Origin of the sequence: Streptomyces sp. NBC_01092 (assembly GCF_045039535.1) — a bacterium.
In the GTDB taxonomy this organism is placed as follows: Bacteria; Actinomycetota; Actinomycetes; order Streptomycetales; family Streptomycetaceae; genus Streptomyces.
Genome location: NZ_CP108659.1, coordinates 4,046,154 through 4,158,922 on the forward strand (window position 1 = coordinate 4,046,154; position 112,769 = coordinate 4,158,922).

The 112,769-nt window shown below is 70.6% G+C and carries 100 protein-coding genes, 4 tRNA genes and 1 pseudogene (2 of these 105 cut by a window edge); 62 read left to right on the top strand and 43 right to left on the bottom strand.

The features are described 5' to 3' along the window. Both OG254_RS18160 and OG254_RS18165 read right to left on the bottom strand, forming a co-directional pair. Window positions 1-164: the start of a hypothetical protein gene (locus tag OG254_RS18160; protein WP_405583011.1), read on the bottom strand. The gene continues 181 nt to the left of window position 1, outside the view; 164 of the gene's 345 nt are visible here — the first part of the coding sequence; the start codon lies at window positions 162-164; its stop codon lies off the left edge, out of view. A gap of 36 nt (window positions 165-200) precedes the next feature. Beyond that, the gene (locus OG254_RS18165; RefSeq protein ID WP_405583013.1) at window positions 201-2,666 is read right to left on the bottom strand and encodes a hypothetical protein; all 2,466 of its coding nucleotides are present in this window, start codon (window positions 2,664-2,666) and stop codon (window positions 201-203) included. A 255-nt stretch (window positions 2,667-2,921) separates the two neighbouring features. On the opposite strand from OG254_RS18165, the gene OG254_RS18170 reads away from it, so the two are divergent. The 3 genes from OG254_RS18170 (at window position 2,922) to OG254_RS18180 (ending at window position 5,417) form a co-directional block, all read left to right on the top strand. Further along, window positions 2,922-3,518 (top strand): dihydrofolate reductase family protein, encoded by a 597-nt coding sequence (locus OG254_RS18170; RefSeq protein WP_147999413.1) that lies wholly within the window; start codon window positions 2,922-2,924, stop codon window positions 3,516-3,518. 102 nt (window positions 3,519-3,620) lie between these two features. Continuing rightward, window positions 3,621-4,553: a GNAT family N-acetyltransferase gene (locus OG254_RS18175; protein WP_405583015.1), complete on the top strand. Its 933-nt coding sequence runs from the start codon at window positions 3,621-3,623 to the stop codon at window positions 4,551-4,553. Window positions 4,554-4,616: 63 nt separating this feature from the next. Continuing rightward, complete coding sequence (locus OG254_RS18180) at window positions 4,617-5,417, top strand: sugar phosphate isomerase/epimerase family protein (protein ID WP_351189627.1); 801 nt, start codon at window positions 4,617-4,619, stop codon at window positions 5,415-5,417. Window positions 5,418-5,458: 41 nt separating this feature from the next. Here OG254_RS18180 and OG254_RS18185 read toward each other — a convergent pair whose 3' ends face one another. Both OG254_RS18185 and aroA read right to left on the bottom strand, forming a co-directional pair. Beyond that, on the bottom strand, window positions 5,459-6,040 hold the full coding sequence (locus tag OG254_RS18185; protein WP_405583018.1) for an RBBP9/YdeN family alpha/beta hydrolase: 582 nt from the start codon (window positions 6,038-6,040) through the stop codon (window positions 5,459-5,461). Between the two features lie 51 nt (window positions 6,041-6,091). After that, a complete protein-coding gene (gene aroA / locus OG254_RS18190) occupies window positions 6,092-7,330 on the bottom strand; it encodes a 3-phosphoshikimate 1-carboxyvinyltransferase (RefSeq protein ID WP_405583020.1) in 1,239 nt (412 codons plus the stop codon). Between the two features lie 408 nt (window positions 7,331-7,738). Between aroA and OG254_RS18195 the strand changes: the two genes are divergently transcribed. Both OG254_RS18195 and OG254_RS18200 read left to right on the top strand, forming a co-directional pair. Beyond that, complete coding sequence (locus OG254_RS18195) at window positions 7,739-9,565, top strand: glycoside hydrolase family 3 protein (protein WP_405583022.1); 1,827 nt, start codon at window positions 7,739-7,741, stop codon at window positions 9,563-9,565. 141 nt (window positions 9,566-9,706) lie between these two features. After that, window positions 9,707-10,360: a hypothetical protein gene (locus tag OG254_RS18200; protein WP_405583024.1), complete on the top strand. Its 654-nt coding sequence runs from the start codon at window positions 9,707-9,709 to the stop codon at window positions 10,358-10,360. A 26-nt stretch (window positions 10,361-10,386) separates the two neighbouring features. Here the strand turns inward: OG254_RS18200 and OG254_RS18205 are convergent, their stop codons facing one another. The 5 genes from OG254_RS18205 to OG254_RS18225 all read right to left on the bottom strand — a co-directional run bounded on the left by OG254_RS18205 (window position 10,387) and on the right by OG254_RS18225 (window position 18,190). Then, window positions 10,387-11,793 carry a S28 family serine protease gene (locus OG254_RS18205; RefSeq protein WP_405595055.1) on the bottom strand — a complete coding sequence of 469 codons (1,407 nt, stop codon included), beginning with the start codon at window positions 11,791-11,793 and terminating at the stop codon, window positions 10,387-10,389. A gap of 118 nt (window positions 11,794-11,911) precedes the next feature. Then, entirely contained in the window at window positions 11,912-12,304 is a 393-nt protein-coding gene (locus tag OG254_RS18210) for a hypothetical protein (RefSeq protein ID WP_405595057.1), read from the bottom strand. Window positions 12,305-12,397: 93 nt separating this feature from the next. Continuing rightward, the gene (locus tag OG254_RS18215) at window positions 12,398-16,117 is read right to left on the bottom strand and encodes an ABC transporter ATP-binding protein (protein WP_405583026.1); all 3,720 of its coding nucleotides are present in this window, start codon (window positions 16,115-16,117) and stop codon (window positions 12,398-12,400) included. 106 nt (window positions 16,118-16,223) lie between these two features. Then, window positions 16,224-17,255, bottom strand: coding sequence for an esterase-like activity of phytase family protein (locus tag OG254_RS18220; RefSeq protein ID WP_405583028.1), 1,032 nt, complete (start codon window positions 17,253-17,255; stop codon window positions 16,224-16,226). 53 nt (window positions 17,256-17,308) lie between these two features. Further along, window positions 17,309-18,190 carry a serine hydrolase gene (locus tag OG254_RS18225; RefSeq protein ID WP_405583030.1) on the bottom strand — a complete coding sequence of 294 codons (882 nt, stop codon included), beginning with the start codon at window positions 18,188-18,190 and terminating at the stop codon, window positions 17,309-17,311. Between the two features lie 60 nt (window positions 18,191-18,250). Between OG254_RS18225 and OG254_RS18230 the strand changes: the two are divergent. Beyond that, window positions 18,251-18,753, top strand: a pseudogene (locus OG254_RS18230) (nucleotidyltransferase domain-containing protein). Here OG254_RS18230 and OG254_RS18235 read toward each other — a convergent pair. Continuing rightward, a complete protein-coding gene (locus tag OG254_RS18235) occupies window positions 18,743-19,576 on the bottom strand; it encodes a hypothetical protein (protein ID WP_405583032.1) in 834 nt (277 codons plus the stop codon). The pseudogene OG254_RS18230 and the gene OG254_RS18235 overlap by 11 nt on opposite strands. 435 nt (window positions 19,577-20,011) lie before the next feature. On the opposite strand from OG254_RS18235, the gene OG254_RS18240 reads away from it, so the two are divergent. Next, window positions 20,012-20,980 carry a helix-turn-helix domain-containing protein gene (locus OG254_RS18240; protein ID WP_405583034.1) on the top strand — a complete coding sequence of 323 codons (969 nt, stop codon included), beginning with the start codon at window positions 20,012-20,014 and terminating at the stop codon, window positions 20,978-20,980. A 158-nt stretch (window positions 20,981-21,138) separates the two neighbouring features. Here OG254_RS18240 and OG254_RS18245 read toward each other — a convergent pair whose 3' ends face one another. Then, the gene (locus tag OG254_RS18245; protein WP_405583036.1) at window positions 21,139-21,474 is read right to left on the bottom strand and encodes a hypothetical protein; all 336 of its coding nucleotides are present in this window, start codon (window positions 21,472-21,474) and stop codon (window positions 21,139-21,141) included. A gap of 309 nt (window positions 21,475-21,783) precedes the next feature. Here OG254_RS18245 and OG254_RS18250 point away from each other — a divergent pair, with 309 nt between their 5' ends. Together OG254_RS18250 and OG254_RS18255 are read left to right on the top strand one after the other, a co-directional pair. Next, complete coding sequence (locus OG254_RS18250) at window positions 21,784-22,581, top strand: helix-turn-helix domain-containing protein (protein WP_405583038.1); 798 nt, start codon at window positions 21,784-21,786, stop codon at window positions 22,579-22,581. Beyond that, a complete protein-coding gene (locus tag OG254_RS18255) occupies window positions 22,574-22,789 on the top strand; it encodes a DUF397 domain-containing protein (protein WP_405583040.1) in 216 nt (71 codons plus the stop codon). Before OG254_RS18250 ends, OG254_RS18255 begins: the two co-directional genes overlap by 8 nt. A gap of 7 nt (window positions 22,790-22,796) precedes the next feature. On the opposite strand, the gene OG254_RS18260 is transcribed toward OG254_RS18255, so the two are convergent. Further along, window positions 22,797-23,258, bottom strand: coding sequence for a hypothetical protein (locus tag OG254_RS18260; RefSeq protein WP_405583042.1), 462 nt, complete (start codon window positions 23,256-23,258; stop codon window positions 22,797-22,799). Window positions 23,259-23,353: 95 nt separating this feature from the next. On the opposite strand from OG254_RS18260, the gene OG254_RS18265 reads away from it, so the two are divergent. Together OG254_RS18265 and OG254_RS18270 are read left to right on the top strand one after the other, a co-directional pair. Beyond that, on the top strand, window positions 23,354-25,558 hold the full coding sequence (locus tag OG254_RS18265; protein WP_405583044.1) for an ArnT family glycosyltransferase: 2,205 nt from the start codon (window positions 23,354-23,356) through the stop codon (window positions 25,556-25,558). Between the two features lie 206 nt (window positions 25,559-25,764). Beyond that, complete coding sequence (locus tag OG254_RS18270; protein ID WP_405583046.1) at window positions 25,765-26,574, top strand: endonuclease I family protein; 810 nt, start codon at window positions 25,765-25,767, stop codon at window positions 26,572-26,574. Window positions 26,575-26,649: 75 nt separating this feature from the next. On the opposite strand, the gene OG254_RS18275 is transcribed toward OG254_RS18270, so the two are convergent. Then, complete coding sequence (locus OG254_RS18275; protein WP_405583048.1) at window positions 26,650-27,147, bottom strand: MarR family winged helix-turn-helix transcriptional regulator; 498 nt, start codon at window positions 27,145-27,147, stop codon at window positions 26,650-26,652. A 158-nt stretch (window positions 27,148-27,305) separates the two neighbouring features. Between OG254_RS18275 and OG254_RS18280 the strand changes: the two genes are divergently transcribed. Together OG254_RS18280 and OG254_RS18285 are read left to right on the top strand one after the other, a co-directional pair. After that, window positions 27,306-28,154 carry an alpha/beta fold hydrolase gene (locus tag OG254_RS18280; RefSeq protein ID WP_405583050.1) on the top strand — a complete coding sequence of 283 codons (849 nt, stop codon included), beginning with the start codon at window positions 27,306-27,308 and terminating at the stop codon, window positions 28,152-28,154. A gap of 96 nt (window positions 28,155-28,250) precedes the next feature. Next, window positions 28,251-28,484 carry a hypothetical protein gene (locus tag OG254_RS18285; protein WP_405583052.1) on the top strand — a complete coding sequence of 78 codons (234 nt, stop codon included), beginning with the start codon at window positions 28,251-28,253 and terminating at the stop codon, window positions 28,482-28,484. Window positions 28,485-28,488: 4 nt separating this feature from the next. Here OG254_RS18285 and OG254_RS18290 read toward each other — a convergent pair whose 3' ends face one another. The 3 genes from OG254_RS18290 to OG254_RS18300 are packed head-to-tail and all read right to left on the bottom strand — an operon-like array spanning window position 28,489 to window position 32,660. After that, window positions 28,489-30,177 carry a thiamine pyrophosphate-binding protein gene (locus tag OG254_RS18290; RefSeq protein WP_405583054.1) on the bottom strand — a complete coding sequence of 563 codons (1,689 nt, stop codon included), beginning with the start codon at window positions 30,175-30,177 and terminating at the stop codon, window positions 28,489-28,491. Then, window positions 30,174-31,142: an agmatinase gene (speB, locus tag OG254_RS18295; RefSeq protein ID WP_405583056.1), complete on the bottom strand. Its 969-nt coding sequence runs from the start codon at window positions 31,140-31,142 to the stop codon at window positions 30,174-30,176. Before speB ends, OG254_RS18290 begins: the two co-directional genes overlap by 4 nt. A 57-nt stretch (window positions 31,143-31,199) precedes the next feature. Further along, window positions 31,200-32,660: a sodium:solute symporter gene (locus OG254_RS18300; protein ID WP_405583058.1), complete on the bottom strand. Its 1,461-nt coding sequence runs from the start codon at window positions 32,658-32,660 to the stop codon at window positions 31,200-31,202. 203 nt (window positions 32,661-32,863) lie between these two features. Here OG254_RS18300 and OG254_RS18305 point away from each other — a divergent pair, with 203 nt between their 5' ends. From OG254_RS18305 to OG254_RS18315, 3 genes are all read left to right on the top strand, one after another. Next, complete coding sequence (locus OG254_RS18305; protein ID WP_405583060.1) at window positions 32,864-34,588, top strand: PucR family transcriptional regulator ligand-binding domain-containing protein; 1,725 nt, start codon at window positions 32,864-32,866, stop codon at window positions 34,586-34,588. A gap of 74 nt (window positions 34,589-34,662) precedes the next feature. Continuing rightward, window positions 34,663-35,454: a phosphatase gene (locus OG254_RS18310; protein WP_405583062.1), complete on the top strand. Its 792-nt coding sequence runs from the start codon at window positions 34,663-34,665 to the stop codon at window positions 35,452-35,454. A gap of 99 nt (window positions 35,455-35,553) precedes the next feature. After that, window positions 35,554-36,747 (top strand): acyltransferase family protein, encoded by a 1,194-nt coding sequence (locus OG254_RS18315; RefSeq protein ID WP_405583064.1) that lies wholly within the window; start codon window positions 35,554-35,556, stop codon window positions 36,745-36,747. A 16-nt stretch (window positions 36,748-36,763) separates the two neighbouring features. On the opposite strand, the gene tesB is transcribed toward OG254_RS18315, so the two are convergent. From tesB to OG254_RS18335, 4 genes are all read right to left on the bottom strand, one after another. Beyond that, window positions 36,764-37,630 carry an acyl-CoA thioesterase II gene (gene tesB / locus OG254_RS18320; protein WP_405583066.1) on the bottom strand — a complete coding sequence of 289 codons (867 nt, stop codon included), beginning with the start codon at window positions 37,628-37,630 and terminating at the stop codon, window positions 36,764-36,766. A 35-nt stretch (window positions 37,631-37,665) separates the two neighbouring features. Next, window positions 37,666-38,823, bottom strand: a complete 1,158-nt coding sequence (locus OG254_RS18325; RefSeq protein ID WP_405583068.1) for an acyl-CoA dehydrogenase family protein — start codon at window positions 38,821-38,823, stop codon at window positions 37,666-37,668. A 123-nt stretch (window positions 38,824-38,946) separates the two neighbouring features. Next, window positions 38,947-39,453: a pyridoxamine 5'-phosphate oxidase family protein gene (locus OG254_RS18330; RefSeq protein WP_405583070.1), complete on the bottom strand. Its 507-nt coding sequence runs from the start codon at window positions 39,451-39,453 to the stop codon at window positions 38,947-38,949. Next, on the bottom strand, window positions 39,450-40,160 hold the full coding sequence (locus tag OG254_RS18335) for a DedA family protein (RefSeq protein WP_405595059.1): 711 nt from the start codon (window positions 40,158-40,160) through the stop codon (window positions 39,450-39,452). The genes OG254_RS18330 and OG254_RS18335 overlap by 4 nt, the downstream gene beginning before the upstream one ends. Window positions 40,161-40,208: 48 nt before the next feature. Between OG254_RS18335 and OG254_RS18340 the strand changes: the two genes are divergently transcribed. After that, window positions 40,209-40,856, top strand: a complete 648-nt coding sequence (locus OG254_RS18340) for a response regulator (protein ID WP_405595061.1) — start codon at window positions 40,209-40,211, stop codon at window positions 40,854-40,856. A 13-nt stretch (window positions 40,857-40,869) separates the two neighbouring features. On the opposite strand, the gene OG254_RS18345 is transcribed toward OG254_RS18340, so the two are convergent. Further along, a complete protein-coding gene (locus OG254_RS18345) occupies window positions 40,870-41,466 on the bottom strand; it encodes a TetR/AcrR family transcriptional regulator (RefSeq protein WP_405583072.1) in 597 nt (198 codons plus the stop codon). Window positions 41,467-41,561: 95 nt separating this feature from the next. Between OG254_RS18345 and OG254_RS18350 the strand changes: the two genes are divergently transcribed. From OG254_RS18350 to OG254_RS18405, 12 genes are all read left to right on the top strand, one after another. Beyond that, window positions 41,562-43,178, top strand: a complete 1,617-nt coding sequence (locus OG254_RS18350) for a carboxyl transferase domain-containing protein (RefSeq protein WP_405583074.1) — start codon at window positions 41,562-41,564, stop codon at window positions 43,176-43,178. A gap of 11 nt (window positions 43,179-43,189) precedes the next feature. Continuing rightward, the gene (locus OG254_RS18355) at window positions 43,190-45,142 is read left to right on the top strand and encodes an acetyl/propionyl/methylcrotonyl-CoA carboxylase subunit alpha (protein WP_405583076.1); all 1,953 of its coding nucleotides are present in this window, start codon (window positions 43,190-43,192) and stop codon (window positions 45,140-45,142) included. Continuing rightward, window positions 45,139-46,074 (top strand): hydroxymethylglutaryl-CoA lyase, encoded by a 936-nt coding sequence (locus OG254_RS18360; RefSeq protein WP_405583078.1) that lies wholly within the window; start codon window positions 45,139-45,141, stop codon window positions 46,072-46,074. The genes OG254_RS18355 and OG254_RS18360 overlap by 4 nt, the downstream gene beginning before the upstream one ends. A 6-nt stretch (window positions 46,075-46,080) precedes the next feature. Then, window positions 46,081-47,241, top strand: coding sequence for an acyl-CoA dehydrogenase family protein (locus OG254_RS18365; RefSeq protein ID WP_405583080.1), 1,161 nt, complete (start codon window positions 46,081-46,083; stop codon window positions 47,239-47,241). 215 nt (window positions 47,242-47,456) lie between these two features. After that, a complete protein-coding gene (locus OG254_RS18370; RefSeq protein ID WP_405583082.1) occupies window positions 47,457-47,858 on the top strand; it encodes a peptidase inhibitor family I36 protein in 402 nt (133 codons plus the stop codon). 5 nt (window positions 47,859-47,863) lie between these two features. Beyond that, window positions 47,864-48,775 carry a hypothetical protein gene (locus OG254_RS18375; RefSeq protein ID WP_405583084.1) on the top strand — a complete coding sequence of 304 codons (912 nt, stop codon included), beginning with the start codon at window positions 47,864-47,866 and terminating at the stop codon, window positions 48,773-48,775. 145 nt (window positions 48,776-48,920) lie between these two features. Then, the gene (locus OG254_RS18380) at window positions 48,921-49,967 is read left to right on the top strand and encodes an ABC transporter substrate-binding protein (protein ID WP_405583086.1); all 1,047 of its coding nucleotides are present in this window, start codon (window positions 48,921-48,923) and stop codon (window positions 49,965-49,967) included. Between the two features lie 139 nt (window positions 49,968-50,106). Then, window positions 50,107-50,916, top strand: a complete 810-nt coding sequence (locus OG254_RS18385) for a siderophore-interacting protein (RefSeq protein ID WP_405583088.1) — start codon at window positions 50,107-50,109, stop codon at window positions 50,914-50,916. A 173-nt stretch (window positions 50,917-51,089) separates the two neighbouring features. Continuing rightward, on the top strand, window positions 51,090-52,532 hold the full coding sequence (gene desA, locus OG254_RS18390) for a lysine decarboxylase DesA (protein WP_405583090.1): 1,443 nt from the start codon (window positions 51,090-51,092) through the stop codon (window positions 52,530-52,532). After that, window positions 52,516-53,793 carry a lysine N(6)-hydroxylase/L-ornithine N(5)-oxygenase family protein gene (locus OG254_RS18395; protein ID WP_405583092.1) on the top strand — a complete coding sequence of 426 codons (1,278 nt, stop codon included), beginning with the start codon at window positions 52,516-52,518 and terminating at the stop codon, window positions 53,791-53,793. The genes desA and OG254_RS18395 overlap by 17 nt, the downstream gene beginning before the upstream one ends. After that, entirely contained in the window at window positions 53,790-54,335 is a 546-nt protein-coding gene (locus OG254_RS18400; RefSeq protein WP_405583094.1) for a GNAT family N-acetyltransferase, read from the top strand. Before OG254_RS18395 ends, OG254_RS18400 begins: the two co-directional genes overlap by 4 nt. Beyond that, complete coding sequence (locus OG254_RS18405) at window positions 54,332-56,104, top strand: IucA/IucC family protein (RefSeq protein ID WP_405583096.1); 1,773 nt, start codon at window positions 54,332-54,334, stop codon at window positions 56,102-56,104. The genes OG254_RS18400 and OG254_RS18405 overlap by 4 nt, the downstream gene beginning before the upstream one ends. 138 nt (window positions 56,105-56,242) lie before the next feature. On the opposite strand, the gene OG254_RS18410 is transcribed toward OG254_RS18405, so the two are convergent. Further along, window positions 56,243-57,817 carry a beta-N-acetylhexosaminidase gene (locus tag OG254_RS18410; RefSeq protein ID WP_405583098.1) on the bottom strand — a complete coding sequence of 525 codons (1,575 nt, stop codon included), beginning with the start codon at window positions 57,815-57,817 and terminating at the stop codon, window positions 56,243-56,245. A gap of 88 nt (window positions 57,818-57,905) precedes the next feature. Here OG254_RS18410 and OG254_RS18415 point away from each other — a divergent pair, with 88 nt between their 5' ends. Next, a complete protein-coding gene (locus OG254_RS18415; protein WP_405583100.1) occupies window positions 57,906-58,763 on the top strand; it encodes a DUF4429 domain-containing protein in 858 nt (285 codons plus the stop codon). A 13-nt stretch (window positions 58,764-58,776) separates the two neighbouring features. Here the strand turns inward: OG254_RS18415 and OG254_RS18420 are convergent, their stop codons facing one another. Then, window positions 58,777-60,339 carry a purple acid phosphatase family protein gene (locus tag OG254_RS18420; protein ID WP_405583102.1) on the bottom strand — a complete coding sequence of 521 codons (1,563 nt, stop codon included), beginning with the start codon at window positions 60,337-60,339 and terminating at the stop codon, window positions 58,777-58,779. 175 nt (window positions 60,340-60,514) lie between these two features. Here OG254_RS18420 and OG254_RS18425 point away from each other — a divergent pair, with 175 nt between their 5' ends. Continuing rightward, window positions 60,515-60,772 carry a hypothetical protein gene (locus tag OG254_RS18425; protein ID WP_147999454.1) on the top strand — a complete coding sequence of 86 codons (258 nt, stop codon included), beginning with the start codon at window positions 60,515-60,517 and terminating at the stop codon, window positions 60,770-60,772. A gap of 14 nt (window positions 60,773-60,786) precedes the next feature. Further along, complete coding sequence (gene glmS / locus OG254_RS18430) at window positions 60,787-62,604, top strand: glutamine--fructose-6-phosphate transaminase (isomerizing) (RefSeq protein WP_405583105.1); 1,818 nt, start codon at window positions 60,787-60,789, stop codon at window positions 62,602-62,604. A gap of 172 nt (window positions 62,605-62,776) precedes the next feature. Here glmS and OG254_RS18435 read toward each other — a convergent pair whose 3' ends face one another. After that, window positions 62,777-63,343: a GPR1/FUN34/YaaH family transporter gene (locus tag OG254_RS18435; RefSeq protein WP_405583107.1), complete on the bottom strand. Its 567-nt coding sequence runs from the start codon at window positions 63,341-63,343 to the stop codon at window positions 62,777-62,779. A gap of 150 nt (window positions 63,344-63,493) precedes the next feature. Beyond that, entirely contained in the window at window positions 63,494-64,021 is a 528-nt protein-coding gene (locus tag OG254_RS18440; protein WP_351189746.1) for a universal stress protein, read from the bottom strand. A gap of 349 nt (window positions 64,022-64,370) precedes the next feature. Between OG254_RS18440 and OG254_RS18445 the strand changes: the two genes are divergently transcribed. From OG254_RS18445 to OG254_RS18465, 5 genes are all read left to right on the top strand, one after another. Continuing rightward, the gene (locus tag OG254_RS18445; protein ID WP_351189749.1) at window positions 64,371-64,688 is read left to right on the top strand and encodes a hypothetical protein; all 318 of its coding nucleotides are present in this window, start codon (window positions 64,371-64,373) and stop codon (window positions 64,686-64,688) included. A gap of 377 nt (window positions 64,689-65,065) precedes the next feature. Next, window positions 65,066-66,304, top strand: coding sequence for a helix-turn-helix domain-containing protein (locus OG254_RS18450; protein ID WP_351189752.1), 1,239 nt, complete (start codon window positions 65,066-65,068; stop codon window positions 66,302-66,304). Between the two features lie 197 nt (window positions 66,305-66,501). Beyond that, on the top strand, window positions 66,502-67,104 hold the full coding sequence (gene orn / locus OG254_RS18455) for an oligoribonuclease (RefSeq protein ID WP_351189755.1): 603 nt from the start codon (window positions 66,502-66,504) through the stop codon (window positions 67,102-67,104). Between the two features lie 117 nt (window positions 67,105-67,221). Then, window positions 67,222-67,294: transfer RNA gene (locus tag OG254_RS18460), tRNA-His, on the top strand. Between the two features lie 106 nt (window positions 67,295-67,400). Then, complete coding sequence (locus OG254_RS18465; protein WP_405583110.1) at window positions 67,401-67,916, top strand: GNAT family N-acetyltransferase; 516 nt, start codon at window positions 67,401-67,403, stop codon at window positions 67,914-67,916. A gap of 32 nt (window positions 67,917-67,948) precedes the next feature. Here OG254_RS18465 and OG254_RS18470 read toward each other — a convergent pair whose 3' ends face one another. Beyond that, window positions 67,949-69,004: a LacI family DNA-binding transcriptional regulator gene (locus OG254_RS18470; RefSeq protein WP_405583112.1), complete on the bottom strand. Its 1,056-nt coding sequence runs from the start codon at window positions 69,002-69,004 to the stop codon at window positions 67,949-67,951. A gap of 357 nt (window positions 69,005-69,361) precedes the next feature. Here OG254_RS18470 and OG254_RS18475 point away from each other — a divergent pair, with 357 nt between their 5' ends. From OG254_RS18475 to OG254_RS18490, 4 genes are all read left to right on the top strand, one after another. Then, on the top strand, window positions 69,362-70,687 hold the full coding sequence (locus OG254_RS18475; protein WP_405583114.1) for an extracellular solute-binding protein: 1,326 nt from the start codon (window positions 69,362-69,364) through the stop codon (window positions 70,685-70,687). Then, window positions 70,684-71,709, top strand: coding sequence for a carbohydrate ABC transporter permease (locus OG254_RS18480; RefSeq protein ID WP_405583116.1), 1,026 nt, complete (start codon window positions 70,684-70,686; stop codon window positions 71,707-71,709). The genes OG254_RS18475 and OG254_RS18480 overlap by 4 nt, the downstream gene beginning before the upstream one ends. Next, window positions 71,706-72,608: a carbohydrate ABC transporter permease gene (locus OG254_RS18485; protein WP_405583118.1), complete on the top strand. Its 903-nt coding sequence runs from the start codon at window positions 71,706-71,708 to the stop codon at window positions 72,606-72,608. The genes OG254_RS18480 and OG254_RS18485 overlap by 4 nt, the downstream gene beginning before the upstream one ends. Window positions 72,609-72,759: 151 nt before the next feature. Next, window positions 72,760-74,178 carry a GH1 family beta-glucosidase gene (locus tag OG254_RS18490; protein ID WP_405595063.1) on the top strand — a complete coding sequence of 473 codons (1,419 nt, stop codon included), beginning with the start codon at window positions 72,760-72,762 and terminating at the stop codon, window positions 74,176-74,178. Between the two features lie 128 nt (window positions 74,179-74,306). Here the strand turns inward: OG254_RS18490 and OG254_RS18495 are convergent, their stop codons facing one another. The 3 genes from OG254_RS18495 to OG254_RS18505 all read right to left on the bottom strand — a co-directional run bounded on the left by OG254_RS18495 (window position 74,307) and on the right by OG254_RS18505 (window position 77,994). Then, on the bottom strand, window positions 74,307-75,767 hold the full coding sequence (locus tag OG254_RS18495; protein WP_405583120.1) for a cellulose binding domain-containing protein: 1,461 nt from the start codon (window positions 75,765-75,767) through the stop codon (window positions 74,307-74,309). A 107-nt stretch (window positions 75,768-75,874) separates the two neighbouring features. Further along, window positions 75,875-77,293 carry a sensor histidine kinase gene (locus OG254_RS18500; protein WP_405583122.1) on the bottom strand — a complete coding sequence of 473 codons (1,419 nt, stop codon included), beginning with the start codon at window positions 77,291-77,293 and terminating at the stop codon, window positions 75,875-75,877. Then, window positions 77,290-77,994 carry a response regulator transcription factor gene (locus OG254_RS18505; RefSeq protein ID WP_405583124.1) on the bottom strand — a complete coding sequence of 235 codons (705 nt, stop codon included), beginning with the start codon at window positions 77,992-77,994 and terminating at the stop codon, window positions 77,290-77,292. Before OG254_RS18505 ends, OG254_RS18500 begins: the two co-directional genes overlap by 4 nt. Window positions 77,995-78,104: 110 nt before the next feature. On the opposite strand from OG254_RS18505, the gene OG254_RS18510 reads away from it, so the two are divergent. Then, window positions 78,105-78,626 (top strand): hypothetical protein, encoded by a 522-nt coding sequence (locus OG254_RS18510; protein WP_405583126.1) that lies wholly within the window; start codon window positions 78,105-78,107, stop codon window positions 78,624-78,626. Between the two features lie 18 nt (window positions 78,627-78,644). Here OG254_RS18510 and OG254_RS18515 read toward each other — a convergent pair whose 3' ends face one another. Further along, window positions 78,645-79,514: a fused MFS/spermidine synthase gene (locus OG254_RS18515; RefSeq protein WP_351189782.1), complete on the bottom strand. Its 870-nt coding sequence runs from the start codon at window positions 79,512-79,514 to the stop codon at window positions 78,645-78,647. Between the two features lie 114 nt (window positions 79,515-79,628). Then, the gene (locus OG254_RS18520; RefSeq protein ID WP_405583128.1) at window positions 79,629-80,084 is read right to left on the bottom strand and encodes a hypothetical protein; all 456 of its coding nucleotides are present in this window, start codon (window positions 80,082-80,084) and stop codon (window positions 79,629-79,631) included. A 266-nt stretch (window positions 80,085-80,350) separates the two neighbouring features. Here OG254_RS18520 and OG254_RS18525 point away from each other — a divergent pair, with 266 nt between their 5' ends. Next, window positions 80,351-81,829, top strand: a complete 1,479-nt coding sequence (locus OG254_RS18525) for a hypothetical protein (protein WP_405583130.1) — start codon at window positions 80,351-80,353, stop codon at window positions 81,827-81,829. A gap of 25 nt (window positions 81,830-81,854) precedes the next feature. Here OG254_RS18525 and OG254_RS18530 read toward each other — a convergent pair whose 3' ends face one another. Continuing rightward, entirely contained in the window at window positions 81,855-82,451 is a 597-nt protein-coding gene (locus OG254_RS18530) for a histidine phosphatase family protein (protein ID WP_405583132.1), read from the bottom strand. A 185-nt stretch (window positions 82,452-82,636) separates the two neighbouring features. On the opposite strand from OG254_RS18530, the gene OG254_RS18535 reads away from it, so the two are divergent. The 7 genes from OG254_RS18535 (at window position 82,637) to OG254_RS18565 (ending at window position 89,001) form a co-directional block, all read left to right on the top strand. After that, entirely contained in the window at window positions 82,637-83,680 is a 1,044-nt protein-coding gene (locus OG254_RS18535) for a phosphatase PAP2 family protein (protein ID WP_405583134.1), read from the top strand. Then, window positions 83,631-84,764, top strand: coding sequence for a hypothetical protein (locus OG254_RS18540; RefSeq protein WP_405583136.1), 1,134 nt, complete (start codon window positions 83,631-83,633; stop codon window positions 84,762-84,764). Before OG254_RS18535 ends, OG254_RS18540 begins: the two co-directional genes overlap by 50 nt. Continuing rightward, the gene (locus OG254_RS18545) at window positions 84,755-86,362 is read left to right on the top strand and encodes a hypothetical protein (RefSeq protein ID WP_405583138.1); all 1,608 of its coding nucleotides are present in this window, start codon (window positions 84,755-84,757) and stop codon (window positions 86,360-86,362) included. The genes OG254_RS18540 and OG254_RS18545 overlap by 10 nt, the downstream gene beginning before the upstream one ends. Further along, the gene (locus OG254_RS18550; RefSeq protein WP_405583140.1) at window positions 86,359-87,699 is read left to right on the top strand and encodes an AAA family ATPase; all 1,341 of its coding nucleotides are present in this window, start codon (window positions 86,359-86,361) and stop codon (window positions 87,697-87,699) included. The genes OG254_RS18545 and OG254_RS18550 overlap by 4 nt, the downstream gene beginning before the upstream one ends. Before the next feature lie 127 nt (window positions 87,700-87,826). Beyond that, window positions 87,827-88,192, top strand: a complete 366-nt coding sequence (locus tag OG254_RS18555) for a hypothetical protein (protein WP_351189803.1) — start codon at window positions 87,827-87,829, stop codon at window positions 88,190-88,192. A gap of 139 nt (window positions 88,193-88,331) precedes the next feature. Beyond that, window positions 88,332-88,937, top strand: a complete 606-nt coding sequence (locus OG254_RS18560; protein WP_405583142.1) for a bifunctional DNA primase/polymerase — start codon at window positions 88,332-88,334, stop codon at window positions 88,935-88,937. Further along, window positions 88,928-89,001: transfer RNA gene (locus OG254_RS18565), tRNA-Lys, on the top strand. Before OG254_RS18560 ends, OG254_RS18565 begins: the two co-directional genes overlap by 10 nt. Window positions 89,002-89,164: 163 nt before the next feature. Here the strand turns inward: OG254_RS18565 and OG254_RS18570 are convergent. Beyond that, window positions 89,165-90,586: a M6 family metalloprotease domain-containing protein gene (locus tag OG254_RS18570; RefSeq protein WP_405583144.1), complete on the bottom strand. Its 1,422-nt coding sequence runs from the start codon at window positions 90,584-90,586 to the stop codon at window positions 89,165-89,167. Between the two features lie 309 nt (window positions 90,587-90,895). On the opposite strand from OG254_RS18570, the gene OG254_RS18575 reads away from it, so the two are divergent. Then, window positions 90,896-92,758 (top strand): putative bifunctional diguanylate cyclase/phosphodiesterase, encoded by a 1,863-nt coding sequence (locus tag OG254_RS18575; RefSeq protein WP_405583146.1) that lies wholly within the window; start codon window positions 90,896-90,898, stop codon window positions 92,756-92,758. Between the two features lie 30 nt (window positions 92,759-92,788). On the opposite strand, the gene OG254_RS18580 is transcribed toward OG254_RS18575, so the two are convergent. The 3 genes from OG254_RS18580 to OG254_RS18590 all read right to left on the bottom strand — a co-directional run bounded on the left by OG254_RS18580 (window position 92,789) and on the right by OG254_RS18590 (window position 95,524). Continuing rightward, on the bottom strand, window positions 92,789-93,877 hold the full coding sequence (locus OG254_RS18580) for an LLM class flavin-dependent oxidoreductase (protein ID WP_405583148.1): 1,089 nt from the start codon (window positions 93,875-93,877) through the stop codon (window positions 92,789-92,791). A gap of 92 nt (window positions 93,878-93,969) precedes the next feature. Further along, complete coding sequence (locus OG254_RS18585) at window positions 93,970-94,701, bottom strand: decarboxylase (protein WP_405583150.1); 732 nt, start codon at window positions 94,699-94,701, stop codon at window positions 93,970-93,972. 10 nt (window positions 94,702-94,711) lie between these two features. Further along, window positions 94,712-95,524: an aspartate/glutamate racemase family protein gene (locus OG254_RS18590; protein ID WP_351190328.1), complete on the bottom strand. Its 813-nt coding sequence runs from the start codon at window positions 95,522-95,524 to the stop codon at window positions 94,712-94,714. Between the two features lie 216 nt (window positions 95,525-95,740). Between OG254_RS18590 and OG254_RS18595 the strand changes: the two genes are divergently transcribed. After that, window positions 95,741-96,712 (top strand): D-2-hydroxyacid dehydrogenase, encoded by a 972-nt coding sequence (locus OG254_RS18595; protein WP_405583152.1) that lies wholly within the window; start codon window positions 95,741-95,743, stop codon window positions 96,710-96,712. A 23-nt stretch (window positions 96,713-96,735) separates the two neighbouring features. Then, entirely contained in the window at window positions 96,736-98,127 is a 1,392-nt protein-coding gene (locus OG254_RS18600) for an amidase (protein ID WP_405583154.1), read from the top strand. Here OG254_RS18600 and OG254_RS18605 read toward each other — a convergent pair. Together OG254_RS18605 and OG254_RS18610 are read right to left on the bottom strand one after the other, a co-directional pair. Further along, entirely contained in the window at window positions 98,108-98,695 is a 588-nt protein-coding gene (locus OG254_RS18605; protein ID WP_405583156.1) for a hypothetical protein, read from the bottom strand. The two genes, OG254_RS18600 and OG254_RS18605, sit on opposite strands and share 20 nt — an antisense overlap. A 34-nt stretch (window positions 98,696-98,729) precedes the next feature. Further along, window positions 98,730-99,227 (bottom strand): DUF3830 family protein, encoded by a 498-nt coding sequence (locus OG254_RS18610; RefSeq protein ID WP_405583158.1) that lies wholly within the window; start codon window positions 99,225-99,227, stop codon window positions 98,730-98,732. 47 nt (window positions 99,228-99,274) lie between these two features. On the opposite strand from OG254_RS18610, the gene ehuB reads away from it, so the two are divergent. The 6 genes from ehuB to OG254_RS18640 all read left to right on the top strand — a co-directional run bounded on the left by ehuB (window position 99,275) and on the right by OG254_RS18640 (window position 103,481). After that, window positions 99,275-100,192 (top strand): ectoine/hydroxyectoine ABC transporter substrate-binding protein EhuB, encoded by a 918-nt coding sequence (ehuB, locus tag OG254_RS18615; RefSeq protein WP_405583160.1) that lies wholly within the window; start codon window positions 99,275-99,277, stop codon window positions 100,190-100,192. Continuing rightward, window positions 100,189-100,929 carry an ectoine/hydroxyectoine ABC transporter permease subunit EhuC gene (gene ehuC / locus OG254_RS18620; RefSeq protein ID WP_405583162.1) on the top strand — a complete coding sequence of 247 codons (741 nt, stop codon included), beginning with the start codon at window positions 100,189-100,191 and terminating at the stop codon, window positions 100,927-100,929. Before ehuB ends, ehuC begins: the two co-directional genes overlap by 4 nt. After that, window positions 100,926-101,576, top strand: a complete 651-nt coding sequence (ehuD, locus tag OG254_RS18625; protein WP_351189833.1) for an ectoine/hydroxyectoine ABC transporter permease subunit EhuD — start codon at window positions 100,926-100,928, stop codon at window positions 101,574-101,576. Before ehuC ends, ehuD begins: the two co-directional genes overlap by 4 nt. A gap of 10 nt (window positions 101,577-101,586) precedes the next feature. Then, the gene (ehuA, locus tag OG254_RS18630) at window positions 101,587-102,363 is read left to right on the top strand and encodes an ectoine/hydroxyectoine ABC transporter ATP-binding protein EhuA (RefSeq protein ID WP_405583164.1); all 777 of its coding nucleotides are present in this window, start codon (window positions 101,587-101,589) and stop codon (window positions 102,361-102,363) included. Window positions 102,364-102,540: 177 nt separating this feature from the next. Beyond that, window positions 102,541-103,305 carry an IclR family transcriptional regulator gene (locus tag OG254_RS18635; RefSeq protein ID WP_405583166.1) on the top strand — a complete coding sequence of 255 codons (765 nt, stop codon included), beginning with the start codon at window positions 102,541-102,543 and terminating at the stop codon, window positions 103,303-103,305. Window positions 103,306-103,407: 102 nt separating this feature from the next. After that, a tRNA-Lys gene (locus tag OG254_RS18640) sits at window positions 103,408-103,481 on the top strand. 164 nt (window positions 103,482-103,645) lie between these two features. Here OG254_RS18640 and OG254_RS18645 read toward each other — a convergent pair. The 5 genes from OG254_RS18645 to OG254_RS18665 form a co-directional block, all read right to left on the bottom strand. After that, window positions 103,646-105,340, bottom strand: a complete 1,695-nt coding sequence (locus OG254_RS18645) for an AMP-binding protein (RefSeq protein WP_405583168.1) — start codon at window positions 105,338-105,340, stop codon at window positions 103,646-103,648. A gap of 40 nt (window positions 105,341-105,380) precedes the next feature. Then, window positions 105,381-105,848, bottom strand: coding sequence for a DUF3592 domain-containing protein (locus tag OG254_RS18650; protein ID WP_405583170.1), 468 nt, complete (start codon window positions 105,846-105,848; stop codon window positions 105,381-105,383). A 91-nt stretch (window positions 105,849-105,939) separates the two neighbouring features. Continuing rightward, entirely contained in the window at window positions 105,940-106,545 is a 606-nt protein-coding gene (locus OG254_RS18655) for a lytic polysaccharide monooxygenase (RefSeq protein ID WP_351189846.1), read from the bottom strand. 130 nt (window positions 106,546-106,675) lie between these two features. Continuing rightward, window positions 106,676-107,806 (bottom strand): SPFH domain-containing protein, encoded by a 1,131-nt coding sequence (locus OG254_RS18660; protein WP_351189849.1) that lies wholly within the window; start codon window positions 107,804-107,806, stop codon window positions 106,676-106,678. An 81-nt stretch (window positions 107,807-107,887) separates the two neighbouring features. Beyond that, window positions 107,888-109,261 (bottom strand): peptidoglycan-binding protein, encoded by a 1,374-nt coding sequence (locus tag OG254_RS18665; protein ID WP_405583173.1) that lies wholly within the window; start codon window positions 109,259-109,261, stop codon window positions 107,888-107,890. 185 nt (window positions 109,262-109,446) lie between these two features. Between OG254_RS18665 and OG254_RS18670 the strand changes: the two genes are divergently transcribed. From OG254_RS18670 to OG254_RS18680, 3 genes are all read left to right on the top strand, one after another. Further along, window positions 109,447-109,520: transfer RNA gene (locus tag OG254_RS18670), tRNA-Lys, on the top strand. A gap of 627 nt (window positions 109,521-110,147) precedes the next feature. Then, window positions 110,148-110,864 carry a FadR/GntR family transcriptional regulator gene (locus OG254_RS18675; RefSeq protein ID WP_405583175.1) on the top strand — a complete coding sequence of 239 codons (717 nt, stop codon included), beginning with the start codon at window positions 110,148-110,150 and terminating at the stop codon, window positions 110,862-110,864. A gap of 323 nt (window positions 110,865-111,187) precedes the next feature. Next, on the top strand, window positions 111,188-112,769 hold the 5' portion of the coding sequence (locus OG254_RS18680) for a glycosyltransferase family 2 protein (RefSeq protein WP_405583177.1). 452 nt of this gene lie beyond the right edge of the window; the window shows 1,582 of its 2,034 coding nt (coding positions 1-1,582); its start codon is at window positions 111,188-111,190; its stop codon lies beyond the right edge, outside the window.

Below are 112,769 nucleotides of genomic sequence, written 5' to 3' on the forward strand. Positions count from 1 at the left end.
ACGTCCGGCTCGGGCCCATGGGTGACGTCCGGCTCGGGCCCATGGGTGACGTCCGGCTCGGGCCCATGGGTGACGTCCGGCTCGGGCCCATGGGTGACGTCCGGCTCGGGCCCATGGGTGACGTCCGGCTCGGGCCCATGAGGTGACGTCCGGCTCGGGCCCATGAGGTGACGTCCGGCTCGGTGAGTGGGGCGGCTCGTTCAGAGCCACTGCGAATGGTCCGGTTCGGCGGGCTTCTGCGGCGCGGCTGCCGGACGGACGCGGGGTCGGCGCCCCCTGCGCCGTAGCGCGAGCAACCCGAGGAGGCCCGCGAGCAGGGCCGCCGCCGGGAGCCACCACCGCAACGTCCCGGACCCGGCATCGGTCGCCTGCGCTCCCCCGCCACCGTCCCCACCATCCCGGGCCTCGGCCTCGGTATCCGGTTCCGCCGTGCTCGGAGCGCCTCCGCCGAGCCACACCTGCGCCTGTTCGGTGTCGGTGACCGGCTGCGCCAGCGACCGGCCGACGTCCCGGGTCAGCGTGGGCCAGCGCTCCGTCATCCGGTCCGCCGGCATCGAGGTGAAGGGGACGGAGGTGAAGTCGACGCCGCCGTAGATGTACGTCCGCGTGTATTCGGTGTCGCCCTCACGCGTGCGGTGCGTCACCTTGAACTCGCCCTTGGTGTAGGAGCGTACGTACGCGTCGAACGTGTCGCGCGGCGTCCACTTCTCCCGGGTGGTGTACGCGTCGATGTCGCCCTTGTCGATCATCTCGCCGTACGCCGTCGCCTTGCGCGCGCTCAGTTCGCGGTACCACTGGGCGGCGACCCGGCTGAGATACACCCGCCGCAGCTCGGCGTACTCCGGGGCGGTGTTCACCGCCTTGACCACCCCGGGCAGGATCAGCCGCCGGAACACCGCCTCGTTGTGCTCCTGCACCGACTTCGACTGCTGCGGGCAGGACACCGCCCCCTCGCCGCCGCGCGACTTCAGATACTGCGTCTCCATCTGCACGTCCAACGGCGACTTCAGGATGTACAGCTCGTCCCCGTCCTCGTGGACCGTCGCCGGCGCCGGCACGATCCAGGTGCGGAACGACATGCAGTCGCCCGACAGCTCTCCCCAGTACCGTGCGCCGAGTTTCGTGTCCGGGTGGATGAGCTCGCCGGTCGTCTTCTTCAGCTGCAGATCGGCCTGCAGCAGCACCCGTCCCGCGTCCGTCCGGCCGAGCCGGGAGTCGACGATCCGGTCGGGCTCATTGGGGTTGAGGTTGACCCAGAACGTCGACGGCTCCAGCCCCAGCCAGGTGAAGAAGGCGTCGGACGACTCCTTGGCGCCGGCAAGCCCCGTCGTCCCGTCGTTCTCGCCCGAGGCGGCCAAGGGCGCCTTGAACGCGTAGCGCAGGCCGCCGCCCGCCGAGCCGGGATCGGCGAGGTAGCGCAACTCCAGCCGGGAGAAGTCGATCCCGCCGGGCGCCCGGGGTGTCGTGGCCAGGCCGCGGTCCAGGCCGCCCCTGGGCTGCTCTTCCGCGTCACCGCAGTCGGCTGCCTGCCGCGCGGAGAAGGCCGCGGGCCGGACGGCGGAGACGCTCTGCGGGCGTCCGAGGCTCTGCGCCTGCGGCATGGGGCAGTCCGTCGAGGGGGCGGGGAACACGGACTTGAGCTCGCGGTCGGCTTCCCGCGCCTTGCCGATGTCCCGGCGCAGATTGCCGCGCGCCGTGTCGGCCCGGACGCTGTAGATGTCCTTGTAGCGGCCCACGATCCGGTCCCTGCGGGCCTTCGCGGACTCCTCGCGGTCGGCGACCTTCTTCAGCTCCTTCGCGATCACCCGCCGCTCGTTCGCTCGCGGTCCCGCGGGCAGCTTGGCCGCCTTGTGCGCCCGCTCCTCAAGCTGCTTCCTGCTGTTCCTGATCTTCCGAAGTTCGGCGTCGACCGGCTTCAGCTCGGCGGCCCGCTGGGCCTGCTCCTGCTGGGTCAGGCCGTACTCCTGCGTGTAGAAGACCGGGGTCCCGTCCTCGATGACCTCTTCGCCGCACACCTCGCAAGGACCCCGGTCGGTGTACCAGGACAGCGGCTTCAGGGCGGCCTTGCCGTTCCGGTTCTTCTCCAGCTCGTTCTTGATCAGCTGCTCGGAGTGCAGGCCCGTCTTCTTCCCCGCCTCCCTCACACCGGGAAAGCTCATGGCCCGCGCCATCAGCAGGTTCTGCACGCCGTCCGCGCGCAGTTCCTCGTAGACCTCGGGCCGCAGGTAGTCCTTCCACTCCTCCAGGGACACCAACTTGAAGTCGTACGCCGGCGCCTCCTCCGGCCGCCCCAGAGCGATCAGATCCGCGAGTTCCTCGTCGCTGCGCCCCCGCGGATCGACCAGAGCCGCGGCCACGTTGGCGAACTCGCTGTAACCGTTGGCGTATTTGCCGCTGTCGGCGATATACGCACCCTTGTACTCGCTGCCCAGCCGGTCACGGAAGTAAAAACCCTCCCGGCTGAATCGGTCCTCGTAGTACGGGATGCGGCCACCCGTACCGTCCTCGGACTTCGCCGTCGTCGCCGCCTGCGCGGCGGATACGACGCCATCTCCCGGTCCGACCAGGGGAGTTGCCACCGCGAGGGCCGCCAGGCAGAAGACGGCCGCCCACCACCGCCGTCCCAACTGCCGTGCCAAGGACCGTTCCCCCGTGATCCCGCGCATGATCGAGTGCACCCCCGTTGTGCGTCCGTCAGCCACCGGCGACCGTAGACGAGCGATCCGTCATCCGTACAGGGCTCATTACGTCAAAGGTGGCGTGCACGTACCGCATTCGCAGGTCCCGGCGAGTTCCAGCACGGTGTCGCCGCCCGCACCATACTGTCGGCGTCGGGACCCGCTTCCGCCACCGATGATTTCCCGGCCCCACCCCGGTCTTCACTGCCGTCATCGCATCGACCGCCAACAGGAGTGAGCCCCATGCGCATCGCGATCACCGAATTCATCAGCCTCGACGGTGTCGTCCAGGCCCCCGGTGGCCCCAAGGAGGACACCGACGGCGGGTTCGCGCACGGTGGCTGGACGCATCCGTACTTCGACGCGGAGGTCCTCGGCGGCGCCTTCGACGCGGGGATGCGGAAGGCCGAGGCGCTGCTCTTCGGGCGTCGTACCTGGCAGACCATGGCGGCGGCGTGGCCGGAGCGGGCCGGGGATCCGTTCGCGGACCGGATGAACTCGATCAAGAAGTACGTCGTCTCCGGCACCCTCACCGACGCCGATCTGACCTGGAACAACACCACCCTCATCCCCGGCGCCGAGGCCGTGGCCCGGGTGCGCGAGCTGCGCGCGGCCGAGGGCGGCGATCTGGCGATGATGGGCAGCCCCACCCTCGTGCGCACCCTCATCCAGGAGGGGCTGGTCGACGAGCTGCAGCTCATCGTCATGCCGGTGCTGCTCGGCGGCGGCAAGTCGATCTTCCCGGAGGACGGAGGGAAGCGGCCGCTGGAGCTCGTCTCGACCACCACGGCCAAGACCGGCGCGCAGGTGTGCGTCTACCGGCCGGCCACCGAGGGGTAGCGGCGAAGGCGCGGACGTCCTAGGCTCGAACCCGACGGAACCTCTGACTGAGTCAGAGATCGACAGGCCGAACCGCCGCAGATTCCACCGGGGTCGACGATCATGACCGTCCACGACATCCGCGCCTTCAACCGCTTCTACACGAACGTCATCGGCGCCCTCGACTACAGCCGCCACCTCTACGCCCCGTACACCCTCACCGAGTCCCGCGTCCTGTACGAGCTCGCGCACTCCCCGCGTACCGACGCGGCCGATCTGCGGACCGAGCTCTCGCTGGACGCGGGATATCTGAGCCGGATCCTGAACAAGTTCGAGCAGGACGGGCTCATCGAGCGCACCCCCTCCCGGCAGGACCCGAGGCGCCGGCGTGTCACGCTCACCGCGCGCGGCCGGGAGACCGGCAAGCTGCTGGAGGAGCGGGCGAACGAATCGGTCGGGGCGCTGCTGTCGACCGTCCCGGCCGCCGACCGGCCCCGCCTCGCCGAGGCGATGACGACCGTCCGTACGATCCTGTCCCACGGCCGCCCTCCCCGCCGCGAGGACGTCCTGCTGCGCGAGCCCGGCCCCGGCGACCTCGGCTGGATCGTGCAGCGCAATGCCGCGCTGTACGCCGCCGAGTACGGCTGGAACGCCGACTACGAGGGCCTGGTGGCGAGGATCGTCGCGGACTTCGCGGAGGATCACGACCCGCATCTGGAGCGGGTGTGGATCGCCGAGCTGGACGGCCGGCCGGTCGGGTGTGTGATGTGCGTACGGGACGAGGCCCCCGCCACGGCCCGGCTACGGCTGCTGCTGGTCGAGCCCGACGCCCGCGGCCTCGGCATCGGCGACCGCCTGGTCACGGCCGTCGTCGACTTCGCCCGCGGCGTCGGCCACCGCGACCTCGTCCTGTGGACCAACGACGTCCTGAGCGCCGCCCGCCACATCTACCAGCGGCACGGCTTCGTCCTGGCCGCCGAGAAACCCCACCGCTCCTTCGGCAAGGACCTGACCGGGCAGGACTGGCGGCTGGATCTGCACGGCACCGCGGAGTGACACCCCGGGTTCCGATCGCCCGGCCGGATGGGCGTCCCTCCGTTTCCCTGGCAAGGTGGATGCATGAAACTGGCGTTCTCCACCCTCGGCGTCCCCGGTCTCCCCCTCCCCGACGTGCTGCGCCTCGCGACCACGCACGGTTATCACGGTGTCGAGCTGCGTACACATCCCGAGGAGCCGGTGCATCTGGGGCTCGGGCCCGACGAACGGGCCGACGTGGCGGCCGAATTCAAGGCCGCCGGGGTCGAGCCGGTGGGGCTCGCCGGGTACGTCCGGGTCGCCGCGCCCGGGGACGACGGGCCGGTGATCGAGGAGATCCGGGGGCTCATCGACCTCGCCCACGACCTCGGCGCCCCGTTCGTCCGCGTCTTCCCCGGCGCCGACCACGAGCAGAGCCGCCAGTCGGCGGACGCCATCGCCGCGCGGCGCCTCGGTACGGCCGCGGAGTACGCCGCCGACATGGGCGTACGGATCCTGCTGGAGACCCACGACTCGCACCGCGCCGCCGCCGACGCGATCCGCGTCCTGGGCCTGGTCGGCCACCGCCACGTCGGCTCGCTGTGGGACGTCATGCACACCTGGCTGGCCGGTGAGCAGCCCACGGAGAGCTACGCGGCCCTCTCGCCGTACCTCGGCTACGTCCAGGTCAAGGACATCGCCTCCGCCGACGACACGACCCCGCTGGCGCTCGGCGCCGGGGTGCTGCCGCTCGCCGAGTGCGTCGAGGTCCTCTCCCGGCACGGCTGGGACGGCTGGCTGTGCTGGGAGTACGAGAAGCGCTGGTACGAGGACGCCGCCCCGCTGCCCGAGCTGCTGACGGCCGGGCGGCGGCATCTGTCCCGGCTGCTCAACGACTCGGCGTGACGCGACGGCCGTAGCCGTGATCCAGCCGCCACGGCCTCAGGTCACGCCGGACGGGCGATGATCTCCGCGGTGGGGTCCAGGCACCATCCCAGTACGGCGGGCCAGGGACCGTAACCGGCGTCCAGGTCGAGATGCGCCGCGCCCGGGAGGACGTCGGTGGGGAGGGCGAGGGGGTCTCCGTAGAGGAGGTCGGCGCCCTGCGCGCAGTACGGGTCGTTGTCGCTCGCGACCAGGCGCGTCGGGCCGGGGAGGGCGAACTCCAGGGGCGGCGGGACGAACCGGGCGACCTCCGGGCGCCGGGCCAGCATGCCGCCGGACGGCGGGGCGACGAGCAGGACCCGGTCCACGGCGTCGAGCCCCGGCATCCTCCGCGCGGCGGCGTGCAGCCACAGCACGACGGAGAGGCTGTGCGCGACGACGACCCGCTCCGCGCCCGCGTCGAGCCCGGCCAGATGCCGCGTCAACTCCTGCAGCCAGACCTCCAGTTCGGGGTCGTCCGGATCCGGCAGCTGCGGATAGACGACCTGGTGGCCGAGCTCGGTGAGCCGGTCGGCGAGCCAGTGCTGCCAGTGGTCCTTGGGGCGGTGGTTCTGCCAGCCGTGGAGGATGAGGTACGCGGTCATGGCCTCGATCCTCCCCACCACGTCAAGAACACGTCGACCTGTGGACAGCCGTCACAGCCGCGCCCGCAGCGCCGCGAACTCCTCGTGAAAGCCCGGGAACGTCTTCCGTACGCACCCGGGGTCGTCGAACGAGATCCCCGGCACCCGCAGCCCGGTCACCGCGAAGGACATCACGATGCGGTGGTCGCCGTACGACTTGATCTCCGCGCCGACGGGAGCGCCCTCGGCCGCCGGCTGGATCTCGATCCAGTCCGGCCCCGTGGTCACCGCCACCCCCAGCCGCCGCAGGTTCTCCGCGCACGCCTCCAGCCGGTCGCACTCCTTCACGCGTGTGTTCGCCACGTCCTCGATCCGCACCGGGCCGGAGGCGAACGGCGCGATGGCGGCCAGCGTCGGCATGGTGTCGGAGATGTCGCGCATGTTGACCGTGACGCCGCGCAGTTCGCCCGTGCCCCGCACCGTCGTCGCGACCGCGCCCACCGACACCTGCGCGCCCATCCGCCGCAGTACGTCGACGAAGCCCAGGTCGCCCTGGAGCGCCCCCGCACCCAGGCCCGGGACCGTCACCTCGCCGCCCGTGACGGCGGCCGCCGCGAAGAAGTAGCTCGCGGTCGAGGCGTCGGGCTCGACGGCGTAGGTCGTGGCGCGGTAGCCGCCCGGCGGGACCTCGAAGACGTCGCCCTCCCGGCTCACCTGCACGCCGAACGCCCGCATCATCGCGATCGTGATCTCGACGTACGGCGCCGAGACCAGGTCCGTGACGGTGATCCGCAGGCCCTCGCGGGTCAGCGGGCCGAGCAGCAGCAGCGCCGTCAGGTACTGCGACGACTGCCCCGCGTCCAGCGTCACCTCCCCGCCCTGGACACCGGCCGCCCGCACGGTCAGCGGATGGTGGCCCTCCTGCTCCTCGTGCCGCAGGTCCACGCCCAGCTCGCGCAGGGCCCGGGTCAGCGGGAGCAGCGGGCGGCGGCGCATCTGGGACGAGGCGTCGAAGCGGTAGGTGCCGTGCCCCGCGGCGGCGAGCGTGGGCAGGAAGCGGGCCGTGGTCGCCCCGTCGCGGCAGTGGACGTCCGCCTCCGTGACCGCGGGGCCCTGCGGGCGGCCGTCGACCTGCCAGGTGTCCGGGGTCCGGCCGATCCGGTGGCCGAGCCGGGTCAGTCCCTCGGCGAAGCCCTCGGTGTCGTCCGAGCGCAGCGGCCGTACGAGGGTGGTGACACCGTCGGCCGCGGCCGCCAGGAAGAGGGCGCGGGCGGTGATGGACTTGGATCCGGGAATGGCGACTTCGGGCATGCGCTCATGATCGCCCCGCCGCCGGGGAGCGCGCCCGGACGTCCACGGGATGGACCCGCACCCGACCCTCGTCCGTTGCTCATCCGTCACACTGAACCCCGGCTTACCAACTTCGCCGGTTGTGGCCCTCGCGGGGAACCCAGCCCCATCCCCGCTCGTCCAACCCGCAAGCTGCCGGAGAGTCACCGTGGTGCGGTGTCGGCCCTCGCTGCTGGCTGCGATCGCTGACCCAACCCTCTCCGCCGTGCCGCGGCCGGCAGCACGCCGTCATCGGCGCGCCCCCCTCCAACTGCGCCGATGGCGGCCCCTCTTCGGTTACGGTCCATTCCCTTGACTGGCAGAAACTTCCCGGTTATTGGTGACTTCTCGGAAGTTTCCTTCAGAGCACCACCTCCGGAAGGAGCGCACGTGCCCGACACCAGCACGGGAAACGCCACGACCCCTTCAAGACGTACGGTCCTCGCGGCCACCGCAGGTCTCACCACCCTCGGCGGCACCGCCCACGCCGCCACCCCCGACGACAAGAAACTGCGCGCCCTCATCGCCCGGATGACCCTGCCGGAGAAGGTCGGCCAGCTCTTCGTCATGCGGGTCTACGGCCACTCCGCGACCGCTCCGGACCAGGCCGACATCGACGCCAACCTGAAGGAGATCGGCGTCCGCACGGCCGCCGATCTGGTCGCCAGGTACCGCGTGGGCGGCATCATCTACTTCACCTGGGCGCACAACACCCGCGACCCGCACCAGATCGCCGACCTGTCCAACGGCATCCAGCAGGCGTCCCTCACCCAGCCCCGGGGCCTGCCCGTACTCATCTCCACCGACCAGGAACACGGCATCGTCTGCCGCGTCGGCGAGCCCGCCACCCTCTTCCCGGGCGCCATGGCCATCGGCGCCGGCGGCTCGCGCACCGACGCCCGCACCCTCGGCCGGATCGCCGGACGGGAACTCGCGGCGCTTGGCATCCGGCAGAACTACTCCCCCGTCGCCGACGTGAACGTCAACCCGGCCAACCCGGTCATCGGCGTGCGCTCCTTCGGCGCCGACCCGGCGGCGGTGGCCGGCATGGTCGCCGCGGAGGTGGCCGGATACCAGCACGCCCGGCAACTCGCGGCGACCGCCAAGCACTTCCCGGGCCACGGCGACACCGCCGTCGACAGTCACTACGGCTTCCCGGTCATCACCCACACCCGTGAGCAGTGGGAGTCCCTGGACGCACCGCCCTTCCGGGCCGCCGTCCGGGCCGGCATCGACTCGATCATGACCGCGCACATCATGGTCCCGGCCCTCGACGACTCCGGCGACCCGGCCACCCTCTCCCGCCCGATCCTCACCGGCATCCTGCGCGAGGAACTGGGCTACGACGGGCTGGTCGTGACGGACTCGCTCGGCATGGAGGGCGTACGGACGAAGTACGGCGACGACCGCGTCCCGGTGCTCGCGCTGAAGGCGGGCGTGGACCAGCTCCTCAACCCGCCGTCCCTCGACATCGCGTGGAACGCGGTCCTCAAGGCCGTCCAGGGCGGCGAGCTGACCGAGGCACGGCTGGACGAGTCGATCCTGCGGATCCTGCGGCTGAAGGCGAAGCTCCGGCTGCTCGACGAGCCGTACGTCAGCCAGGGCGGGGTCGACAGACACGTCGGCACCCCGTCCCACCTCAGGGCCGCCGACCGTATCGCCGAGCGGACGACGACTCTGCTGGTCAACGAGGGGTCGCTGCTGCCACTGTCCCGCCGCACCCACCCGAAGGTCCTGGTCGTCGGCGCCGACCCGGCCTCCCCGTCCGGTACGACGGGACCGCCGACCGGCGTGCTCGCCGCCGCGCTCACCGAGCTGGGCTTCACGGCGACCGCGCTGTCGACCGGTACGGCGCCCTCCGCCGCCACCATCGCCCGGGCCGTCACGGCGGCGCGGGAGGCGGACGCGGTGGTGGTCGGGACGTACAACGTCACGGCGAGCAGTGCGCAGAAGGCGCTGGTCCAGCAGCTCCTCGCGACGGGGCGGCCGGTGGTGGCGGTGGCGATCCGCAACCCCTACGACGTGGCGCAGCTGCCCGGCGTCCGGGCCTTCCTGGCGTCCTACTCCTGGACCGACGTCGAACTGCGGGCGGCCGCACGGGTGATCGCCGGGCGGGTGGCACCGCGCGGAAAGCTGCCGGTGCCGGTGCAGCGGGCGGACGATCCGAGCCGGGTCCTGTTCCCGGTCGGGCACGGGCTGTCGTACCGGCGCGGGTAGCGGGACGTAGCACTTTGGGCGTAGAGCCCGTACGCCGCACAACGGGCGTACTCACCCCCAACCGACGCAAAGGACCCCACATGTCTGGCGTGCGCCCACTGCGACGGGCCACGCTGGACGGGGGTACCCGGGGGGAGTGCGATGGGTGGGAGAAGTGCGTTCGGTGCGGCCTGTGCTGTGCCGGTGCTGCTCGGCATGGTGGTGACGGGGTGTTCGGGAGCGGCGGAGGGGGACGGGCGGCTCACCGAGAGCGGGAGCGCGACCGCGTCCGCGTCCGCGCGGCAGGTGACGCCGACGCTGCCCGCCGCCTACGGAGCGGTGTTCCTCGGCGTCGACGAGTGCAGTTCCTTCGGCACGACGAGCTTCACCGAGGTGTCCTGCACCAGTGAGCGGGCGGCGGCGCGGGTGGTGGCGCGGCACGAGGGCAAGGTGGGCGATGGACCGCTGTGCCCCGCGACCACGGACTTCGTCCTGCACATCAGCGAGCAGAGCCGCACGTCCGACGAGGACGGCGACGGCGCGATCCCCCAGGGCTACGCCTGCATGCGCAATCTGACCGAACCCCACCCGGGTGACCCGGGCGGCGGTGGCGGTCCCCGCACGATCGTCGGCGACTGCGTCTACAACTCCGGCGACGGCCAGGTCCGCGAGACGTCGTGCGACGGCCAGGGCGAGCAGCGGCCGCAGTACAAGGTGGCGAAGGCCGTCGACAAGCGGGCGAAGTGCCCCCTGCCGACGGCCCTCTACGTCCAGTTGGGCGGAGACAGGCCGGTGGGGTGCGCGCGGCCGATGTGAGGCGCACGACCACCGGCCCAGGGGCGTCACGGTCGCAGCGTGGGCTCCCGTTCCGGGTCCCGCACGTCGAGCCTCGCGTCGTACTGCGCGAGCGGCCTCGGCTCGGCCGTGGTCGGCGCGACGCCCGCCCAGTTCAGGATGCGGGCGGTGGCCTGCTTGCGCTCCGCCGCCACGAGGCCGCCCACCAGGGCGCCGTGGTTGGCTCCCGGCGCCGTGAAGACATAGGCGTCGCGCGCGCCCTTGTCGACCCGGAAACGTTCCCCGCCCCACGGGTCGTTCTGGCCGTAGACGAAGATCATGTGCCGGGCGTTGTGGCGGATCCAGGTGTCCACGTCGCGCATGGCCCGCGGCTGGAACCTCGTCGGGATCTCACGCGGGACGAAGTCGCGAGGCGGGAGGTAGCCGTAGCGGATGAGCCCCCGCTCTATGTGGGGGAACCCGATCATCGGCGCGCCCAGCTGCGTGGCCGCCTGGTAGTAGTACGGCGTGTACGGCTCCAGGCCCTGGTCCGTGTAGAAGTCGAAGCCTCCGCTCGCGTCGATGGCGTCCCAGATCGCCTTGTCGGTGGCGTGCGCCGCGTCCGCCGGGACCGTGTCGCAGTCCTTGAGCAGGCTGTACTGCCAAAAGCCCCAGACGTAGTCCAGGACGACCGCCTCGTACGCCTTGTCCAGGCTGCCGATCGTGCCGAAGGTGTAGCCGTGCTCGGCCGCGTGCGCCGCGAACCGTTCCTTCAGCGGCTCCCGGCGCACCAGCGCTTCGCGCTGGACCGCGTTCACCCGGTCCCGGCACGCCTTGGTGCCGACCTGGGCGAAGAACCGGTCGTACGCCGAGTCCTCGTCGTCCACCACGTCGTTGGGGGCCACGTAGGCGACGACGCCGTCCATGTCACGGGGGTAGAAGCGCTCGTAGTACGTGGCGGTCATGCCGCCCTTCGAAACGCCGGTGGAGAGCCACTTCTTGTCGTAGACCGTCTCCAGCGCCTCGAAGATGCGGTGCTGGTCGGTGGCCGCCTGCCAGATGTCCAGCTTGGTCCAGTCGGCCGGTTCGGGCCGGGACGGGGTGAAGAAGCGGTACTCCATGGATATCTGGTTGCCGTCGACGATCTGCGTCGGCTCGCGGCGGCTCGGGTTCGTGGAGACCTCGTAGCCGCTGGTGTAGAAGACGGTCGGCCGGGAGACGTCCCTGTGCAGCACGGTGAGGCGCTGCTGGAAGGTGCCCGCGGACGGATTGCGGTGGTCGACCGGCTGGGTGTACGCGAGGACGAAGAAGCGGTAGCCGGGATACGGCTTCTCCTCGATGAGGCTCATGCCCGGTATGGACAGCAGCCGTTCCTCGATGTCCGGCTCGGCGGCGGTGGCCGCCTTCGCCGTGGCCGCGCCGAGCGCGCCGGTGAGCAGCGCGAGCGCCAGCAGCCATCTGAGGGTCTTGCGCACCATGCACTCTCCCCTGGGAAGCGGATGTTGCGCGCAAGCTAGCGAGCAACTCCGCGTCGCACCAGGGGAGATGAGGAATTCCCGGCGGGGATGGCCGAACGACGGCGGAAGGCGTCGGTCAGCAGAGGATCCAGCCCTTGCTCACCGACCCCCGCCCCACCTGCCCCTTCACCCACACACAGCGCTGCCCGGCGTGGACCGTGACCGGGCCGGCGCGGCGGGTGTACAGGCCCTCGTCCGTGACCGGGTTGGCCCGCAGCGCCTGGACGCTGACCATCATCTTCTGCCGACGCCCCGGGCTCGTGGGGACGGTGATGGCGCAGACGTAGCCGCGCTTCTTGTAGACGTAGAGCGTGCCGGTGGAGAACGGGTACGTCTTGACCTTGCGTCCCTCGCAGCGCGTGGGCTCGGCGGCATGTGCCTGTGCCGGGGCCGCGACAGCGAGCACTCCGGACGCCGTCAGCAAGGCCAGACCGACCGCCAGTCGCCGACGTATCGCACCTTTGTCCACCGTCTTGTCCTCCCCGTACACCGGCAATGAGCGTACTGATGTACGGACGCACGACGTATGCCGAATGGTTGCACGACCGTCAAGCGGGCACCCTCACCTGGCCGCCCCGACCGGTTCCTCCGGCTCGGCCTGCCCGAGGAAGGTCCGCCACAGCTCGGCGTACCGTCCGTCGCGTGCCAGCAGTTCCTCGTGCGTCCCGTCCTCGGCGACCCGGCCGTGGTCCATCAGCACGACCCGGTCCGCGCGGGCGGCCGTCGTCAGGCGGTGGGCGACCACGAGTGTGGTACGGCGGCCCGCCAGTCGGTCCGTCGCCTGGTTGACCTGTGCCTCCGTGGCCAGGTCCAGCGCGGCCGTCGCCTCGTCGAGGAGCAGGACGTCCGGGTCGACCAGTTCGGCGCGGGCCAGCGCGATCAGCTGGCGCTGGCCGGCGGAGAGGTTGCGGCCGCGTTCGGCGACCTCGTGGAGGTAGCCGCCGTCGAGGGTGGCGATCATCTCGTGGGCGCCGACCGCGCGGGCCGCCGCCTCGACCTCGGCGTCGGTGGCGTCCGGGCGGCCGTAGGCGATCGCGTCGCGGATCGTGCCCTGGAAGAGGTACGCCTCCTGCGGCACGACGCCGAGACGGTGGCGGTACGACGTGATGTCCAGGTCCCGCAGATCCGTGCCGTCGACCGTGACCCGGCCGCCGGTCGGGTCGTAGAACCGTGCCACCAGCTTCACCAGCGTCGACTTGCCCGCGCCGGTCTCGCCGACGAACGCGACCGTCTGCCCGGCGGGGATGCGGATGTCGATCCCGCCGAGCGCCTCCTCGTCGTCCCCGTACTGGAAGTGCACGTCCTCGAAGGCGACCTCGCCGCGCAGCGACAGCACCTCCAGCGGCTCCTTCGCCGCCTTCGTCGACGTCGGCTCCTGGAGCAGTTCCTGGATGCGGCCGAGCGAGACCGTGGCCTGCTGGTAGCCGTCGAAGACCTGGGAGAGCTGCTGGACCGGGGCGAAGAACAGGTCGATGTAGAGCAGATACGCCACCAGCGCGCCGGTCGTCAGCGTCGCGGCGTCGATCCGCGCCCCGCCCACGATCAGCACCGCCGCCGCGGCCGCCGACGACAGGAACTGCACGAAGGGGAAGTAGATCGAGATCAGCCACTGACCCCGGATACGGGCCTGGCGGTAGCTGTCGCTGCGCTCGGCGAACCGCGCGCCGCCGTCCCCCTCGCGCCGGAAGGCCTGCACGATCCGCAGCCCGGACACCGACTCCTGGAGGTCGGCGTTGACCAGCGACACCCGCTCACGGGCGAGCTCGTAGGCCTTCACGCTGGCCCGGCGGAAGTAGTACGTCGCGACGATCAGCGGCGGCAGCGTCGCGAAGACGACGAGGGCGAGCTCGAGGTCGAGCACCAGCAGGACGCCCATGATGCCGAAGAAGGTGACGACCGAGACGAACGCGGTGACCAGGCCCGTCTGGAGGAAGGTCGACAGGGCGTCGACGTCCGTCGTCATCCGGGTCATGATCCGGCCGGTCAGCTCGCGCTCGTAGTAGTCGAGCCCGAGCCGCTGGAGCTGCGCGAAGATCTTCAGCCGCAGCGAGTACAGGACGCGCTCGCCCGTGCGCCCGGTCATCCGGGTCTCGCCGACCTGCGCCGCCCACTGGGCGAACACCGCGAGCAGGCCGAGCAGGGACGCCGCCCAGACCGCGCCGAGTGCGGCCTGCGTGACGCCCGAGTCGATGCCGTGCCGGATCAGGACCGGCAGGAACAGCCCCATGCCGGCGTCCACGGCGACCAGGGCGAGGCTGATCAGCAGGGGCCGCCCGAAGCCACGCAGCAGCCGCCCCAGCCCGTACGACTCCTCCGGGCGCACCGCGCGCGCCTCGTCGATCTCGGGGGTGTCGGTCGCCGGGGGCAGCGCCTCGACCTGGGCGAGGAGCTCGGGCGTGGCCGGGGACTCCGCGAGCGCCAGGTCCTTCCGCTCACGGTCGCCGGTCCACAGGCGCGGCGTCACCCCGCGCTCGGCGTCGAACTCCGCGTCCAGTTCGTCCCGTACGGAGGTGTCCTCCTGCGGGCAGGCGGGCCGGGCGTGGCCGGGTGAGACGCCGCCGAGTTCGTCGGGGTCGGTCAGGAGGCGGCGGTAGAGGGCGGAGCGCTGCTGGAGTTCCTCGTGGGTGCCGATGTCGGCGAGGCGGCCGGCGTCCAGGACGGCGATGCGGTCGGCGAGGCCCAGGGTGGAGCGGCGGTGGGCGATGAGGAGGGTGGTGCGGCCCTCCATGACGTCCTTGAGGGCCTCGTGGATCTCGTGCTCGACGCGGGCGTCCACCGCCGAGGTCGCGTCGTCCAGGACGAGGAGGCGGGGGTCGGTGAGGATCGCGCGGGCGAGGGCGACGCGCTGGCGCTGGCCGCCGGAGAGGGTGAGGCCGTGCTCGCCGACCTTGGTGTCGTAGCCCTTGGGCAGCTCGGCGATGAAGCGGTCCGCCTGGGCGGCGCGTGCGGCGGCCTCGATCTGCTCGTCGGTGGCGTCGGGGCGGCCGTAGGCGATGTTGCTGCGGACGGTGTCCGAGAAGAGGAAGGAGTCCTCGGGGACCAGCCCGATCGCGGCCCGCAGCGAGTCGGAGGTCAGCTCGCGGACGTCGTGGCCGCCGACGAGGACGGCGCCGCGCGTGACGTCGTAGAAGCGCGGGAGGAGGAGGGAGACCGTCGACTTTCCGGAGCCGGAGGAGCCGACGACCGCGAGGGTCTCGCCGGGACGGATGTCGAAGCTGAGCCCGTCGAGAACGGGGCGCCCGTCGTCGTAGCCGAAGGACACGTCGTCGAACTCGACGGTCGCCGGAGCGTCGGCGGGCAGCGTCTTGGTGCCGTCCTTGATCGACGGCTCGGTGTCGATCAGCTCCAGCACACGCTCGGTGCCCGCGCGGGCCTGCTGGGCGACCGTGAGGACCATGGCGAGCATCCGGACCGGGCCGACCAGCTGGGCCAGGTAGGTGGAGAACGCCACGAACGTGCCGAGGGTGATGTGCCCGCGCACCGCCAGCCAGCCGCCGAGCGCGAGCATCGCGACCTGGCCGAGCGCCGGGACGGCCTGGAGCGCCGGGGTGTACCGGGAGTTGAACCGGATGGTGCGCAGGCGCCCCGCGAAGAGCCGCCGCCCCACCTCGCGCAGCTTCCCGGTCTCCTGCTCCTCCTGCCCGAACCCCTTCACCACGCGGACGCCGCTGACGGCCCCGTCGACCACGCCGGCGACGGCGGCAGCCTGGGCCTGGGCGTACCAGGTGGAGGGGTGCAGTTTCGTGCGGCTGCGCCCGGCGATCCACCACAGGGCGGGGGCCACCGCGAGGGCGACCAGGGTCAGAGGCAGCGACAGCCACGCCATGACGACCAGGGAGATCAGGAACAGGGCGAAGTTCCCGATGGTCATCGGGAGCATGAAGAGCAGGCCCTGGATCAGCTGGAGGTCACTGGTGGCCCGGCCGACGACCTGCCCGGTGGACAGCTCGTCCTGACGCCGGCCGTCGAGCCGGGTGATCGTCCCGAACATCTCGGTGCGCAGGTCGTGCTGGACGTCGAGGGCGAGACGGCCGCCGTAGTAGCGGCGTATGTAGGTGAGGACGTACACCGCGAGCGCGCCGGCAATCAGCAGGCCGGCCCAGATGGCCATGTCGCGGGTGTGGTCGCCGATGACGTCATCGATGATCACCTTGGTGACCAGCGGGACGATCGCCATGACGGCCATTCCGGCGAGGGAGGAGCCGAGGGCGAGCACGACATCCTTGGGGTAGCGCCAGGCGTATCCCCACAGTCGTCTCGCCCACCCCTGCTGCGTCACCACGCCGGTGCCCTCCGTTCGTCCTGATCTACCGGAAGGCACCAACGCGGACGAGCCCCGATTTCATCCCGCCGCAACAAACCGCCGCTACAAACCGGGGGCGGTGCGCTCAGATACGTACGCGCAGCTGGTAGAAGCGGGTGGTCTGTGCCGCGTTCTGGTTGTCGTCGCTGACCAGCAGTACCTTCAGGCGGCCCTTCGAGTACCCCGTGACCGCCATGCCCTCGATGTTGTCGAGCAGCGGGTTCGGCTGGGGCTGCTTGGCGGTCGCTCCCAGTGACGGGCAGTTCACGATGTCGGTCAGGAGGGTCTTCCTGATCAGGCGTACGCCGTCCTGACCGGTGAGGTTCTCGACACCGCTCGTGTCCGTCGCGCGGCGCGGGTCGGCCAGGTAGAGGCGGACCGTGTTGCCGACGCCGGAGGTGAAGCCGCGCTCCAGGACGAGCAGGCGGCCGTCGGGGAGGGCCTTGACCTCGGGGACGCCGAGGCCGGTGTCGGCGCGGTAGGCGTACTGGCGGCCGAGCTCGAAGTGGTCGCCGTGGGTCCGCCGCCAGGTCTGGAAGCGGACGATGCCGGAGCTGTCGCCGGAGAGCGCGTACTCCATCGACGCGAGCAGGGTGCGGCCGCCGGGGAGCAGGGTCAGGCCCTCGAAGGTGCCATTGGAGACGGCGCGGCCGGCCGGGGCGACCTTCAAGGCGTCCGGCACGGGGAGGCGGTCGAGGATCTTGCCGTCACGGGAGTAGCGGCGCACGGACGGCTCGGTCTCGGAGGAGATCAGCCGCGTGCCGTCCCGGTCGATGACGAGACCTTCGGAGTCGAGGGCGGCGCCGCTCTCGTCGGCGAGCGGGACGACGGCCTTCGGCGCGAGCGTCCTGCCGTCCAGGCTGAAGAGGGCGGAGCGGTCGGAGACGGCTGCGAGCGAGCCGTCGCGGTCCACGGCGAGCGCGGAGAAGTTGCCGACGAAGGTGCCCTCGTATGTCGTCTTGTCGAGCGCGTCGGAGAAGCGGTCGATGGAGACGGTGGGCGAACAGGCGTGGCTGTCCGGCGAGTTGGGGTGGGCGTATCCCGGGCCGGCGGCGGTCAGGCAGGTGGCCGCCGCCAGGCCCGCGGTGGCGGTCGCAAGTACGGTTCTCAGGCGCATGGGGGTCACCGTAGGGCGGGTCGGTGACGCGAGGTAGGACGCCGCGTTAAGGGTCAGCCGGCCGCCAGATCCCTGTGGATGGCCTCGGCGACGCCCTGGATGGTCGCGATGCCGTAGTTCAGCGTGTGACTGCCGTGGGTGAGCACCGTGACCGTGTAGTCGTGGCCGCGGCCCTTGAACGCGCCGACGCTGTGCACCCGCCAGCCGTGGGTGGCCCGCCGCAGCCAGCCGTTCTTCACGGCCACGGAGACACCGGACGGCACGCCGTACGGGGTGCCCCAGCGCTGCGAGGGCACGACCTGGCTCATCAGCTTGCGGATGTAGGCGCGGGAGTTGTCGCTGAGCACCGCGTTCTTGGCGGTGATGAGCTTCAGCAGCCTCTGCTCGTCGGTGACGGTGATCCGGGTCAGGCCCCAGTAGCCGTTCGTGCCGGGCCTGGTCCGGGTCATGCCGGCGGCGGTGAGGAAGCCCTTGACCTTCGTCACGCCGAGCTGCTTCCAGAGCGTGCGGGTCGCGGCGTTGTCGGATTTGGTGATCATGGCCTTGGCGAGGGACACCTCCCGGTCGGTGAGATGCCGGTCGTGCTTCTTCGCGTCCCACAGCAGCGTGGCCAGCACGGTGACCTTGACGACGCTGGCGGAGTCGAAGGCGGAGGAGGGCCTCAGCGTGCAGGTGGTGTTCGTGGACCGGTCGTACAGGCCGACCGCGACGGTGCCCTTGCGTTCGGTCAGCGCGGCGGTGATGTCCTTCTTCAGCTTGTCGGCGAGGCCCGCCTTGGCGGACGTACAGCTGACGATGGGTGTGGTCGCCGCGGCGGCGGGCGTGGCGGCCGCGACGGACGGCACGAGCACGCCCGCACCCACACCCACCGCGACGAGCGCTCTGGCGCGTCTGGAAATGCCTCTTGACTTGTCGCTCGGTGTCCCGTGATTCATGCCCTCTTGTCTCGTGAGACGGAAGGAAAGGTTGTACGCGTGGGAAGGGTTTTGGGTGCGATGACCGCTGACGACGTGTTGACCGTCCTGTCCCTGCCGCGTGGGGCGAGGGCCGACGTCCGGATCGGTGGTGGCTGGGGGATCGACGCCTTGGTCGGGGAGCAGACCCGCGACCAAGGAGACGTGGACCTGATGCACCGCCAGGAGCAGGAGGCCGCGGTGGTGACGGCCCCGGCTGCCGCGGGCTTCGCGGAGACCCTGGACCGGCGGCCCGTCCGGTTCGTGGTCACGGCCCGGGACGGGCGGGAGATCCATCTGCATCCACTGGTCTTCGCCGAGGACGGCTCCGCGGTGCAGCGTCACCCGAGCCGTCGCGCCCTTTCAAGTACGCCTCATCCTGCTTCGTGACGGGCACGATCAGCGGGACGACGGTCCCGTGTCTGTCCGCCGAGCAACAGGTTTACTTCCATCAGGGGTACGAGCCGGGGGCCCGCGACCGGCACGACAGGGGACTTTCACCCCCAAGCAATCGCCCATGCGGTTGTGCCGGGGTCAGCCGGTGATCGCTGCCTTCAGGGTCGACGTCGTGCCGTCGGGCCGTTTGAAGGTGCCGGTGGCGTAGTACTCGGTGGTGCCGACGTGGCCGGGGTTGGGTGTAGTCCGGGTCACCGTCGCGGAGTAGGCGCTGGTCCGCTTGGTGCACGACGGGTCGCAGAGGTTGAGGGTCTTGGACGTGCTCACGCCGTCGATGATGGATCCGATTTTGATCGACTGCGGGATTATGTAGCCGCCGCCGGCCGGCGTATAGGTGAGGCGGCTGCGCTCCTGGGGGATGTCGCGGTAGTGGCGTGCCTGGTACCGCACGCACACCTTCCCGGCCGCGTACGTGGCGCACTTCTCGGCCGCCGTCTGCCACCTGCCCCAGGAGGCGTGGAGGTCCCAGACACTGCCGTTGCTGAACTCGCCCTGTACCTTGTACGGCCCGGAGTTGAGGGTCTGGACCGGGGACCACGCGGAGGTCCAGGCGGCGGTCTTCATGGTGCAGCCGCCCGTGCAGACCTGGCCGAGGGGCTCACCGGTGTACCAGTGATAGGTGGTCGGCTTCATCCCGTAGCCGTTGACGGGGGAGAGGATCACCCTTCCCCGCCAGCCGGTGACCGAGCCGGTGTCGGTGACGCGCTTCTGCACCTCGGCGCAGATCTGCCCCATCTGAGTGACGCCGTCGACGGCGGTGTACGACTTGCAGACCTTGTCCATCGCCTGCCAGGTGGTGGCGGCCGAGGCGCTGGAGGCGCCGGCGACGGTCCCGGCGCCGACAAGAGCGGCGGTAACGGCGAAGGCCGCCAGGTTCTTCCTGACTCTTCGTGTTGTTGCGGTGATGCGCACAGGTTCCCCGATTCATCTACCAGACGGTCTCGTACACCACGAGGCGGCGGATACGTCGATCATTCCCCCATCGAGCCGCTGAGCCTTTTCCATCCTTGGTCTGAGCTGGCGTGATGCAGGCAGAGGATGGTCTGGACAAGGCTCGTGATGCGGGTGTGTGACTGCCCTTTCTCTGGCCTCGCCCATGGACCTTAGAGTCATCGTGGGCTTCGGACTTTGTCATTCGTGCAGGGAACTTTGTCAGTAGCGCACCGCCTCAAGTTGACGCCGCATCAGGTGAGGGCCCTGTGTGTGTCCGTCGAAGCGGTTGCGCAGCGAGATCGAATCCAGCCAAACTGATGTGGGGAACTGTCCGTGTCGAGGGGGACTTGTGGGGCAACGGGCCGAGGTGCAGTCAGGCTGGCTTTATGACCGATGCAGACGAAGGTCTGCCTCATGAGCCCGGTCCTGGACACCGCGTCCATACCGCCGCGGGACCGGGAGGAAGTGGTCCGGAACGCGGTGTGGAAATCCATGGTGGCAGTCGACATCGACCACCGCCCTCCGGCTGAGGACATCTCCGTTCGCATAGGGCTCGGCGCCGTGGGGCCCATCAGGATCTGTTCGGCGCGGGCGACCGCGGTCACTCTCCGTCGGACGGAGCGCCTCGCCCGTGAGGACGAGGAGCCGGCCGTCACTCTCGGTGTTCAGATGACGGGCAGCAGCGTGGTGGTGCAGAACGGTCGCCAGTGCCTGCTGAGGCCGGGCGACTGCGCCGTCTATGAATCGATCGCTCCCTACACACTTCTCTTCGACGAGGGAGTCGACTACCGCTTCATCCGTTTCCCCCGCGCGGCACTCGCGCTCCCCGACCGGTTGCTACGAGACATCACCGCTGTCACCTTGGGATCCGACAACCCCGTTGCGCGCCTCGCCTTCACCTACTTCTCCCAACTGGCCGTCAGCGACGAGTTGCACCAGGGTGTGCACGCCGACGCCGTCGTGGAACCCAGCGTCGAACTCCTCCGTGCCGTCCTGACGTCCCAGCACGGTAACTCCAGCCTGGCCAAGGCGCCGTTGGAGGCGACGCTCAGCCTGCGGGTCACTCATTACATCCGGAAGCATTTGGCTGATCCCGATCTGTCGGCGGCACGGATAGCCGCCGCACACGACATCTCCGTACGTCATCTCTACGCTGTGCTGTCCCGGTCGGGCATCAGCCTCGGAGACTGGATCCGTACACACCGCCTGGCCGAATGCAGGCGAGAGTTGGCCGGCCCGAACGGCCGACTGCGGACCATCGCAGCGATAGGACGACGTTGGGGCTTCGTGGACGCGACCCACTTCAGCAAGGTGTTCAAACAGGCCTACGGAATCTCGCCTCGGGCCTGGCGCGAGCAGAACCACCCCCGTTCCTCCGCGTGATGGTCTCCACGCGGCCGCGTTTCGCGTGACCGACCTTGCCTTGTCCAGGCCATCCTCATACTGCACCTGAGCTGCTCAAGTTGAGGTTGGAAAAGGCTCACTGTGTGGCGTCGGTGCGGCCGGCGGAGCGCTGGGGGCGTGCTACTTCGGCTGGCGTTTCATTCGCTCCCGCGAGCACTCGGGATGAGCTCCGCAGATCCCTGATCGGACTCTTCGCAGACCGGTACGGGAAGACGCCCGCCCCGACTCTCCGCGATGCGACAGGCATCGGCCAGCGCCTCGCTCATCCGGGCAAGCAGGAACCGTAGCTGCGCGGGCGTCGCCCGGCGGTCGGCGAGCATGTCGGCCGCGTGTTCGAGAAGGTCGTCGGCCATCCCGAGCTGCACGCGCTCGACCGTGTCGGCGACGCGGGAGACATAGCCGGTTCCGTCGGTGTCGAGGTAGCACGGCTTACCGCCTTCCCCAGCCCAGGGAAGCAGGCGTACGTCCTTCATCGGGTGACCACCATGCACGCCGCGGGGATGCCGCAGGACCCGACGCCGACCCCGGGTACGGGGACGACAGCCGGGTTCCTCTTCCGCACCCGGCGTCGCGGATTTCGTAGCAGCGGCGCGAAGAGGTGGGCGATACGGTGACTCATGTCGTCGGCTCCCAGCGGTTGTTGATGACCACGCCCCGGACCAGTCGGACGGTCGCGGGGGTATCGCGTTCTGTAGCGATCAACTCACAGACTGAGACGGATCGGGCCAGCCTCGCCAGAGGGAAGCGTGTGACAGAGCATTTGTCACAAGGGAGTTGATCTGGTGGGCAGCATCTACGGCGACTGGCTCAAGGAGCAGCGGGAGGCGGAGGGGCTGACACAGCAGCAGTTGGCCGACCGAGCGGTCATGACGCGTTCGCACATCGCGCATATCGAGGCGGGGCGCAGGGTGCCGTCCAAGGAGGACGCGCGGCGGCTGGACAAGGCCCTGAACACGGGGAATGTGCTGAGCAGCTTTCTGCCACAGGACGACGAGGACTCGATCGCCGAGTACTTCGAGAAGGTGCGTGTACTCGAACAACAGGCGGTGGTGATCCGTGAGTTCGCTCTGGCGTACTTCCCGGGCATCCTCCAGACGAAAAGGTACGCGCGTGCGGTTCTGGAGTCGGTCTTCCCTCCGGTGAGTGAAGAGGAATGTGACAGGCGCGTTGTCACACGCCTTGAGCGCGCGAAGATCCTCGAAGATCCCCTGACGCCCGTAGTGTGGGCGCTGTTGGACGAGACGGTGTTGCGGCGCCCCGTGGCCACCGGGGATGTCATGGCGGAGCAGATCATGCACGTCGTCCGCCTTGCGGAGGCTGGACGTATCCGCGTGCATGTGATGCCGTTTGACGCGGGCCATCATCCGCTGGCGCACAGCATGCTCACGCTGATGTGGTTCGAGGACCAACCGCCGCTGGCATACACCGAGGGCGGGTACATGGGGCGGTTGCACGATTCCCCGTCCATGGTCCAGAGGTTGCAGCATCGCTACGCTCTGGCGCTGAGCGACGCAATGCCGCTGAAGGATTCACTGGCCCTGCTGAAGGCCACCGCGAAGGAGTACGAGCACCATGGCTGAGCGCACCGTCCGGAACGCGGCCACGCTGAGCGGCTGGCGGAAGTCGTCGCACAGCGACAACAACGCCGGCAGCTGCCTCGAAGTCCTCGACAACCACCCCTCCGGCGTCCCCGTCCGCGACTCCAAGGTCCCGCATGGCCCGGCGCTGCTCTTCTCCACCGCCAACTGGTCGGCTTTCGTCACCGCCGTCAAGGAATCACGGCCCTGACCGGCTGTCAGTCGTAATAGAACAGCTCAAGGTCCTCGACCGACCCTGGCCCGGTCAGGAAGCCCTCGGCCTGGGCGATCTCATCCCCTGGTGGCAGCAGGCCCTCTCTGAGCTGCGTCATCCATCTCTCGCCCTGCTCGCCGATCGCATAGATCCCTGACAGCAGCTCAGCCATGCCCGCAGGGTGTGCCGGGCTGTGCCCGACGACGGGTCGGAGTTCCCATCCGCCCGCCCTCGCGGCCAGCCGGAGCACACCGGCCCAGTTGGCGATCCGCCCGATACGCACGTGCCACGAGTCCTCGGTGAACGGCGCCGACCGACCGCCGTGCAGGGCGTTGGTGGCAGCCCTGATGTCCGCCATCACCTGTCGTTCCACGGCACCACGGACCCAGCGCCCCTCCTGCGATTCCTCGATGGCGGCTGAGAGCCACGCCCATGCGCCGTCCAGCCGGGACGCGAACGCATCCATGGCGAGCACCTCCTTTGCAGACCCCTTTGACAATCCACAGCAAACCGCCAGCCACGGCACAGCCCGCACCCACCCCCACGCCACACGATGCGCTGGTGACATCAGCCACCGATCCCCACCCCCACACCACCGTGACCCCCGACGCGCCCCCGCCGGCCCCGCCCGCGGCACCCCCGGACCGGGCCCCGCGCTGGTCGCTCCCCGCGCTGATCGCGATCCTGATCCTGGCGGCGGTGCTGTACTCCTGGAACCTGTCGGGCTCCAACCTCAACAGCTTCTACAGCGCGGCCGTGCTGAGCGGCACGCAGAGCTGGAAGGCGTGGTTCTTCGGCTCGCTGGACGCGGGCAACTTCCTGACCGTCGACAAACCGCCGTTCGCGACGATGATCATGGGACTGTCGTGCCGGATCTTCGGCTACGGCACCTGGCAGATGATGCTGCCGATGGCCCTGGTCGCGCTGGCGACGATCTGGATCGTGCACGCCTCGGTGAAGCGGGTGTGGGGCCACGGCGCGGCGACGGTCGCCGCACTGGTCCTGGCCCTGACCCCGATCACGGTCGCCATCAACCGTGACAACAACCCGGACACCCTGCTGGTGTTCCTGATGGCCGGCGGCGCGGCGCTCGCCCTGCGTGCCGTCCACAACGGCAGGCTGCTGCCGCTGGTCGGCTCCGCGGTCTGCTTCGGACTGGCCTTCAACACGAAGATGCTCCAGGGCTACATCGCGCTGCCCGCCGTGTTCGCGGTCTATCTGTACGCGGCGAAGCCGAAGCTCGTGATGCGGATCGTCAACCTCCTGATCGCGGCCGTCGCGCTCGCCGTGTCCAGCTTCTGGTGGGCGGCGGCGGTCTCGCTGGTGCCCGCCGAGGACCGCCCGTACATCGGCGGTTCGACGGACGGCTCGGCCTGGGACCTGATCATGGGCTACAACGGCCTCGGCCGGATCCTCGGCGGCGAGGGCAACGGCGGAGGCGGCGGTGGCGGAGGTGGCGGCTTCTCCGGGACCGCCGGGATCGGTCGCCTCTTCAACGACATCCTCGGCGGCCAGATCTCCTGGCTGATCCCCTTCGCGGCCCTCGCGTGCGTCGGCGGCCTGGTCCTCCGCGGCCGCGCCCCGCGCACCGACCTCACCCGGGCCGCGCTGCTGCTGTGGGGCGGCTGGACGGCCCTGCACTACCTGACCTTCGCCATGGCCGAGGGCACGATGCACCCGTACTACACGACCGCGCTCGCCCCAGGCATCGCGGCCCTGTGCGGAGGCGGCGGCCTGATGCTGCTGCGCGCCTTCCGCGCCGACAAGCGGTGGGCGTGGGTGCTGCCGGCGGTACTGGGCATCACGGCCGTCTGGGCGGTCGTACTCCTGCGGCGGGCCTCCGGCTGGAACACCTGGCTGTGGCCGGCGATCGCCGTCGTCATGGCGCTGGCGATCGTGGGGCTGCTCGTGTTCCGGTCCGCGTCCGGCAACCGACTGCGGCTGCTGGCGGCCTCCGTGACGGCGGCGATCGTCGCTGCGGTGGCGGGCCCGACGGCGTACGCCTGGTCGGTGCCGTCCGGTTCGGGCGGCGGCATGGGTGGCACGAACCCGACGGCCGGGCCTTCGACGGGGAGCGGCTTCGGCGGGGGTCCCGGTGGAGGCGGCGGCGCAGGCCGGGGCGGTTTCGGCGGCGGGCAGATGCCGGGCGGCACGCAGCAGGGTGGCCGGGCCGGCGGGCAGAGCGGCGGCTTCCCCGGTGGGCAACAGCAGGGCGGCGGCCAGATGACGCCGGGCGGTACGCCCCCCGGCGGCAACGGCGGCAACGGCGACACGGGCACCGGCGGCACCGCCCCCGGCGGCACGGGCACCGGCGGCCAGCCCGGCCGTATGGGCGGCGGAGGCGGCCGCATGGGCGGCGGCGCGAGCACCGAGCTGATCGCCTACCTCAAGAAGCACCAGGACGGCGCCAAGTGGCTGCTCGCGGTGTCGAGTTCACAGAGCGCGGCGCAGCTGATCCTGAGCAGCGGCGAGCCGGTGATCTCCATGTGGGGCTGGTCCGGCTCCGACCAGGCGATGACCCTGGCCAGGCTCAAGGAGCTGGTGAAGAAGGGCGAGTTGCACTACATCCAGATCGGTGGCGGCGGCATGGGCGGCGGCCCCGGCGGTGGCAGCAGCGTCAGCACCGAGGTCACGGGGTGGGTGCAGAAGAACGGGACGGCGGTGAAGGAGAGCGAGTACGGCGGCACGTCCGACTCGGCCTCGGACTCCTCCTCCCAGAGCAGCCAGTCCACCGTCTACCGCCTCGACGCGTCGGACGTCGCCTAGCGACACGCGTGACCCCGCAACGGCCCCCGGCTCACCGCCGGGGGCCGTTGCGTCGTATCAACTCGCGTAGCGCTGCCCCGGTTTGCCGCTTCGCGTCACCCAATGGACACGTGCAAGCCCTCGACACCACCGCATGTCCATGCCACGCTCCCGTTTGCCGCCTCAGTTCAACCCGCGTAGATCCCCTGCGTAGATGGGAACCCCACATGTTGGCGACACACATACGCCGCCGCCACTGGAAGTCAGTGGCGCTGACGACGGCCGCCGTCCTGGTCGGCCTCACCGCCCCCACGCTCACCGCGTCCCCGGCCGCCGCGACGACGACGGAGTACGACGACACGTACTACGCCGACGCGATCGGCAAGACCGGTACGGCCCTGAAGGACTCGCTGCACGAGATCATCAGCGACCAGACGAAGATCTCGTACTCCGCGGTCTGGAACGCGCTGAAGGCCACGGACCAGGACCCGAACAACAGCAGCAACGTGATCCTGCTGTACAGCGGCGTCTCCCGCAGCAAGTCCCTCAACGGCGGAAGCACCGGCAACTGGAACCGCGAGCACACGTGGGCCAAGTCCCACGGCGACTTCGGTGAGGCGATCGGCCCCGGCACGGACCTGCACCATCTGCGCCCCGCGGACGTCCAGGTCAACAGCATCCGCGGCAACAAGGACTTCGACAACGGCGGCAGCGCGGTCACCAACGGCGGCGGCAGCCTCACCGACTCCGACTCCTTCGAGCCGCGCGACGCGGACAAGGGCGACGTGGCCCGCATGATCCTCTATATGACCGTGCGCTACGAGGGCGACGACAGCTGGCCCGACCTCGAACCCAACGAGAAGGTCAACAACGGCAGCAACCCCTACATGGGCAAGCTCTCCGTCCTCAAGCAGTGGAGCAACGAGGACCCGCCGAGCGCCTTCGAGGAACGCCGCAACGAGGTCATCTACGACTCCTACCAGCACAACCGCAACCCGTTCATCGACCACCCGGAGTGGGTCGAGTCGATCTGGTAGGTCCGCACGGCGCGTTCGAAACGGCTGGGACGAACCCCCTTTGCACACAGGGGAGTTCGTCCCAGCCGTCCCCGTTCAGCCGGACCCGCCTCCGGAGGTGTGGCGCGCCACGTTGGCCGTGAGCCGGCGCAGCAGGTCCTGGGCGGTCTTGATCTCCTCGTCACTCAGCCCCACGGCCGCCCCGATCGCCGGAGGGACGGTGCGAATGCGCTCGCGCAGTGCGGCGCCCTCGGGTGTGAGTGCCACTTCGACCACCCGTTCGTCGTCCGGGCGACGGCGCCGCTCGAGCAGGCCGCCCGCCTCCAGTCGCTTGATCAGCGGCGTGAGCGTTCCGTAGTCCAGGTGCAGGGTGGCGACCAGGTCCTTGACGGGGGCCGTGCGGTGCTGCCACAGCACGAGCATCACCAGGTACTGGGGATAGGTCAGCCCAACCGCGTCGAGGAGAGGGCGGTAGACGCCGGTCACCGCGCGCGAGGCGGCGTACAGGGTGAAGCAGAACTGGTCCTCCAGCAGCAGTGAAGGTTCGCCGGGTCCGCCGGGTTCGCCGGTCACCTGGGTGGGCGTGTCAGTCACCGGTTCCCTTCCTTTCCTTGAGAGCAGACATTGTCGCACTTCCCTGGCCCACGAGCACCTCTCACCCGATTGACTTGTGCACGAGGTAATCGCCCGCTAGGTTTCACGGGCGGCGCCGCTTCCGCGCCGCTCAGAAGCAGGAGAAGGAGAGACCCGCCATGAACCTCAAGTCCATGCTCCGCCCGATCCGCACCCAGGCCGTCCTGGCCGGCTCGATCGCCGCGCTCGCGGCACTGTCCATCGCGGCCTCGGCGCCGGCCGGCGCCGCCAAGGGCGAACACCACGGGCCGGGCAAAAAGCCCACAGTGGTGCTCGTGCACGGCGCGTTCGCGGACTCTTCCAGCTGGAACGGCGTGATCAAGCGCCTGCAGCGCGCGGGCTACCCGGTCATCGCTCCCGCCAACCCGCTGCGCGGCCTCAGCAGCGACGCCGCCTACCTGCACAGCGTCCTGGGCAGCGTGCGCGGCCCGATCGTGCTCGCCGGCCACTCCTACGGCGGTTCCGTCATCAGCGAGGCCGCCGCCGGTGACCCCGACGTCAAGGCACTGGTCTACATAGCCGCGTTCGCGCCGGACAAGGGCGAAAGCGCGCTGGAACTGTCCAACAAGTACCCCGGCAGCACCCTCGGCGAGAACCTCGACCCCGTGCCCTTCCCCCTCGCCGACGGCGGTACCGGAACCGACCTGTACATCAAGCGGGACAAGTTCCACGACCAGTTCGCGGCCGACGTGCCCGCCGCACAGACCGACCTGATGGCCGCGACCCAGCGCCCGGTGGCCGCTTCGGCCCTGGAGGAGAAGGCGGCCGACGCGGCCTGGAAGACCCTCCCGTCCTGGTACCTGGTCGCCACCGAGGACAAGAACATCCCGCCGGCCGCACAGCGCTTCATGGCCGACCGGGCCGGCTCCCGCACGGTGGAGATCAGCGCGTCACATGCCGTCTCCGTCTCCCGCCCGGCAGCCGTGGCCCACCTGATCGAGAAGGCCGCCACCGCGACCGCGCGCTGAGACCGGGCGCGGCGAGCGCGGGCCAGGTCCCGGCGCATTCGGTCACCACCTGTACAGCGGAATGACCTGCACCGATCCGACGCCGATGACCCGGCTATGAAGAAGATCAGCGCGCTCGCCGCGTTCACCATGGCAGCCCTCCTCCTCGCCGGCCCGGCCCACGCCGACGACGGCGACCGGGGCCGTATCAACATCGCCGGCCACTCCGGCACCGGCCTCTGCAAGAAGGCCCTCTCGATCGTCCCGTGGGCCCTACCGTTGACCGGCCCCGCGGTGGACGACGCCTGCTCCAACCGCGACCACGTCTACGACTCGCGCGAAGACCGCTGAGACATCACGTCGCGAGGTGCGTAGGCGCGAACATCCGCAGCACCGCCGGGAGGACGACCACCGACGGGCCGGCGGCCTGGAGCGCCTTCGCCAGATCCGCCTCCAGGGTCCCGGGGGTCGTACGCACCCCCGGGACCCCGAAGGACTCGGCGAGCGCCACGTAGTCCGGCCGGGTCAGCTCGGTCGCCGTGGCCTCGCCGAAGGTGTCCGTCATGTACTCGCGCAGGATGCCGTAGCCGCCGTCGTCGACGATGAGCCAGGTGACGTTCAGGTCGTACTGGCGGGCCGTGGCTAGTTCGGCGATCGAGTACAGCGCTCCGCCGTCGCCGGAGACCGCCAGGACCGGGCGGGTCGGGTCGGCCACCGCCGCGCCGAGCGCCGCCGGGAAGCCGTAGCCGAGGCCGCCGGCGCCCTGCGCGGAGTGCAGGTGGTTGGGGCCCTTGGCGTCGAAGGCCGACCAGGCCCAGTAGGCCAGGATCGTCATGTCCCAGAAGGACGGGGAGTCGGCGGGCAGGGCACGGCGCACGGACGCCAACACCTGCTGTTCCAGGGTGAGTTCCTGAGCGGCGATACGGTCGGCGACCTTCGCGAGGACCTCACGGACACGCTCCGGCACGGACGGATCCGTACGCTCTCCCACCGTCTCCAGCAGGGCCTGCAACGCCAGGCGCGCGTCCGCGTGGATGCCCAGGGCCGGGTGGTTGGACTCCAGCTTGCCGAGGTCGGCCTCGATCTGGATGACCCGGCCGCGCGGCTTGAACGTGTGGTAGTTGGAGGACAGTTCGCCGAGGCCCGAGCCGACCACGAGCAGGACGTCCGCGTCCTCCAGGAAGTCCGTCGTGTACCGGTCCTCGATCCAGGACTGGAGCGACAACGGGTGGGTCCAGGGGAACGCCCCCTTGCCGCCGGGGGTGGTGACGACCGGGGCCTGGATCAGCTCCGCGAGCTGCCGCAGCTTGCCGCTCGCGTCCGCCCGTACGACTCCCCCGCCGGCGATGATCGCCGGGCGGGCCGCGTTCGACAGCAGGTCGGCGGCCACCGCCGTCAGTTCGGGGCGCGGGGGGAGTTCCTCCGGGAACGCGTCGCCGCCCGTCACGACCGGGATCGAGGTCTCGGCCAGCAGCACGTCCTGCGGGATCTCCACCCACACCGGGCCGTGCGGTGCGGTGAGCGCCGACTTCCAGGCCGCCTCGATCGCGGACGGGATCTGGGACTGGGTGCGGACCGTGTGGACCGACTTGACCACGCCCCGGAACGAGGCCGCCTGGTCGGGGAGTTCGTGCAGATAGCCGTGCCGGCCGCCGCCCAGGCCCGGCGTCGGGATCTGGCTGCTGATCGCCAGCACGGGGGCGGAGGCAGCGGCCGCCTCCTGGAGCGCGGCCAGCGAGGTGAGTGCCCCCGGCCCGGTCGACAGCAGCAGCGGGGCCGCCTCGCCCGTCATCCGGCCGTACGCGTCCGCCGCGAACCCGGCGTTGTTCTCGACGCGCAGGCCGATGTAGCGCAGATGGCTGCGGCGCAGGGCGTCGAACATGCCGAGGGCGTGCTGCCCCGGAAGGCCGAAGACCGTCGTCGTGCCGAGCGCCGCCAGCGTCTCCACGACCAGGTCCCCGCCGTTACGGCCGGGAGGAGGGTTCAGCGCGGCCTCCGTCTGGGCGGCGGTGGGGCGGAGTACCAGGTCGTGGTCGTGAGTCACTTCGCGCGGGCCTCTGCAATCTGGCGGGACATGATCGTGGTCAGTTCGTACGCGGTGTGCGAGGCCGCCACCGACGTGATCTCGGCGTGGTCGTACGCCGGTGCCACCTCGACGACGTCCGCCGACACCAGGTTGCAGGATGCCAGGCCCCGCAGGATCTCCAGCAGTTCGCGCGAGGTCATGCCGCCGGCCTCGGGGGTGCCGGTGCCGGGCGCGTGGGCCGGGTCGAGGCAGTCGATGTCGATGGAGATGTACAGCGGGCGGTCGCCGATGCGCTGGCGCAGCTGGTCGGCGACCTCGTCGGCGCCGCGGCGGTAGACGTCCGCCGACGTGACGATGCCGAAGCCCATCTTCTCGTCGTCCGTGAGGTCCTGCTTGCCGTACAGCGGGCCGCGGATGCCGACGTGGGAGAGGGCCTCGGTGTCGAGGATGCCCTCCTCCACCGCGCGCCGGAAGGGCGTGCCGTGGGTGTACTCCGCGCCGAAGTACGTGTCCCAGGTGTCGAGGTGGGCGTCGAAGTGCAGCAGGGCGACCGGACCGTGCTTCCTGGCGACCGAGCGCAGCAGCGGCAGCGCGATGGTGTGGTCGCCGCCCAGGGTCATCAGGCGGGCGCCAGTGCCGAGCAGGTCGTCGGCGGCGGCCTCGACGGTCTCGACGGCCTCGTTGATGTTGAACGGGTTGGCGGCGATGTCACCGGCGTCCGCCACCTGGGCCAGCGCGAACGGGGACGCGTCCTGCGCCGGGTTGTACGGGCGCAGCAGCCGGGACGCCTCGCGGATGGCGTTGCCGCCGAAGCGGGCGCCCGGCCGGTACGAGACGCCCGAGTCGAACGGCACGCCGACCACGGCGACGTCGGCGCGGCCGACCTCGTCGAGGCGCGGAAGGCGGGCGAAGGTCGCGGGGCCCGCGTACCTCGGGATGCGGGAGGAGTCCACGGGGCCGCGGGGCGTCTCGTTGCTGCTCATGAGGAAATGCCTTCTTTCCTACGCTTCATCGCGTATGCGGGATATCTGCCTACGACTCTACTGGTGAGCCGGGACCGGTTCGGACACGAGTTCGGGATCCCGCCCCGCGAGACGCTCACGCCACGCGGCGAGTACGGCCGCGTCGGTCGGCCTCGTCGCCAAGGAGACGGCGATGTACACGGCGAGGGAGGACAGCAGGCCGTAGTAGACGGGCTCGTTGGCGAGGATGCCGTAGGTCGCCATCAGGCCGATGACGGCGATACCGCCGACCGCGACGGAGGCGAGCGCACCCTGGGCCGTGCCCCGCTTCCACAGCAGTCCGCCGAGGATCGGGACGAGGAGTCCGCCGACGAGGAGGTTGTACGCCACCGTCAGCGCCTCGACGACGTTGTTGAGCGCGATGGCCGTAGCGATCACGGCGATGCCCATGATGAGGATGAAGGCACGGTTGCCCCGCACCTCGTCATGGTCGCGCTCACCGGTGGTGATCCTCCCCCGCAGCCGCGACCAGATGTCGTTGTTGGCGACGGTCGCGCAGGCTATGAGCGCCCCGGAGGAGGTGGACATCACGGCGGCGAGGGCGGCGGCGAGCACCAGGCCCCGCACGCCGACGGGGAGTTCGTCCTTGACGATGGTCGCGAAGGCGTCGTCCGGGCTGCCGAGCTTGGGGTAGAGCACCTTGGCCGCGGTGCCGATGACGGCGCCGGCGAGGGCGTAGACCAGGCAGTAGGTACCGGCGACGGTGCCGCCCCACTTGGCGGTCTTGTCGCTGCGGGCGGTGAAGACGCGCTGCCAGATGTCCTGACCGATGAGCATGCCGAACGTGTAGATGAGGACGTAGGTGAAGATCGTCTCGCCGCCTATGCCCAGCGGATCGAAGTACTCGGTCGGCAGCTGGGCCTTCATCTCGCTGAACCCACCGGCCTTGACGACGGCGATGGGCAGCAGCAGAAGCAGCACGCCGACGGTCTTCACCACGAACTGCACCATGTCGGTGAGCGTGATCGACCACATGCCGCCGAGCGTCGAGTAGGCGACGACGATCGAGCCGCCGAGGATGATCGCGACGGTGCGGTTCATGTCGAAGAGGACGTCGAAGATCGTGGCGTAGGCGATGGTCGACGTGGTCGCGAGCATGAGGGTGTACGCCCACATGACGACACCGGAGATGACGCCGGCCCGGCCGCCGTAGCGCAGGTCGAGCATCTCGGAGACGGTGTAGACCTTGAGCCGGGCGATGCGGGCGGAGAAGAAGACGGAGAGCGCGAGCAGGCCAAGGCCGATGGTGAACACCATCCAGGCGCCGGAGAGCCCGTACTGGTAGCCGAGGCCCACGCCGCCGATGGTGGACGCGCCGCCGAGGACGATCGCCGCCATGGTGCCGGAGTACATGGTCGGCCCGAGCCGGCGGCCCGCGACCAGGAACTCGCTCTTGGACTTGGCGCGGCGCATGCCCCACCAGCCCATGGCCAGCATGCCGGCCAGATAGACGACGATGACGGTGTAATCGACGGCCATGGTGGGGCCTCCTTCGCGCACATTCCGGTGGCGTGTCGTGCAGATGAGGGGGGGGTGGGGACGTTCGGAATCCGGCAGCGGTTCGCGGGGACATCCGCCCGTACCCGCGGCTGCCGGTCGGGAACGACAGTAGGTGGCCGGTAAGTGACTGCGAAGTGTACGTTTCATCCATCCGAGACCTGCGCGAGTGTAGGAAACATCCCATGCCGGATCCCGCCGTTCCGCCCACCCCACCGGTATCCCTCGCGGCGCTCCTGGCCCGCGAGGACCTGGGCCTGCGCCAGATCGCCGGCCCGGCCGACCGGGCCACGGTCATCCACTGGGCGCACACCTCGGAGATGGCCGATCCGTATCCCTACCTGCTGGGCGGCGAGCTGCTGCTGACAGCCGGCGTCCACGTCCCGGAGGCGGCCGGCTCGGGCACGTACTTCGACGACTACGTGGCCCGGATCGTCGCGGCGGGCGGCGCGGCTCTCGGCTTCGGCCTCGCGCCCGTGCACGACACGGTGCCGCGCGCGCTGGTGGAGGCCTGCGACACCCACGAGCTGCCCCTCCTGGAGGTCCCGCCCCGGACCACCTTCTCCGGCGTGGCCCGCGCGGTCTGGCAGCTGATGGCCCAGGCCCGCCTCGCCGAACTGCGCCGCGTGACGGAGGCCCAGCAGAGCCTGGCGGCGGCGGCCTCCCGCCCGGACCCGGTACGGACGGTGCTGCGGCAGCTGGCCCAGCGGGTGGGGGGCTGGGCGGTGCTGTACGGGCCGGAGGGGGCGGAGGTGGCGTCGGCGGGGCGGGCGCCACGAGAGACGACGGCCGCGCCGGCAGGGCGGGGAGCGGGACACACAGGAGGCGCGCCGGCCGGGCAGGGGCCCCGGGAGACGACGGCCGCGCCGGCAGGGCGGGGAGCGGAACACACAGCGGATGCGTCGGCGGGGCGGGGACCACGAGAAACCGCGGCCGCGTCGGCAGGACGCGAACCCCGAGAGACCGCGGGCCGAGTGACGCAGGACGCCTCGTCGGGCCACCCTCCGCAGGACGCCTCGGCAGGCCACCCGCCTCAGGACCCCGTGGCCGCATCGCTGGCCGAGCTCGCCGCTGTCGTACGGCCCTCGGGCCCCGGGACGCCGACCTCCGCCACCGACACCGCCGCCGGCACCCACCTGGCCGCCTACGCCCTCGGCGCCGGACAGGGCTTCGTCCTCGGAGTCGCCGCCCCGCAGCGCGACCCCGGCGACCACACCATCGCCTCCGTCGCCGCCGTGCTGCTCTCCCTCCTCACCGGCGAGCATCAGAGCGGGTCGGGTGCGGCGCGCTCGTCGGCGCTCGTACGGCTGCTGCTGGGGGCGGAGCCGCAGGCCGTGGCCCCGCTCCTCGGCGCCGACCGCTGGCTCGTGGTGCACGGCAGCCCCGACGCCCAGCCCTGCGACCCCGTGGCGGCCTCCGCACTCGGCGCGGCCCTCGGCTCCCCGCTGGTCGACCTGACGCGGGACGTCGTACGCGTCCTCGCGCCGGCGGACCGCGAACCGGCCCCGCAGCCCGGCTGGACCCTGGGCGTCAGCGCCCCGGCGACCGCCCGGGACTGGCCCTCGGCCGACGGGCAAGCGGCCCGCGCGCTGTCCCGGGCACGCGCCACCCGCGCCCCGCTGTACCGGCACGGCACCCACCGCCCCGCCCTCACCGACCTGCTCTCCCCGGACGAGGCGGAGGCCCACGCCCGCGTGCTCCTCGCGCCCCTGACGCCTCCTCTCACCGAGACCCTGCGCACCTGGCTCTCCCTGCACGGCAGTTGGGACCGCACCGCGGTGGCCCTCTCCGTGCACCGCAACACCGTCCGCCAGCGGATCGCCCGCTGCGCGACGCTGCTCGGCACGGACCTGGACGATCCGGACGTACGGATGGAGCTGTGGTTCGCCCTGCGCCATATCGCGCCATGATCGGCACAGTGACCCGCATCGCACGCGCCCCGGATTCGGGCGTTCCGTCAGTTGTCTGCCTCACAATGGGGACCATGCCGATACCCGGGACACCCAGCCGCGCCGAGCTTGTCGACCACCTCGTCAGAACCCGTATCGCGGGCGACGTAGCCACTCCCCGCGAGAACAACCTCTCCCACTACCGCAAGCTGGCGAACGGCGACCGCCACTACTGGCTCGGCCTGGAGCTCGGCGACCGCTGGACCGACGAGCAGGACGTCCTCGCGGTGATGGCGGAGCGCGTCGGCGTGAACGACGACGCCGAGCACCGCCACGGCCAGGACACCATCGACCCCGAGCTGACGGTGGCCGCGCTGGAGCGCATGGCGGCCCGGCTGCGCAAGGCGGCGGACGGCGGGCAGCGGGTCCTGTTCGCGACCGGTCACCCGGGCGGCCTGCTGGACGTCCACCGCGCGACCGCGGACGCTCTGCGGGCGGCCGGCTGCGAGATCGTCGTGATCCCGGAGGGCCTGCAGACCGACGAGGGTTACGTCATGCAGTTCGCGGACGTCGCGGTCCTCGAACACGGCGCCACCCTCTGGCACACCCACTCCGGGGCGCCGATGAAGGCGATCCTCACGGGCCTTGAGCGCGAGGGACGCCCGCTGCCGGACCTGGTCGTCGCCGACCACGGCTGGGCGGGATACGCCGGCCAGCACGGCGTCGACTCCGTCGGGTACGCCGACTGCAACGACCCGGCGCTGTTCCTCGCGGAGGCGGAGGGGACGGTCCAGGTGGTGGTGCCCCTGGACGACCACGTGGTCAGCCCGCGCTTCTACGACCCGATGACGGCATATCTGCTGGGCGAGGCGGGCCTGGTCGAGTAGGGGTTGTACGCGACCTGCACACATCCCCCTGAGACACGTCGCTGTCTGTTCAACCGGAAACGGAAGTGACGGAGCGTTTCAGGGGAACGGATGGTGCAGATGCACGCTTTGAACAGTGGATACGCAGGGCTTCCCGCACAGCCGCTCCCCCCGCTCGCCGAGTCGGTGCCCGAACAGCCGCCGCGCCCGGCCCGGATACGGCAGCACGCGGCGCCTCCCGTGCGGGAGGGAGGCCGGCTGTACGTCATCGACGGCGTCCGCCTGCTCGCCGCCGTGCTGGTGGCCGTGCACCACTACGCCGGCACCGACCGTCTCGACCAGCCGGGCAACCCGGTCTGGGACCGTCCGGTGTCCGAGATCATGCCCACGGTGTTCCGCCTCTCCACCTACGGCTGGATCGGCGTCGAACTCTTCTTCGTCATCAGCGGCTTCGTCATCTGCATGTCCTGCTGGGGCCGCACCCCGCGGCAGTTCTTCGTCTCCCGGGTCATCCGGCTCTACCCGGCGTACTGGTTCGCCATCGCCTTCACCACGGCCGTCATCGTGGCCCTGCCGGGGGTGTGGGAGCGGCTGCGACTGCGCGACATCCTGCTCAACCTCACCATGCTCCAGTCCGGTTCGGCCTCGCCGCACGTCGACGGCGTCTACTGGACCCTGTGGACGGAGCTGCGGTTCTACCTGCTCTTCCTCGTGGTCGTCGCCATGGGGCTCACCTACCGCAGAGTCGTCGTGTTCTGCTGCGTCTGGGGCACCGCCGCGATGCTCGCGCCGATCTCCGAGCTGCGGCTGATGATCCTGATCGTGAACCCGGTCGCGGCCTGGTTCTTCATCGCCGGACTGGTGCTCTACCTGATGTACCGGTTCGGCCAGGACCTGCTGCTGTGGGGCATGCTGACCCTGGCCTGGCTGATGGCGCAGGTGGAACTCGGGCGCCGTATCGAGTCGGTCGAACACGTCTCGGGCTGGCGCGGCAGCGCGCTGATCTACACGGCGTTCCTGCTGTTCATGGTCGCCGTCGCGCTGGGCTTCACCGACCGTATCCGCTGGAAGTGGCTGGTCACCGCGGGTGCGCTGACCTATCCGCTCTATCTGACGCACTACCTCGCCGGTACGGTGCTGATCAACCGGCTGCGGGACACCATGGACCCCCGGCTGCTGGTCGCCGTGGTGATCGCCGGGTTCCTGGGCTTGAGCTGGCTGGTGCACCGGTTCGTGGAGCGTCCCGCGGCCCGGCTGCTGAAGCGGGGCCTGGACACGTCCTTCGCCCGGCTGCGCAACGCGCCCCGTGGTTGAGGCACGGGGCCTCGCGTCACCGCGGAACCCGGACCACGCCCTCCTGGATCACAGACACCGCGAGCCGCCCGTCCTGGGTGTAGATGCGGGCCTGCCCGAGCCCCCGGCCGCCGTAGGCCGACGGCGACTCCTGGTCGTAGAGCAGCCACTCGTCGGCGCGGAACGGGCGGTGGAACCACATGGCGTGATCCAGCGAGGCGCCGACCACGTCCCCGACGGCCCAGCCGCCGCGCCCGTGCGCGAGCAGGACCGAGTCGAGCAGGGTCATGTCGGAGACGTACGTGGCGAGTACGACGTGCAGGAGCGGGTCGTCCTCCAGCTTGCCGTTGGTGCGGAACCAGACCTGGGAGTGCGGTTCGCGGGGCTCGCCGAACTTGCCGTACGGCGGCTCCTCGACGTAGCGCAGGTCGACCGCTTGGCGTGCCTCCAGGAACCGCTCGACGACCGCCGGGTCGAGGTGGTCGTACCCGCGCAGGCGGTCCTCGGAGGTGGGCAGCGTCTCCGGGTCGGGCGAGGGCGGCATCGGGATCTGGTGGTCCAGGCCCTCCTCGTGCGTCTGGAAGGACGCCGACAGCGCGAAGATCGGCTTGCCGTGCTGGACGGCGACCACCCGGCGGGTGGTGAAGGAGCGGCCGTCGCGCATGCGGTCGACGTTGTAGACGATGGGCGCGCCCGGGTCCCCCATGCGCAGGAAGTACGCGTGGAGGGAGTGGGCGGGCCGGTCCGCGGGGACCGTGCGGCCGGCGGCGACGAGCGCCTGGGCCGCGACCTGACCGCCGAAGACACGCGGGACGACGGCGGAGCGGGACTGGCCGCGGAAGATGTTCTCCTCGATCTGCTCCAGGTCGAGCAGATCGAGGAGACCCTGTAGTGCCTCGTTCATGGCACCTTTTCTACTGGCAGGGGATGTCAGGAGCCTTACAGGCCCATGTCCTTCGCGATGATCGTCTTCATGATCTCGCTGGTGCCGCCGTAGATGCGGTTGACGCGGTTGTCCGCGTACAGGCGGGCGATCGGGTACTCGTTCATGAAGCCGTAGCCGCCGTGCAGCTGGAGGCAGCGGTCGATCACGCGGTGCGCGACCTCGGTGCAGAACAGCTTCGCGGAGGCGGCCTCGGCGGGGGTCAGCTCGCCGGCGTCCAGGGCCTCAAGGGCGCGGTCGGCGACGGCCTCGGCCGCGTCGACCTCGGCCTGGCAGGCGGCCAGCTCGAACTTGGTGTTCTGGAAGGACGCGACGGACTTGCCGAAGACGGTGCGGTCCTGCACGTACTCCTTGGCGAACCGGACGGCGGCCTTGGCCTGCGCGTAGGCGCCGAAGGCGATGCCCCAGCGCTCGGAGGCCAGGTTGTGGCCGAGGTAGTAGAAGCCCTTGTTCTCCTCGCCGAGGAGGTCCTCGACCGGGACCTTCACGTCGACGAACGCCAGCTCGGCGGTGTCGGAGGTCTTCAGGCCCAGCTTGTCGAGCTTGCGGCCGACGGAGTAGCCCTCGGACTTGGTGTCCACGGCGAACAGGGAGATGCCGTGGCGGCGGTCCTCGGCGCTGGGCGCGTCGGTGCGGGCGCAGACGATCACGCGGTCGGCGTGCACGCCGCCGGTGATGAAGGTCTTGGCGCCGTTGAGGACGTAGTGCGTGCCGTCCTCGGAGAGCTTGGCGGTGGTCTTCATGCCCGCGAGGTCGGAGCCGGTGCCCGGCTCGGTCATCGCCAGCGCCCACATCTCCTCACCGGAGACGAACTTCGGCAGGAACCGCTTCTTCTGCTCGTCGGAGGCGAGCATCTTGATGTACGGAAGGCCGAGCAGCACGTGCACGCCGGAGCCGCCGAACTGCACACCCGCGCGGGCGGTCTCCTCGTACATCACCGCCTCGAACTTGTACGAGTCGATGCCGGCGCCGCCGAACTCCTCGTCGACGCGGATGCCGAAGACGCCGAGCTCGGCGAGCTTGTAGTAGAAGTCGCGGGGCGCCTGGCCTGCCGCGAACCACTCGTCGTAGACCGGTACGACCTCGGCCTCGATGAAGGCGCGGATGGTCTCCCGGAATGCCTCGTGATCCTCGTTGAACACCGTACGGCGCACGCCGTCCACCTCCACCGGTACATGTCTAAGCGCTTGCTCACTCAACCGTACCGGCGAGTACGAAGAACCGTCCAGGGGGTCCCCGCCGTAACGCTCGTCACGCTCACCGCTCCCGCAAGCGCGTCAGAGCCGTACGTCCCCCCGATGCTCGTGGTCCAGCCCGTGCTCGGCGCACGGCCGGCCCTCCTCGCGCGGGCAGATCATCGAGTACGCGGTCACCCGCGCCCGGTACACCCGCCACGGCGCCGGCGGGCGCACCTCGTCCGGATCCAGTGCCCGTCCGCCGCGGCCGGCCGGGCCGGGGATGACCCGCAGCCCCTGGAGCGCCTGCGCCCCGTCCAACTCCGTCGCGGTGGCGCTCAGGTACAGCGCACGCGGGCCCGCCGTGCCGACCGGTGCACGGGAGTCATGGATGACGATGCCGACCCGGGGCTCATGGGCGAGGTTGCGGGAGTGCGTGACCTCGGGGGACGAGACCCAATAGAAGTCCCGTCCGTCCTCGGTGGAGTAGAAGACCGGCGTGGCCCAGGGAGCGCCGTCGGGGCCGACCGTGGCGAGCACCATGTACATGTTGCCGTCGATGATCGCCCGCGCCGCGGCGCTGCGGGCGGCGTCGGCTTCCTCGGTCATCCGTCCCCCTCGCCGCACTGGCATCCCGCTGGAGCGAGGACCACTCTAGGGGCGCCTTCCGGATCCCGACCCGCCGGGCGCCGCCGCTCCCCACGCCCCGCCCGCAGCAGCCGTACGGCCACGAAGGCCAGGCCCGCCGCGGCCACCACCGCCAGGATCACCTTGGAGTAGAGGCCCACCACGTCGGTGACCTCGTGCCAGCGCGCGCCCAGGGCGTAGCCGCCCGCGATGAAGGCGGTGTTCCAGATGAGGCTGCCCGCCGCGGTGAGGGCGAGGAAGGTGGGCAGCCGCATGCGTTCGACGCCGGCCGGTATCGAGATCAGGCTGCGGAAGAGGGGCACGAAGCGGCCGAAGAACACGGCCTTGGTGCCGTGCCGGAGGAACCACGCCTCCGTCCGCTCCACGTCGGCGACCTTCACCAGCGGCAGCCGCGCCGCCGCCGCGATCACCCGGTCGCGGCCGAAGAGCGCGCCGAGCAGGTACAGGGCCAGCGCGCCCACCACCGAACCCGCGGTCGTCCAGGCGACGGCGGCGAAGACGTCCATCCGGCCCTGGCTCGCCGTGAACCCCGCGAGCGGCAGGATCACCTCGCTGGGCAGCGGCGGGAAGAGGTTCTCCAGGGCGATGGCCAGTCCGGCGCCCGGACCGCCCAGCGTCGGCCTGTCCCGGCGGGTCGCCGCGCTCGACGGCCGGCTCGATGTGGACAGCCCGCCCGGCGGCCCGACCGTGATCACCGCGGAGCTGCCGTGCGCGTGATGATCGCCGAGGACTCGGCACTGCTGCGGGAGGGCCTCGTCCGGCTGCTCGCCGACGAGGGCCATGACGTGACGGCCGCTGTGGGCGACGCGGACGCGCTGCTGGCGGCCGTCGCCGCCGACCCGCCCGACATCGTCGTGGTGGACGTGCGCATGCCGCCCACGCACACCGACGAGGGCCTGCGCGCCGCGCTCCGGATCCGCGAGCGGCATCCCGGCACGGCCGTACTCGTCCTCTCCCAGTACGTCGAGGGCCGCTACGCCACCGAGCTGCTCAGCGGCAGCAGCGAGGGCATCGGCTACCTCCTCAAGGACCGGGTCATGCAGGTGGAGGAGTTCCTCGCCGCCCTGGACCGGGTCGGCGCCGGCGGCACCGCGTTCGACCCCGAGGTGGTCCGGCGGCTGCTCACCCGCGGCGCCCGCGCCGAGCCGCTGCACCGGCTCACCCCCCGGGAGGGGGACGTCCTGGCGCTGATGGCCGAGGGCTGCACCAACGACGCCATCGCACAGCGGCTGCACGTCTCCCGCAGCGCGGTGGAGAAACACATCAACGCGATCTTCGACAAGCTCGGCCTGACCGGCACGACCGGATACAGCCGCCGCGTCCTGGCGGTGCTGCGACACCTGAGCGCACCCACGGAGGGCTAGCCGTCCCTACGACTCACTCCGCCCCGGCAGCCGCGAACGCCCCCCGAGCCATCCGGTGCAGCAGCTCCGCCGTCACCCCGCGCCCCGGCAGTGAGCCCGGCCGCCCCAGGTGCGGTGTCGAGTTGAGCAGGCCGAAGACCGAGTGGACCGCCGAGCGGGCCGCGGGCTCGGCCAGTTCCGGGTACACCTCGCGCACCACCTCCACCCACAGCTCGACGTACTGCCGCTGGAGCTGGCGTACGAGCTTGCGGTCGCTGTCGCGCAGGCGGTCCAGCTCGCGGTCGTGCAGGGTGATGAGGGGGCGGTCGTCGAGGGCGAAGTCGATGTGGCCCTCGATGAGGGAGTCGAGGACCGCCTCGGCCGGCACCCCGTCGGCCTCCGCGAGGCGCCGCTTCGCGCCTGTCAGCAGCGAGCCGCTGATGCCGACGAGCAGCTCGGCGAGCATCGCGTCCTTGCCGGCGAAGTGCCGGTAGAGACCGGGGCCGCTGATGCCCACGGCGGCGCCTATCTCGTCGACACCGACGCCGTGGAAGCCACGCTCGGCGAAGAGTCGCGCGGCTTCCTTGAGGATCTGTTCGCGGCGGGTCGGGGCGTCGGTTCTGGTGGCCATGCAAGCAATTCTAGACAGGGAGGTTAGCGGTCGTTAACCTGAAGGAAATGGTTAACGCTCATTAACAGTCGACCACTGGGTGAGGGGACCGCAGGATGCAAGAGGCACCGGAGCTTCACAGCGCGGCAGATCCCGCGTCGGAGGCCTTTCGGGCCAACGAGGAGGCCCACCGGGCGCTCGCGGAGGAACTGCGCGGCAAGCTCGCCGCGGCCAGGCTCGGCGGCGGTGAGAAGGCACGCGCCCGGCACACCGCGCGCGGCAAGCTGCTGCCGCGCGAGCGCGTGGACACCCTCCTCGACCCCGGATCGCCCTTTCTGGAGCTCGCTCCCCTCGCCGCCGACGGGCTGTACGACGGGCAGGCCCCGGCCGCCGGCGTCATCGCCGGGATCGGGCGGGTCAGCGGGCGCGAGTGCGTCATCGTGGCCAACGACGCCACGGTCAAGGGCGGCACGTACTACCCGATGACCGTGAAGAAGCACCTGCGCGCGCAGGAGGTGGCCCTGGAGAACCGGCTGCCGTGTCTGTATCTGGTCGACTCGGGCGGCGCCTTCCTGCCGATGCAGGACGAGGTCTTCCCGGACCGGGAGCACTTCGGGCGGATCTTCTACAACCAGGCCCGCATGTCGGGCGCCGGGATCCCGCAGATCGCGGCCGTGCTCGGGTCCTGCACGGCCGGCGGCGCCTATGTCCCCGCGATGAGCGACGAGGCCGTCATCGTCCGCAACCAGGGCACGATCTTCCTCGGCGGCCCGCCGCTGGTGAAGGCCGCGACCGGTGAGGTCGTCACGGCGGAGGAGCTCGGCGGCGGAGACGTCCACGCGCGCGTGTCCGGCGTGACCGATCACCTCGCCGAGGACGACCCGCACGCGCTGCGGATCGTGCGGAACATCGTCGCGACCCTCCCCGCGCGCGGGGCGCTCCCCTGGGAGGTGACGCCCGCCGCCGAACCGAAGGTCGACCCCTACGGTCTCTACGGCGCCGTCCCCGTCGACTCCCGCACCCCCTACGACGCACGCGAGATCATCGCGCGCGTGGTCGACGGCTCCCGCTTCTCGGAGTTCAAGTCGGAGTTCGGCCAGACCCTCATCACCGGCTTCGCCCGCATCCACGGGCACCCGGTCGGCATCGTGGCCAACAACGGCATCCTGTTCTCCGAGTCCGCCCAGAAGGGCGCCCACTTCATCGAGCTGTGCGACCAGCGCGGGATCCCGCTGATCTTCCTGCAGAACATCTCCGGGTTCATGGTCGGCAAGGACTACGAGGCCGGCGGCATCGCCAAGCACGGCGCCAAGATGGTCACGGCGGTGGCCTGCACGCGCGTGCCGAAGCTGACGGTGGTGGTCGGCGGTTCGTACGGCGCCGGGAACTACTCGATGTGCGGGCGGGCGTACTCGCCCCGCTTCCTGTGGATGTGGCCCAACGCCAAGATCTCCGTCATGGGCGGCGAGCAGGCCGCCTCGGTCCTCGCGACCGTCAAGCGCGACCAGTTGGAGGCGCGCGGCGAGGACTGGCCCATGGAGGCCGAGGAGGCCTTCAAGGCGCCGGTCCGGGTGCAGTACGACCACCAGGGCAGCGCCTACTACGCCACGGCCCGCCTCTGGGACGACGGCGTCATCGACCCGCTGGAGACCCGGCAGGTGCTGGGCCTGGCACTGACAGCCTGCGGCAACGCGCCTCTGGGTGAGCCCCAGTTCGGCGTCTTCCGGATGTGAGGAGGGGACCCATGTTCGACACAGTGCTCGTGGCCAACCGGGGCGAGATCGCCGTCCGCGTGATCCGTACGCTCCGCTCGCTGGGCGTGCGCTCGGTGGCCGTCTTCTCCGACGCGGACGCCGACGCCCGGCACGTCCGGGAGGCCGACACGGCGGTACGGATCGGTCCGGCGCCGGCCTCCGAGAGCTATCTGTCGGTGGAGCGGCTGCTGGAGGCCGCCGCCCGCACCGGAGCCCAGGCGGTCCACCCCGGGTACGGCTTCCTGGCGGAGAACGCGGCCTTCGCGCGCGCGTGCGCCGATGCCGGGCTGGTGTTCATCGGGCCGCCCGCCGAGGCCATCTCCCTCATGGGCGACAAGATCCGGGCCAAGGAGACGGTGAAGGCGGCCGGGGTGCCGGTCGTGCCCGGGTCGAGCGGCAGCGGGCTCTCCGACTCCGAACTCGCCGACGCCGCCCGTGAGATCGGCATGCCCGTGCTGCTCAAGCCCTCCGCCGGCGGTGGCGGCAAGGGCATGCGGCTGGTGCGGGACGAGGCGCAGCTGGCGGACGAGGTCGCCGCCGCCCGCCGTGAGGCCCGCGCCTCCTTCGGCGACGACACACTCCTGGTCGAGCGGTGGGTGGACCGGCCCCGGCACATCGAGATCCAGGTCCTGGCCGACGGCCACGGCAATGTGGTGCACCTGGGCGAGCGCGAGTGCTCGTTGCAGCGCCGGCACCAGAAGATCATCGAGGAGGCGCCCAGTGTGCTCCTCGACGAGGCCACGCGCGCGGGGATGGGCGAGGCGGCCGTGCAGGCGGCGCGCTCGTGCGGCTACCGGGGCGCGGGCACGGTCGAGTTCATCGTGCCGGGCGGCGACCCGTCGTCGTACTACTTCATGGAGATGAACACCCGCCTCCAGGTGGAGCACCCGGTCACCGAGCTGATCACCGGCCTCGACCTGGTGGAGTGGCAGCTGCGGGTGGCGGCGGGCGAGCCGTTCGCCTTCGGGCAGGACGACATCCGCCTCACCGGCCACGCGATCGAGGCACGCATCTGCGCGGAGGACCCCGCCCGCGGCTTCCTCCCCTCCGGCGGCACCGTCCTCAGCCTGCGCGAGCCCCAGGGCGACGGCATCCGCACCGACTCCGGGCTCAGCGAGGGCACGGAGGTCGGGAGCCTGTACGACCCGATGCTGTCCAAGGTGATCGCGTACGGCCCCGACCGCGCGACCGCGCTCAGGAAGCTCCGGGCCGCGCTCGCGGAGACGGTCACGCTGGGCGTGCAGACGAACGCCGGGTTCCTGCGGCGGCTGCTCGCTCATCCGGCGGTCGTGGCGGGCGAGTTGGACACGGGCCTGGTCGAGCGCGTGGTGGACGACCTGGTCGCCACGGACGTACCCGACGAGGTCTACGAGGCCGCGGCGGCCGTTCGGCTTCAGGCGCTGCGGCCGAAGGGCGACGGCTGGACGGACCCGTTCTCGGTGCCGAGCGGCTGGCGGCTCGGCGGGACCCCGAAGCCCGTCGGCTTCCCGCTCCGGGTGCAGGACCCGGTGGAGTACGCCCCGCGCGGCTCCGCCACCGTCACGGACGGCCGCGTGTCCGTGACCCTGGACGGCGTCCGCCACACCTTCCACCTCGCCACGCTGCCGGACGGCACCTGGCTGGGCCGGGACGGCGACGCCTGGCACGTACGCGACCACGACCCGGTCGCCGCGTCCCTCACGCGCGCGGGGCACGCGGGCGCCGACTCGCTCACCGCACCCATGCCGGGGACGGTGACGGTCGTGAAGGTCGCCGTGGGCGACGAGGTGAGCGCCGGACAGAGCCTGCTGGTGGTGGAGGCGATGAAGATGGAGCACGTCATCTCCGCCCCGCACGCCGGCACGGTCGCCGAACTGGACGTCACACCCGGCACGACGGTCGCCATGGACCAGGTCCTGGCGGTCATCACACCCGTGGAGGCATCCGTGGAGGAGAAGCTATGACCCTGCCCATGGTGGTACCGGCGACGGACCTGCCCGTCCGGGTCCGGATCCACGAGGTCGGCGCGCGCGACGGTCTGCAGAACGAGAAGTCGACCGTGCCGACCGAGGTCAAGGCGGAGTTCGTCCGCCGGCTCGCCGACGCGGGGCTGACGACGATCGAGGCCACGAGCTTCGTCCACCCCAAGTGGGTGCCCCAACTCGCGGACGCCGAGCAGCTGTTCCCGCTCGTCGCCGACCTGCCGGGGGTGCGCCTGCCCGTCCTGGTCCCCAACAACCGGGGCCTGGACCGCGCCCTGGCCCTCGGCGCCCGCCGGGTCGCCGTCTTCGCCAGCGCCACGGAGTCCTTCGCCAAGGCCAACCTCAACCGCACGCTGGACGAGTCGCTGGCGGTGTTCGACCCGGTCGTGAAGCGGGCAAAGGACAACAACCTCCACGTCCGCGGCTATGTGTCCATGTGCTTCGGCGACCCCTGGGAGGGCGAGGTCCCCCTCCACCAGGTCGTCCGCGTCTGCAAGGCGCTGCGGGACATGGGCTGCGACGAGCTGAGCCTCGGCGACACCATCGGCGTCGCGACCCCGGGGCACGTGCTCGAACTGCTCTCCCTCCTCAACGAGGAGGGCGTGCCGACGAATGTCATCGGCGTGCACTTCCACGACACCTACGGCCAGGCGCTCGCCAACACCTACGCCGCCCTGGAACACGGCGTCACCACGATCGACGCCTCCGCCGGCGGCCTGGGCGGCTGCCCGTACGCCAAGTCCGCCACCGGAAACCTCGCCACGGAAGACCTCGTGTGGATGCTGCGGGGCCTCGGCATCGACACCGGAGTCGACCTCGACCGTCTCGTCGCCACCAGCGCCTGGATGGCCGAACAACTGGGCCGACCCAGCCCGTCCCGCACCGTACGAGCCCTCTCCCACAAGGAGCAGTGAACAGCCATGGACCACCGTCTCTCCCCCGAACTCGAGCAACTCCGCCGCACGGTGGAGGAGTTCGCCCACGACGTGGTGGCGCCCAAGATCGGCGACTTCTACGAGCGTCATGAGTTCCCGTACGAGATCGTCCGGGAGATGGGCCGCATGGGCCTGTTCGGCCTGCCGTTCCCGGAGGAGTACGGCGGCATGGGCGGCGACTATCTGGCGCTCGGCCTGGTGCTGGAGGAGCTGGCCCGGGTGGACTCCTCGGTCGCCATCACGCTGGAGGCCGGCGTCTCCCTGGGCGCGATGCCGATCCATCTCTTCGGCACGCCGGAGCAGAAGCGCGAGTGGCTCCCCCGCCTGTGCTCCGGCGAGATGCTGGGCGCCTTCGGTCTGACCGAGCCGGACGGCGGCAGCGACGCGGGCGCGACCCGCACGACGGCCCGCCTGGACGAGTCGACGAACGAATGGGTGATCAACGGCAGCAAGTGCTTCATCACCAACTCCGGTACGGACATCACGGGCCTGGTCACGGTCACCGCGGTGACCGGGCGCAAGGCCGACGGCAAGCCGCTGATCTCCTCCATCATCGTCCCGTCCGGCACCCCCGGCTTCACGGTCGCGGCCCCCTACTCCAAGGTCGGCTGGAACGCCTCCGACACCCGTGAGCTGTCCTTCGCGGACGTCCGCGTCCCGGCGGCCAACCTCCTGGGCGAGGAGGGGCGTGGCTACGCCCAGTTCCTGCGCATCCTGGACGAAGGCCGGATCGCCATCGCGGCGCTCGGGACCGGCCTGGCGCAGGGCTGCGTGGACGAGTCGGTGAAGTACGCCAAGGAGCGCCACGCCTTCGGCCGCCCCATCGGCGCCAACCAGGCCATCCAGTTCAAGATCGCCGACATGGAGATGAAGGCGTACACGGCCCGCCTGGCGTGGCGCGACGCGGCGAGCCGCCTGGTCGCCGGGGAGCCCTTCAAGAAGGAGGCGGCCCTGGCGAAGCTGCACTCCTCGACGATCGCGGTGGACAACGCCCGCGACGCGACGCAGATCCATGGCGGCTACGGCTTCATGAACGAGTACCCGGTCGCCCGCATGTGGCGGGACTCCAAGATCCTGGAGATCGGCGAGGGCACGAGCGAGGTGCAACGGATGCTGATCGCGCGGGAGTTGGGGCTGGTGGGCTAGAGCACCCGACATGTGCCGGGGACATCTGACGACAAAGTCTCCGATGTCCCTCCGTCAGCATGTGACACAGCAGCAATATCAATTCCCTAGTAAATCAAGGGTTGTTACGATCACTCGGCTCACGCGGCGAGAAGTTCCGGGGCGCCGCTTCATCCGTGCTTGACCAACATTGGGGATCTGTCATGCGCTTGAGCCGAAAGCTCGCTTCCCTTGGCGTGACCGCCGCCGCCACGGCGGGTCTGGTAATCGGGGTCGCCCCGCAGTCGAATGCCGACGCGGCGCTTACCTGCCCCGACACCCAGACGTACTGCATGGTGTTCTACTACAACACGGGTCAGGCCGGTTCCCGCACCGTGTTCCGCGGGTTCGACCACTACAGCCTTAACGGCTACACGTTCCTGAGCACCGGCGCCGGAAAGGGCCAGGCCGTCAAGAACAACGCCGCCTCCGCGCTCAACCTGGCTCCCTACAACCTGGTGATCTACTACAACAGCAACCTCGCGGGCGCCTGCGACGCCATGGATGAGTTCGGGTCCGCGCACCAGCTCAAGAACACGTACAACAACAACGCCTCCTTCGGGTACGGCCGTTACGACGGCAACTGCTACAAGTTCTGATCCGCGTGCGACGCCTGGCACCCGCGTGCCTGGCCCTGGCCGCCGCCCTGCTCGGCTGCTCCTCCGGGAGCGGTCCGGGCGAGGGCGGCGGCCCGGCCGGGGCCGCCGAGAATCCCGCCGCATCGAGCGGCACCGCGGCAGAGCCGCAGGTCAACTATGTCGACCAGCTGCCCATCGCCCGCTACAGCTACACCGATACCGAGACAGCCGCGATCGAGTCCGCGCAACAGGTTCTGACGCAGCGCTGTCTGCGCACGTTCGGTATCTCCTACAAGCCGTCGAAGCCGGACACCGAAACCTCACCGCCCGCCGACCGCCGCTACGGGCTGGCCAGCGCGAGCGAGGCGGCCCGCCTCGGGTACCACGCCGACCTCGGCCCCCTGCCGCCCGGACCCGACCTCCCGAAGGACGCCCTCCAGGTGTTCTACGGAAACCGGGGCGCGGCGCAGGGCAGTAGCGAAAGAATCACGTACAAGGGGAAAGAGGTGCCCTCGAACGGCTGCTTCGGCCAGTCGGTCGCACAGCTCTCGAAGGAGTATGACGATCCGGCAGGGGCGGAGATCGCACGCCGTATCTCCACGCAGAGCTACGAGGATTCCCTCGCCGACCCGTCGGTGAATGAGGGATTCCGGAAATGGTCCGCCTGCATGCGGAGTTCTGGATTCCGATACCCGTCTCCGCTTGACCCCCTCAACAACAAGGCATTCCAGGGCGAGGAGATTTCCGCGAAGGAGAAGGAGACCGCGGTCGCGGATGTGCGCTGCAAGGAAGAGACCGGGCTGCTCGATATCTGGTTGAAGGCCGAATCCAGCATCCAGCAGGCGGACATCGACAAGGACGGCGCGGCCTTGAAGAAACTCCGCACGGCCCACCGCGAGAAGGTGGAGGCGGCACGGCGCATCGTCGCGAAGGGCTAGGCATACCCAGGTCCCGCTGCAGGACACCCCTGGGCACGGTGACACCTGCCACACCGGCCCCACCTCTGGACAAGTGCTGAGGTTAGGCTAACCTACCTTCGAATTGTCCGGCGGGTGATCCGCCCTGTTCGAAAGCAGCGTACCCATGCCCAACGCCAGAGCCTCCCACCTCACCCGCCGCGGCATACTCGCCGCGGGCGGCGCCCTCGGCCTCGGGGCCGCGCTCGCAGCGTGCGGGGACGACGACGCGAAAAGCAGTGGCTCCGGCGAGGCCACGACCGCTGCCAAGTCCGGCCCCTGGACGTTCAAGGACGACCGCGGCACCAGCGTGAAGCTCGACAAGGTCCCGACGAAGATCGTCGCCTTCGTCGGTGTCGCGGCCGCCCTCCACGACTACGGCATCGAGGTCAAGGGCGTCTTCGGCCCGACCAAGACGCAGGACGGCAAGGCGGACGTCCAGGCCGGCGGCATGGACATCAGCAAGCTGACGGTCTTCGGCAACGTGTGGGACCAGTTCAACGTCGAGGAGTACGCGGCGTTCGCCCCCGAGGTCCTCATCTCCACGACCTTCGACAGCGCCGGCACCCTCTGGTACGTCCCCGAGGCATCCAAGGACAAGATCGCCAAGCTCGCCCCGAGCGCCGCGATCTCCGTCTACGACCGCCAGATCACCCAGCCGCTGCAGAAGCTGTGGGAGCTGGCCGAGTCCCTCGGCGCGGATCTGAAGGCCGACAAGATCGCCCAGTCCAAGAAGGACTTCGAGGCCGCCGCCGAGCGTCTGCGCAAGGCCGCCAAGTCCCGCCCCGAGATCAAGGTCATGGCCGGTTCCGCCAGCCAGGACATCTTCTACGTCTCCGGCACGAACCTCTCCATCGACCTGGAGTACTTCAAGTCCCTCGGCGTGAACTTCGTCGAGCCGCCGGAGAGCGCCAAGAAGGAGGGCGGCGGCTGGTTCGAGAGCCTCAGCTGGGAGAACGTCGACAAGTACCCGGCCGACATCATCATGATGGACGACCGCTCCTCGACGATTCAGCCGGCCGACATCACCGAGGCGACCTGGAAGAAGCTGCCCGCGGTGAAGGCCGGTCAGGTCATCGCGCGTTCGCCCGAGCCGATCCTGTCGTACGCCAAGTGCACGCCGCTTCTCACGAGCCTCGCGGAGGCCATCGAGAAGGCCAAGAAGGTCGCCTGAGGAAGAGCCACTTGAGGTTGTGGGGCGACTGCGGGCCGGTTGTGGCTGGTCGCGCCCACGCGGCGGGGCCGCAAATCGATGCGGCCCCGCGCCCCCAAGAAGGTTGGCATCCCTGACGTCGATTCAGGAGTTACCCCCCATGACCACCGCCGTCGCCGCCCCCTTCCGCTTCTTCTCCCTCCAGGTCGTACGGACGCGGCGGCTCGGGCCGTCCATGGTCCGGGTCACCTTTGGTGGGGAGGATCTGGAGTATTTCTTCTCCGACGGGTGTGACCAGAGCCTGTCGATCTTCCTGCCGCACCCCGGCCAGACCGAGCCCCAGGTTCCTCTCGAACTCGGCGACGGCTGGTGGCAGGGCTGGCGTGAACTCCCGGACGACGTCCGCGCCGTGATGCGGTCCTACACGCTCCGCGCCCTGCGCCGCGGCCCCGACGAGGTCGACATCGACTTCGTCCTGCACACCCCCGCCGGCCCCGCCTCGCACTGGGCCTCCCGCGCCGGCGCCGGTGACCGGGTCCTGGTGCTCGGTCCCGCCCTCGCCGACAACCGGGCGATCCGGTTCCGGCCGCCGCAGGACACCGATCTCGTCGTGATCTGGGGCGACGACAGCGCCGTACCCGCCGTCTCCGCCATCCTCGAAAGCCTGCCCGCCGGCACCCGCGCCCGGGTGTGGCTGGAGGTGCACGACGCCGGGGACATCCAGGACCTGGCGACCGAGGCCGACGCCGAGATCACCTGGCTGGTCCGGGAAGAGGCCATCGACGCCATCCGCGCCGCCCAACTCCCGCCCGCCGAGCACCCGTACGTCTGGATCGCCGGTGAATCCGGCAGCGTGAAGGCGTTGCGCCGGCACTTCGTCGGGGAGCGCGGCGTCGACCGGCGCCGGGTCACCTTCGTGGGGTACTGGCGGCAGGGACTGAGCGAGGAGCAGCTGCGTGAGCAGGCGTAACTGCCCCTGAAAGCAAGGCAATCGGGTGGCTACCGCGGCGTAAGTGATCGTAGTCACCCTTACTGCTGCCATGATTCAAAGGAACTTAGGTTAGGCTCACCTAAGTTGCACCCCACCTTGTACGTCACGGCAACCCCGCACTTCACGGCCCGTCCCCACCGGAGGACCTCCCCATGCGCTCGCACCTGCTCAATGACACGACCGCGGAGCGGTACCGCAGCTCCGTGACCGAAGGTATAGAGCGGGTGGCAGCCAAACTCGCCGCCACCGACCGTCCGTTCACCGGTGTCACCGTCGACGCCCTGGCCCCGACCATTGACGCGATCGACCTCGACCAGCCGCTGCACGACACCGCCGCGGTGCTCGACGAACTGGAGGACGTCTACCTCCGGGACGCGATCTACTTCCACCACCCCCGCTACCTCGCCCACCTCAACTGCCCGGTCGTCATCCCGGCCGTGCTCGGCGAGGCGGTCCTGTCCGCCGTCAACTCCTCCCTGGACACCTGGGACCAGTCGGCCGGCGGCACCCTCATCGAGCGCAAGCTCATCGACTGGACGACGGCCCGAATAGGCCTCGGCGAGAACGCCGACGGTGTCTTCACCTCGGGCGGCACGCAGTCCAACCTGCAGGCGCTGCTGCTGGCCCGTGAGGAGGCCAAGAGCGACAGCCTGGCCAAACTGCGCATCTTCGCCTCCGAGGTCAGCCACTTCAGCGTGAAGAAGTCCGCGAAGCTCCTCGGGCTCGGCCAGGACGCCGTCGTGTCCATCCCCGTCGACCACGACAAGCGCATGCAGACCGTCGCCCTCGCCCATGAGCTGGAGCGGTGCAGGAAGGACGGCCTGGTCCCGATGGCCGTCGTCGCCACCGCCGGCACCACCGACTTCGGCTCCATCGACCCGCTGCCCGAGATCGCCGCGCTGTGCGAGCAGTTCGACACCTGGATGCACGTCGACGCCGCCTACGGCTGCGGTCTGCTCGCCTCCCTGAAGTACCGCGGCCGTATCGACGGCATCGAGCGCGCCGACTCGGTCACCGTCGACTACCACAAGTCCTTCTTCCAGCCGGTGAGTTCGTCGGCGGTACTGGTCCGGGACGCCTCGACCCTGCGGCACGCGACCTACCACGCCGAGTACCTCAACCCGAAGCGCATGGTCACCGAGCGCATCCCCAACCAGGTCGACAAGTCCCTGCAGACCACCCGCCGCTTCGACGCCCTCAAGCTGTGGATGACCCTGCGCACGATGGGCGCCGACGGCATCGGGCAGCTCTTCGACGAGGTCTGCGACCTGGCCGTCGAGGGCTGGCAGCTGCTGGCCGCCGACCCGCGCTTCGACGTGGTCGTGGAGCCCACGCTCTCGACCCTCGTCTTCCGCTACATCCCGGCCGCCGTCACCGACCCGGCCGAGATCGACCGCGCCAACCTGTACGCCCGCAAGGCCCTGTTCGCCTCCGGCGCCGCGGTGGTCGCGGGCACGAAGGTCCAAGGCCGCCACTACCTGAAGTTCACCCTGCTCAACCCCGAGACGACGGCCGAGGACATCGCCGCCGTCCTCGACCTGATCGCCGGCCACGCCGAGCAGTACCTGGGAGAGTCCCTTGACCGCGCGTCCTGAAAACCCGACCAAAACCCATGACTTCGTGGGGATCGGGCTCGGCCCGTTCAACCTCGGCCTCGCCTGCCTGACCGAGCCGATCGACGAGCTCGACGGCGTCTTCCTGGAGTCGAAGCCGGACTTCGAGTGGCACGCGGGGATGTTCCTGGACGGCGCCCACCTCCAGACGCCGTTCATGTCGGACCTGGTCACCCTGGCCGACCCGACCTCGCCGTACTCCTTCCTGAACTACCTGAAGGAGAAGGGCCGGCTGTACTCGTTCTACATCCGCGAGAACTTCTACCCGCTGCGGGTCGAGTACGACGACTACTGCCGCTGGGCCGCGAACAAACTGAGCAGCATCCGCTTCAGCACGACGGTCGCCGAGGTGACGTACGAGGACGACGTCTACGTCGTGACGACGACCGCCGGTGACACCTACCGCGCCCGTCACCTCGTCCTCGGCACGGGCACCCCGCCCTACATACCCGAGGCCTGCCGGGACCTCGGCGGCGACTTCCTCCACAACTCCCGCTATGTGCAGCACAAGGCGGAGCTCCAGAAGAAGGAGTCGATCACGCTGGTCGGCTCCGGGCAGTCCGCGGCCGAGATCTACTACGACCTGCTCAGCGAGATCGACGTCCACGGCTACCGGCTGAACTGGGTCACCCGCTCCCCGCGCTTCTTCCCGCTGGAGTACACCAAGCTCACGCTGGAGATGACGTCCCCGGAGTACGTCGACTACTTCCGCGAGCTGCCGGAGGCGACCCGCTACCGGCTCACCGCCGAGCAGAAGGGCCTGTTCAAGGGCATCGACGGCGATCTGATCAACGAGATCTTCGACCTGCTCTACCAGAAGAACCTCGGCGGTCCCGTGCCCACGCGCCTGCTGACCAACTCCTCGCTGAACAGCGCCCGGTACGAGAACGGCACCTACACGCTGTCCTTCCGCCAGGAGGAGCAGCAGAAGGACTTCGACCTCGACTCCCAGGGCCTGGTCCTGGCCACCGGCTACAAGTACGCCGAGCCGGAGTTCCTTGCGCCCGTCCGCGACCGCCTGGTCTACGACTCCCAGGGCAACTTCGACGTCGCCCGCAACTACGCCGTCGACGTCACCGGCCGCGGGGTGTTCCTGCAGAACGCCGGCGTCCACACGCACAGCATCACCAGCCCCGACCTGGGCATGGGCCCGTACCGGAACGCGTACATCATCCGCGAGCTGCTCGGCACCGAGTACTACCCGGTCGAGAAGACGATCGCGTTCCAGGAGTTCGCCGTATGACGTTCACGTTCCGCCCCCTCGACCCCCTGAACGACGCCGAGCTCCTGCACGCCTGGGTCACCGACCCCAAGGCTGCCTTCTGGATGATGCAGGACGCGAGCCTGGTGGACGTCGAGCGCGCCTACATGGAGATCGCGGCCGACGAGCACCATCACGCCCTGCTCGGCCTCCAGGACGGCGTCCCCGCCTTCCTGATGGAGAAGTACGACCCCGCCCACCGCGAACTGGTCGGCCTGTACGACCCGCAGCCGGGCGACATCGGCATGCACTTCCTCACGCCGCCCACCGACAAGCCCGTCCGCGGCTTCACCCGGTCCGTCATCACCGCCGTCATGGCGCACCTCTTCGAGGACCCGGCGGTGCGGCGGGTCGTCGTGGAGCCGGACGTCTCCAACAAGGCCGTCCACGCCCTGAACGAAGCCGTCGGTTTCGTGCCCGAGCGCGAGATCCAGAAGCCGGAGAAAAAGGCGCTGCTGAGCTTCTGCACGCGCGAGAGCTTCCTTAACAGGCACAGTTTGTCCGCCCGAGGAGTAGCCGTATGACCCTGTCCGACGCCGTAGCGCATCTGTCCCCCCACCGCTGGGCGCGGGCCAACCGCCTCCTGATCCGCAAGGGTCTCGCCGAGTTCGCACACGAGCGCCTCATCACGCCGGAGGCCACCGGCGACGGCGAGTACGCCGTCCGCAGCGACGACGGTCTGACGCGGTACACCTTCAAGGCGGTGATCCGAGCCCTCGACCACTGGCAGGTCGACGCCGACTCGATCACCCGCCACCGGGACGGCGCCGAACTCCCGCTCGCCGCCCTGGACTTCTTCATCGAGCTGCAGAAGTCCCTGGGTCTGAGCGACGAGGTCCTGCCGGTCTACCTGGAGGAGATCTCCTCCACCCTCTCCGGCACCTGCTACAAGCTCACCAAGCCGCAGGTCCCGGTCGCCGAGCTCGTGAAGGCCGGCTTCCAGGCCATCGAGACCGGCATGACCGAGGGCCACCCCTGCTTCGTCGCCAACAACGGGCGGCTCGGCTTCGGTGTCCACGAGTACCTGTCGTACGCCCCCGAGACCGCGAGCCCGGTCCGCCTGGTGTGGCTCGCGGCCCACCGCTCGCGCGCCGCGTTCACGGCCGGTGTCGGCATCGACTACGAGTCCTTCGTACGGCAGGAGCTGGGCGAGGAGACCGTCGAGCGCTTCAACGGCGTCCTGCGCGCGCAGGACCTCGACCCCGCCGACTACCTCTTCATCCCGGTCCACCCCTGGCAGTGGTGGAACAAGCTCACGGTCACCTTCGCCGCCGAGGTCGCCCGGGGGCACCTGGTCGTCCTGGGCGAGGGCGACGACGAGTACCTGGCCCAGCAGTCCATCCGGACCTTCTTCAACCGGTCCAGCCCCGAGAAGCACTACGTGAAGACGGCCCTGTCCGTCATCAACATGGGCTTCATGCGCGGTCTCTCGGCCGCGTACATGGAGGCGACTCCGGCCATCAACGACTGGCTCGCCCAGCTCATCGACAACGACCCGGTGCTGCGCGAGACCGGCCTGTCGATCATCCGCGAGCGCGCGGCCGTCGGCTACCGGCACCTGGAGTACGAGGCGGCGACGGACCGCTACTCGCCGTACCGCAAGATGCTGGCGGCGCTCTGGCGCGAGAGCCCCGTCGCCTCCCTCCAGGAGGGCGAGTCGCTGGCCACCATGGCTTCGCTCGTCCACGTCGACCACGAGGGCGCGTCCTTCGCGGGCGCGCTGATCGAGCAGTCGGGGCTGACGCCGGTGGAGTGGCTGCGCCGCTACCTGAAGGCGTACTACACCCCGCTGCTGCACAGCTTCTACGCCTACGACCTCGTCTACATGCCGCACGGCGAGAACGTCATCCTGGCCCTGAAGGACGGCGTCGTCGAGCGCGCGATCTACAAGGACATCGCCGAGGAGATCGCCGTCATGGACCCGGACGCGGTGCTGCCGCCGACGGTCGAGCGGCTGCGCGTGGAGGTCCCCGAGGACAAGAAGCTCCTGTCCATCTTCACGGACGTCTTCGACTGCTTCTTCCGCTTCCTCGCCGCGAACCTGGCGGCCGAGGGAATCCTGGAGGAGGACGACTTCTGGCGCACGGTCGCCGAGGTCACCCGGGACTACCAGCACTCGGTGCCCGAACTCGCCGACAAGTTCAAGCAGTACGACATGTTCGCCCCCGAGTTCGCCCTGTCCTGCCTCAACCGCCTCCAACTGCGCAACAACAAGCAGATGGTCGACCTGGCGGACCCGGCGGGCGCCCTCCAACTGGTCGGCAACCTGAAGAACCCCATCGCAGGGCTGTAGTCCACGGCCCCACGAGACAGGCGTGCACCCCCGGAGTACGGTCCTCCGGGGGTGCACGTCTATATGTCCGGGGCGTGCGCGCCGTCTTTTGGGGGCGCGGGGAACTGCGCGATCAACCCCCACCGGCCCGCAGGCGAATCACCAAGGAACCTGCGGCGACCGATAGAAGTTGATCCCCAACGCCTCCCACCGCGGCCCCTGCGCAGCAAGCCGCACCTTGTAGGCATCCCAGTCGTGCGTAGAAGCCGGCGACCACCCGAGCTCGGCCACCCCGGCCAGCCTCGGGAACGCCATGTAATCGATGTCCGCGGACTTGGTGAGCGTCTCCGTCCACATGGGAGCCTCGACACCCCGAATCGCCGAAGCAGGCGCCCCCGGCAGATAGTTGCCGGGATCCCAGTCGTACGACCGCTTCACCTCGACCAGACCGGCCCAGTCCAGCCCCAGCGGAGTGTCCGCCGTGTACTTCATGTCGAGGTAGATCCGGTCGGCCGGAGACAGCACGATCCCCGTCCCGTTCTGCGCGGCCTTGGCGACCTGCGCCTTCTCCTCGGCACTCGTACCGTCCAGCCCCCAGTACTGGGCGACAGCCCCCGGCGCCGGAGTCGCCCCCGTCAGCTGGTGCCAACCGACCACCGTCTTGCCGTACTTGGCGACGAGCGGCTGCACGCGGTCCATGAACTTCACATAGTCCTCGTGGCTGGTCGAGTGCGCCTCGTCCCCGCCGATGTGGAGGTACTTGCCCGGCGTGAGCGCGGCCAGCTCACGGATCACGTCGTCCACGAAGTCGTACGTGATGTCCTTGCCGACGCACAGCGAGCTGAAGCCGACCTCGGTGCCGGTGTAGAGCGGCGGCGCGACGCCGTCGCAGTTCAGCTCGGCGTAGGAGGCCAGCGCAGCGTTCGTGTGGCCGGGCATGTCGATCTCGGGGACGACCTCCAGATAGCGGGAGGACGCGTACCGGACGATCTCCTTGTAGTCGGCCTTGGTGTAGTACCCGCCGGGGCCGCCGCCGACCTGGGTCGAGCCGCCGTAGGCCGCCAGGCGCGGCCAGGAGTCGATGGCGATGCGCCAGCCCTGGTCGTCACTGAGGTGCAGATGCAACTTGTTGATCTTGTACGCGACGAGCTGGTCGACGTAGCGCTTGACCTGGTCGACGGTGAAGAAGTGCCGGGAGACGTCCAGCATCGCGCCGCGCCAGCCGTAGCGCGGGGTGTCCTTGATCGTGGCGCCCGCGACCAGCCAGGGGCCGGGCTGGACGGAGTCCTTCTCGACGGCCGCCGGGAGCAGCTGGCGCAGGGTCTGCACACCGTGGAAGAGGCCGGCGGGCTGGGCCGCGGAGATGGTGACGCCCTTGCTGCCGCTGTCGAGGCGGTAGCCCTCGGCGCCGTACGGGCCCTTCGTCAGGCGCAGTTGGATGCCGCCGCCACCGTGGGCGGTGACGGGGAGGCGGTAGCCGGTGGAGGGGCGCAGGACGGTCGCGAGGTACTCGCCGATGCGGCGGGACTCGCGGGAGTCGTCCACGCGTATGCGTGTGTCGCGCGTGATGCGATAGGGGGATCCGCTCGCGGTGACCGACGCGGGCGCGGGGACCACCCGGTCGAGCGGGGAGGGCGATGCCGCCCGCGCGGGCGCGGCTCCCGTCACGGAGACGCCCATCGCGACCAGCAGCAGGGAACCGAGAAGGCGAAACGATCTGTGGCGCTGTCTCACAAGGCCGTCCCTTCCATGAGCCGTTGAGCCCTTGAGCTCCAAGAGGTCTGGACCACTCTCTCGTGAGACTGGTGGAACAATCCACCCCATGGCGGAAATCATCCAGAAGGACGGCACGTGGGTCTTCGACGGCGACGCGCTGCGGCTGACTCCCGGACGGGACAAGAACGTCAGCCTGTTCCGCAAGACGCTGGGTGAACTGGTCCTCCCCCTGGGGGCGTTGGCGGGGGTCTCCTTCGAGCAGGGCAAGAAGGCCGGGCGGCTGCGGCTGCGCCTGCGCGACGGCGCCGACCCGCTGCTGCACGCCACCGGCGGCCGGCTGACCGAGCCCCACGACCCGTACCAGCTGATCGTGGAGTCCGACCGCTACGGCGTCGCGGAGTACTTCGTGGACGAGGTCCGCAATGCCCTGCTCCTCGACGAGGTCCCGGCCGACCCGGTCGACGCGTACCTGGTGCCGGGCCCCTCGGTCCCGCTGTCGGTCGCCGCCGGGGACGCCACCGCCAGCTTCGACGGCGAGCGCGTCCGGCTGGAGTGGAACTGGAAGACGGAGGACGCCAAGGCCGCCGCCGGCGCCCGCTCCCTCGCGCTGACCGACATCGCGGCCGTGGAGTGGCATCCGGCGGCGGGCCTGGAGAACGGCCACCTCCGCTTCACCGTCCGGAACGCACCCACCAAGGCCCCGCCCAAGTACGACCCCAACGCCGTGGAGCTGTGGGGCTTCAAGAAGGACCCGCTGATGGCCCTGATCGCGGCGGCGGTGCAGGCCCGCCTGCCGCATCCGGCCGCGCCCGTCGCGGCCGCCGAACCGCAGGAGGACCCCGTGGTGCAGGACCACGACGCCCTCCTGCGCCGCCTGCGCGAACTCGGCGAGCTCCATCGCACCGGCGTGCTGACGGACGAGGAGTTCACGATGGCCAAGCAGGCGGTTCTGAAGCGGATGTAGCAGGCCGGCAGGCCTACTTGGCCCTGCGCGCCACCGTGAAGTGGTCGATCCGGTCACCGGTCTCGGCGATGCCCTGCACCTTCAGGGTGGCGTAACGGCCCCGGGGCGCGGGATTCACGTCCACGCGCAGGAACGAGTAGTTGAGGTACCGCACCCGCGACCAGGCGACGGTCTCGTTCTGCTTGCCGTCCTTGAGGTTGACGAAGGAGGCCACGGAGTCGACCTCGTTCTCGTGCCCCTCGTAGGAGTCGGGCGCGGTGAAGGCGTACAGGCTGCGGCCGGCCGCGCCCGCGGTGACGTAGACGACGCCCTCGCTCTCGGGGTAGGCGGTGCCGCCGATGGGCAGCTTCTTGGTGACCTTGTCGCCCTTGATCACGTCGGTGCGCTCGTACTGGTGGTTGTGGCCGTTGATGACGAGGTCGACCTGGTACTTCTCGAACAGCGGCACCCACTCCTGGCGCACACCCCCCTCCGAGGCGTGCGCGGTGGAGGTGCAGTAGGCGCAGTGGTGGAAGAACACGATGACGAAGTCGATGTCGTGGGCGGCCCGGAACTTCTTGAGCTGCGCCTCGAACCACTTGGTCTGCGTGCCGCCGGAGATGCCGAGGTTGGCGGGAATCTCGTACGACACGTCGTTGGGGTCGAGCGAGATGATCGCGGTGTTGCCGTGGACGAAGGAGTACACGCCCGGCAGGTTCTTCTTGTCCGGCCCGTTGTCGGGCAGGGAGAAGCGGGCCTCCTCGCCGCCGTAGCCGCCCGGCGAGTACCAGGCCTCCATGTCGTGGTTGCCGTAACTGACCATCCACGGCACCGACTTGGCGACCGACTCGGTCTGGTACAGGAACTGGTCCCACACGCGCGAGTCGAAGCCGGTGTCGGCGGTCTTGCCGGCGCCGGACGGGTCGGCGTAGGCGATGTCGCCCGCGTGGAGATGGAAGGCCGGGTTCTGGCCCAGGAGCAGGCTGTCGTTGGCGAGGCCGTGGTAGCTGACGCCCTGGTCGCCGAAGGCCGTGAAGGTGAACGGCTCCTTGTGGGCGGGGGCGGTGGTGAAGGTGCCGAGGGTGCCGAGCAGGTGCGGCTCGGCCGGGTCGAAGCCGGCGTGGCCGACGCCGTAGTAGTACGTCCGGCCGGGGCGCAGGTGGCTCAGCTTGGCGTGCACGTAGTACTGCGTGTGGTCGGCGCCGGCGCCGACGCCGGCCGGGGTGTAGAGGGTGCGGACCTCGGCCTCGATCTTGCGGGAGAGGTCCCAGGGGTGGGCGCCGATCCGGACGAACGGCTTCTTCACGGCGACCGGCACCTGCCACGAGACGGTCATCTCGGTGCGCGCGTCGTTGCCGTAGGCGAGGTGGCGGCCGAAGGGGGCGACGACGGCACCGTCGACGGTCTCGGTCTGTGTGAGGGGCTGGGTCCTGGTGGCGGCCTGGGCGGTGACGCCCGGCACGAACGTGCCACCCGCGACGGCGCCGAGGGTGACGGCGCCGCCTCTGATCATCGTGCGTCGCGAGAACTTGGTGCGCAGGTACTCGTGCTGTTCGGCCATGCTCATGCGCTCGGCCAGCTGCTGGGGTACACCCATGCGAGGAAGGTCCATGGCGTCACAAGCTGGTCGCTGCACACATCCCCCCGCGGAACAACCGCCCAACGGACACCCATGGGCGTTCCATAACTCTCCCAAAGGCCCCTGACACACCCTTGCCCGAAATCGGGCAGAATTCTTGCGAACCGGTCCCCCATACCCCAGGATCTACCGAGTGCACGACGACCTTGTTGATCACCTGACCCGCAGCACGCCCCTGAACCGGGGCGAGGCGCTGCGGGTGATCCAGGACGTGCTCGCCTACTTCGACGAGACGACCGAGGAGTTCGTCCGTCGCCGCCACCGCGAGCTCCAGGCCCAGGGCCTGGTGAACGCGACGATCTTCGAACGGATCGAGGCGGACCTGAAATACCGGGCGGTGGCACCGGCGGAGCTCACGCTCCGCCAGCTCCGCCGCATCGTCTACGGCTAGGGATACCTATATATATGTGCGGAATCGTCGGATACATCGGGAAGCGTGACGTAGCCCCCCTGCTCCTCGAGGGCCTCCAGCGCCTGGAGTACCGCGGCTACGACTCGGCCGGCATCGCCGTCACCTCCCCGAAGGCGGCCGGTCTGAAGACCGTCAAGGCCAAGGGCCGGGTCCGCGACCTGGAGGCCAAGGTCCCCGCGCGCTTCAAGGGCACCACCGGCATCGCCCACACCCGCTGGGCGACCCATGGCGCCCCCTCCGACGTGAACGCCCACCCGCACCTGGACGCCGAGGGCAAGGTCGCCGTCGTCCACAACGGCATCATCGACAACGCCTCCGACCTGCGCCGCAAGCTGGAGGCGGACGGCGTCGTGTTCCTCTCCGAGACCGACACCGAGGTCCTCGTCCACCTCATCTCCCGCTCGCAGGCGGAGAAGCTGGAGGACAAGGTCCGCGAGACGCTGCGCCTCATCGAGGGCACGTACGGCATCGCGGTCCTGCACGCCGACTTCCCGGACCGCATCGTCGTCGCCCGCAACGGCTCCCCGGTCGTCCTCGGCATCGGCGAGAAGGAGATGTTCGTAGCGTCGGACATCGCCGCGCTGGTGGCGCACACGCGCCAGATCGTGACGCTCGACGACGGCGAGATGGCGACCCTCAAGGCCGACGACTTCCGCACCTACACGACGGAGGGCACGCGCACGACCGCCGAGCCCACGACCGTCGAGTGGGAGGCCGCCTCCTACGACATGGGCGGCCACGACACCTACATGCACAAGGAGATCCACGAGCAGGCCGACGCCGTGGACCGCGTCCTGCGCGGCCGCATCGACGACCGCTTCTCCACCGTGCACCTCGGCGGCCTGAACCTGGACGCCCGCGAGGCCCGCCAGATCCGCCGCGTGAAGATCCTCGGCTGCGGCACCTCGTACCACGCGGGCATGATCGGCGCCCAGATGATCGAGGAGCTGGCCCGCATCCCCGCGGACGCCGAGCCGGCGTCGGAATTCCGCTACCGCAACGCGGTGGTGGACCCGGACACCCTCTACATCGCGGTCTCCCAGTCCGGTGAGACGTACGACGTCCTCGCGGCCGTCCAGGAGCTGAAGCGCAAGGGCGCGCGGGTGCTTGGCGTGGTGAACGTGGTCGGTTCCGCGATCGCCCGCGAGGCCGACGGCGGCATCTACGTCCACGCGGGCCCCGAGGTCTGCGTGGTCTCGACGAAGTGCTTCACCAACACGACGGTGGCCTTCGCGCTCCTGGCCCTCCACCTGGGCCGCACCCGCGACCTCTCGGTCCGCGACGGCAAGCGGATCATCGAGGGCCTGCGCAAGCTGCCCGCCCAGATCGCCGAGATCATGGAGCAGGAGGGCGAGATCGAGAAGCTGGCGCAGGGTTACGCCGAGGCCCGCTCGATGCTCTTCATCGGCCGCGTCCGGGGCTACCCGGTCGCCCGCGAGGCCTCCCTCAAGCTCAAGGAGGTCTCGTACATCCACGCCGAGGCCTACCCCGCCTCCGAGCTCAAGCACGGCCCGCTGGCCCTGATCGAGCCGGCCCTGCCGACGGTCGCGATCGTCCCCGACGACGACCTGCTGGAGAAGAACCGCGCCGCCATGGAGGAGATCAAGGCCCGCAGCGGCAAGATCCTCGCGGTGGCCCACCAGCCCCAGGAGAAGGCCGACCAGACGATCGTCGTCCCGAAGAACGAGGACGAACTCGACCCGATCCTCATGGGCATCCCGCTCCAACTCCTCGCCTACCACACGGCCTTGACCCTGGGCCGCGACATCGACAAGCCGAGGAACCTCGCGAAGTCGGTAACGGTGGAGTAGCCGACCCCTTTTCAGGGGCGCAGCCCCTGCCCTAGGGGCGCGGGGAACTGCGCGACAAGCCCCCACTCACCCGCACAGGCCGACGCACAAGACGGACCCCCACGTGATGCCACCATTCACGGGGGGTCCGTTTCGAATGCCGGGAAGCCGCCCAACTCCCCGGCCTGCGCAGCTAACCGGCGGCCGTCACCCCCCGGCCCGCAGCGCGTCGAGGAAGTGCCGTCGGCCAGTGGGCCAGCGCGGCGGTCGCGGCGTACCACGCCACCGCACCCGCGGCGACGGCGAACCAGCCACCCACCTTGGTGAGCCCGTCGTTGTCGGCGAAGCTTGCGATGGCCATGAGCAGCAGGCCGACGAAGAACAGCCCGTATGCGCCCTGACCGAGCTGGTCGCCACCGGCGAGTGTGAGAGACAGCGCCACGAGGGCGAACAGCAGCAGGAAGAGTCCCGCGGCATTGGCGGACACCTGATTGTCGGCGGCGACGGCCCAGGTGAACCACAGTGCGCCGAGCGCCACGAACGCGGTCCCGTTCGCGGAGTCACGGTCGCGCAGGGCCATCAGGCCGGCGACGAAGAGGGCAATGCCGCCCACGTACTGGGCGATTGATACGGCGTCAGCGGCCGACACGCCGTCGATCACATCGGCGTACCCCAGCCCGAAGGCCAACAGGGTGACACCGAGGGCGAGTCGGCCGACCACGGAGGTGATTCCGCTTCCCGCAGAGACGTCATTGTCCACGGCGGGCTCCCTTCATGCATGTGCAGTTGTGCGGTGTGCGATATATGCCCTTCACAAAGGCACAAACACCTCTACGCGTGAGTAGGTTCACGCACCGCAGAAAGGAGTCCGACGTCCCGAACGGCTCATCTCACCTGGGACAACGGCGAGTTACGGAATGACAACGACGGGACGCTTGGCCCGCTTGGCGAGCCGCCCCGCGACGGACCCGAAGATCCGGCCGACGATGCCCTGCGTGGAGCCGACGACGATCGCGTCCGCCTCGTACTCCCGCCCGACCTCTTCGAGCTCATGGCAGATGTCTCCGCCGCGCTCGACGAGGATCCAGGGCACTTCGGCGAGATACTCCGCGCAGGCCAGTTCGAGGCCCAGCACCTCGGTGCGGTGATCCGGCACATCGACGAAGACCGGGGGCTCGCAGCCCGCCCACACCGTGGTGGGCAGCCGGTTGGCGACGTGGACGATGATCAGGCCCGACCCGGAGCGATGAGCCATGCCGATGGCATAGGCGAGGGCGCGCTCGCTGGAGGTGGAGCCGTCGAAGCCGACGACGACACCGTGCTTGAAAGCGGGGTCGCAGGAATGGCGTGGCTCTTCTGCCGCCAGGGGCTCGGACGCCGTGGGGTCGGCTACCGGCCGCTTGCGGTCCGCAGGTTCGAAGAATTCGTGACCGGCCATGGCTGTCTCGGCGTATTGATCCTTATATGGGTGGGCCCGCGAGCGGAGCTCGTTGATGGATGCAGCAGTGTGCGGCGGAGCTGTGTCCGGGAATGGTCTTCCCAACCCCATACCCCAAGGGTACGGCGGCACGCCTCCTTAGCCCACATACCCACTCACGGTCTGTGCGGGTTCCAGGGAGCATGCACGAGGGGACGCCCGTAACGCAATGGTTGCTGCGGTGTACAGGCGGTTTGCACAGGATTCATTTGCGTCTTGCCGCATGGACGGCCCTCCACCAGTGACCGACCGCCCCCGCCCGCGTTGATCACCACGAGCCACCGCCCAGGCAGCCCAGGAGCACATATCCATGTCCGGACCTCGCACCACCGCCGAGGACAGCGTCACCGACGTGGTCCGCTGGGCGGCCTTCAGCTGCGTCCTGGTCCCCGTGGTCCTCCTCTGGTACGGCACCTCGCTCGCCGGCGCCGCCGGCACGGCCCTCGGTCTCGCGGCCGTCACGGCCGTGTGCCGCCTGCTGCTGCGCCAGTCGGAGCGCGGCGCGACCCGGCTGCGGCAGGAGGAGCGCCACGGCCCGTCACCCCGGCGTCGCGGACGCCATCACAGGACGGGAACGGGGGCCCATAGAGGCGGACGTCACACTGGGGGAAATACACCGGTCGGCTGACCGGTTTTCACGCACGGGCACGCCACTTTTCAGCCAACTTCTGGCGCGCATGCATCCCCTGCCCGGAACACCCCCCAACCCCCGTTCCACCTGCAGAGAAAGGGCCTCAGGGGGTCTGCGCACCCTACGTGGATTGGCCACTGCGACAAGGCGCACTTCCCTGCACGGCCCACGAGTGCAACGCTTCGTGATCGAATGCTTCACGCCAAGTTGCCAAGTCGACAATCTACCGAGTGCCGAACCGGCCACTGAGGCGTGACGCGACACAGTAGATTCGATCTTGACTGTCTACGGCGGGGGACTCGTGCAGGACCGAGGGGAAACGTGCAGGAGCGACACAACCGAGGAGCCGCGACCACCGAGGGGGGCTTAGCAGGATGAGCCACGACTCCACTGCCGCGCCGGAAGCCGCGGCCCGGAAGCTTTCCGGGCGACGCCGCAAGGAGATCGTCGCGGTGCTGCTGTTCAGCGGCGGCCCCATCTTCGAGAGTTCCATACCGCTGTCGGTGTTCGGGATAGACCGCCAGGACGCCGGCGTACCGCGCTACCGCTTGCTGGTGTGCGGAGGCGAGGAAGGCCCGCTGCGGACCACAGGGGGCCTGGAACTCACCGCGCCACATGGCCTGGAGGCGATCTCGCGGGCGGGCACGGTCGTCGTACCGGCCTGGCGCTCGATCACTTCTCCACCGCCCGAGGATGCGCTCGACGCACTGCGCCGGGCGCACGAGGAAGGCGCCCGCATAGTCGGGCTGTGCACCGGCGCCTTCGTCCTCGCGGCGGCCGGCCTGCTGGACGGCCGACCCGCGACGACACACTGGATGTACGCACCGACGCTGGCCAAGCGCTATCCGTCGGTGCACGTGGATCCGCGCGAACTGTTCGTCGACGACGGCGACGTCCTGACGTCGGCGGGCACGGCGGCGGGCATCGACCTGTGCCTCCACATCGTGCGGACGGACCACGGCAACGAGGCGGCCGGAGCTCTGGCCCGCCGTCTGGTGGTCCCGCCGCGCCGATCCGGCGGTCAGGAGCGCTACCTCGATCGATCTTTACCAGAGGAGATCGGCGCCGACCCACTGGCCGAGGTCGTCGCCTGGGCGCTGGAGCACCTGCACGAGCAGTTCGACGTGGAGACGCTGGCGGCACGCGCGTACATGAGCCGCCGGACCTTCGACCGCCGCTTCCGCTCGCTGACCGGCAGCGCTCCGCTCCAGTGGCTGATCACCCAGCGGGTGCTGCAGGCCCAGCGTCTGCTGGAGACGTCCGACTACTCGGTGGACGAGGTCGCGGGCCGCTGCGGCTTCCGCTCGCCGGTCGCGCTGCGCGGCCACTTCCGCCGCCAGCTCGGATCGTCGCCGGCCGCGTACCGGGCGGCCTACCGTGCCCGGCGCCCGCAGAGTGAGAAGCCGACGGAAGTGGAGCCGCCGGTCGGCCCGACCGCGCCACAGGGCCCACCGCCCTCCGCGTACCCGGACGCCGGCCCGGTCCCGCTCCAGACCCGGCGCACTCCGGCGCCCCTGGGCACGTCGGGGCCCCTGTCGGTGGCATCGGACAACGGCCGCGAGGCCTACGCGACGAGCCGGGCAAGCCTGCCGGGCCAGCGCAGCGGATCGTGACCTCGTGACCTTGTAGTACCGGACGGGCTGAAGTTTCTTCAGCCCGTCCGGGGGTCCCCCCTGCTCGTAGAGCTTGGGGGAATTTGAGGACAAGGCCCCTTCAGGGCCGAAGCGGGGGTCCGGGGGCGGCAGCCCCCGGTGACGTCCACACCGACGCGGGGCACCCGACAAGGGGACGTCAGCCTTAGGGTGGTCGCATGAACGATCGCATGGTGTGGATCGACTGCGAGATGACCGGCCTCTCGCTGTCCGACGACGCGCTCATTGAGGTTGCCGCCCTCGTCACCGACTCCGAGCTGAACATCCTCGGCGAGGGCGTCGACATCGTCGTCCGTCCGCCGGACGCGGCGCTGGAGACGATGCCGGAGGTGGTGCGTCAGATGCACACCGCGTCCGGACTCCTCGACGAACTCGCCGGAGGCACGACCCTCAAGGACGCCGAGGACCAGGTCCTCAGCTACGTCCGCGAACACGTCAAGGAACCCGGCAAGGCCCCGCTGTGCGGCAACTCCGTCGGCACCGACCGCGGCTTCCTGCTGCGCGACATGCCGACGCTGGAGGACTACCTCCACTACCGGATCGTGGACGTCAGCTCCATCAAGGAGCTGGCCCGGCGCTGGTACCCGCGTGCCTACTTCAACAGCCCCGAGAAGAACGGCAACCACCGCGCCCTCGCCGACATCCGCGAGTCCATCGCCGAGCTCCGCTACTACCGCGAGGCCATCTTCGTGCCCCAGCCCGGCCCCGACTCCGACACCGCGAAATCGATCGCCGCGAAGCACGTTCTCCCTGCTCAGTAGGTGTGTGAGGGGGGTCGCGCAAGGGCGCCGTAAAAGGCGTGCGCGAGCACCCCTTCGGACCCTGTACACTTTTTCTCGGCCGGTCGGGGACTCCACGGAAGTCAACAACCGGGCATGGTGGGTGTAGCTCAGCTGGTAGAGCACCTGGTTGTGGTCCAGGATGCCGCGGGTTCGAGTCCCGTCACTCACCCTGATGATCAGCCGGTGACTTCGTCGAAGAAGTCACCGGCTGATTCTTTTTCTCAACCAGCACGTGCACGGAGTTGGCGACGAGGGCAGGCCCTAGGCTGCCGACGATGTCCGAGCCCCGCGTAGTCGCCGAGCCCATCGCCGCCGACCGTCTCGACCTCCTCCCCCTGCGCGTCGAGCACGCCGAGGAGATGGCCGTCGCGCTGTCGGACCCGGCGCTGCACCGCTTCATCGGCGGGACCCCGCTCTCCCCCGACGCCCTGCGCACCCGCTACGAACGTCTCGTCTCCGGCCCCCCAGTCCCGGCCGTCTCCTGGTGCAACTGGGCGCTGTGGCTGCGCGCCGAGTCCTGCCTGGTGGGGACAATCCAGGCCACGATCACCGTGGACGGCGCCGAGATCGCCTGGGTGATCGGCACACCGTGGCAGCGACGCGGCTTCGCCTCCGAGGCGGCCCGCGCGCTGGTCGCCTGGCTGAGCCGGGGCGCCGTCCACACGGTCCTCGCCCACATCCACCCCGCCCACCACGCCTCGGCCTCGGTCGCGACGGCAGCGGGCCTGGCCCCGACCGAGGACCGACAGGACGGCGAGATTCGCTGGCTCCGTCGGCTGCACCGGCCTTGACCGCGCGCCGGGCCCGGGCGGAAGCCGCCCCCTCACGACGAAGCCCGTGTCACCAACTCCGTGGCCAGGACCGCCTGTGTGCGCTCCAGGCCCCTCGACGCCGCCGGACGACGGTCCGCGATCTCGGTGAGGAGCAGGTCGATCATGCGGCGGCCCATCTCCTCGATGGGCTGGCGGACGCTGGTCAGGGGCGGGTCCATGTGACGGGCGATCGCGGAGTCGTCGTAGCCGACGAGGGCCACGTCGTCCGGGATACGGCGGCCCGCCTCGCGCAGGACCTGGCGGGCGCCGGCCGCCGTGACGTCCGATGCCGCGAAGACGGCGTCGAGGTCGGGGCAGCGTTCGAGGAGGGCCCGCATCGCGCGGGCGCCGCCCTCCTCGGTGAAGTCGCCCGGCTCGATCAGCCGCTCGTCCGCCGCGCGCCCCGCGTCGCGCAGGGCCTCGCGGTAGCCGTCGACGCGGCGCTGGGCGCCGTAGACGTCGAGGCGGCCGGTGATGTGGGCGATGCGGGTGCGGCCGCGGTCCATCAGGTGCTCCACCGCCGAGCGGGCACCGCCGTAGTTGTCCGAGTCCACCGAGGTCAGGCTCTCCGCGGCGGATCTCGGGCCGCTGATCACCGCGGGGATCTCCAGCTGCGAGAGCAGGTCGGGCAGCGGGTCGTCCGCGTGGACCGAGACCAGCAGGACGCCGTCCACGCGGTGGGCGGCCAGGTACTGGGCCAGGCGGCGCCGTTCCTTGTCGCTGCCCGCGAAGATCAGCAGGAGCTGCATCTCGGTGTCCGCGAGCTCGGCGCCCACGCCCTTGAGCATGTCCGAGAAGTACGGTTCCGCGAAGAACCGGGTCTCCGGCTCGGGCACGACCAGCGCGATGGCGTCCGTGCGGTTCGCCGCGAGCGCCCGGGCGGCCGTGTTCGGGACGTAGCCGAGCTCCGCGACCGCCGCCTCCACCGCCGCGCGGGTCGCGTCGCTGACCCGGGGCGAGCCGTTGATCACCCGGGAGACGGTGCCGCGGCCGACGCCGGCCCGGGCCGCCACCTCTTCGAGGGTGGGTCGGCCGCCGCTCCGGCCCCGCGCTCCGTGGGTTGCCATGGGCTCCGCCTTCCCGCCGTTGTCCATACGCCGGCTGTCCATATGCCGGCCTGGAATTTAACAGCCGCGTCTCGAACTCCCCCACGCTCTTCGGGCAGGGGGACCCCGGGACGGGCTGAAGTGGGTCCAGTTAACGGCCCGATAACTGAACGCATCTCTCCGCGTCCGCTCCCTTGACACCCCCGCCCGGACCGACGAACCTTCAACACATCACAGGTGGGAGCGCTCCCACAGTACCTGACACATACACATCCCGCACGTTCCCCGCCCGCGCCGCAGCGACGCAAGATGACGAACTAACGGGCCCAACAGTGCAGTTGGCCGGGGGGTCGGCACGTCAGGCAACAGGAGGACGCAATGCGCACGAGTACCCACGGGTCCCGCCGGCTGATGGCCCTCGCGGTCGCGGCCGCGCTGACGACAGGGCTGCTCGCCGGCTGCGCCGAGGACTCGGACGACGGCTCTTCGAACGAGGGCGGTGGCAACGGCGGGGGTGGCAAGACCACGCTCACCATCGGCACCTTCGGCACCTTCGGCTACAAGCAGGCCGGCCTCTACGACGAGTACATGAAGCAGAACCCCGACATCACCATCAAGGAGAACGTCACCACCCGTACCGACGTCTACTGGCCCAAGGTCCTCACCCGGCTGCAGGCCGGCGCCGGTGCCGACGACATCCAGGCGATCGAGGTCATGAACGTGACCGAGGCCGTGCAGACGCAGGCCGACAAGTTCGTCGACCTCGGCAAGGAGGTCGACAAGTCCCAGTGGCTGGACTGGAAGAGCGCCCAGGCCACCACCAAGGACGGCAAGCTGATCGGGCTGGGGACGGACATCGGGCCCATGGCGATCTGCTACCGCAAGGACCTGTTCGAGAAGGCCGGCCTGGAGACCGACCGCACCAAGCTCGCCGAGCAGTGGAAGGGCGACTGGGGCAAGTACGTCGACGTCGGCAAGGAGTACATGAAGAAGGCGCCGAAGGGCACCAAGTTCGTGGACTCGGCCTCCTCGGTCTACAACGCGGCGCTGGGAGGCGGGACCGAGCGCTACTACAAGGACGACGGCACCGTCGACTGGGACAAGTCCCAGGGCGTCAAGCAGGCTTGGGACGTCTCCATGGAGGTGGCGACCAGCGACATGTCGGCGAAGCTGAAGCAGTTCGACAAGCCGTGGGACCAGGGCTACGCGAACGGCACCTTCGCCACGGTGGCCTGTCCGGCCTGGATGATCGGCTACATCCTGGAGAAGTCCGGTGACGCGGGCAAGGGCAAGTGGGACGTGGCGGCGGCGCCGACCGCGGCCAACTGGGGCGGTTCGTTCCTCGGCGTGCCGACGGCGAGCAAGCACCAGAAGGAGGCCGTCGCGCTGGCGAAGTGGCTGACCGCGCCCGAGCAGCAGGCGAAGGTCTTCGCCAAGCAGGCCAGCTTCCCGTCGACCCCGTCGGCGTACTCGACCCTGAAGCCGGCCTCCGCCACGACGGAGTACTTCTCCAACGCGCCGATCACGGAGATCTTCTCGGCCTCCGCCGAGACCATCCCGACCCAGTACTTCGGCATCAAGGACCAGGCGATCAACACCGCGCTGACCGACATCGGCATCCTTCAGGTCGAGCAGAAGGGCAAGAGCCCCGACGAGGGCTGGGACGCCGCCTCCGCGGAGATCAAGGACGTGCTCGGCCAGTGAGCAGCTCCAAGCAGGCCCTCGCGCATCCCGCGTCGAGCGCCGACGCCGCGCCCGGTGACCAGCCGGGCGCGGCCGGCCGCGCTCGCGGTCGCGGTACGCCGCCGGGGAACGATTCCTGGCGCAGCCGGCTGTACCGCTGGGACATGAAGGCGTCGCCGTACGCGTTCGTCGCCCCCTTCTTCATCGTCTTCGGGGCGTTCTCGCTGATCCCGCTCCTCTATACGGCCTGGTACTCGCTGCACGACGTGCAGCTGGCGAACCTGGACGGCCAGACCTGGGCGGGCCTGGACAACTACCAGAACCTGCTGTCCTCGGACTTCTTCTGGAACGCGCTGGGGAACACCTTCACCATCGGCGTGATCTCCACGGTCCCGCAGCTGCTGATGGCCATCGGCCTGGCGCACCTCCTCAACTACAAGCTGCGCGGCTCGACCGTGTGGCGGGTCGTGATGCTCACCCCGTACGCCACGTCGGTGGCGGCGGCGACGCTGGTGTTCGTGCTGCTGTACTCCTGGGACGGCGGCCTGATCAACTGGCTGCTGGACTTCGTTGGCATCGATCCGGTCAACTGGCGTGAGTCCGACTGGGGTTCGCAGTTCGCGGTCTCGTCGATCGTGATCTGGCGCTGGACCGGCTACAACGCGCTGATCTACCTCGCCGCCATGCAGGCGATCCCGGCCGACCTGTACGAGTCGGCCGCCATCGACGGTGCCAACCGCTGGCAGCAGTTCATCCACGTGACGATCCCGCAGCTGCGGCCGACGATCCTGTTCACGGTGGTCGTCTCGACGATCGGCGCGACCCAGCTCTTCGGTGAGCCCCTGCTGTTCGGCGGGGTGAGCGGCTCGAAGGGCGGCTCCGAGCACCAGTACCAGACGCTCGGTCTGTACATGTACGACCAGGGCTGGATCATCGGCAACCTCGGCAAGGCGTCCGCGATCGCCTGGTCGATGTTCCTGATCCTGCTGATCGTCGCCGTGATCCAACTGCTGGTCTCCCGACGGCTGAGGAAGTCCCAATGACAGCAAGTGAACTGACGATTCCTCAGACGGAGACCCAGAAGGTACGACAGCCCCGGCGCCCCCGTGTGATGGGCGCGGGCAAGCAGCTGCACGCCGGCCCGCTCACCTACGTCGTCCTGGCCGTCTTCGCGCTGGTCTCGCTGGCGCCGCTGGTGTGGACGGCGATCGCGGCCTCGCGCACCGACCGGCGGCTCGCGGAGACCCCGCCGCCGCTGTGGTTCGGCGGGAACCTGTTCAAGAACATGGGGCGGGCGTGGGAGGAGGGCGGGCTCGGCACGGCGATGTTCAACACCATCTTCGTGGCCAGCATGATCACCGTCAGCACGGTGCTGTTCGCCACGCTCGCCGGCTTCGCCTTCGCCAAGCTGCGGTTCCGGTTCTCCGGGGTTCTGCTGATGCTGACGATCGGCACGATGATGATCCCGCCGCAGCTGGCCGTCGTACCGCTGTATCTGTGGATGTCCGACCTCGGCTGGTCGAACCAGCTCCAGACGGTCATCCTGCCGACGCTGTGCACGGCCTTCGGTACGTTCTTCATGCGGCAGTACCTGGTGCAGGCGCTGCCGACGGAGCTGATCGAGGCGGCGCGGGTGGACGGCGCGAGCAGTCTGCGGGTGGTGTGGCACGTGGTGTTCCCGGCGGCCCGGCCCGCGATGGCCGTGCTCGGCCTGCTGACCTTCGTGTTCGCCTGGAACGACTTCCTGTGGCCGATCATCGCCCTCAACCAGCAGAACCCGACCGTGCAGGTCGCCCTCAACTCCCTGGGCACCGGTTACGTCCCCGACCAGGCCGTGATCATGGCCGGCGCCCTGCTCGGCACGCTGCCCCTGCTGATCGCCTTCCTGCTGTTCGGCAAGCAGATCGTGGGCGGCATCATGCAGGGCGCGATCAAGGGCTGACGCCCGCGCGCCCGCTTCGGCCGTACGCCCCCGGGGGCCGGGTCACCGCCGCCCCGGCCCCGGGTTTCCTCCCTCTTTCCCCTCTCGCCCCTCCTACCCGTACCCGTCGGTCTCCACGACCTCCAATGGGAGCGCTTCCATGCCAGAGCCCATGTCCTCCGCGTCCTTTCCCCCCTCGTTCCTCTGGGGCGCCGCGACCTCCGCGTACCAGATCGAGGGGGCGGTGCGGGAGGGTGGCCGCACCCCCTCCATCTGGGACACCTTCAGCCATACGCCGGGCCGGACCGCCGGCGGCGAGCACGGTGACATCGCTGTCGACCACTACCACCGGTACCGCGACGACGTGGCGTTGATGGCCGACCTCGGCCTGAACGCGTACCGCTTCTCGATCTCCTGGTCGCGGGTGCAGCCGACGGGCCGGGGCCCTGAGGTGCAGGTGGGCCTGGACTTCTACCGCCGCCTGGTGGACGAGCTGCTCGCGCACGGCATCAAGCCCGCCGTCACCCTCTACCACTGGGACCTGCCCCAGGAGCTGGAGGACGCGGGCGGCTGGCCGGAGCGGGACACGGCGTACCGGTTCGCCGAGTACGCGCAGATCGTCGGCGAGGCGCTCGGCGACCGGGTGGAGCAGTGGATCACGCTGAACGAGCCGTGGTGCAGCGCGTTCCTGGGCTACGGCTCGGGTGTGCACGCGCCGGGCCGCACGGAACCGGCGGGCACGCTGCGGGCGGCCCACCATCTGAACCTGGCCCATGGCCTGGGCACACAGGCCCTGCGCTCGGTGATGCCGGCCCGCAACTCGGTGGCGCTCAGCCTCAACTCCTCGGTGGTGCGGCCGGTTTCGCAGGACCCCGCGGACCTGGCGGCGGCCCGCAAGATCGACGACCTGGCCAACGGGATCTTCCACGGCCCGATCCTGCACGGCGTCTACCCCGAGACCCTGTACACGGCGACGGAGCTGCTGACGGACTGGTCGTACGTCCAGGACGGGGACCTCGCGGCGATGAACCAGCCGCTGGACGCCCTGGGCCTGAACTACTACACCCCCGCGCTGGTCTCCGCGGCCGACTCCGACGTGAACGGCCCGCGCGCCGACGGCCATGGGGCGAGCGCACACTCGCCGTGGCCCGGCGCGGACGACGTGATGTTCCACCAGACCCCGGGCGAGCGCACGGAGATGGGCTGGACCATCGACCCGACGGGCCTGCACGAGCTGATCATGCGCTACAGCCGGGAGGCCCCTGGCCTGCCGCTGTACGTCACCGAGAACGGCGCGGCCTACGACGACAAGCCCGACCCGGACGGCCGCGTCCACGACCCGGAGCGCATCGCCTACCTCCACGGCCACCTCGGCGCGGTCCGCCGCGCGATCTCCGACGGCGCGGACGTCCGGGGCTACTACCTGTGGTCCCTGATGGACAACTTCGAATGGGCGTACGGGTACGAGAAGCGGTTCGGGGCGGTGTACGTCGACTACTCGACCCTCGCCAGGACGCCGAAGTCGAGCGCGTACTGGTATGGGAAGGCTGCTCGGGCGGGGGCGTTGCCGGCGGTGGACGAGGTGTTCTAGGGGACGGGGTCCTCGACCGGGGAGGGGCGCGGCACGCCGAGGGGACGTGCCGCGCCCCGGCCGGATGGGGGGAAGGCCGGCCGGGGCGCGTGACCCCCGTGCTCTGGTTGGCTGTTGGTGGCCCGGCGCTACTTGCCGAAGGCCGCGAACGCCTTCGAGAAGGCGAACTTGTCCTGGAGGATCGAGCTGCATGTCGCGTCGGCCGCCGGCTTCTCGCCGCCCGCGCAACTCTTGTCGCGGGTGGCGGACCACATCGACAGCCAGCCGAGGCCCTTGGACTTGGCGAAGTTCACCAGCTGGGTGGCGTCGTCGACCTTGAAGATCTCGGTCGTGACGTCGTTGACACCGATCATCGGGGTGACCGCGACCGTCTTCCAGGCGGCGCTGTCGGAGAGGCCGAGGACGCTCTTGACCTGGGCCTGGGTGGCGGTGGCGGCCTGTTCGGCGTAGGTGCCCATGTCGCCGCTGTAGGCGGGGCCGTAGTCCATCGCCATGATGTTGACGGTGTCGATCCGCACGCCGTTCTTCTTGGCGTCGGAGAGAAGGTCGACGCCGGGCTGGGTCAGGCCCTCCGGCATGACGGGGAGGGTGAAGGAGACGTCCAGGTCCGGGTGCTGCTGCTGGAGCTTGGCTATCGCCTGGGCGCGGCGGGTGTTGGCCGCGCCGTCCGGCAGCGCGCCGCCCTCGACGTCGAAGTCGACCTTGGTCAGCTTGTAGGCGTCCACAACCTTGCCGTACGCCGCCGCCAGCGCGTCCGCCGAGGAGCAGGTCGTGGCCAGCTCGCTGCCGGCCGCGCCGCCGAAGGAGACGCGCACGTCGCCGCCCTTGGCGCGCAGGTCACCGATCTGCGCGGCCACCGCGTCGCCGCCGAGGTCCGTGACGCCGCCCCACTTCGGGGTGCAGCCGCCGCCGTCGGTGACGAAGGCGAGGTTGTAGTTCTTCACGCCGGTCGCCTCGGCGCTCGCCGCCATGTCGAAGGCCGGGTAGAGGGAGGTGTCGATGTACGGGGCGAAGCCGGCGGCCGGCGTGCCGGTGCCGGGGGTCTGCGTGGGCTTGGCGGTGGGGGTCGCGGACTGGGTGGGAGTGGGGGTGGGCTTGGCCGTCGTTGTCGGCGTCGGTGTCGGTGCCTCGGTCGGGCGGCCGGTCGGCTCCGGGGTCGCGGTGTCGTCCGTGGAACACTTCGCGTCGTCGATCAGACAACCAGTCGGGGCGGCGGTGCCGTTGACCACGAAGCCGACCGTCACCGACTCGCCCGCGGCCAGGCCGTCCGTGTCCCACTTCGGCGGGGTCACGGTGACGTGCCGGCCGCTCACGCCCGACTCGGCGTTCCACAGGGAGCTCAGCTTCGAGCCCGCCGGCAGGTCGAACTCCAGCGTCCAGTCCTTCTTCGCCTGGCCGCTGTTGTTCGTGACGACGTACTGCGCGGTGTAACCCGTCGACCAGTCGCTGGTCTTCGTGTACGCCGCTCCGATGCCGGCCGCCTGCGCCGTGCCGGTGAACACGATCGCGCCCCCGCCGACCGCGGCCGCTGCGACGAGACCACCTATCGCCTTGCTCCTGCCGCTGAACCTGCGTCGGTGCGTGCTCATCGCGTGTCTGCCTTTGCTGTTCGGGGGTGGGGTGCGGCAGCACGCTAGCGGCCTCGAATCGGGCAAAGTGCCTGATCCGGACGGCGGTTGAGGAGCTTATGGCGCCCTTAAGGAAGGGATCGGGGACGGTTAAAGGTAGAGACCAATCTGCCGGGCCGGCGCCGGCGCATCGAGCTGCGATGCCCACGGCGCACCGGCTCCCTGCCATCCAGCTGGATCCAGATCCGCACCTCGGTTCCGCCGAGCACGGACGACCCGATCCGTACGTCCCCGCCCGTCGACTCCGCGAGCCGCCGCACGATGTCAAGGCCGAGCCCAGTCGACCCGGCGCTGCCCGAGCCCCGCCCGCGCGCCATCGCCGCCTCGGGGTCGGATATGCCGGGCCCCGCGTCCGAGACGAGCACGATCACCGCGTCCTCGCCGTTGTGCACGTCGACCGCGAACGCCGTGCCCTCGGCGGTGTGCCGGAAGACATTGCCGAGCAGGGCGTCCAGCGCGGCCGCCAGATCCGCCCGGGCCACCGGGATGCGCACCGGCCGGTCCACCCCGGCCACCCGCACCTTGCGGCCCTCGTCCTCCGCGAGCGCGGACCAGAACGTCATGCGCTCGCGCACGACCTCCGCCGCGTCGCACCCGGCGCCCGGACCGGCGGCCACCGTCTGCGGCTTGGCCTCCCGGGCGGTACGGATGATGGTGTCGACCTCGCGCTCCAGCTGGGCGACGGCGGCGCGGGTCTGGTCGGCGGCCGGACCGTCCCCGAGCGAGGCTGCGTTCAGCCGCAGCACGGTCAGCGGGGTGCGCAGGCGATGCGACAGGTCGGCGGCCAACTCCCGCTCGTTCGCGAGGAGTTGTACGACCTGGTCGGCCATCGAGTTGAACGCCACGGCCGCCAGCCGCAGTTCCTTCGGCCCCTCCTCGGGCACCCGGGCGCCCAGCTTGCCCTCCCCCAGTTCATGCGCGCCCTCGACCAGGCGCTGGGCCGGCCGCACCATCCGCACGCCCAGCCGGTCGGCCACGGCGACCGACCCGACGATCAGCGCGAGACCGACCCCGGCGAGCACCGTCCAGGCCGTGGTGAGCCCGTTGGTGACCTCCGCCTCGGGGACGTACACCTCCACGACGGCTATCTCGCCGGAGCTCAGCGCGACCGGCTGGAGCAGCGTGGACCCGCCGGGGACCTCGGAGGTCGAGGCGCGGCCCAGCCGCCGTACGGTCGCGATGTCGCCGTCGGCGGCGCGCTGCCGGCCGAGGTCGACGGCGGGCGTGTCACCGGACGCCTTGTCGGCGGACGCCGGGATGTGCACGGCCATTCCCGCGTCCGACCCGGCCGAGGCGACGACCCGCTCCAGCTGGTCCCGGTCGGTGGTGATGGACAGCGCCGGGGCGACGGCGGCGGCCTCCCGCTCGGCGTTGGAGAAGGCTCGGTCGCGGGCCATCTCCCGGATGACGAGTCCGAGCGGGACGGCGAAGGCGACCACGACCATGATGGTGACCGCCAGGCAGACCTTGACCAGGGCCCATCTCATCGCGAGCGCTCCCCACCGGGTGGTTCCAGCTTCACCCCGACGCCGCGCAGGGTGTGCAGATAGCGCGGTCGCGCCGCCGTCTCCCCGAGCTTGCGCCTGAGCCATGACAGATGGACGTCGATCGTCTGGTCGTCGCCGTACGCCTGCTGCCACACCTCGGCGAGCAGTTCCTTGCGGGGGACGACCACTCCGGGCCGGGTGGCCAGGAAGGTGAGCAGGTCGAACTCGCGTCGGGTGAGGTCGAGTCGGACGCCGTCCAGCTCGGCCTGGCGGCGCAGCGGATCGACGGTGAGGCCGCCGACGCGCAGCACCGCCTCCGGCGCCACGTCGCCGGCGGCGGCACGGGAACGCCGCAGGACGGCCGCCATGCGGGCCGAGAGGTGCTCGACCGAGAAGGGCTTGGTGAGGTAGTCGTCCGCCCCGGCGTTCAGCAGCCGGACGATCTCCGTCTCGTCGTCCCGTGCGGTGGCGATGATCACAGGGACGTCGGTGATTCCACGCAGCATCTTCAGGGCCTCGGAGCCGTCCAGATCGGGCAGACCAAGGTCCAGGATGACCACGTCGAAACGGAGATGGGCGACCTCCCGCAGCGCCTCCAGCGCCGTCCCGACACTGCGTACGGTGTGCGCCGCGTCGGTCAGGTGCCGGATGAGCGCCGAGCGGACGAACGGGTCGTCCTCGACCACGAGCACACTTGCCATGCGCCGCACCGTACGCCATGCCACCGAGCCGGGTCCGGGCCTGTGGACAACTCGCTCCCTGTGGACAACCGGGCGACACTGCTGGGACGCGTGAGGCAGTATGGCCCGCGATGCGCAGAGGACTCGTACACGTACTGGCTTGGTCGCTCGCCACGGGCGCGGCGGTCACGCTGTCGTGGTGGGGTGTCCACACGGTGATGGCGGGCACGGTGTACGACCGCCCGCGCGCCCTGCCCATCACCGCGGCCGACGCGACCACGCAGGAGTCGAAGCCGCTGGCGTCGTCGACGCGGTCCCCGAAGCGGCCGACCCCGTCGAAGAGCCCCTCGCCGAAGCCGACCGGGACGCCCCGCACGCCGACTCCCTCGAAGCCGCCGGCGAACACCCCGGACCCCTCCCCCACCACGTCCGGCCAGGTCAAGAGCTACGACACCGACGGCGGCCGGGTGGTCTTCGACATCGGTGACGCCTCCGCGACCCTCGTCTCCGCCACCCCGGGCTCGGGCTGGTCGATGCAGGTGTGGAAGACGGAGACGTGGATCCGGGTGGAGTTCGGCGCGGGCGCGGACCGGGTGTCGGTCTTCTGCACGTGGCACGACGGGCCGCCGCGGGTGGAGATCGGGAACTACTGACTCACCGCGGGGACGAGTTCACCTGAAGACGGACGCCGGCGGCGCCGGTGAGGCCACCGCCGCCGCGTCCGTGACCGGTACGGCGCCCCCGGTGAAGTCCGTGAGGGACCGGCCGTGTTCGACCCGGCCCGGGTGCGGGTCGGAGGCGGCGCGGCGGGTCAGCTCGGCGAGCGGCAGTGGCTGGTCGGCGGCGAGGAGGACCGCGTTGCCGAAGCGCTTGCCGCGCAGCACCGTCGGGTCGGCCACCAGCGCCGACTCGGCGAACCGGGCGGCGGCGGTGGCGATCTGGCCCCGCAGATGCGCGAGCGGCGGACCGTCGGCGAGGTTGGCGGCGTACCAGCCACCGGGCCGCAGCGCGCGGCGGACCTCGTCGAGGAACTCCGTCGAGGTGAGGTGGGCCGGGGTGCGGGCCCCGCTGAAGACGTCGGCGATGACGAGGTCGGCCCAGCCGTCGGGCACCTTGGCGAGCCCTTCGCGTGCGTCGGCCGAGCGCACCCGGACGCGGGCGGCACGGTCCAGGGGGAGTTCGCGGCGGACCAGTTGGACGAGGGCCGCGTCGCGCTCGACGACCTGCTGGGTGGAGCGGGGGCGGGTGGCGGCGACGTAGCGGGCGAGGGTGAGGGCACCGCCGCCGAGGTGCACGGCCTGTACCGGTTTGCCGGGCGGGGCGACGAGGTCGATGACGTGCCCGAGGCGGCGCTGGTACTCGAAGGAGAGATAGGCGGGGTCGTCCAGGTCGACGTGCGACTGCGGCGCCCCGTCGATCAGCAGGGTCCAGGCCCGCGCGCGGTCCCGGTCGGGTATGAGCTCGGCGAGCCCGCCGTCGACGCTCTCGACGACGGAGGCGAGCTCGACGGCTGAGCGCCGGGGCTTCTTGAACTTTCCCACTCGGCCATTATCAGGGGGTCCGGGCGGTCCCACCTGCCGCCGGGACATGCCTGGTCACCGGCCTGCCGCGGGGGCGGGCGGACGGCGGCGACGCGGCATCGCGCCGGTCACCGGTCACCGACAGTTGTCGGCCGCCTCGATCAGCCGGGCCGCCTCGCCCAGCGCCGCCCGCAGCACCGCGGGATCGGTCGCCAGGTCCGCCTCCCCGGGCGGCAGGAGCCAGTCCGAGCCCTCGACCGGCGGCTCGACGCTCAGGTCGAGGCTCAGCCCGCGCCCGTCGGTCTCCGTGCAGGTGCTGCCCGGCACGTCCCAGGCGGCGGCCGTGCCCGACGGGACCACGAAGCCGAGGGTATCGCCACCGTCGTCGTGCAGCACGGGTCCCACCGCCTCGCAGGCGCCCCGCCGCAGGATGTCGACCGCCTCCAGGCCCTGCCGCGTCGGGACGGTGACCACGTCGCAGCCCGCCTCCGGGTCGCAGCCCGCGCCCGGCGGCTCGCTGCACTCTGCGGTCGGCGCGTGCCCCGCCGTTGTCGACGGTGTACGAGGAACGACTCTCTGGCTGGTCTCCATCCCGACCTCCACCACGGAACCCCTTTTGCAGTCCGAAGAGTTCAACGCGGCGCGACGTCAACGGCTACGGCGGAAGTCAGCCGCAAAGGATGGCAGTTCATGGCAGATCACGTATGAGATATCCGGTTTGTAGCCAAACCCTGCGTGGTGGCTCCACTACAGCAGGTACGTTCTTGCCCGCCGGACGCAAGGGCATCACACGGATTTTCGGTTCAACTCGTCCTCGTCCCGGCATGGTTCGACGGTTCGCACGAGAGGACCCGGCCATGGCGTCGTCAGAGCTGACCTCGTCCCAGCCCACCAGGCCACCGAGGCCGAACCTCGCGTTCCGGCAGTTGCGCGGACAGCGCTCGCCGGCCGAGTTCGCCGCGGCGGTGCGACGGGCCGCGCGCGAGATCGGGGAGCGGGTCAGCTGTGACGCGCGTTACGTCGGCAGGGTCGAGGCCGGCGAGATCCGCTGCCCCAACTATGCGTACGAACGGGTGTTCCTGCACATGTTCCCCGGCCGCACACTCACCGACCTGGGCTTTGCGCCCCGCTCGTCCGTACGCGGACGCCGGGCGCACGCCGACGAGGACGCGCCCCTGGCACGCACCACGAGCCCGGCGTGCACCACGAGTGAGACGCAGGGGGCCCACGAGCCGTATGACCCACTGAACCCGCAGGACCCGTACGACCCGTGTGACGCGTACGGCACAGCGCAGAACCACGAGAACCACGAGGAGAGCGACGTGCTACGTCGCGCATTCATGACCGGCGGGGGCGCCACGGTGGCCGCCGCCTCGCTGAGCCCCCTGGGGCTCGCCTACGAAGCCGCGGCCACGGAGCGTCCCGTCCGACGTGTCGGGGGGCGTGAGGCAGACGCGCTCGAAGAGGCCGTACGCCGCATCCGGCTGCTCGACGACCGGCACGGCGCCGACGGCCTCTACCGGCGCGCCGCCGCTCCGCTGCGGGCGGCCTACGCACTGCTCGACGCCGGTACGACCCGGCAGGCGACCGGCGACCGGCTGCACTCGGGCGCGGGTGAACTGGCCATCTCGGTGGGATGGCTGGCCCACGACTCGGGCCGCTTCGACGACGCGCGCTCGCACTACGCGGAGGCGCTCGCGACGGCCCGGATGGCGGGCGACGCGGCTCTTGAGGCACACGCCTTCTGCAATACGTCCTTCCTCGCGCGGGACGCGGGCAGACCCCGTGAGGCGGTGCGGGCGGCCCAGGCCGCGCAACGCGTCGGGCGCTCCCTGGGCTCCTCCCGGCTGATGTCGCTGCTCGCACTGCGCGAGGCCGGCGGCTGGGCGGGGCTCGCCGACCGCACCGGCTGCGAGCAGTCCCTCGCCCGTGCGCACGCCCTCTTCGAGCGGGGCCGCTCGGAGTCCGACCCCGAGTGGATGAGCTTCTACGGCGAGGCCGAGCTGGAGGTCCTGGAGGCGCAGTGCTGGTCGACGCTGGGCAACTGGCAGCGGGCGGCGCGGCACGCGGGGCGCGCGGCCCAGCTGCAGGATCCCCACTTCACGCGCAACATCGCCCTGTACACCGCGCAGCTGGCGGACGACCTGGCGCGGGGCGGACGCCCCGACGAGGCGGCGGCGGCCGGGATGCGGGTGCTGGACCTCCTGGACCTGGTGCAGTCGTCGCGGGTCCAGACGATGCTCGCGGGCACGGCCCGGGTGCTGCTGCCCCACCGGCGGGCGAGCGGGGTGTCGGCGTTCCTGGAGCGGCACGCGTCGGCGCCCCGTATGGCGTGAGCGGCGGGGCGGGCTTGCGGGTGGGCTAGCCGGCCAGGTGACCGGAGTCGTTCCAGCTCTCGATCGCCGGCTCGCCGTAGGCCCACCCCAGCACCGACAGTGAGGTCGGGTTCAGCCTGATGCGGGCCGCGAAGTCGAGCGGCAGCCCCAGCCAGCGCGCGCCTATGGACCGCAGGATGTGCCCGTGCGCGAACACCAGCACATCCCGGTCCGCCTCGCGGGCCCAGGCCACCACCTCGTCGGCGCGGGCCGTCATCTCGGACAGGGTCTCCCCCTCGGGCACACCGTCGCGCCAGATGAGCCAGCCGGGGCGTATCGCCTGGATGTCCGCCGGAGTCATGCCCTCGTAGGCGCCGTAGTCCCACTCCATGAGCGTGTCCCAGGTACGCGCGCGGTCGCCGAAGCCGGCGAGTTCGCACGTCTCACGCGCGCGTGACAGCGGGCTGGTGCGGACCTCGACGCCGTCCAGCCCGTCGTACGGCTGCCGGTGCAGGCGCTCGCCGAGCAGTTTCGCGCCCCGGCGGCCCTCCTCCAGGAGGGGCACGTCGGTCCTGCCGGTGTGCTTCCCGGACAGCGACCACGCCGTCTGTCCGTGCCGGGCCAGCAGGATGCGCGGTGCCATTGCGGGGGCCTTCCGGGAGAAATGAGAGGCGGAACCCGTCCATCATCGCGCACGCTGTGCCGGGGCAACCCGGTGGGCGATCTCTGCGTCTAGTGGTCCAGGGCGCCCGAAGGGGGCGCCCGCATACACCGTAAAGTGGTACGACCGTCCACCGGACGCGGTGAGATGAAGGGGGAGGCGATCGGATGCCGCACGCCGATATAGCTGGCGTGGAGGCGACGCCGCGGACCCGCCTGCGCTGGTGGACCGAGCTGCCGCTGATACTGCTGGTCTACGCCTGCTACTCGGCGGGCCGACTGCTCGCCCGGGGTGATGTCAGCTCCGCCGTCGACCACGGCCTGGCGATACTGGACCTCGAGAAGGCCCTGTACCTCAACGCGGAGCACCCTCTCAACCGCCTCTTCACCAGTGAGCCCTGGCTCGGCGTCCCGGCCGACTTCTGGTACGCGTCACTGCACTACCTGGTCACGCCCGTGCTCCTGGTGTGGCTCTTCAGGTCCCGCACCGTGCACTACCGCGCGGCCCGCACCTGGCTGATGACGTCGACCTTCATAGGCCTGATCGGCTTCACCCTGCTGCCGACCTGCCCGCCCCGGCTGCTCGCCGACGGCCACGGCTTCGTCGACACGATGGCCCAGTACAGCTCCTACGGCTGGTGGGCCGGTGAGGCCAGTGCGCCGAAGGGCCTCGGCGGCATGACGAACCAGTACGCGGCCATGCCGAGCCTGCACGTCGGCTGGGCGCTGTGGTGCGGGGTCATCCTGTGGCGGTTCGGCGGGACGCGCCTGACGAAGGTCGCCGCGGTCGCCTACCCGCTGATCACCACGATCGTGGTGATGGGCACCGCCAACCACTACTTCCTCGACGCGGTCGCGGGCGCTGCCGTGATGGGCGTCGGGCTGCTGCTGGCGCCGTATGTGATGCGGATCATGGACCGGGCGAGGGAGCGGTTCGGGATGGGGGCCACGCCGGTCGGGGCCGCCGTCGGTACGGTCGCCGCCGGCAAGGTCGCCGCCGGCGCGGTCGCGAGGAACGCGGTCGCAAGGGACGCGGTCGCCCCCGTCACGGTGGGTTCCGGCGCCACTTCTTCCTCAATTGTCAGTGGCGGATGCCAGACTTCCGCGGGTGAGCGAATTCCACGGCAGCGCGAGTCCCGGTTCGGATCCGGAGCCGAGCCGAGTGCCTCTTCCCAGGACGCGGGGGACGGCGCTGCGGCACCGGCTCGCTGAGCTGCGCGGTCCCGACGTACCGGCCAAGGCGCTGGACGCGCGCGCCCTGGCCGCCCTCGCCGCCAACCCCGGCTGCAAGCGGCGCGCGATCCTGGACGGCGCCGGGGTGAACAAGGCGGCGCTGGCGGGCGCGCTGGGCTCGCCGTCGGCCTTCGGACAGTCACAGTTCGCCCTCACCCGTGGCAATGCCTTCGAGGCCAAGGTCAAGGCGGACGGCGGCGCGGAGCTGCTGCGCCTGGTGCGCGAGAAGCTGGACCGCAGCGCCGAACCGCCCGCCCCCGCGCGCGTGCCCGCGCTCACCGCGACCGGCCCCGAGGGCCGCACGGCCCGTACGGCACTGGCGCTGCGCGAGGCCACCGAGGCGCTCGGCGAGTGGACCCTGCTGGACCACCCCATGCTCGCGCTGGACGTCGCCGGCTCGCCCGCCTTCCTTGAGCCGGACGCGGTCGTCGTGCACCCGGACGGCAGCTGGACGGTCGTGGAGATCAAGTCCTTCCCGATGCTGGACGGTTCGGCGGACCCGGCGAAGGTGGGCGCGGCCGCACGGCAGGCGGCGGTGTACGTGCTGGCGCTGGAGGAGCTCGCCGCCAGGCTGGAGCCCGCCCCGCGCGTGCGGCACCGCATCCTGCTGGTCTGCCCCAAGGACTTCTCCAACCTGCCCACCGCCTCGGCCGTCGACGTGCGCAAGCAGCGCGCGGTGACCGCCCGCCAGCTGGAGCGTCTGACCCGCATCGAGGACATCGCCGACGCGCTCCCCGCCGGCACCTGCTTCTCCCCCGAGCTGCCCGCGGCCGACCTGACGGCGGCCGTCGAGTCGGTCCCGGCGACGTACGCGCCCGAGTGCCTGTCCGCCTGCGAGCTGGCCTTCCACTGCCGTGGCCGCTCCCTGGCGTCCGGCGCCGTGACCTCGCTGGGCCGCTCGGTGCGGGCCGAGCTGGGCGGCCTGACCACCGTCGAGGACGTCCTGTCGGCGTCCCGCGGCGAGTCCGGTGACCCGGACGACCCGGCGGTGGCGGCACTGCGCAGGGCGGCCCGGTTGCGTGCGGAGGCCCTCGGCGACCAGGTGGTGGCCGCGTGTCGCTGATCTCCACCCTCGCCCGTCTGGAAGCCGTCAGCACGGGTCGCGCTCAGCCCGCCGCGACCGTCCGCCACCGGTACCTGTCGCAGCGCCCGCTCGTCTTCGTGCCCCTCACCACCGCCGGTGAGGCCGGCGCCCCGCTCGGCGCGCTGGTCGGCACGGACCGGGACGCCCCGCACCTGCTGGTCGTACCGCAGCCGCGCGACCGGGACCTCAGGTTCGCGTTCCTGTCCGAGCTGGCGGACGTCGTCCTGCCGTACATCGACGCCTTCGCCGAGGACGTGGAGGCAGCCGAGCGCAGCGAGACCGATCCGGAGACGGGCAAGCGGGTCAAGGTCGAGGTCGAACTGTGCGCGGACGCCCCGCAGTTGATCATGCCGAGCCGCGCGGGCATCGAATTCGTACGGCTCCTCGGCCGCTCCATGCGCTTCAGGCGTACGGCGGAGCAGGACCCGGAGACCCCCTATCCCGCGCCCCCGCGCGTGCCGTTGCTCGGTCGCTGGCTGACCCACTTCGGCGAGCGGGCCCGCGTGCCCAGCTCCTCGCTGCTGCCGGCCATGACGGACCTGCTGTCCCGGCACTGGGCGACCGGGCAGTCCACCCTGGAGGACCAGCACCTGGGCGCGCTGCTCGCCTGGATCGCCCCGCCCGAGGGCGAGACGGGCGCCGAGGCGGCCCTGCGGGCGGAGCTGGCGCGCGACCGGGACGGCCAGCTGCTGTGCCCGCCCGCCGGTCCCGCCACCGACCCGGCGTTCGACAACAAGCTGCTCGCCCCCGCGATCGAGCGCTACGACCGCGCCCGCACCGCCCTCGCCGCGTCCGAGGACGGGCTGGAGGCCGACGACCGGCTGGGGGGCCTCACCGCCGCCGAGCGGGAGATTCGCGCCCTCGTGGCGAGCCGGACCCGGCCCACCTGGGACGCGGTCTGGCGGGGCCTCGACCTGCTGCGGGAGCTGCCGCAGGCCGCGCGGGTGGAGGAGCGGTGGACCCGCGACCGCTGGTCGTTCACCGCCCACCGCGACCGTGTCCTCGCCGGTGAGCCCCCGCAGCCGCGCCGCGACGACGCGGTCACCGCCGCGAACAAGCTCGCCGCGCGCGAGCGGGAACAGGCCCGCCTGGAGGCCCAGGAGGCGCTCGACGATCCGCTGGTGATGGCGGGGCGGCGGCTGACCGGGGAGGCGTTCGCGGGCGAGGTCACCGATGTGGTGATGGCGTACAGCGAGGGCAAGCGGCCGAGCCCGCGGCCCCTGGTCACCGTCCGCACGGACGACCGGCCTCATCTGGGCGAGCGCGCCAAGGTGTTCCGGTCGCTGGGCGGGAAGCCGCAGTCGGCGGAGTTCGTCGGCCACGAGGGCGACCTCGACGAGGACGGCGGCGCGCTGTTCGTCCTGCGCGTGCTGGACAAGATGGGCCGCGGCAAGGAGCCGGAGGAGGGGGCGGTGCCGCAGAAGGGCGACCTGGTCTGCTTCACGCTGTTCGAGCACGAGCAGCGGGGCGGCGCGAAGCTGCCCGAACCCGAGCAGACGCCGTGGACGCACGGCGGGCCGCCCGGGGAACAGGTGCCCGAGGCCGCCGATGCGCCGACCCAGGAGGACGTGCTGTGACCGTCGTGTTCGACCCCGGTGCCGCGGCGGCCGAGGCCACCGACGCGATCCTGCACAACACCCTGCACAGCGAGGCGCGCGGGGTGGTGGTCGACTCCCCGCCCGGCGCCGGCAAGTCCACGCTCGTCGTCCGCGCGGCCCTGGAACTCGCGGACGCCGGGCGCCCGTTGATGATCGTCGCGCAGACCAATGCCCAGGTCGACGACCTGGTGCTCCGGCTCGCCGCGAAGGACCCGGAGCTGCCGGTGGGCCGGCTGCACAGCAGCGACTCCGACCCGTACGACAAGGCGTTGGACGGCCTGGCGAACGTACGCAAGTCGGCGAAGGCGGGCGATCTCGCGGGCCTGCCGGTCGTCGTGTCCACCGCGGCCAAGTGGGCGCATGTCAAGGTCGACGAGCCCTGGCGGCACGCGATCGTCGACGAGGCGTACCAGATGCGCTCGGACTCCCTGCTCGCGGTGGCCGGCCTCTTCGAACGGGCGCTGTTCGTCGGCGACCCGGGCCAGCTGGACCCCTTCGCCATCGTCGGCAGCGAGCAGTGGGCGGGCCTGTCGTACGACCCCTCGGGGTCCGCCGTGACGACCCTTCTCGCGCACAACCCCGAGCTGCCCCAGCACCGCCTGCCGGTGTCCTGGCGCCTCCCGGCCTCGGCGGCGCCCCTGGTCTCCGACGCCTTCTACCCCTTCACCCCCTTCCGCAGCGGCACCGACCACGGCGACCGTCATCTCTCCTTCGCGGTCCCGTCGGACGGCTCGGGCCCCGACCGGGTGATCGACGAGGCGGCGGAGTCGGGCTGGGGGCTGCTGGAACTGCCGGCCCGGCACACCCCGCGCACCGATCCCGAGGCGGTCCGGGCGCTGGCGACGGTCGTACGGCGCCTGCTGGACCGGGGCGGCGCGGCGACGTCGGAACTCCCCCAAGCTCTCGGCTCCGCGCCCCTGACCGCCGACCGGATCGCGGTCGGCACGGCCCACCGGGACCAGGCGGCGGCCGTCCGTTCGGCACTGGCCGAGCTGGGCGTGACGGACGTCATCGTCGACACCGCGAACCGGCTCCAGGGCCGCGAGTACGACGTGACCGTGGTCCTGCACCCGCTCTCCGGCCGCCCCGACGCCACCGCCTTCCACCTGGAGACGGGCCGCCTGTGCGTCCTGGCCTCCCGCCACCGGCACGCGTGCATCGTGGTGTGCCGTGCGGGGGTGAGCGAGCTCCTGGACGACTATCCGTCGACGGAGCCGGTCCAGCTGGGGACGGTGGTGAAGTTCCCTGACGGTTGGGAGGCGAATCACGCGGTGTTGGCCAGGCTCTCGGAACATCGGGTGCCGTGGCGGCCTTGAGGGAGACGGCGCTGTTCGACCTGTTCCTACGCCCACTTGCGCAGGCGCGGGACAATGGACGGTGGACCGGACCACAGCCGGGTCGCCGGTGACCGACGAGATCGGTGACGTACGAGGAGGACAAGACATGGCGGAGCCCACGCCGCGTCGCAACGAACCGCGGCTACGCCCCGCGCCCCTGCTTTTCGAGCCCGCGCAGGTGGCAGAGGACCCGGAGCACTTCTTCGACCTGGAGTCGATCGACGACCCGCGTGCGCTGCTGGCGCGGGCGACCGAGCTGACGCAGGCGTTCCGGGCGGCCGCGGACCGCGCGGTGGAGTTCCAGGCCGTCGCGGCGGCCCAGCTGGCGGATCCCCGCCGGTTCGACCGGCTGACGCCCGCGGACATCGCCGAGCAGGCCGAGTGGACCGAGGACTACGCCAAGAAGATGGTGGAGTTCGGCAGGGATCTGATGCGGGGTGTCGAGGGGCCGGGGCACGTCGACCCGGTGTGACCGGCAGCGCGACGGCGTTCACTCACCGCCATCCTTTGGCATATGCCAGGCGGGCAAGATACCCGCTCCCACCCTCTCCTGTCCGGCTTTTCGGCAACCCTCCGGGATCGGTCCATCACGCCAGGTAGATGTAGACGTCATGAGCAGCACACGGGACGACCTCTTCTCCGACGACCGCTTCGACGTCACCCCAGGGACCACCCCCGACGGCGCCGCCTGGCTCGCCTCGGCAGGAACGTATCCGCGCAGCACGCTCGCCCTCTGGGAGGAGCGCCCCGCGGCCCCGGTGGTCCTGCCCTGCGGCTCCGCCTTCGACGTCGTCAGCGCCCCCGCGCTCTTCGGGCGCCGGATGCTCGACCGGCTGTGGGACGAGGGCCCGGGCTCCGGACCGGTGGCCGTCCTGCGGGGGCGGATCCTGATGTTCGCCGCGCCGGGCACCGCCCAGCGGCTGCCCTCGCTGCTGCGCTGGGAGGAGTTCAGCCGCACGGACGGCATCCCGCCGCTGCTGTGCCACGGCACCGGGGACGCGGTGACGGTCCCGGCCCCGATGGATCGCGACGCCGCGCCCCCGGCGCCCTCCGGTTCCCGCTGGCTGGTTGCCCCGGACACCCGTAATCCCTGGCTGCCGGGCCCCGAGGTCATGCTCTGGGCGGCGGTGCGTGCGGCTCGCGCTGCCGTTCGGATATCGATTTTTCCCCACCCGGATCAGGATGCTAAGGTCTACGACGTCAGCAGGCGCCGCTAGCTCAGTTGGTTAGAGCAGCTGACTCTTAATCAGCGGGTCCGGGGTTCGAGTCCCTGGCGGCGCACAGACAGTGAAAGCCCCTCGCAACCGCGGGGGGCCTTTCGCATTCGGGGTCAGTCCCCGGCGGCCTCCCCCTCCCGAGTCCCGCCGGAACGGCTTCGACGCCGTCGAGAGGGGCGCCGCGAGAGCGAGGGGTATTTCGCATAGCGTCGCCCGCCGGGCGGGCACTACCCGGCCCCGCCGCCAGTCCTGCTAGCCGTCGCGATCTTTACCGTCCACGCTCCCGAGGCCGTCCGGCCCTCGACCTCCACCCGGACTCCCTCCCCCGGCACCGTGAAGCTCTCCCCGAGTCCGACCGGGGCGTCCGCGAGCGGTGGGTAGACGGACTCCTCCCAGCAGGCCTCGCTGTGGGGATGGGCGTCGATCACTTCGACCGGCCCGCCCCCGGACTCGGTCTGGCTGCGCACCCGGTACACCAGCAACCCCTGCTTGCAGGTCTGCACGTCGTTGCCCACCGGACCGCGCACCTCGAAGGCGAGGGCACTGTCCGCACCCGTACGGACGACGGCGAGCTTGATGCCGTTGCCCAGCCCGAACCCCGGCACGGCGCCGTGCGAGGCGTCGGAACCGTAGGAGCCGTAGTCGCCGTTCGCGCGTAATGCGTTGCCCGCCCCGGCCGCACCCGTGCGCACCGCGGGCCCCGGGCCCGCCGACAGCGGCTCCAGCGTCAGCCGGGCGGACCCGGCGCCGCTGGCCTGCACGCACACCACCTGCCGTGGCTCCAGCCACCCGAGCTTCCATTTGTGCCAGCCGAAGAGATCCGGCGCCATGCCGAACTGGCTGCCCATCAGGTCCCAGTCGCCGACGTAGGTGTCCCAGTCGCCCTTGCCGTCCACCGGACGGTGGTACAGGTCCGGCAGGTCGAAGACATGCCCGGTCTCGTGCGCGAGGACCAGCCGGTCCGGCGGATGGTTCTCGAACACGGTGACGACCCGCCGGATGTCCGTGCCGTCGGCCCGCAGCGGTGTCTCCAGGTTGACGACCTTCGTGGCGTCCGAGTCGACGCCGGGCGCGTCGGGGTCGGCGACGAAGTAGACGACGTCGTAGCGGGAGAAGTCCACCTGCCGGTCCGCCACCGCGAGCGCGTCCCGCAGATAGGCGGCCCGGTCGGAGACACGCCAGTCACGCTGTATGGCGTACGCCGTCGACGGTCGCGGCATGCGCAGCCAGTGCCGCAGCGGGTGCGGGCGCAGGGTGAACCTGCCGTAGGAGGCCCGTTCGAAGAAGTGGGTGGTGGCCGGGAAGTGGTCGGCCGTCAGTTCGGCGGGGGTCGTCAGGGGGGCCGAGTCCGGGAAGGACAGGAACACCATGACCGCGTCGAGCTTGCGGGCCGGACGCGGATAGGCGGCGTTCCAGGTGTCCAGGCCCTCGGAGTGATGGGCGTCGGTGCGCTGGAGGGCACAGGGTGCCGCGTCGAACGGTTCCGCGACCGACGGGCCGACGACCAGGGAGGTCGCGGCGAGCGCCGACATCGTGGTGAACACGGCGGCGGCACTGCGCAGTCGGGGCCGGTCCCGCAGCAGACCCATCCCACGGAGCAGGGGGTTCTGACGCGGCACGTGGACCTCCGGGAGCGGTTCGCGGGACACCACACCCAGCTTGTGTCGGATTGTCGTACTAAGTCCTGTTGTGCTGCACCGGACGGGTGAGCGAGCCGGGGGTTCGCATGAATCGACACCCCCGAATCGCTCACGGAACGTCACAAGCGGTCGGGGGCTCGAAGAAGCCGTCCAGGTGCGGGCAGAAACGATCTGTCGGATGCGCGCCTTGCGCGGGAACACTGGACAGTAGGTGGAAGGGCCCGGGACCAGCCTCTATGATCGGCACACTTTCCTGACACTTTTCCTGCATGGACACGGCCCCTCGGCCGTCCCCCATCCACCCGGCCGACCATTGCGATGAGACCCATCCGAAGATCGAGTGCACTGCGGGAGCGAGCGGTGAACGGAACGTCCGAAGGGCCGACACCCGCGGCAGACCTCATCGGGCCGGCCGTGACAGAAAGTAACGCACAGCCATCCCCCGGTACCGGTTCGCCGCCCTACTCCTCGGCCTTCTCCGCCGCGCCTCTGGCGATGGCCGTGGTCGACCGCGAGGGCCTGGTGGCCGACGCCAACTCCACCTTCGCCGGCCTGCTCGGCACGCCCGCGGAGGAGCTGACCGGGACCGCCGCCGCCGACCTGGTCGACCTCGCCTCCGACGCGCGCACCTGGCACACGTACCGCGAGGTGCTGCGCGGCCGTCAGGCCGAACTGCGGTGCACGCGCCGTATCAAGCACCCGGAGGGCCACTCCCTGTGGGTCCGGGTCACGGTCGCGCCGCTGCCCGGCGACGAGTCCGGCGGCGTCCTGCTCTCCGTCGCCGACATCAGCGCCCACCGCGAACTCCAGGCCCGGCTGCGGCACTTGCAGATGCACGACCCGGTGACCCGGCTGCCCAACCGCACGCTGTTCTTCGAGCGGCTGACGGCGGCGCTGGAGGTGGAGTCGTACGAGGAGAGCGGCACCACCGGCCGAATCGGCCTGTGCTACCTGGACCTTGACGGCTTCAAGGCGATCAACGACACCCTCGGCAACCGCGTCGGCGACAAGCTGCTGGCGGCCGTGGCCGAGCGGCTCACGCGCTGCGCGGAACAGGCCGGCTACGCCCGCTCCAGCCCGCCCCTGGTGGCCCGGCTCGGCGGTGACGAGTTCGCCCTGCTCGTCGAGGACTCGACGGGCACCGAGCAACTGGCCGACCTGGCCGAGTCGTTGCTGGAGGCATTGCGGGCCCCCTTCGACCTGTCCGGCCGGCGCCTGTCGGTGTCGGCCTCTATCGGCGTCGTGGAACGCCAGGCGGCCGGCACCACACCGACCGCCCTGATGCAGGCCGCGGACACGACGCTGTACTGGGCGAAAGCCGACGGCAAGGACCGCTGGACGCTCTTCGACCCCGAGCGCAACGCCCACCTCATCACCCGTCAGGCCCTCGCGGCGACCCTCCGTGCGGCCGTCGATCGCGGTGAGTTCGCCCTGGAGTACCAGCCGTTGGTGGGGATGGAGGACGGCCGGCTGCGTGGTGTCGAGGCGCTTGTCCGCTGGAATCATCCTCAGTTCGGCGTACTGGCGCCGAATCGGTTCATCGGACTGGCCGAGGAGGACGGTTCCATCGTGCCGCTGGGCCGCTGGGTCCTCGCGACCGCCTGCCGCCAGGCGCGCGCCTGGCAGGTGGCGTACCCCGACGAGCCGCCGATCTTCGTGAGCGTGAACGTCGCCGTGCGCCAGGTCTGGGACTCGGACCTGGTGGCGGACGTGGCCCGGATCCTCGACGAGACGGAACTCGCCCCGCATCTGCTCCAGTTGGAGCTGACCGAGTCGGCCGTGATGGGTTCGTCCGGCAGACCCCTGCAGGACCTCCAGGCGCTCAGCGACATGGGTGTGCGCATCGCCATCGACGACTTCGGCACCGGCTACTCGAATCTGGCGTATCTGAGCCGGCTGCCGGTCTCGGTGCTGAAGCTGGACGGCTCCTTCGTACGGGGCTTCCAGTACGAGAGCGAGAACAACGCCGCCGTTCCGCCGAACCCGGCCGACGAGGTCGTCGTCGAGGCGATGATCCAGTTGGCCCACCGGCTGGGTCTGACGGTCACCGCGGAGTGCGTGGAGACGCTGGCGCAGGCCTCGCGGCTGCGCCGGATCGGCTGCGACACCGGCCAGGGGTGGCTGTACTCGCGGCCGGTGCCGCCGGATCGTATCTCCGAGCTGATGGGCGCACGCGTCTGACGTGCGCCGGGTGTGGCGGGCGGGGTCCGGTCAGGCGGCCGGCAACCCGTAGGCGTCCGCGATGAGTTCGTAGGAGCGCAGGCGCACGTCCGTGCCGGGCGCGTTGCTCGTGATCATCAACTCGTCGGCGCCGGTGCGCTTTTGGAGGTCGTCGAGGCCGGCACGGACCTCGTCGACGGTGCCGTGGACGACGTTGGCGTTCCAGGAGTCGGCGAACTCGCGCTCCATCGGGCTGAATTCATGGGCCTCGGCCTCCTCGGGGGTGGGGATGAGGCCGGGGCGTCCGGTGCGCAGGCGGATCATGCTGAGGGCGGCGGCCTTCACCTGGCGGCGGGCCTCCTTCTCCTCGTCGGTGGCGAGGGCGGAGACGCCGATGAGGGCGTAGGGCCGGTCGAGGACGGCGGACGGCCGGAAGGACTCCCGGTACAGCTCCAGGGCCGGGACGGTGTTGCGCGCCGAGAAGTGGTGCGCGAAGGCGAAGGGCAGCCCGAGGACGGCGGCCAGACGGGCGCTGAAGCCGGAGGAGCCCAGCAGCCAGATCGGCGGGCGGTGCGGGGACTGGACGCCGCCGGGCGAGGTCGCCTGGACCGGGCCGGGCACGGCGTGGATACGGCGGTAGGGGTGGCCGTCGGGGAAGTCGTCGTCGAGGAAGCGGGTGAGCTCGGCGAGCTGCTCGGGGAAGTCGTCGGCGCCCTCGTTCAGGTGGTCCGTGCGGCGCAGGGCGGCCGCGGTGGCGCCGTCCGTGCCGGGGGCGCGGCCCAGGCCCAGGTCGATGCGGCCGGGGGCCATGGCCTCCAGGGTGCCGAACTGCTCCGCGATGACCAGCGGGGCGTGGTTCGGGAGCATCACGCCGCCGGAGCCGAGGCGGACGCGGTCCGTGTGGGCGGCCAGGTGGGCGAGGATCACCGCGGGCGACGAGGACGCCACGCCGGGCATCGAGTGGTGCTCGGCGACCCAGAAGCGATGGAAGCCCCGGGACTCCGCGAGCCGGGCCAGCTCCACGCTGGTGCGCAGGGCCTCGGTGGCGGTACGGCCTGCGCTGACCGTGACCAGGTCCAGCACGGAGAGGGGGACGGGCGCGTTGCCCTGTACCTCGCCTCGGATCTCGTCTGCCGTCACCGGTTCCTCCTGCCGTTCGCTGTGCGGTGTGCGTCAGCTGTTAACAGGAGGCAGTCTCCGGTTTATTCCCTCGCCCCTGAATGAGGCGTCCGCTACACCTGCACGATCGGCTCCCGCGTGAACAGCGCGCCCAGTGCCGCCGCGTTCACGCGGCGGCCCGTCAGGCGCAGGGCCTCCCACACGGTGACCTGGTTCGCGGTGAGGACCGGCTTGCCGAGTTCGCGTTCCAGGGCCGGGATGTGGGCGGCCGTGTGCAGGGCCGTGTCGGGCAGGAGCACCGCATCGGCGTCCGCCGTGTCCGCCTCCTTGGCCAGCGCGAACACCTCGGCCTCGCCCCAGGTCCCGACCTCCGCCGCCGTGATGATCCCGGATCCGCGGAGCGCCGTGACCTCCGCGCCCGCGTCCGTCAGGAACCGGGCGAAGAGCGCGGCCACGTCGTCCGGGTACGTCGCCCCGACCGCCAGCCGCCGCGCGCCGAGCTCCCGGACCGCGTGCACGAAGGCGAAGGACGTCGAGGACGCCGGCATGCCCGCCGTGACGGCGAGGCTGCGCACCTGGTCGTGGGCGCCCTCCCAGCCGTAGACGAAGCTGCCGGACGTGCAGGCCCACACGACCGCCTCGGCGCCGGTCAGCCGCAGCGCCTCCACGCCCGCCGCGAGGCGCTCCGCCGAGCCCATCCGGAGCAGGGCGTCCACCCGGTGCGCGTCCTCGCCGATGTCGGTGTGCACCAGGTCGATCCGGATGTCGCTGCCGATCAGCTGCTCGATGCGCGGATAGTCGTCCTCGGCGGAGTGGCCCGGGTAGAGAAATCCGAGTGCGGTCATGTCAGCCTTTCTACTGCTGTTCCTGCTCGGGAACATCCGGCACGTCCGGAAGCACGGGTCCGCTCGGCGCCGCCTCGTCGAGCCGCGCCGCCGGGTCGATCAGCGCCTGATAAGGCCCCACCGCGCGAGTACCCACCCTGCGCAGAGCGGCCCACATCGTCACCTGGTTGGCCGAGAGAACCGGCATGCGCAGCTCCGCCTCCAGTTGGGGGATCACGTCGTAGGTGGGCAGGTTGGTGCAGCTGATGAACAGCGCGTCGACCGGGCGGCGGCGCACCGCCCTGCGCGCCATTTCGGCCACGTCGCGATAGGGCACCTTCCAGATGTGCCGCGTCAGCCCCATGAACGCGCACCCCGTGACCACGACGCCCGCCTCGGCCACGTAGTCCTCCAGGGCCCGCGTCACCGACACCGTGTACGGCGTCACCAGCGCCACCCGGCGCACCCCCAGCTCGGTCAGCGCCTCCAGCAGCGCCCCGGACGTGGTGACCGACGGCACCGCGCCCGCCCGGGTCATCGCCGCGCACATCGCCCGCTCGCCCGCGATGCCGCCGACGAAACTGCCGGAGGTGCAGGCGTAGGCGACGACCTCGGGACTGATCGCGGTCAGGGTGCGCACGCCGTCGCTCAGCGTCTCGTGTTCGCTGACCAGGCGGGCCAGATCCAGGCTGACCTCGACCGGGACGAACGGCGTCCGGGTCAGATGCAGCGAGACCTCGTCGGGGACCCAGCGCCACAGCTCGCGGTCCAGCGCGAAGTCGAACGGGGCGACCACTCCGACACCGCGCTGGGGGTGGGGGCCACCGAGGAAGGAGATGTCCATGGCACTCATGGCAGGCACCGTCCTCACTACGAGAAACAGGTGAGCAACGGACCGTGTGTACGCCCGTGTTGACGAAGGTAGGTTCGGGTGCGAGCGTGGTCAAACCTCGCATGTCAGACGGCCGTTTCCTTCAAGTAAAACTCTAAGAAACGGCGCCCGCATACCCCCGCAAGCACTGGCAAAGCGCCCCCTCACACCCCGGAGAAGCGACCTCGAATGACCTCACCCGCCTCCGCTTCCGGCCCGCCGCCCACGCTTCTCGTCCTGGACGCCGATCCCCTCCCCCGCCTCGGCCGCCTCACCGGCCGCGCCCGCGTCGAGCACGCGGACGAGTCGACCCTCGCCGAGCGGCTGCCGCGCGCCGACGTCCTGCTGGTCTGGGACTTCACCTCGCACGCCGTGCGCGCCGCCTGGCCCGGCGAGGGCCCGAGGCCACGCTGGGTGCACACGGCGAGCGCGGGCGTGGACCACCTGATGTGCCCGGAGCTCACCCTGTCCGACACGGTGGTCACCAACGCGCGCGGGATCTTCGACCAGCCGATCGCCGAGTACGTCGCCGCGCTGGTGCTGGCGATGGCGAAGGACCTGCCGCGGACCCTGGACTTCCAGCGCGCGCGGCAGTGGCGGCACCGCGAGGGGCAGCGCGTGGCCGGCACGCGCGCGTGCGTGGTCGGCTCCGGTCCCATCGGCCGGACGATCGCCCGCACGCTGAAGGCCCTCGACATCACCACCGCGCTGGTCGGCCGGGTCCCACGCACGGGCATTCACGGCCCGGACGATCTCGACCGGCTGCTGTCCCGCGCCGACTGGGTGATCGCGGCCGCGCCGCTCACCGAACAGACGCACGGCATGTTCGATCTGCGCCGCTTCGGCGTCATGCAGCCCTCGGCCCGGTTCATCAACATCGGACGTGGGCAACTGGTGGTGGAGGCGGCGCTGGCCGAGGCGCTCACCAAGCGCTGGATCGCGGGCGCCGCGCTCGATGTGTTCGAGCACGAACCCCTCACCCCGGTCAGCCCGCTGTGGGAACTGCCGGGGCTGATCGTCTCCCCGCACATGAGCGGGGACACCGTCGGCTGGCGGGATGAACTCGGCCGTCAGTTCGTGGAGTTGTACGAGAGGTGGGAGGCGGGCAGGCCGCTGCTGAACGTGGTCGACAAGCAGCGTGGGTACGTACCCGGACGCTGACGTCTACGGCTGGAGGGCGACGCATGACGGACCTGACCGAACTGACCGCCGTACAACTCCTCGACGGCTACCGCGCGGGGGAGTTCAGCCCCGTCGAGGCCACCCGTGCGGCCCTGGAGCGGGCCGAGCGGATCCAGCCGGAGGTCAACGCCTTCGTACGGCTCACCGCCGAGGAGGCCCTCGCGCAGGCCGGCGAGTCGGCCGAGCGCTGGCGGCGCGGCGAGCCGGCCGGACTGCTCGACGGCGTCCCGGTCACCGTGAAGGACATCCTGCTGATGCGCGGGGTGCCGACGCTGCGGGGCTCGAAGACCATCGCCGAGCAGGGGAGGTGGGACGAGGACGCCCCTTCCGTGGCCCGGCTGCGGGCGCACGGCGCCGTCTTCCTCGGCAAGACGACGACCCCCGAGTTCGGCTGGAAGGGCGTCACCGACTCACCGCTGTCCGGCGTCACCCGCAACCCCCTGGACCCGACCCGCACCGCGGGCGGCTCCAGCGGCGGCGCGGCGGCGGCCGTGGCGCTCGGCGCGGGACCGCTCGCGCTGGGCACGGACGGCGGCGGCAGTGTCCGTATCCCGGCGGCGTTCTGCGGCATCTTCGCCCTGAAACCGACCTACGGCCGGGTCCCCCTGTACCCCGCGAGCGCCTTCGGCACCCTCTCGCACGTCGGCCCCATGACCCGTGACGCGGCCGACGCGGCCCTGCTCCTGGACGTCATCGCCGCGCCCGACTCCCGCGACTGGTCGGCGCTCCCGCCGGCGCCGGGCTCCTTCGCCGAGGCCCTGTCGGGCGGGGTCCGCGGCCTGCGCGTCGCCTACTCCCCGTCCCTCGGCGGCCAGGTGGCGGTGCGCCCGGCCGTCGCGGCGGCGGTGCGGCGGGCGGTGGAGCGGATGGCGGCGCTGGGGGCGTACGTCGAGGAGACCGACCCCGACTTCACCGACCCGGTGGACGCCTTCCACACCCTGTGGTTCACCGGGGCGGCCCGGGTGACCCAGCGACTGGGGCCGCACCAGCGGGAGTTGCTCGACCCGGGTCTGAGGGAGATCTGCGCGGCCGGCGCCCGCCTGTCCGCGCTGGACTATCTGGCCGCCGTGGACGTCCGGATGGCACTGGGCCGGCGGATGGGCCGCTTCCACGACGCCTACGACCTCCTGCTCACCCCGACCCTCCCGATCACGGCTTTCGAGGCGGGCGCGGAGGTGCCGAAGGGCTCGGGGCACCGCCGATGGACCGGCTGGACGCCGTTCACCTACCCCTTCAACCTGACCCAGCAGCCGGCGGCGACCGTCCCGGTCGGCACGGACGGGGACGGCCTGCCGGTGGGCCTGCAGATCGTGGCCGCCCGGCATCGCGACGATCTGGTGCTGCGGGCGGCGCACGCGCTCTACGAGGCCGGGGTCACGACCTCCGGGGCCTGACGGGCGTACCGGTGTCGATCACCTCGACGGGGATGTCCCGCAGTTGTTCGACGTAGGCCAGGAGTTCCTCGTTCAGACGCGCTCTGGAGTCGTAGAGGTCGTCCTTCCAGCCCAGCGCCGCACGACCGCCCAGATCGTCCTCGACGAGCAGCGCCCGGCCGTCGGCGTCGGCGCGCCCTGCGTGGTGGTCGCGCAGCACCTCCGTCACCTGCACGAAGGCACCGAACTGGTTCGATCCGATCCAGAGTCCACCACCCAGAAGGTCGTCGGAAGCGGCCCTCGCCTCGTCCCGCATGGCGTCGGCCTGCGCGAGGAACCGCTCCGCGTCCAGGGCGCGACCGGCCTCCAGGTCGGTGAGAGCGCGCCGCAGGAAGTCGTGCCAAGCCCGGATCGCCGTGCGAGCCCGGGCCACCCGCTGCAACTGCACCTGAGTTGCCTCACGGTCGGCCCGCGCCCGCTCCTGCCGGGCGATCTGCCGCTGATGTGCCAGCGGCCCGAGGAACATGGCGAGGGCCGAGATCAGCGCCCCGACGACACCACCGAGCAGCCCGGCGATCGTGTTCGACATGGCCACAAGTCTGGCCGAGGAGAGCTGAGTTACGTCACTCGATCCGCCGGAACCTCAGGGACTCCCCCAACGCCCCCGACCGCCACAGGTCGTTGCACCCCTCGGCCATCTCCTCCAGCCCCTCCACCACCTGACCCCAGACGATGCCGGGCACCCAGCCCACGTCGCCGTTCAGGAGCAGGTTGTTGCGTTCGTAGAACAGGGCCAGGTCGACCACCGTGGTGCCGGGGCGGACCTCACGGTCGTAGCCGTAGGACTTGGTGCCCAGTTCCGTACCGGCGAAGGCGAAATAGCACAGATCGCCCGGAATGGGGGTGACCGTCGGGTTTTCCAGCGGCGGCTCCGTTTCCGCGAAGGGCGGGAAGAGGGCGTAGATCTCGTTTCGGGCGTATTTGGCGTGGTAGACGTCGCCGGTCAGGGGCAGGGCGTCCCAGACGGCCGCGCAGGTCAGCGGGGCGCGGTCGTCCAGGAGTTTGGCCTTGCAGTGGACCCCGCGCTTGACCAGTGACACCTCGATGAACCGTTCAGTCATGCATTCCAGAGTGCATACATCGCATGCTCTCGGGTAGCCGCGCCGCCATGGCTCCACCTAATGGGAACGACAGACTCACACAAGGGACCACGCGCCGGTCGCTGCTCGCGGGGGTGGCGGCGCTCGGTGCGCTGGGGGCGGCCGGCTGCTCGCGAGTGGCCACGGCATCGACCACGGAAGGCGGCGATCTGCTCGAACGGCTGAAGGCCGCGGGCGTCGTACGCCTCGGTATCGCGGGGGAGATCCCCTTCGGCTACATCGACAAGAACGGCGAGCTGACCGGCGAGGCGCCGGAGCTGGCCAAGGTCATCTTCAAGCGGCTGGGCGTCGACAATGTGCAACCCGTGCCGACCGAGTTCGGGTCGCTGATCCCCGGGCTGAAGTCACAGCAGTTCGACGTCGTCGCCGCCGGGATGTACGTCAATGCCGAGCGCTGCGAACAGGTCATCTTCTCCGACCCCGACTACCAGATGCTCGACTCCTTCATCGTGCGCAAGGGCAACCCCAAGGGACTGCACGACTACAAGGACATCGTCGAGAAGGGCGCCAAGTTCGCGACCGGGACCGGCTATGCCGAGATCCAGTACGCCGTCGAGGCGGGGTACAAGGAGAGCGACATCCTCATCGTGCCGGACCAGGTCGCGGGGCTGAACGCCGTCGAGGCGGGACGCGTGGACGCCTTCGCCGGTACGGCGCTGACCACCCGTGAGGTCGTCAAGAAGTCGGCCAAGGCGGAGTCCACCAAGGCCTTCGCGCCCCTCGTCGAGGGCGAACCGCACGTCGACGGCGGCGCGTTCGCGTTCCGGCCGACCGAGACAAAGCTGCGGGACGCCTTCAACATCGAGTTGCAGAAGCTCAAGAAGAGCGGGGAGCTGTTCCGCATCCTCAAGCCCTTCGGCTTCACGGAGGCGGAGATGACCGACCTCACCGCGAAGGAGCTGTGCGGCGGAGGGAAGAGCGGATGACCTCGGGACTCTGGGAACTCGTACTCAAAGGGATCTGGATCACCGTCCAGCTGCTGGTCCTGAGCGGACTGCTGGCCACGGTGGTCGCCTTCGGCGTCGGCATGGCCCGCACCCACCGGCTGTGGATAGTCCGCTTTCTCGCGGGCGTCTACACCGAGGTGTTCCGCGGGACCTCCGCCCTGATCATGATCTTCTGGGTGTTCTTCGTGCTGCCGGTCGCGTTCGGCTGGCAGCTGGTGCCCCTGTGGGCGGGCACGCTCGCGCTCGGACTGACCTACGGGGCATACGGCGCCGAGATCGTCCGCGGCGCCCTCAACTCCGTCGACCCGGCGCAGCGCGAGGGCGGCATCGCCCTCAGCTTCACGCCGTGGCAGCGGATGCGGCTGATCCTGCTGCCGCAGGCGGTGCCGGAGATGATCCCGTCCTTCACCAACCTGCTGGTGGAACTGCTGAAGGGCACCGCGCTGGTGTCGGTGATGGGCATGGGCGACCTGGCCTTCAGCGCCAACCTGGTGCGGCTCGCGCTCCAGGAGAGCGCGGAGATCTACACGTACGTCCTGCTGATCTACTTCGTCATCGCCTTCCTGCTCACGCGGGGGATGCGCGGACTGGAACGCAAACTCAAGGCAGGGCTGGGCAAGTCGGTCGGGCGCACGCCCGAGCAGGAGCTGCGCCGGCCTGAGACGACCGGCGTGGGCGCGGCAGGTGCCATGGGCGCGGGAGGTGCCTCGTCATGACCTGGGACTGGAGCGCTGTCGCCGACTTCATGCCGCGATTCTGGGACGGACTGCTGGTCACCCTGCAGATCCTGGCCCTCGGCTCGCTGATCTCGTTCGCGCTGGGCCTGGTGTGGGCGCTGCTGATGCGCACGCCGAGCCGCTGGGTGCGCTGGCCGGTGGGGGCGGTGACGGAGTTCATCCGCAACACCCCGCTGCTGGTGCAGCTGTTCTTCCTCTTCTACGTGCTGCCCGAGTGGGGCGTCACCGCCTCGGCGCTGACCACCGGCGTCTTCGCGATCGGGCTGCACTACTCGACGTACACGATGCAGGTCTACCGGGCCGGCATCGAGGCGGTGCCCGCCGGCCAGTGGGAGGCCGCGACGGCGCTGAACCTGCCGATGACCAAGACGTGGCAGGTGGTGATCCTGCCGCAGGCGATCCGCCGGGTCGTGCCGGCCCTCGGCAACTACGTCATCGCGATGCTCAAGGACACCCCGATCCTGATGACCATCACGGTCATGGAGATGCTCGGCGAGGCGCGGCTGTTCGCGCAGGAGAACTTCCAGTTCACCGAGCCCCTGACGGTCATCGGAGTGGCCTTCATCGTCATCGCCTATCCGGCCTCCCTTCTCGTACGAGCCCTGGAGCGACGCCTTGTCCGCTGACACCCCTCTCATGAAAGAACCCGACGCGAGCGCCAACCCGCCGGTGGACGGCGGCGAACTGATCCGCTTCGACCACGTCACGAAGCGGTTCGGCTCGAACACGGTCCTCGACGGGCTCGACTTCTCCGTCGACTCCGGCAAGCACGTCACCCTGATCGGCCCGTCCGGCTCCGGCAAGACGACGATCCTGCGGATGCTGATGACCCTGACCAAGCCCGACGAGGGCACGATCACGGTCGCCGGTGAGCAGCTCTTCCCAGCCCCCGAGAAGCAGATCCGCGAGGTCCGCAAGAAGATCGGGATGGTGTTCCAGCAGTTCAACCTGTTCCCGAACATGACCGTGCTGCGCAACATCACCGAGGCCCCGGTCACCGTCCTCGGCATGGCCAAGGACGAGGCGGAGGCACGGGCCCGTGAGCTCCTCGACATGGTGGGCCTCGCCGACAAGTGCGACGCCCACCCGACCCAGCTGTCCGGCGGCCAGCAGCAGCGGGTGGCGATCGCGCGGGCGCTGGCCATGCGGCCGCAGGTGCTGCTGCTCGACGAGGTGACCTCGGCTCTGGACCCGGAGCTGGTCGCGGGCGTCCTGGACCTGCTGCGGGACATCGCCCGCACCACCGACATCACGATGCTCTGTGTGACCCACGAGATGAATTTCGCCCGGGACATCTCGGACCAGGTCCTGATGTTCGACTCCGGCCGGGTCATCGAGTCCGGCTCCCCGGAGAAGATCTTCAACGACCCCGAGAACGACCGCACCCGGGAGTTTCTCAGCGCTGTGCTGTGACGACTCGTTCGGCTCATGACTTTGGCATATGCCAGGGTGCTAGCACCGCAGTTGAGGACGTCGCAATCTCGTCAACAACCGCTCACTACAAGCCTCTTGCCCGCTATCGTGAAGGAGACTGACAGACAGACTCGAACCCCGCCCGATGAGAAGCGACGTGCGACCGCAGGGGGAACCGTGGCGCTGCAGCACGAGTCGACGACGCCGTACCACTCGGTCCAGGACGCCCTGCGCGTCCTGGAGACCGTGGCACGGCACAGCACCGGAGTCACCGACACCGAGCTCGCCCGGCACACAGGCATCGGCCCGGAGCGCCTGACCGGCCTCCTGCGGATGCTGCGCCGCGAGGGCTACGTCGAGCAGGTTGCCGACGGGGCGTACGTCACGGGCGACGCCCTGGCCCGCCTCGGTTCCGCCCAGGGCCGTGAGCAGGCCCTGCGGGACACCCTCCAGCAGACCCTGGACCGGCTGCGGGACTCGGTCGGCGCCGCCGTCTACATCAGCCGGTACCTCGACGGCGAGGTCAAGATCGACCAGTTCGCGGCCGGTCCTGCCACTCCCGTGGTCAACGAGTGGGTCGACTTCCGCTTCTCCGCCCACGCCACCGCCATAGGCAAGAGCCTGCTGGGCCAGCTCGACCACAACGGCCGGCGCGACCACCTCTCCCGGCACAAGATGGCCCGGCTCACCTCGCGCACGATCACCAACGACAAGGTGCTGCTCTCCCGCCTGGAGTCCCAGCCGCCGACGGTCCCGCACCTCGACCTCCAGGAGTACGCGGTGGGCACGGTGTGCGCGGCCGTCCCGATCACGGCCGGCTCCTCGGTGGGCTGCCTGGCCCTGTCGCTCCCGCTGGAGCACGCGCACCGGCTGCGCCAGGCGGCGGACACCCTGAACCGCGGCGCGACGCCGGTGCTGCTGTCGCTCGCGATCCAGTCCTGACCGGCCGAGCCCGGCGGTGGTCCGAAGCACCCCCGCGGACCAGGTAGTATTTTCTCGTCGCCAGCCGCGAAGAGCACGAAATACGCGGCCGGCGCGAGTCATGCGCCGCTAGCTCAGTTGGTTAGAGCAGCTGACTCTTAATCAGCGGGTCCGGGGTTCGAGTCCCTGGCGGCGCACCTCAGAAGGGCCTCTCGTGGGAGCGAGGGGCCCTTCGACGTATCCCAAGGCAAGGCCTCCCCCCTTCGAGAAGAGCGGCGAAGGGACGGCTGGGGGTCCGGGGGTTATCCCCCGGAGAATGCAGCATCAGCGGGTCCGGGGTTCGAGTCCCTGGCGGCGCACCTCAGAAGGGCCTCTCGTGGGAGCGGGGGGCCCTTCGACGTATGCCCAAGACCTCCGCAGGTTGAGAAGGGCCTCTCGTGGGAGCCGGAGGCTCTTCGACGTATGCCGCGACCTCCGCCTCCGTCAGGCTTCGATACGTCCGCTCCCCCGCCGGCCGCCACCACACCGGGTCGGTGCACCGCAGCCCCTCCCGTCTGAGCCCCGCCCGATGGATCTTGTTCGTGGCGGTCACCGGCATCCGCTGCACCACCCGCACGAACCGGGGCGCCATCTTCGTCCCCAGATCCGGTTGGGCGAGCAGGAACCCGGTGAAGGCCACCGGGTCGAACTTCCCCGCGATCGTCGCCATGACCTGGTCCCCGGTCACCGGATCCGGCACCGCGTACACGGCCACGGCGTCCGCGCCCTCGTACCGGGCGAGGATGTTCTCGATCATCGCGGCGGACAGGTTCTCGCCGTCGACCCGGAGCCGGTCGTCGGCGCGTCCCGCGAAGTACAGATAGCCGTCGGCGTCCCGGCAGAACAGGTCCCCCGTCCAGTACCAGCCCTCCCGCCGCCGCTCGGCCTCCGCCCCGGGATTGCGCCAGTACCCCTCGAAGGGGTTCGGCCCCCGGTTGACCAGCTCCCCGATCGCGGTGTCCCCGTTGACCAGCCGTCCGCCCGCGTCGAAGACGGCCGGCGGGCATTGCGCGCAGGTCTCCGGGTCGAGTACGACGAGCCCGGGCCCCGCCCGTCCCACGGCCCCCGGCGGCGTCCCCGGCGACCACTGCACGGCGGCCCCGCCCTCGGACGAGCCGTACCCCTCCACCAGCCGCACCCCGAACCGGCGCTCGAACGCGGCCGCGTCCACGGCGCCCGCCTCGGTGCCGAAGCCGAGCCGCAGCGCGTGGTCCCGGTCGTCGGGATGCGGTTCGGTGGCGAGGAGGTACTGGATCGCCCGGCCCACGTAGGTGAAGTACGTCGCCCCATACCGCCGTACGTCCGCGAGGAACCCCGACGCCGAGAACCGTCGCCGCAGCGCCACGCCCGCGCCGGCCGCGAGGGCGGGTGCCCAGTCGGCGATCACCGCGTTGCCGTGGAACATCGGCATGCAGATGTAGTGCACGTCGTCGGGGCGGACCCCGAATTGGTCGGCCAGCGAGCGCCCGGCGGCGGCCAGCCGGCCCTGGGTGCAGATCGCGGCCTTGGGGGCGCCGGTCGAGCCGGAGGTGAAGTAGAGGAGAAGCCGGTCGTGCGGGGTGGCGTGGGAGGGGTCGGGGCGGGCGTCGGCGTAGGGCGCGAGCAGGGCGTCGTATTCCGGCGTCCCGGTCAACAGCAGCCGTACGCCGGGCAGCTCCAGGCCGTCCAGCAGCGGCAGTTGGGCTCGCTCGGTGATCAGGACCCGGCACTCGGTGTGCAGGATGTCGCGGGCGAGTTCGGGGCCCCGGCGGGTGGGGTTGATCCCGGCGACGGCGGCTCCGGCGAGGGCGGCCGCGCCGAGCCACAGCGGGTACTCGGGGGTGTTGTCGAGTAGCACGCCGATGTGCGGCTCGGCGCCCGGTGGCAGGAGGTCGGCGAGCAGCGCGGCGCGGGCTGCCGACCCGGCGGCCACCTCGTGATGGGTGAGCGCCTCCCCGTCGAACCACAGGCCCGGCCGGTGGTCACCCCACCGGGCCGCCACGAGCTCCGCGACCGTGCGTCCCGTAGTGGACTCCATGAGGGCGCACAGTAATTGACGCACCGTCAGATGTGGAGGGTCAGAAGCCGTTCATCGCGTCCATGCCCGAGGACATCTCCGTGTAGGTGACCATGAAGCCGGCGCAGAACAGCACGACCACCCCGAGGAACACGAGGATGCCGACGGTGGCCGCCGCCTGCCTGCCATGGCTCGGGCGGTGGGCCGTGGCCACCACCTGGGGGCCGTCGGCGTAGTACACGGTCACGACGTCACCCTCGACCGTCGTGCCGGGGCCGCCCTCCTCCTCGAAGCGGATGGGCCGGCCGTCATGGGTGGTGAACTCATAGACGTGGTGCAGCGTCGTGTGCACCCGGGAGTCACCGCTGCCGCCATGGGTCGTCGTGTACATCCGCAGACAGCGCCCCTGCGCGGTCAGCCCGCTGTTCCAGGCGCTGCGCATCTGCAGCGAGCGGCGCACCACCCTGTACGCCATGAACAGAGCCACAGCCATGATCAGGCCGGGTGCGGCATAGAAGAGCACGTCCATCGTTCAACCCCCGAGGTCGATCCGCCGACCCCGTGCGGCCGGCGTGGGAGGAACCTACCCACGCCGGCCTGGGTGCTGACTCAAGAGAACCTCAGAACGTGACGTCCGAGCACGCGTAGAACGCGTTGCTCGTGTCGGCGATCGTCCACACCGCGAGGATCACGTGGTGTCCACTCAGCCCGGACGGCAGGGTGCCGCTGTGGGAGAGCGTGGACGGCGGCCGCTGCCCGTTGTACGGGATCGTCAGGAACGGAGTGAGGTTGAGGTCGGAGCGGGCCAGGTTGTGGTTCTGGTTCCAGCCCGGCTTGGTGACGTAGTACTTGAAGTCGGTCGTGGCGTGCATCGCGGTGAACTGCCACCGGAAGGTGTAGCTCTGACCGCCCGACACCCTGGTGGTGGGCCAGGCACCGCCGGACGGCGTGTTCGGCGCGCTGAGCTGGGAGAACTGACCCAGTCCCGCGTTGCAGATGGATCCGTCGGCCGGGCCGGAGCCCGGGAAGCCCTTCGGGCCCTCGACGCTCTGCGGCTCCCACTGGATGGAGCCGCAGTTGGTCACGGTGCCGTTCTGGCAGAGCTTCTGCCGGCTGATGGGGAGGTCGGTGTAGCCGTGGCTGCTCGCGCCTCCGGCGGAGAGCACGAGGGCCCCGGCGGTGCTGAGTCCGAGTGCGGCGGCGTACCACTTGGCCTTTCTGCGCATGCTGCTGCTCCTGGGAACGTGGGGGAAGTTCGGCGAGCTTGCAGGTCTAGACCAAGTCCCAGATTATTGCTGACTGTTGAACATGTCCATACCAATCGAGGGACATGTTCGAGGGGCCGTCAGGGGGCGTTCAGATCGCCGTCTCGCCCCGCCCCGCGCAGAACGCCACCGTCAAGTCCTTGACCAGCGCCTTGCGTTCGTAGTCGTCCAGCTCGACCAGGCCCCGCATGGTCAGCCGGGTCACCGTGTCCTCCACCGAGTCGACGACCGAACCCACCATGGTGGCCCGGTCCCGTGCGTCCAGCGCGGCGATACGGCGGCGGTGCATCGCGGCAGCGACCTCGGGCGCGTACTCCATCCGCACCGGCCGCACCGAGAACACCTCCAGGCCGACCCCCGCCGCGTCCCGCGCCACCAGCCGGGTCAGCGCCTCCCCGGCCGCCTCGACGGAACCCCGCGGGCCGCCCGGCATCTCCACCGGCACCCGGGCCAGCGCCGCCTCGACGCACTCGCGCAGGTACGACTCGTGGTCCTCCACCCCGAGCAGCGCCCGCGCGGTGTCCTTCACCCGCCACACCACCAGGACGACCGCCCGCAGCGCGACCCCGTTGCCGTCGGCCGCCGGCATCGGCTCGCTGCGCCAGTGCCGCAGCCGTACGTCGACCCGGCGGCGCAGCAGCAGCGGGTTGACCCACATCAGACCGGTGCGCCGGACCGTCCCCCGGTAGCGGCCGAACAGCCCCAGCACCCAGGCCCGCCCGGTCCGCCCGCGGGCCAGCCCGCCGAAGCCGAGCAGCCCGAGGCCCCCGGCTCCCGCGTATGCCGCCCACTGCGCCGGGCCGAGTCCGGCCCCCGCCGACACCGGCAACCCCAGCGCCGCCACCGCCGGCTGCGGCAGCACCCCGGCCCACCACGAGGCGGCCAGGCACCCGGCCGCCCCGCAGGCACCGGCGAGCACACCCGCCGCCCCGGGCAGCACCCGCGCGGGCCGCTCCACCAGATCGGGGTCGACCTCCGGTTCGGGACGCGGCTTCGGCTGGACCGGGCGGCGCAGGCGCGGCTGCTCCCCCGTGCCCTGCCGGCGTGCCACGACCGTCGGTCTGAGCGGCACCGACACCGGGCCCGCCTCGTCGCGGAACAGCAGATGGACGGGGATCTCGGTGGTCGCCTCGTTCTGGATCAGCCGCCCGGGCCGCACCGGCACCTCGGCCGGCCCCCCGAGCCCCTCGGGCTCGGGCGTGTGAGAAGTGGTCGTGGTCATGGGTGCCTCCAGCCTCCGCGCCAGATGCGTCACAACTGTGGTCGCCGGGATGTCGGGATGTCGGGATGTCGGGATGTCGGGTTACGAGAACAGCCGCCGCCAGGTCTCCGGCCCCGGATAGCCGTCGGCCGCGCCGCCCCGCCAGCCCTGGGAGCGCTGGAACGCCTCGACGGCACGTCGGTCCGCCTCGCTCCAGCGCGAACCCGGCCCGGTCTTGTAGTGCTTGCCGAATCCCCTCTTCACCAGCTGCTGGCCGAGCTGGGTGATGAACTCGTTGTCGGCGCCCTGCCGGAACAGCGCCCTCCCCGGATAGCCGGGCACCCCGTGCGACGACGGCTGCTCGGGTGGGCGGGCGCCGGTCGCCCCGGCCGGGATGTCCTTGCCCTTGCCCGCCGCCAGCAGCGCCCACGTCGACGGCCCCGGCAGCCCGTCCGCGTCCTGGCCCCGCCAGCCCTGCGCGAGCTGGAAGGCCTGGGTGGCCCTGCGGTCCGCGTCCGACCAGCGCGGGCCCGGGCCGGCGGTGTAGTACCGGCCGGCGCCGCGCTCGACGAGCAGCCGGCCCAGCTGGGTGACGTGCTTGTTGTTGGCCCCGGGGCCGAAGTGCGCCGGTCCCGGGTACGGCGTGGGGCGCGTCGGCCCCTCCGGCTTGGCGGTGTCCGGCTTCCCGCCGCCCGGCCGCTCACCCTCGGGCTGCTCGGCGTCCGGTTTCTTGCCCGACGAGCCGCCGCTCGTGAGTCCCTTGTAGCGGTAGGCGACGTAGCGGTCGGAGTGGTTCCAGTAGGCGTACGGGGTGGCCTGCCGCCGGGCGTGCGGGGGAGCCTCCTCGTAGGCGGTGTAGTAGGTCTGCGTGTAGTCCGTCCAGCCGCCGAAAATGACTACGTGCGAGCCTTTCTGGGGGTCGGCGGGATTATGGAAGAGCAGAATGTCGCCGGGTTGCAGTTCCTCCCGGGAGATTCGCACGCCGTACTGGTCGAGGCTGCCGGTCCATTCGTTTCCGGGCAGGCTCCAGGCCATCGAGACGAAGCCCGAGCAGTCCTGCCGGTATCCGTCCGACCAGTACCGGGACATGCTGTACGGCACCTTCGCCGCGACCCAATTCTTGGCCCGCCTGATGATCTCCGCGCGGGTGGTCGCGGGCGCCTTGACGGCGCCGGCGGGCTTGGCCGGCCTGCCGCCCGGTCCGTGCAGCGGTGCCTTGCCGCCCTGGGGCGTGCTGGGCTCGTCACCTGCGGGAACGGCCGGTCGGTCGAGGGTGTGGGGGGCGGCGAGAGCCGGGGCCGTGTGGCCGACGGCGACGGTGGTGGAGGCGGCTGCGGCGAGGATCAGCGCCCGGGTGGCGGCCGGGTGGCGGCCGGCCGTGGAATGCGGCAGGACGCGCTGCCAGTGGGCGCATCCGGGGCAGTCGCAGTCACTCGCCGGATCGAATTCCTCGAATACCGGAGACCGAGCCTCCATGCGATTCCCCTCACACTCCTGTTGGAAATGTCCGCGGCTGTACACACCGTCAGTTTCACAACTGTCTTCCGGACTCGCATGTTGACGGTCCGAATGGTTTACAAGGGCCCGCGCTCCCCCCGCGCCGCCCGGCCGCGCGGTCCGGGGCACCCCCAGAGGTCATGTAGAGTTAACGCCGTCAGCACGCGCCGCTAGCTCAGTTGGTTAGAGCAGCTGACTCTTAATCAGCGGGTCCGGGGTTCGAGTCCCTGGCGGCGCACAGACAGTGAAAGCCCCTCGCAGCTGCGGGGGGCTTTTCGCATTCGGGGTCAGTCCACCGCGGCCTCCCGCGCATCCCGGGTCCTGCAGGCGCGGCTGGGGGTCCGGGGGTTATCCCCCGGAGAATGCAGCATCAGCGGGTCCGGGGTTCGAGTCCCTGGCGGCGCACAGACAGTGAAAGCCCCTCGCAACCGCGGGGGGCTTTTCGCATTCGAGGTCAGTCCCCGGCGGCCTCCCGGGTCCTCCCCGGGGCCTGCAGGTGCGGCTGGGGGTCCGGGGGTTACCCCCCGGGGAATGCAGCATCAGCGGGTCCGGGGTTCGAGTCCCTGGCGGCGCACAGACAGTGAAAGCCCCTCGCAGCTGCGGGGGGCTTTTCGCATTCGAGGTCAGTCCCCGGCGGCCTCCCGGGTCCTCCCCGGGTCCTGCAGGCGCGGCTGGGGGTCCGGGGGTTACCCCCGGAGAATGCAGCATCAGCGGGTCCGGGGTTCGAGTCCCTGGCGGCGCACAGACAGTGAAGGCCCCTCGCAACCGCGGGGGGCTTTTCGCATCTGACGTGAGTGCCTGCAGTCCGGAAGCGCCTCGTGCAAGCGAGGGGCTTCTGGCGTGTTTGGCCGGATACCCTCTGGCCATGGCAGCTCGTGACCTGCAAGAGCGGATCAAGAAGCTCATCATCGACCGCCGGCTGGCCTCCGGGGCCCCGCTGCCGACGGAGCCCGAGCTGATGGCGCACCTGGGTGCCAGCCGCAACTCCGTGCGCGAGGCGCTCAAGGGGTTGCAGGCGATGGGCATCGTGGAGATCCGGCACGGCTTCGGGACGTACGTCGGCACGATGTCGCTGGCCCCGATGATCGAGGGCCTCGCCTTCCGCACGGTCGCCGGGCATCACCGGGGCGAGGACACCCTGCTCCAGCTCGTGCAGCTGCGGGAGGCCGTGGAGGCGGGGCTGGTGGCGCGGCTCGCCGGGCGCCTCCCGGACACCGACCTCATTGAACTGGACGCGCTCGTGGACCGTATGGAAGAGCAGGCGGCGCGAGGCGGCGACAGAATCGCCGAGACCGATCGGGCGTTTCACGCCACCCTCTACCGAGGGCTGGACAACGCGCTGCTCGGCGAGGTCATGGAGGCGTTCTGGGACGCCTTCCACCGGGTCCACACCGACCTCGGGGGTGCTCCACAGGATCCCCTGGTCACCTCCCGGCAGCACCGGGAGATCGTGGACGCGGTGCGGTCGGGTGACGCGATACGGGCGGAGGAGGCCATAAGGGAGCACTTCGGCAACATCCGCGCCCGCGTGTCCACAACGGGTACACAACACCCCCACAGGTGCCACAATGAGCGCGTATGACCGGTAAACACCTCGTTTCGCATCTTGCGATCATGTGGAACGCCGTAGAACCCTGGGGTTGGGTTTACCAAGATGCTGCGGATACGCGGCAGTTGGGGGGCAAGGAGCCGGTTGCCGGTTTTTGCGGGGAGTAGGGGGCCCCGTTCATGACCTCATGCCGAGGGGGGCATGATGCAACCGGAAGGTCGCGTTTCCATGTCTAAGGTGTGGAAGATGTGGTGACTGCGGCCCACCACTGATACGCCTGTGGAGGTCGAGGGGGATCGACACAGTCGTTAAGGAACCGACAGACACGCGGTGACCTGCGTGTGGGGGGATGACTCATGACGTCGACGCCGACGGGCGCCCGGCAGAACTTCGACCCGTCTCAGACAACACAGCTACGGGTGCCATCGCAAACCCGGACCGGCGCGTTCCGCCGGATCAAGAAGACGCTGCCGAAGTACGACTACGAGCACTACAGCCGGCTGGCCGGTCCCCTCACCCAGCCCGACCCGAACAAGCCGTACCGGGTCGAGTACCGCTCGCTGATCTCGCAGGAGCCGCACCGGATCAGGGTCGCCCTGATGCTGGCCGCGGCCCCGGTGCTCTCGCTGGTCCTGCTGTTCTGGCTGCTGCAGCCCGAGCACTGGACCGAACGGGACTATCCCGCCTACGACTTCCTGCCGGCGCTCGACATAGTCATGCTCGTCTCGATCGGTCTGATCGAGTTCTTCCGCTGCATGAACGTGGTGTCGAACGCGCACGCCACGCTGGTCGCCCGCGACCCGATCCCGGTGGTGCCGGAGACCGGCACGAGAGTGGCCTTCCTCACCTCCTTCGTGCCCGGCAAGGAGCCGCTGGGGATGGTGACGAAGACCCTGGAGGCGGCCGTCAAGCTGCGCCACCGGGGCCTGCTGCACATCTGGCTGCTCGACGAGGGCGACGACCCTGAGGTGAAGGAGGTGTGCGCGCGGCTCGGCGTGCACCACTTCTCCCGCAAGGGCGTCGCCAAGTGGAACCAGGCCAAGGGCCCGCACCGCGCCAAGACCAAGCACGGCAACTACAACGCCTGGCTGGACGCGCACGGCGACGACTACGACTTCTTCGCCTCGGTCGACACCGACCACGTGCCGCTGCCCAACTACCTGGAGCGGATGCTCGGCTTCTTCCGCGACCCGAACGTCGGCTTCGTCATCGGCCCGCAGGTGTACGGCAACTACGACAACTTCGTCACCAAGGCCGCCGAGTCGCAGCAGTTCCTCTTCCACGCCCTCATCCAGCGCGCCGGCAACAAGTACGGCTCCCCGATGTTCGTGGGTACCTCGAACGCCGTCCGCATCAAGGCGCTCCAGCAGATCGGCGGTCTGTACGACTCGATCACCGAGGACATGGCGACCGGCTTCGAGATCCACCGCCACAAGAACCCGGCGACGGGCAAGAAGTGGCGGTCCGTGTATACGCCGGATGTGCTCGCCGTGGGCGAGGGGCCGAGTGCCTGGACCGACTTCTTCACCCAGCAGATGCGCTGGTCGCGAGGGACGTACGAGACGATCCTCAAGCAGTACTGGAAGGGCTGGTACTCGCTGCCGCCGAGCAAGCTCTTCAACTACACGATGATGATCATCTTCTACCCGATGTCGGCGCTCAACTGGATCCTGGCGGCGCTGAGCTGTGCGCTGTTCCTGGGCCTCGGCGCCTCGGGTGTGAACATCGACCCGACGATCTGGCTGATGCTGTACGGCAACGCCTCCGCGCTCCAGATCGGCCTGTACGTCTGGAACCGCCGCCACAACGTCTCGCCGCACGAGCCCGAGGGCTCCGGCGGTGTGGCGGGCATGGTGATGTCCGCGCTGTCGGCGCCGCTGTACGCCAAGGCGCTGTTCGACGCGGTGCTGCGCAAGAAGAGCAAGTTCGTCGTGACTC

What these genes read in the sequence shown, in the direction of transcription:
- OG254_RS18285 (WP_405583052.1), top strand. Translation starts at nt 28,251, where the DNA reads ATGAAGAAGATCAGCGCGCTCGCCGCGTTCACCATGGCAGCCCTCCTC.
- OG254_RS18555 (WP_351189803.1), top strand. Translation starts at nt 87,827, where the DNA reads ATGGCGGAGCCCACGCCGCGTCGCAACGAACCGCGGCTACGCCCCGCG.
- OG254_RS18475 (WP_405583114.1), top strand. Translation starts at nt 69,362, where the DNA reads ATGCGCACGAGTACCCACGGGTCCCGCCGGCTGATGGCCCTCGCGGTC.
- orn (WP_351189755.1), top strand. Translation starts at nt 66,502, where the DNA reads ATGAACGATCGCATGGTGTGGATCGACTGCGAGATGACCGGCCTCTCG.
- OG254_RS18360 (WP_405583078.1), top strand. Translation starts at nt 45,139, where the DNA reads ATGACCCTGCCCATGGTGGTACCGGCGACGGACCTGCCCGTCCGGGTC.
- aroA (WP_405583020.1), bottom strand. Translation starts at nt 7,330, where the DNA reads ATGCCCGAAGTCGCCATTCCCGGATCCAAGTCCATCACCGCCCGCGCC.
- OG254_RS18175 (WP_405583015.1), top strand. Translation starts at nt 3,621, where the DNA reads ATGACCGTCCACGACATCCGCGCCTTCAACCGCTTCTACACGAACGTC.
- ehuA (WP_405583164.1), top strand. Translation starts at nt 101,587, where the DNA reads ATGAAAGAACCCGACGCGAGCGCCAACCCGCCGGTGGACGGCGGCGAA.
- OG254_RS18495 (WP_405583120.1), bottom strand. Translation starts at nt 75,767, where the DNA reads ATGAGCACGCACCGACGCAGGTTCAGCGGCAGGAGCAAGGCGATAGGT.
- OG254_RS18485 (WP_405583118.1), top strand. Translation starts at nt 71,706, where the DNA reads ATGACAGCAAGTGAACTGACGATTCCTCAGACGGAGACCCAGAAGGTA.
- OG254_RS18260 (WP_405583042.1), bottom strand. Translation starts at nt 23,258, where the DNA reads ATGGATGCGTTCGCGTCCCGGCTGGACGGCGCATGGGCGTGGCTCTCA.
- OG254_RS18180 (WP_351189627.1), top strand. Translation starts at nt 4,617, where the DNA reads ATGAAACTGGCGTTCTCCACCCTCGGCGTCCCCGGTCTCCCCCTCCCC.
- OG254_RS18645 (WP_405583168.1), bottom strand. Translation starts at nt 105,340, where the DNA reads ATGGAGTCCACTACGGGACGCACGGTCGCGGAGCTCGTGGCGGCCCGG.
- OG254_RS18330 (WP_405583070.1), bottom strand. Translation starts at nt 39,453, where the DNA reads ATGACCGAGGAAGCCGACGCCGCCCGCAGCGCCGCGGCGCGGGCGATC.
- OG254_RS18355 (WP_405583076.1), top strand. Translation starts at nt 43,190, where the DNA reads ATGTTCGACACAGTGCTCGTGGCCAACCGGGGCGAGATCGCCGTCCGC.
- OG254_RS18605 (WP_405583156.1), bottom strand. Translation starts at nt 98,695, where the DNA reads ATGTCGAACACGATCGCCGGGCTGCTCGGTGGTGTCGTCGGGGCGCTG.
- OG254_RS18225 (WP_405583030.1), bottom strand. Translation starts at nt 18,190, where the DNA reads ATGAATCACGGGACACCGAGCGACAAGTCAAGAGGCATTTCCAGACGC.
- OG254_RS18520 (WP_405583128.1), bottom strand. Translation starts at nt 80,084, where the DNA reads ATGGAGACCAGCCAGAGAGTCGTTCCTCGTACACCGTCGACAACGGCG.
- OG254_RS18185 (WP_405583018.1), bottom strand. Translation starts at nt 6,040, where the DNA reads ATGACCGCGTACCTCATCCTCCACGGCTGGCAGAACCACCGCCCCAAG.
- OG254_RS18465 (WP_405583110.1), top strand. Translation starts at nt 67,401, where the DNA reads ATGTCCGAGCCCCGCGTAGTCGCCGAGCCCATCGCCGCCGACCGTCTC.
- OG254_RS18560 (WP_405583142.1), top strand. Translation starts at nt 88,332, where the DNA reads ATGAGCAGCACACGGGACGACCTCTTCTCCGACGACCGCTTCGACGTC.
- OG254_RS18500 (WP_405583122.1), bottom strand. Translation starts at nt 77,293, where the DNA reads ATGAGATGGGCCCTGGTCAAGGTCTGCCTGGCGGTCACCATCATGGTC.
- OG254_RS18240 (WP_405583034.1), top strand. Translation starts at nt 20,012, where the DNA reads ATGAGCCCGGTCCTGGACACCGCGTCCATACCGCCGCGGGACCGGGAG.
- OG254_RS18310 (WP_405583062.1), top strand. Translation starts at nt 34,663, where the DNA reads ATGCCGATACCCGGGACACCCAGCCGCGCCGAGCTTGTCGACCACCTC.
- OG254_RS18600 (WP_405583154.1), top strand. Translation starts at nt 96,736, where the DNA reads ATGACGGACCTGACCGAACTGACCGCCGTACAACTCCTCGACGGCTAC.
- OG254_RS18610 (WP_405583158.1), bottom strand. Translation starts at nt 99,227, where the DNA reads ATGACTGAACGGTTCATCGAGGTGTCACTGGTCAAGCGCGGGGTCCAC.
- OG254_RS18200 (WP_405583024.1), top strand. Translation starts at nt 9,707, where the DNA reads ATGGGTGGGAGAAGTGCGTTCGGTGCGGCCTGTGCTGTGCCGGTGCTG.
- OG254_RS18345 (WP_405583072.1), bottom strand. Translation starts at nt 41,466, where the DNA reads ATGGCCACCAGAACCGACGCCCCGACCCGCCGCGAACAGATCCTCAAG.
- OG254_RS18305 (WP_405583060.1), top strand. Translation starts at nt 32,864, where the DNA reads ATGCCGGATCCCGCCGTTCCGCCCACCCCACCGGTATCCCTCGCGGCG.
- OG254_RS18590 (WP_351190328.1), bottom strand. Translation starts at nt 95,524, where the DNA reads ATGGACATCTCCTTCCTCGGTGGCCCCCACCCCCAGCGCGGTGTCGGA.
- OG254_RS18385 (WP_405583088.1), top strand. Translation starts at nt 50,107, where the DNA reads ATGACCACCGCCGTCGCCGCCCCCTTCCGCTTCTTCTCCCTCCAGGTC.
- OG254_RS18270 (WP_405583046.1), top strand. Translation starts at nt 25,765, where the DNA reads ATGTTGGCGACACACATACGCCGCCGCCACTGGAAGTCAGTGGCGCTG.
- OG254_RS18380 (WP_405583086.1), top strand. Translation starts at nt 48,921, where the DNA reads ATGCCCAACGCCAGAGCCTCCCACCTCACCCGCCGCGGCATACTCGCC.
- OG254_RS18525 (WP_405583130.1), top strand. Translation starts at nt 80,351, where the DNA reads ATGGCGTCGTCAGAGCTGACCTCGTCCCAGCCCACCAGGCCACCGAGG.
- OG254_RS18490 (WP_405595063.1), top strand. Translation starts at nt 72,760, where the DNA reads ATGTCCTCCGCGTCCTTTCCCCCCTCGTTCCTCTGGGGCGCCGCGACC.
- OG254_RS18575 (WP_405583146.1), top strand. Translation starts at nt 90,896, where the DNA reads ATGAGACCCATCCGAAGATCGAGTGCACTGCGGGAGCGAGCGGTGAAC.
- ehuD (WP_351189833.1), top strand. Translation starts at nt 100,926, where the DNA reads ATGACCTGGGACTGGAGCGCTGTCGCCGACTTCATGCCGCGATTCTGG.
- OG254_RS18400 (WP_405583094.1), top strand. Translation starts at nt 53,790, where the DNA reads ATGACGTTCACGTTCCGCCCCCTCGACCCCCTGAACGACGCCGAGCTC.
- ehuC (WP_405583162.1), top strand. Translation starts at nt 100,189, where the DNA reads ATGACCTCGGGACTCTGGGAACTCGTACTCAAAGGGATCTGGATCACC.
- glmS (WP_405583105.1), top strand. Translation starts at nt 60,787, where the DNA reads ATGTGCGGAATCGTCGGATACATCGGGAAGCGTGACGTAGCCCCCCTG.
- OG254_RS18255 (WP_405583040.1), top strand. Translation starts at nt 22,574, where the DNA reads ATGGCTGAGCGCACCGTCCGGAACGCGGCCACGCTGAGCGGCTGGCGG.
- OG254_RS18510 (WP_405583126.1), top strand. Translation starts at nt 78,105, where the DNA reads ATGCGCAGAGGACTCGTACACGTACTGGCTTGGTCGCTCGCCACGGGC.
- OG254_RS18665 (WP_405583173.1), bottom strand. Translation starts at nt 109,261, where the DNA reads ATGGAGGCTCGGTCTCCGGTATTCGAGGAATTCGATCCGGCGAGTGAC.
- OG254_RS18405 (WP_405583096.1), top strand. Translation starts at nt 54,332, where the DNA reads ATGACCCTGTCCGACGCCGTAGCGCATCTGTCCCCCCACCGCTGGGCG.
- OG254_RS18300 (WP_405583058.1), bottom strand. Translation starts at nt 32,660, where the DNA reads ATGGCCGTCGATTACACCGTCATCGTCGTCTATCTGGCCGGCATGCTG.
- OG254_RS18585 (WP_405583150.1), bottom strand. Translation starts at nt 94,701, where the DNA reads ATGACCGCACTCGGATTTCTCTACCCGGGCCACTCCGCCGAGGACGAC.
- OG254_RS18280 (WP_405583050.1), top strand. Translation starts at nt 27,306, where the DNA reads ATGAACCTCAAGTCCATGCTCCGCCCGATCCGCACCCAGGCCGTCCTG.
- OG254_RS18445 (WP_351189749.1), top strand. Translation starts at nt 64,371, where the DNA reads ATGTCCGGACCTCGCACCACCGCCGAGGACAGCGTCACCGACGTGGTC.
- OG254_RS18595 (WP_405583152.1), top strand. Translation starts at nt 95,741, where the DNA reads ATGACCTCACCCGCCTCCGCTTCCGGCCCGCCGCCCACGCTTCTCGTC.
- ehuB (WP_405583160.1), top strand. Translation starts at nt 99,275, where the DNA reads ATGGCTCCACCTAATGGGAACGACAGACTCACACAAGGGACCACGCGC.
- OG254_RS18450 (WP_351189752.1), top strand. Translation starts at nt 65,066, where the DNA reads ATGAGCCACGACTCCACTGCCGCGCCGGAAGCCGCGGCCCGGAAGCTT.
- OG254_RS18655 (WP_351189846.1), bottom strand. Translation starts at nt 106,545, where the DNA reads ATGCGCAGAAAGGCCAAGTGGTACGCCGCCGCACTCGGACTCAGCACC.
- OG254_RS18535 (WP_405583134.1), top strand. Translation starts at nt 82,637, where the DNA reads ATGCCGCACGCCGATATAGCTGGCGTGGAGGCGACGCCGCGGACCCGC.
- OG254_RS18350 (WP_405583074.1), top strand. Translation starts at nt 41,562, where the DNA reads ATGCAAGAGGCACCGGAGCTTCACAGCGCGGCAGATCCCGCGTCGGAG.
- OG254_RS18415 (WP_405583100.1), top strand. Translation starts at nt 57,906, where the DNA reads ATGGCGGAAATCATCCAGAAGGACGGCACGTGGGTCTTCGACGGCGAC.
- OG254_RS18675 (WP_405583175.1), top strand. Translation starts at nt 110,148, where the DNA reads ATGGCAGCTCGTGACCTGCAAGAGCGGATCAAGAAGCTCATCATCGAC.
- OG254_RS18170 (WP_147999413.1), top strand. Translation starts at nt 2,922, where the DNA reads ATGCGCATCGCGATCACCGAATTCATCAGCCTCGACGGTGTCGTCCAG.
- OG254_RS18505 (WP_405583124.1), bottom strand. Translation starts at nt 77,994, where the DNA reads ATGGCAAGTGTGCTCGTGGTCGAGGACGACCCGTTCGTCCGCTCGGCG.
- OG254_RS18440 (WP_351189746.1), bottom strand. Translation starts at nt 64,021, where the DNA reads ATGGCCGGTCACGAATTCTTCGAACCTGCGGACCGCAAGCGGCCGGTA.
- OG254_RS18660 (WP_351189849.1), bottom strand. Translation starts at nt 107,806, where the DNA reads ATGACCACGACCACTTCTCACACGCCCGAGCCCGAGGGGCTCGGGGGG.
- OG254_RS18220 (WP_405583028.1), bottom strand. Translation starts at nt 17,255, where the DNA reads ATGCGCCTGAGAACCGTACTTGCGACCGCCACCGCGGGCCTGGCGGCG.
- speB (WP_405583056.1), bottom strand. Translation starts at nt 31,142, where the DNA reads ATGAGCAGCAACGAGACGCCCCGCGGCCCCGTGGACTCCTCCCGCATC.
- OG254_RS18165 (WP_405583013.1), bottom strand. Translation starts at nt 2,666, where the DNA reads ATGCGCGGGATCACGGGGGAACGGTCCTTGGCACGGCAGTTGGGACGG.
- OG254_RS18245 (WP_405583036.1), bottom strand. Translation starts at nt 21,474, where the DNA reads ATGAAGGACGTACGCCTGCTTCCCTGGGCTGGGGAAGGCGGTAAGCCG.
- OG254_RS18315 (WP_405583064.1), top strand. Translation starts at nt 35,554, where the DNA reads ATGCACGCTTTGAACAGTGGATACGCAGGGCTTCCCGCACAGCCGCTC.
- OG254_RS18340 (WP_405595061.1), top strand. Translation starts at nt 40,209, where the DNA reads ATGATCGCCGAGGACTCGGCACTGCTGCGGGAGGGCCTCGTCCGGCTG.
- OG254_RS18420 (WP_405583102.1), bottom strand. Translation starts at nt 60,339, where the DNA reads ATGGGTGTACCCCAGCAGCTGGCCGAGCGCATGAGCATGGCCGAACAG.
- tesB (WP_405583066.1), bottom strand. Translation starts at nt 37,630, where the DNA reads ATGAACGAGGCACTACAGGGTCTCCTCGATCTGCTCGACCTGGAGCAG.
- OG254_RS18470 (WP_405583112.1), bottom strand. Translation starts at nt 69,004, where the DNA reads ATGGCAACCCACGGAGCGCGGGGCCGGAGCGGCGGCCGACCCACCCTC.
- OG254_RS18530 (WP_405583132.1), bottom strand. Translation starts at nt 82,451, where the DNA reads ATGGCACCGCGCATCCTGCTGGCCCGGCACGGACAGACGGCGTGGTCG.
- OG254_RS18365 (WP_405583080.1), top strand. Translation starts at nt 46,081, where the DNA reads ATGGACCACCGTCTCTCCCCCGAACTCGAGCAACTCCGCCGCACGGTG.
- desA (WP_405583090.1), top strand. Translation starts at nt 51,090, where the DNA reads ATGCGCTCGCACCTGCTCAATGACACGACCGCGGAGCGGTACCGCAGC.
- OG254_RS18650 (WP_405583170.1), bottom strand. Translation starts at nt 105,848, where the DNA reads ATGGACGTGCTCTTCTATGCCGCACCCGGCCTGATCATGGCTGTGGCT.